We start from the raw sequence: 113525 nt of genomic DNA on the forward strand, positions 1-113525 counted from the left end.
GCCTGATGGAAAACATCGCGACCGCGATCATCGCGATCGGCTTCCTGATGCTGTTCCAGCCCTTCGCGCTGTCGCTCTACACCTATTCATTCATCACCATGCTTGCCGGCACGGTGATGTTCATCATCGTCTCGAAATTCCCGGAATAGAGATGGCCGAGATCCGTGTTCAGAATCTGAGGAAAGCCTTCGGCGCATTCGTCGCCGTGCAGGATTCCAATTTCGTCGTCGAGGACGGCGAATTCTTCGTCATGCTCGGCCCGTCCGGCTGCGGCAAGACGACGACGCTGCGGATGATCGCCGGTCTCGAGCTGCCGACCGGCGGCAAGATCCTGCTCGGCGGCGAGGACGTCACCATGCGCCGGGCGCGCGAGCGCGACATCGCCTTCGTCTTCCAGCTCTTCGCGCTCTACCCGCACATGAATGTGCGCAAAAATATCGGCTTCCCGCTGCTGGCGCAGGGCATGCCCTCGGCCGAAATCCGAAGCCGCGTCGAGGAGACAGCAAAGCTGCTGCGCATCGACCATCTGCTCGACAAGTCCGTTTCCGGCCTTGCTGGCGGCGACCGCCAGCGCGTCGCGCTCGGCCGCGCCATCGTGCGGCGGCCGAAATGTTTTCTCATGGACGAGCCGCTCGGCACCCTCGATACCGAGTTCCGCGACCTGATGGTGCATGAACTGCGCGAGCTGCACAACCGCATCCATGCCACGACGGTCTATGTCACGCACGACCAGATGGAAGCGATGTCGATGGCCGACAAGATAGCGGTGATGAACCATGGCGTCATCGAGCAGTTCGGCACGCCGCGCGAGATTTACGACCGGCCGGCGACCATGTTCGTCGCCGATTTCATCGGCTCGCCGCCGATGAATTTCCTGAAATTCGGCGGCGGGCTTGCCAGGGGCGCGAAGGAGATCGTCGTGCAGGGCGCCAAGGTCGCGGTGCCGGAGGTACGCGAGGATGTGGCACCCGCCGACATGGCGCTCGGCATCCGGCCCGAGCACATCCGCTTCGACGATGGCTCGAAGCTGCGCGGCGCGATCTACGGCACCGAATATCTCGGCACCACGCAGATCGTCGCCGTCGAGACGGCCGACGGCATCATCAAGGCGCGCGTGCCGGCGGGCATCCATCTCAGCCCCGGCGAACAGGTCGGGCTGGCGCTGAACGGTGCGAGGCTGTCGCTATTCGAGAAGGGTTCCGGCCGCGCGGTCAGGACCGCCATGCATGATCAGGCAGCGGAGGCGCGCCATGGCTGACGTTCACATCCAGGGCGTGACCAAGAGCTTTGGCGACACCGTCGCGATCGACGATCTCGACCTCACGATCAAGGACGGCGAATTCGTCGTGCTGCTCGGGCCGACCGGCGCCGGCAAGACGACGACGCTGAGGCTGATCGCCGGACTGGAACGGCCGGACAGCGGCACGATCCACATCGGCGGCCACGACGCGACGGCGCTGTCGCCGGCCGAACGCGACACCGCCTTCGTCTTCCAGCAATATTCGCTTTATCCGCATCTTTCGGTGTTCGACAATCTCGCCTTCCCGCTGCGCTCGCCGGCGCGGCGGTTTCCCGAAGAGGCGGTGCGCCGCCGTGTCGAGGAAGTCGCGCGCATGGTGCGCATCGACCACAAGCTCGAGAACCGCTCGACGAAACTGTCCGGCGGCGAGATGCAGCGAGTCGCCATCGGCCGTGCCCTGGTGCGCAAGCCCGCGATCTACCTGATGGACGAGCCGCTGTCCTCGCTCGACGCCAAGCTGCGCGCCGATCTCAGGCTCGAGCTGAAGCGCATCCAGTCCGAGCTCGGCGCCACCATGCTCTATGTCACGCACGACCAGATCGAGGCGATGACCATGGCCGACCGCATCGGCATTCTCGCCGACGGCATGCTGGTGCAGATCGGCACGCCGCGCGCGATCTATTCTGAGCCGGCAAATCTTCATGTCGCGGCGCGCCTCGGACAGCCGGCTATCAACCTTCTGCCGGCCGGACTGCTGCCTGACGGCGGCGCCCCGACCGGAACGACGACGATCGGCGCGCGCACCGAGCATCTCGCGATCGAGAAGGCGATGAACGGCCATGCCGACGGGGTCGTCGACTGGGTCGAGCATTTGGGCGACCAGAACCACCTGCATGTGACGGTTGGGCCGAAGAAGCTGGTGACGCTCACCGATCCGGACACGCCTTTAGCCAAAGGGGATAAGGTGACGATCCGCTACCTGGCGCCGCTCTATTTCGGCTCGGACGGGCAAAGATTGACTTAGCCGGCTCGCGCATAAATTTGCAAACCGATTGACGACCGCAGATACGGACTGGACGAAATTCATGAAGCACTTTTTCAACCGCAAGGACACGATCGTCACCGAGGCGCTGGACGGCTTCCTCGCCACGGCGGGATCGGGCGCGCTGGCCCGCCTCGACGGCTATCCCGAGATCAAGGTCGTGCTGCGCGCCGACTGGGACAAGTCGAAGGTGGCGATCGTTTCGGGCGGCGGCGCCGGGCATGAACCCTCGCATGCCGGCTTCGTCGGGGCCGGGATGCTGACGGCGGCCGTCTCCGGCGAGATCTTCGCTTCGCCCAGCGTCGAGGCGGTGCTGGCGGCGATCCGCGCGACGACGGGACCGGCCGGCTGCCTGCTGATTGTCAAGAACTACACCGGCGACCGGCTTAATTTCGGACTGGCCGCGGAGAAGGCGCGCGCCGAGGGGCTTGCGGTCGAGATGGTGATCGTCAGTGACGACATCGCCCTGCCCGATATCGCGCAGCCGCGAGGCGTCGCCGGCACGCTGTTCGTGCACAAGATCGCCGGTCACCTGTCGGAAGCCGGCCATGACTTGGCATCGGTTGCCGCAGCGGCGCGCGCGGCGGCCAAGGATATCGTTTCGCTCGGCATCTCGCTTTCCTCCTGCTCGATCCCCGGACAGGCGCACGAGGAGCGCTTCGGCGCCGAAGACGGCGAGCTCGGCCTCGGCATTCATGGCGAGCCGGGCGTCGAGCGCATCGCGCTGCAGAGCGCCAGCTCGCTCGTCGCCATCATGGCCGAGCGCCTCGCCGCGCGGCTCGATGCAGGCAGCCGCTACGCCCTGCTGGTCAACAATCTGGGATCGGTGCCGCCGCTCGAAATGTCACTGATCGCGAATGCCGTGCTGTCTTCGTCGCTGGCAAAGGCGGTGGCGCTGACGATCGGGCCTGGGCACCTGATGACCGCGCTCAACATGAACGGCTTTTCGTTGTCGCTGATCAAGCTGGATGCGGAACGCGAGGCAGCGCTGCTGGCAACCGTCGGGCCGCCTGCCTGGCTGCCGGCAAAGCCGGTTCGTCAGCCGGTCGTTATCGCGATGGCCAAGCCTGCCGCCAGCCCAGCCACAAAGCCCGCCAGCCGCGATGCAGCCGCCGAGCGGCTGATCAAAGCTGCCTGCCAAAAGCTGATCGCGCTCGAAGAGCCGCTCAACGGGCTCGACGCGAAGGCAGGCGACGGCGACACCGGCTCAACCGTGGCGACCGGCGCGCGCAGCATTCTCGAACGCATCGACACGCTGCCGCTCGCCGACAAGGCCGCGACATTTGCCGCAATCGGCGATACGTTGGGCACCTCGATGGGCGGCTCCAGCGGCGTGCTGTTGTCGATCTTCTTCACGGCCGCCGCACAGACTTTGCGTTTCGGCGCAACTTTACCCAAGGCGCTGCTCGCCGGGCTAGACCGCATGACTTTCTACGGCGGCGCCAAGGTCGGCGACCGCACCATGGTCGATGCGCTGGAGCCGGCACTGCGGGCGCTTGATGCAAGCGGGCTGGAAGCGGCGGCAGAAGCGGCGCGGCAAGGCGCCGAGGCAACCGAGGCGATGCAGAAGGCGAAGGCCGGCCGCTCCGCCTATATCGGCAGGCAGCTTGACACAGCGGATCCAGGCGCCTTCGCGGTAGCCGAAGTTTTCGCTGCCGTGGCGGCGCTATTCGCCCCGGCATGAAGGACAGACAATGGCCGCAGCCGATTTCTCCCGACTGATCGCGGCGGCGGCCGATACGATCGCGGCGCATGCCGAGGAGTTGACGGCGCTCGACCAGGCGATCGGCGACGGCGATCACGGGCTGAACATGAAACGCGGCTTCGAGGCGGTGCGCGCCGAGGCAGACGCCTTCGCGGCGAAACCGCTGCCCGAGGCGCTGAAGGCGGTCGGCACCAAGCTGGTGATGACCGTGGGCGGCGCCTCGGGCCCCTTGTTCGGCACGTTGTTCATAGCGCTCGGCAAGGAGCTGCCCGCTGCCCCGGATCGCAACGGGCTGGCGGCGGCATTGGGGAAGGCGATCGAAGCGGTGGCCGCGCGCGGCAAATCGCAGCCGGGACAAAAAACCATGCTCGACGTGCTGCAGCCGGTGTATGAGGCATTGGCGCAAGGCAAGACGGCTGGCGAGATCGCCGACGCAGCCGACAAGGCGGCCGAGGCCACGGTGCCGATGAAGGCCCTGCGCGGGCGCGCTTCCTTCCTGGGAGAGCGCTCGATCGGGCATATGGACGCCGGGGCGCGCTCGACCGCGCTGCTGGTGCGCGCAGTCGCGGAAGCGATAGAGGGCAATTGATGAGCAATGTCGGTATCGTCATCGTGTCGCATTCGCCTTTGGTCGCCGAGGGCACGGCCGATATGGTGCGCCAGATGGTGGGCGACGAAGTGCCGCTTGCCTGGTGCGGCGGAAATGGTCATGGCGGGCTCGGCACCAGCGTCGAGGCGATCATGGGCGCGATCGACAAGGCCTGGTCGGAAGCGGGCGTCGCCATCCTGGTCGATCTCGGCGGCGCCGAGACCAACTCGGAGATGGCGGTCGAGATGATCGGAGAGCCGCGCTCCCACAGAATAGTCGTCTGCAACGCGCCGATCGTCGAGGGCGCGGTGATGGCGGCAACCGAATCCTCCGGCGGCGCCTCGCTCAAGGAAGTGGTGGCGACGGCGCATGAATTGTCGCCGTCGTGAACGAACGGGAACCGACAGAATGTCCGCATCCGCCGAAGCAACGGTCCTGATCACCCACGCGGTGGGACTGCATGCGCGCCCTTCGGTGAAGTTCACCAAGCTTGCCAAGTCGTTCGCGGCCGAGGTGGAAGTGGCGGTCGCGGCAAATGGCCCCTGGTTCGACGCCAAGAGCATCGTCAAGGTGATGGCGGCAAAGGCGCCGAAAGGGACCATGCTGCATATCCGCGCCAAGGGCGACGGCGCGACCCAGGCGGTAAAGGCGCTGGTCGATCTGGTGCAGCGGGACTTCGACGAGGACGCGGATCATGCCCGGTCCGCTTGAGACCGATCTGAATGTCGCCAGGCCCGCAAGGAATGCGAGCCATGCGGGTTGAGGGTATCCCCGCCTCACCCGGCTACGCCGAAGGCCCGCTGTTCGACCTCGACCAGTCTCCGGCCAGCTACAAGGCCAAGGCGAGCGCCGAGGAAGAACAAGCCGCATTGGTGAGCGCAATCGGCAAGGCCGTCGGCCGGCTGGCGGCGCTGGTCGAAACAGCCAATGGCGACGCCGCCGGCATTCTCGAATTCCACATCGCCATGCTGGAGGACGACGCGCTGAGCGGACCGGCCTTGGCGGCGATCGGCTCCGGACAGCCGGCGGACGCCGCCTGGCGCGCGGCGCTGGACAGCGAGATCGCCGGCTATGAAGCGTCGGACCAGGACTATTTCCGTGCCCGCGCCGCGGATTTGCGCGATATCCGCGACCAGGTGCTGCGGGCGTTGAGCGAGGACAGCGAGGCCGCGACACCGCCGGGCGCGATCCTTTATGGCGACGACATCGCGCCGACGCGCTTCCTCGCAACCGATTGGAGCAAGGGCGGCGGCATCGCGCTCAAGCGCGGCAGCACCGCCAGCCATGTCGCCATGCTGGCGCGCTCGCGCGGCGTGCCGATGGTTGTCGGCATCGGCGACGAGGCTGAAACGCGTACCGGTGTCGCGCTGCTCGATGCCGAACGCGGCGGAATCGTCTTTTCGCCCTCACCGGCCGAGATCGAGACCTTCCGGCAGTCCGCCTCCACCTTCGCCGACCGCCAGGGCGCTGCGCGGACGTTCCTGACGGAGCCGGCGGTAACCAAGGCCGGCACCGCCGTGCGCGTCCAGGTCAACATCGCCTACCCTTCCGACGTTGATGGTATCGAAATCGAAAGCTGCGACGGCGTCGGCCTGATGCGCACGGAGTTCCTGTTCGGCAAGACGTTGCCGGACGAGGAGACGCAATACCGTGCGTATCGCAAGGTGCTGGAATGGGCCGGCGACAAGCCGGTGACCATCCGCACCGTCGACGCTGGCGGCGACAAGCCGGTGCCGGGTTTCACCGTCGAGGAGGCCAACCCGTTTCTCGGCCTGCGCGGCATAAGGCTTTCGCTCAAGCGGCGCGACATTTTTCGCGTGCAGATACGGGCATTGCTGCGGGCCGCCATCCACGGCAATCTGAAGGTGATGTTCCCGATGATCGCCACGCCCGAGGAGTACAGCCACGCCGCCGCGCTGTTCGCGGAAGAACAAGCCGCGCTTGCCGCGCAGGGCGTCGCGCACCGGCTTCCGCCACTCGGCATCATGGTCGAGGTGCCGTCCGTCGCGCTTACGCCGGAGGATTTCGCCGATGTCGCCTTCTTCTCGATCGGCTCCAACGACCTGACGCAATATGTGATGGCGGCGGCGCGGGACAATGCGGCGGTCGCGCATCTCAACGCCGTCCGCAACCCGGCGGTGCTGCGGCTGATCGCTGCGATCACGGCCTTCGGACGGGAGAGAGATATTCCGGTCAGCCTATGCGGCGATGCCGGCGGCGATCCGGCAGCCATCCCGGCCCTGCTCGAGGCGGGTTTGCGCGACCTGTCGGTCGCCCCTGCGCAACTCGCCATGGCCAAGGCGGCCATCGCGGATGTTCCAGTGTAGACGCGGCATGGCCAGGACCGAGAAGATATCGGAAACAGGCTCGGAGGAGGCGATCCGCGCCTATAAGACGATCCTGTCGCAGGTGATCGACCAGCGTCCGTCGGGCATGCGCCAGCGTCTTGCCGACGCGCTCGGCAAGCACCGCAGTTTCGTCACCCAGATCTCCAGTCCGGCCTATTCGATCCCGATCCCGTCAAAGCATCTGCCGTCGATCTTTTCGGTCTGCCATTTCAGCCAGGCCGAGCGCGACCAGTTCATGGCCGCTTATCACCAGGCGCATCCCGGAAAGGTTCCGGCGGCCCCCGGTCTGCGCAGGACACGCCATGTCTCGCTCATCGTGCCGGATTTCGGCGACGACAGGCAGAACGCCGCGCTCGACCGGGCGATCAACGAATTCATCCAGAAAATAACCAGCATCGCCGGCAAGGGCAGCGGCTAAAGCATAGCAATTCCCGGAAAGTCTGTAGCGGTTTTCCGTTCGGGATTGCGTAAACTAAAGACAGTCGGGAGGACTGCCATGAAAAAATTTATCAATTCGGTGGACACGGTCCTGGCCGAAAGCCTCGATGGCTTTGCGACGGCTCATGCCGACATCCTCATGCTTGGCGACGACCGCAAATTCATCCGCCGCAGGGCGTTGAAACCCGGCAAGGTCGCGCTGATCTCGGGCGGCGGCTCCGGCCACGAGCCGCTGCATGGCGGCTTCGTCGGCCACGGCATGCTGGACGCCGCCTGCCCCGGCCAGGTCTTCACCTCGCCCACGCCGGACCAGATGCTGGCCGCCGTCGAGGCTGTCGATACCGGCGCCGGCTGCCTGTTCATCGTCAAGAACTACGAAGGCGATGTGATGAATTTCGACATGGCGGCAGAGATGGCGGACGGCGTGCTGCAGGTGGTGACCAATGACGACGTCGCGGTCGAGAACTCGTCCTACACGACCGGACGGCGCGGCGTCGCCGGCACGCTGGTGGTGGAAAAGATCGTCGGCGCCGCCGCCGAGCAAGGCATGCCGCTGCCCGACCTCAAGGCGCTGGGCGACCGCGTCAACGCCGCGACGCGCTCGATGGGCGTGGCGCTGACCAGCGGCACGGTGCCCGCCGCCGGCAAGCCGACCTTCGCGATAGGCGACGGCGAGATGGAATTCGGTGTCGGCATTCATGGCGAGCCCGGCCGGCGGCGCGACACGCTGAAGAGTGCCGACGCCATCGCCGAGGAGGTTTGCGCCGCGATTGCCGGCGACTTCGGCGATCGCGCCAAAGGGCCGGCACTGCTGTTCGTCAACGGCTTCGGCGGCACGCCGTCGATGGAGCTCTATCTGATGTACAACAGCGCCCGCAGGGTGTTCGAGAGGCAGGGCGTGACGGTGGTCCGCTCGCTCGTCGGGTCCTATGTGACGTCGCTCGACATGGCGGGATGCTCGATCACGCTGACCATGTTGGACGACGAAACGTCAGCACTTTGGGACGCGCCGGTACACACGGCGGCGCTGCGCTGGGGCATGTAGCCGGCTTCAGCCAAGACCGAAGCCCGACGCCTCAAAGCGTCTTTGACGCCACGGCCACCACGCTGGAGAGTTTTCCAGCCTTGCGCAGCAAAGGCGCCTCATATTTCTTCTTGGTCATTTCCAACACCCTCCGGATCAATCCACAGAATGGACGATCCGCGCGGAAAGTCAAACTCACAAGCCGGCTTTGCCGCCGCGTACTGGTTTCCGGCGTGCTTTTCTGTAAGCATGGGCTTGTTGCTATCATTCGAACGCCGTCCGGATTGATGCTGCCTTCTCTTGCGCCTGCCGATGAAAAACTGCTGCTGACCTTCGCCGACCCAGAGGCATCGGCCGCCATTGGCGATGGCTTTGCGGCAGCAACCCTGCTGGCGCTGCTCGCCAATGCGGAGTTCCACGGCGTGCTGCCGATCATGCTGCGCAAACTCAGGGAGATCGGTGACGCCCGACTGCCGCAGGACGCAACCCTGCAGCGGAGACTGTCGGAGTTGCGCGACGAGGCGACGATGGCGACCGGCCAATCGATGCTGCTGCAGTACCATGGCGACCGCATCATGAAAGCGCTGGCGGCAAAGGGCGTGCCGGCCCGGATCGTCAAGGGGCCGGTGTTCGCGCGCAAGCTCTATAGTCAGATTGCAGACCGTCCCTTCACCGACATCGACATTCTCGTCGACCCCGTCGGCATCGAGGCGGCCAACAAGACCATCCGCGAATGCGGCTTCGAGCTCGGCAGCGACGAGGCCGCGTCGCATGAACTGCAGGAATTCAAATGGCTGGAGAAAGAGAACTCCAGCCTGCTCATCGAATTGCATGGCAATCTGGTGCACGACACCGGCATGCGCAGACGCCTGTCGCTTGGCTTTCGCGAGTTGCAGGCGATCGACGGCGGCGAAACCGACACGCCGGCCGCGCTGCTCACCATCGCCATCGTGCATGCGGCCGGCGGCCACAAGTTCCACCGCCTGCAGCTCTGCGTCGACGTGCTGCAGGCGGTGCGGGCGCTGAAATCGTCTCAAGAGGAAGCGCGGCTGCTCGATGCCGCCCGCATGACCGGCATCGAGCTCGAGCTGGCCACAGTCCTCAACGTCACCGGACGCCTGTTCGACGCGCCGCGCGCGATCGAGCTTGCCGACCGCATCAAGCCGGACCTCTCGATACGGTTGGCCAAATGGCTGATTACCGGCAACATGCTGCTTCGGGTCAATTCCCGCGAAAAGCTGCGCTCGCGCCTCAGCCGCGATGCCTTCCGCTGGGTGCAGAGGCTGGCGCGGCCGCGACCGTATCCAGTCTGAGCTCGGCATGGAGAACCCGCTCTCGGCCGTATTCATCACCGAGATTTCGTCCGTCACCGCGCCCATGCTTGCGCGCTGGGCAGATAACGGCCATCGCGTTGCTGCCGTGGTCGTGCCGGGCCCACTTGCCGGCAAGCGCTTCAGCTTCAGTGCCCTGCGCCGCCGCCTGCGGCGACGGTTTGCTTTGAGGTCTCATCTCGGCCACGCCATGCCCCCATTGATCGAATTCAGCCCGCCCCATGATTGGGATGCGCTTGGGCCGCGGCTCAGCGCGGCCCGCGCCGATCTTTTGATCTGTTTCGGATACAGCAAACTGATCCCGCAAACCGTGCTGGAGCTGTTTCCGAAGGGCGGCCTCAACCTGCATCCCGCGCTTCTGCCGCACTATCGCGGTCCGCATCCAATGCACCGGCTAATTATCGACCAGATGCATGAAGCCCATGGCGGCGTGACCTTGCACAAGATGACATCCGACTTCGATGCGGGCGATATCCTGGCGCAGGTTAGCTTTGCAGCAGAGGATTGGCGTTCGGCCGCAACGGTGAACCAGGCCCTGGCCAACGCAATGGCTGTGCTCGCGACGGATGTTGCGCCCGAGTTTTGCAGGGGCAGGCTTGCCGGAATGCCCCAGCCGGATGGGGCCTATGTCTGGGCGCGCATCGAGCGCGGCCCGTTTATCGTCGGCAAACAATTTTCAAGCGAGCATGTCGCGCGGCTATGCCGGATCGTCGGGTCGAGTGTTCCGGTCAGTGTCCTGATCAATGGCAGACCGGTCCGGCTCGCTCAGCCGATCCGCCGCCTGGGACCACCCAGCGGCGAAGCCGCGAAATGCCGACGGGGACTTGTGGAATTCGACTGCGCCGACGCGCGCGTCGTGCATCTGGTCTACAACAAACTGTCCCGGCTGTTCTTGCGTTGGCAGTCAAAACCCCGCCACCGCGGTCGAGAGCAGCCATCCTTCGACATCCGGCGTTTCGGCGCGAAGGAATGAGCACGCGTCAACTTGGCAGCGCAGCGCGGATCAGCGCTGCCGCCTCGGCCGGACTTGCCCCGACTTCCAGCGTGAAGGTCGGCACCGCCTTCACCAGCATCGCGATCGTCGCCATGCGCCTTTTCTGCAGCGACAGCAGGCCGGTCATGCCGGTCCTTACATTGTCGGTTGCCAAAGCCACCATGGCGTCTGTCCTGGCCATCGGCAGCAGCCGGGTCTCGGCGTCTGCCGAGCGTGCAAGGTGCAGGAGCGCTGTGACGGGCCTGGCGCGCACATCCTCGACACGGATGATGTCGCCGAGGCGGTCCAGCGAAACGGATTGCTCGCCCTCGGCGTCCCACTTCTCGCCCAGGCAGGGTGCGACGAAGGGCAGCATCGCCGCCGTGTTGCGGTGGACCTTCACCTTGCGCGGCATGCCCCAGGCCGTGATGCCCTGCGGGCTTGCGTTGAGGATCATCACGTCGTCCGAGCAGAGGCCGAAGCCCCGCGAGGCAAGCGCGAGCGATGTGGTGGACTTGCCCGTGCCGCTTGGCGCGTGGATGAGGACCAGGCCGTCCTTTCCAGGCAAGGTGAGACCCGCAGTGTGCAGCATATGCTGGCCGTCCGCATCGAGTGCTGCATCCAGCACCATCATCAGCAAAGTCCACTTGATCTTGCTGTCGGGATGAAGACGGATTTTGGCCCGGCCCTCGCCGTCGTGGATCGATAGCGTCTGCTGGCCCGGAAAGACGAGATGGAAGACGCTTCCGGCGTCGATCATGCGGCAATGGCCGTCCAGCGGCACGTCGCCGTCGAAAGCCAGCTTTCCTTCGGGGTTCTCGTGCAACTCAAGCGTTTCGACGATGTCGACGCGAAAACCGGGCTGGACAGGCTCGTTCATACGCAGGGCGCCGAGCATCAGGTCGAAGCTCGGCCACAGATCGGCACGCGCGGCGGTGATGCCTATGACCTGGCCGTTGAGGTCATAGCGGAAAGTCTGCTCGCTCAAGCGGCTGGCGCCTTAATGCTGGCCGGGTGGCGGTAGATCTCCACCATGCCGGGCTGGCTGTCGCTGACCACCGGCTTGCCGTCGAGGCAGACCCAGCAATGCGCCGACAGGCGAGGCTCGTGCATCGACCTGGCGTCGACGCCGAAACGCAGCTCTGGATTAAGACCGGCCAGGCGCAGAAAGCGGAAGCCGAGCAGACCTTCGCGAAGGCATCTGCGGTCGCGCATCAGCCAGGGGCGTCGCACCGTCCGCTTGACGCGATGGACGATGTAGGTCCAGGGCAAGTCGCGATAGGGTGCGGGCGACTGCAGCGGCGCCAGTTTCAACACGCTTTCGAAATCGCGCCGGCCGACCAGCACCGGCATCAGCCGGGCGCTGAGCCACAAATGGACGCGGAACAAGGCGCGCAGGACCGGTCCGTCGGCCATCACGCGTCCGGGTCAGCGAGGATGCCTTCAGCCACCAGCTCGGCGGCCAGTTCGGCCATATCCTGATCGAGCGTTGCCTTGTCGATCTCGAATTCCTCCGACAGCAGATCGACGATCTGGTCGAGCTTGCGCGCGCCGTTCACCTTGTCGAGAAAAGCCTCGGTCGTGTCGTTGCAGGTGTAAAGCTGGCCGCTGCGCGCCAAAAGCACGACCGCGCCATCGCCGACATGCTGCACGGACGCATCGTCCGCCATGCGCAGCACCGTTTCAGAGCCGATTTCAGCCATGCGCCCTCCAGTCCAGCAAGAATGCCGCAGAGCAAGTAGCGCGACAAGGCAGTGCTGTCCATTGCCGCATGGTGCCGTCAGGAGTTGGCAGCCTGTGCGGATGCATCGGACAGCTTGTGGCAATCCGGCAACAATCCTGACCAAATGGCGACAAAAAGGTGTTCTTTCGATGACCAAAAAGCGATGGCTATGGTATTCGACGTTGGCATTCTTCGGATTTGGGGGCATCTATGAAAAGGCTCATCCTTTCTTCAACTTTCCTGGTGGGGTTTGCTCACACTTCGTTTGCTGCCGACGTCTTCGCGCCGCAAGACACTGCCGTCTATAATTGGTCGGGTATTTATGTCGGCGCTGATGCCGGTTATGGCTGGGGCAATTCCACCCAAGATTTCGACGGCATCGACTACAACGTACCGCTCGATCCGAAGGGCTGGCTCGGCGGCTTATATGCCGGCTACAACTATCAGCTTTCGAACGGCGTCGTTCTGGGCGTCGAAGGCGACTTCAATTTTTCGGATATCGACTCGAAGGGCGTTCGCGGTATCAGTGCTGGTGTGGACGATCCAACCTTCAGTTATGGATCCGACCTCAAGTGCACTGGCTCGCTACGCGGGCGGCTTGGCTATGCAGCAGGCCAATTCCTGCCTTTTGTGACAGGCGGGCTGGCCGTCGGCCGCTACGAGAACTTCCAAACAGCCGCAGGAGTTCCCTACTCTCATACCAATACCTTCACCGGCTGGACCTTAGGCGCCGGTGTGGACTATGCGATGACCGAGCATATAGTGTTGCGGGTCGAGTATCGTTACACAGACTTCGGCGATAAGCACATCGTCGACCCAGTCTGGACGGACTGGAATGTTGATCTATCCACTAACGACGTTCGGATCGGCATCGCCTACAAGTTCTGAGGGTCCACAACATGTGACGCCACTTATTGCTGCGTATTTCGCAATCAAAAAGGGAAGCCTGCTGGGCTCAGCCAAGCTGGCTTTTGTCTTTTGACGGAATCGACGGAGTGCGACTTCAGCGTCTCTATGGCCGCAAAACGACAATCATCGAATGTTGTCTAGCTGACCAAAAGCGGGGATTGCATTTCTTTCCTAAATAAGCTGTGAAGTCGCCGGGGTTTTTTGGGGAGATAGTGCCATGCGTTACAATTGGGATCGGGCTCCGACGGCTTTCGAGCGTCATCGCAAGGCATTGGCGGCCGCCATTCTGATCGCCGGCGGCGTCGGGCTGATGCTGGCGGCACTGCCGCTCTAAGCCGGCTTTCAATCCGCGACCGGCAGAACGGCGCTCCAAGCGAAACGCCGCTGGGGAACTTTGACGAGCAACGTCGATCAAAATGCAGGGAGACATGGCCGCGAGAAGCGGCTTAGGCTATGGCCAGACGACGGAATGTTCCTGGGGAGGAAAGTCGATGGCCTCACGCTACCGCGAAGTCTATGAGAGCTGGAAACGCGACCCCATAGGGTTCTGGGCCGAGGCGGCGAAGGCGATCGACTGGTATAGGCCGGCCGAAAAGGTCTTCGATCCGGAAGCCGGCGTTTATGGACGCTGGTTCACCGGCGCCACCTGCAACACCTGCTTCAACGCCATCGACCGCCATGTCGCCGGTGGCCGCGCCGACCAGTTGGCGCTGATCCATGACAGCGCGATCACCGGCACGGTGCGGAAATTCACCTATGCGGAGCTAAAGCGCGAGGTGGTCGCGTTGGCGTCGGTGCTGAGGCATCGCGGCATCGGCAAGGGCGACCGCGTCATCATCTATATGCCGATGGTGGCGGAAGCCGCTATCGCCATGCTTGCCTGCGCGAGACTCGGCGCCGTGCATTCGGTGGTATTCGGCGGCTTCGCCTCGCATGAGCTCGCCACCCGCATCGACGACGCCAAGCCGAAGCTGATCATCACCGCCTCCTGCGGCCTGGAGCCAGGCCGCGTCGTCGCCTACAAGCCGCTGCTCGACAAGGCCATCGAGATGTCGAAGCACAAGCCGGACGCCTGCCTCATCCTGCAGCGCGAGCAGCTGCGCTGCGAGATGCACGACAATTACGACTTCGACTATGCCGATGCGGTTGCGCGCGAACGCGCCGCCGGCGCCAATGTCGACTGCGTGCCGGTTTTAGCCACCGACCCGCTCTACATCATCTACACCTCCGGGACGACCGGGCAGCCGAAGGGCATCGTGCGCGACAATGGCGGCCACATGGTCGCGCTGAAATGGACCATGGACAACGAGTTCGGCGTCAAGCCGGGCGAGGTGTTCTGGGCGGCGTCCGATGTCGGCTGGGTGGTCGGCCATTCCTATATCGTCTACGGACCGCTTCTGCATGGCTGCACCAGCGTGCTGTTCGAAGGCAAGCCGATCGGCACGCCGGACGCCGGCACCTACTGGCGGGTGATCTCTGCGCATGGCGTGGTGGCGCTGTTCACCGCGCCGACCGCGTTCCGCGCCATCAAGGGGCAGGATCCCAGGGGCGAGTTCGTGCCGAAATACGACCTGTCGAAGTTCCGCACTTTGTTCCTTGCCGGCGAGCGCGCCGATCCCGAAACGATCAAATGGGCGGAGCAGAAGCTCGACCGTCCCGTCATCGACCATTGGTGGCAGACCGAGACCGGCTCGCCGATGACGATCAATCCGGCGGGGCTCGGGCTGTTACCGGTGAAATACGGCTCGCCCGGGGTGCCGATGCCTGGCTACGACATTCGCATCCTCGACGATGCCGGCCACGAGGTGGCGCGCGGCACGCTCGGCAATGTCGTGGTCAAGCTGCCGCTGCCCGCCGGCTGCCTGCCGACGCTGTGGAACGCCGACGCCCGTTTCCGCCAGGCTTACCTCGAGGAGTTCCCCGGCTACTACAAGACGGCTGACGCCGGCATGATGGACGAGGACGGCTACCTCTATGTGATGGCCCGAACCGACGACATCATCAACGTCGCCGGCCACCGGCTCTCGACCGGCGCCATGGAAGAGGTGCTGGCGGCTCATCCCGATGTCGCCGAATGCGCGGTCATCGGCATTGCCGATGCCATGAAGGGCCAGGTGCCGCTCGGCTTCGTCGTGCTCAATGCCGGCGTGTCGCGCGATAGCGGCGCGATCGAAAGTGAGGTTGTCGGGCTGGTGCGCGAGCGGATCGGCCCGGTTGCGGCCTTCAAGACCGTGGTGACGATCAAGCGGCTGCCCAAGACCCGCTCCGGCAAGATCCTGCGCGGCACGATGCAGAAGATCGCCGACAAGGAGGAATGGACCATGCCGGCGACGATCGACGATCCGGCGATCCTGGACGAGATCACGGCGGCGCTGAAGGGACGCGGCATCGGGGTGTAGTCGCCGGCAGACGACCGCGTTAAGGATCAATTTACCAATTTGTACCGCACTGCAATCGCTTATTGTGCAGCGCAGCAATAATCTTTAAAGTTTGCGTGGGGGGCCATACCGGAGGCACGGCATGGCCCAGCACAAGACGACATTCGGCGGTGTCGACATACTGCGATTGCCGGCCGCCGTCATGGTGATGTTCTATCACTATCTGGCGGCTGTCGCGCTGATGGCATTGTCGCTGCGCCTCGACCTTTCCTGGCCCGGCTGGCGGCCGATCGGGCCGATGACCTATCCGCTCTATCTCATCCATGATCTCGTCGGCGCGGCGGTGCTCGGCGCCCTGATGCGCGCCGACGTGCCGTATCTTGCAGCGATCGCCGCCGTCGGCGCGGCCATGATCGCGGTAAGCTGGCTGATCGCGACCGAGGCCGAGCCGCGCATCCGGCTGCTCTTGGACCACACGCTGTTTCGCTATCGGTTGAACCCCGCCTGACGACGCGACTGCCGATCGCGCGCCGGTGTGGAATTGTTTGCATTCGGCATGATATCGAGGCGCAGATCAGTGCAAGTAGCCGAGCCTCAATCCGTGAATCTTTTCCAACGATCGAGACGCCCTCGACCCGCGCCACGCGAGCGCCTCGTCATGGACATGCGCGACATGGTCGTCTACGCAATCGGCGACGTGCATGGCTGCCACGACGAACTGCGCGCGCTGGAGCAAAAGATCCAGATCGATTCGCAGCGCTTCAGCGGTCGCAAGATCATCATCATGCTGGGCGACTATATCGACCGCGGGCCGCATTCGCGGCGCGTGATCGACCATCTGATGGCGCCGCCGCCGAAGGGCTTCCAGCGCATCTGCCTCGCGGGAAATCATGAAGTCGCACTGCTCCTCTATCTGGACGGTCATCTCTCGCGTGAAACCTGGCTCGGCTATGGCGGCCGCGAAACCCTGTTCTCCTACGGCGTTGACCCTGACCGGCTGATGAGCCTCTACGGTTCGAGCGAGCAGGCGGATGCGCGCATACGCGAGGCCATTCCAGCCAGCCATGTCGACTTCCTGCGCACGCTGCCGGCGATGGTCTGCTCCGAGCATTTCGTCTTCGTGCATGCCGGCATCCGTCCCGGCGTGGCGCTCGAGGCGCAGGACGAGGGCGATCTGCTCAACATCCGCGAGGAGTTCTTCCAGGCGGCGCACCGTCTCGACCGCTGGGTGGTGCACGGACACACGATCGTGGATGTTCCGTCACTCGACGGACGCCGGCTCGACATCGACACCGGCGCCTTTCAAACGGGACGACTGACGGCGCTCAGGATCGTCGGCAAATACGGCCGGCTGCTGTCTTCGAGGGATTAGGACGGTTCACGCTCCTAGGCTGAACCGCCCCCGATCTCAGTCTTTTCGAACGGAAACACGCCTCAGGCGGCCTGCTTGGGGCGCTGCTCCGATTTTTCCAGATAGTAGCTCGAATAGCGGTCGAAGAACCTTTCCGAGCCGCCGAGCGAGCCGTATTTCGCCAGCTTCTTCAGATCGACCTTGTTGAGCACTGCGCCGATCACCTTATTGGCGATATAAGGCTCGGATTCCAGCATCGAGCGCACCATGTTGCGGGGCGTGCGGCCCCATTCGGTGACCAGCACAAAGCCGTCAACCAGCGGTGCGAAGGCCTTGGCGTCGACGACGGGTCCGAGCGGCGGCAGATCGACGATGATGTATTCGAACGTCTCCTTGGCGTTTTCGATGAAGCGCCGCATGCCGGCCGAGCCCAGAAGCTCGCTGGTGTGCGAAAACTGGCCGCGCAGCACGGCGGGAATGATCGCCAGCTTGGTCTGGCGATCGACCTTGCCGACGGACTGCCAGCTCTGGCCGTTGACCACCGCTTCCATCAGACCCTGCTCGGCCTCCATGCCGAGGCTGCGGCTCAGGCCCGGATTGCGCAGGTCGCCGTCGATGAGCAAGGTCTTGGCACCGTTGGCCGCGAGCAGGCCGGCGAGGTTCGCGGCCACCGTCGACTTGCCTTCCCCAGGCAGCACCGAAATAACGCCGATGACCCGGCTGCTGCGGTCTTCCATCACCACGTCGAAGGCGATCTTGGCGTTGCGCAGCGTCTCGGCGAACATCGAGGCCGGGGCGTCGATGCTGACGCGCATGCGCGCCCGTCTCTCAGCCGCGGAGAGGCTGGCCACCTTGCCGTCGGCCGGCAGGTCGTCGGCTTTGGTATCCTTGGCTTTGCCGCCGCCGATCGTCGGCAGATAACCGAGGAATTTCAGGCCGACGCGGTCGCGAACGTCCTCGCCCGTCCTGAAGAAACGCTCGTTGAACTCGTTGAGGCCGCCGAAGCCGGCGCCAAGCATCAGGCCGAGCACCAGCGAGAGCGCCAGCACGCGCAAGGTGCGCGGGCTGGAGGCCGCGAGCGGCATCGTCGCGTCGGAAATGATGCGAACCTTGCCGACCGGGAAGGATTGCTGCTGCGAAGCTTCCTCATAGCGGCTGAGGAAGGTCTGATAGAGCGTGGTGAGCGCCTGTGCCTGCTGATCGAGCTCCTTGAGCTTCACCTGTGACTGGTTGTCGATCGAGCTCTTGCCGGCAGCGGTGGAAATCTTGTCGCGCAAAGCAGTTTCGCGCGCCTGCGCCACCTCGAAATCGTTGCGGTAGCTTTCGGTGAGCTGTTTCAACTGGTCGAAGATCTGCGCCGAGACATCGGCCTTTTCCTTGGCCAGCGCGACCGCTTGCGGGTGATCCTTGCCGAAATTAGTCTCGATGTCCTGCAGACGCTTGGCAATGGCCAGATAGCGGGTCTTGAGCGCGATGATGACCGAGCTGCTCGGCTGGTCGGCGCCGATGGCCGAATCGTTGAAGGCGCTTTCGGAACCGCTTTCGACGATCGCCTTGTATTGTTGATAGCGGGCGCTGGCTCTGGCGGTATCGGCCTGGGCGACGATGAGCTGTGCGTTGAGATCGGCGAGTTGCTTGTCGCTCAGGAGCTGGCCGTCACTGTTGGCAGACAATCCATGTTCGGCCCTGAACTTCTCGACGGCCAAGGCTGCCCGCTGAGAGCTCTCACGCAACTCCGTGAGCCGGCCCTGCAGCCACAAGGCCGCGCGCTCGGTGGCGTCGAAGCTGGCGTTGAGCTGGTCGGCCAGATAGGCGTCGGCATAGGCCTTGGTGATGGCCGTGGCGAGTGCCGGATCTGTCGACTGATAACCGATGCTGATGACGTTGGCACGGCCGACGCGATCCGCCATCAACCCGGTCTGCAGCATGAGAATCGCGTAATCGTGGGTCGCGGTCTTGATCATGGCTTCGCGCGTCGCGGCGTCGACATTCTCGATACCGGGAAGCTCGTTTGCCGAGCTGCCGCGGAAATAGCCGACAATACTGCGCAGGAACCCCACACCCTTGGCCAAAGCCGACTGCGGCGGGCTCATGAAGTCCGGGTTTTGATCGAGCTTCAGCTTGTCGACCACCACAGACGCCAGCCGCGCCGAGTTGAGAACCTCTATCTGGCTGAGAATCGTCGCGTCCGTTTGCACCGTGGCGCTCGCAGCCGAGATGTCGTCGACGACCTTGTTCAGCCCTTCATCAATCAAAACGCTGGCGACCGCCGTATACTGCTTGGGCGTAGTCTGCAGATAGATGACGCCCAGGCACAGACCGATAATGGCGCACACCGCCACCACCTTGGCCTGTCGGGCGGCCATGCCAAGCAGACGCTCGATATCGATGAAGTCTTCACCCTTTTCCGGATCGGTGCTGGGCAACGGCATCCTCTTGTCGAGGGGGAAGGTGGCATAGTTCATCTTCGGTCCAATTCCAGGTTGCAGGCGCTATCGGCCTTGGTAGATCGGCGTCGTGACCAGAAAAGACCGCGCAACGTTGCTGCCAGGATGCGCCGGGCCGGAAGGCCCGGGCGCTGGTGTGGCTGTCGCGCCATCGCGAAACCGCATATGCACCCGAAAGATGGGCATTATGCGGCCACTTCTCGGCGCTCATGCGACCGGACAAATTGCTGCAGCATCTCGAAGACAGGGCCCTTCATGTCGTCGCGCGCCAGGGCGAAAGCGATGGTGGCCTCGATAAAGCCCTCCTTGGAGCCGCAGTCGAACATGCGGCCGTCGAAAGGCCGGGCGTAGAAAGACTGGCTTTGGGCCAGCCGCACCATGGCGTCGGTGAGCTGGATTTCATTGCCGGCGCCGCGCTGCTGATTGCCGAGCAGGGCAAAGATCTCCGGCTGCAGAACGTAGCGACCGTTGATGTAGAAATTCGACGGCGCATTGGCCGGCGCGGGTTTTTCGACCATCGCCGTCACTTCGAAGCCGGATGCCACATCGGCGCCGCGGCCGACAATGCCGTATTTGCTGGTTTCGGCCGGGTCGCAGCGCTCGACGGCGATCACATTGCCGCCGGTCCGCTGATAGAGATCGACCGTCTCGGCGAGGCAGCCGCGCGCGCCGAAGGACACCATGTCGGGAAGCAGCAGCGCGAAAGGCTCATTGCCGATCACCTCGCGCGCGCACCATACGGCGTGGCCGAGGCCCTGCGGCGACTGCTGACGGATGAAGGAGGTGGCGCCGGCCTCCGGCAGCAGGCTTTCCAGCGCTTCGAGCTGCGCTTTCTTGCCGGTCTGCTCCAGCGTGCCGATCAGTTCAGGATGCAGGTCGAAATAGTCCTCGATGACCGCCTTGTTGCGGCCGGTGACGAAGACGATGTGCTCGATGCCGGCCTCGAACGCCTCGTCGACGGCATATTGCACGACAGGCTTGTCGACGACGGGCAGCATCTCCTTCGGCATCGACTTGGTCGCCGGCAGGAACCGCGTTCCGAGCCCCGCCACCGGGATGACTGCCTTCCTGACTTTCTGCATCTGCTCTTCCTTCTGAGAGAAAAGATTTCTACCTGTCGCCGGCTATCAAATCGCCCGCATGCTTCATCTCCCCACGCCCACGGCGAATTTGCGCCGCAAGCCTTCTGAGCCGAACCGCGATCGGCATCGACATATGCCCGATGGCGGCCGGATCCCTGAGCGCCGCGCCGATCGCCTTGAGCGGGGCGCGTGCCTTGATGTGCTGAACCAGGGACAGGAACGACGCCGCCTTGCGCAGGCTGCGGCCACGCCTTGCGAAAGCCGCCTTTGCGTCGCTGTCCATGGGATATGCCGCCGCGAACAGGGCATCGGCGCGCGTCATCGCCTCGACGTGATGCAGTTCGAGCACGCGCGAGATCGAGCCGGTGCGGATGTGGTAGGCATAACCGACGGTCGGCTCGACCACGCAACGGCCGCCGCTGGCCAGCGCGCTTGCGAGCAGAATGTAATCCTCGCCGATGCGCAGCCTCTCGTCGTAGCGCAGCTTGTTGTCGTTGAGGAACCGGCGCTGGAAGATCGGCTTGAGATAGCCGAAATTGAAGCGCGATTCGAAGACCAGATTGCCGGCGATGTAGTCGGCCAACGAGATTTCGCGCAAGCCTTCGAGATAGCCGGTCGGGAACATGGTGTCGTCGGGCGTGCCGTCCTCGCGCACGATCTGCACATTGTCGACCGCAATCTGGGCGCCCGCCGCTTCGGCGCGTGAGATCATCATGGCAAGGCGACCGGGAAGGACCGCATCGTCGGAATCGAGCACCGCCACCCAGCGGCCGCGCGCCAGGTCGAGGCCGGCATTGCGGGCGCCGCCCGGACCGCGATTGGCGGGCAGCGCCACCACCTTGACGACATCTTGCGGATAAGCGCGCGCCACATCCAGCGTGCCGTCGCTCGACTGGTCGTCGACGACGATGACCTCGACGGTCACGCCGAGTTGCGCGATCGCGCCGGCGATGGCGCGGTCGAGAGTCGCCTCGGCGTTGTAGGCGGCGATGACGAAGCTGACGTCAGGCTGCACGCTTGTTCCCTTGTTCTGGCGACGTGAGGCCGTATTGGCGGATTTCACGGACGCCGACCAAACCGCTGACGACACCAACGTGCATAATGCCGCGCAGCACGCTGCGGTTCCGCTGCACCGGGCTGATGGCGGTCAAAATAGCCATACCGAAGCAGTAGGCAGCCTTGGCCGAAGCGAGCCCGACCTGACCGGCGCGACGCAACCCGCCGGCGCCGTGTCCTATCAGGTGGCCATGCGTCTGGCCGAAGCGGAAGCGGCGGCGGCGCAGCCAGTCGAACGCGGCCCTGGCACGCGGCACGACCTCGTCGACGAAGGCTTGCGGAGCAAAGGCGATGCGGCCGCCGGCCTTGACCATGGCATCGAAAAACTCGGTGTCCTCACCGCCGGTCTGGCCGCGCGCCAGGCTGAAGCGCCGGCCGCGAAGGCTCGCGTCGGCCATTTTGAGCAACACGTTGCAGGTGTAGCCGGTGCGGATCTCGCCGCGCACCCAGACCGGCAAGGTGGAATGGAAGTCGCCCTTCTGCATCCAGTCCGGCGCGTCGGGGCGGTAATGCGCCCGCACCGGACCGAGCACCGCCGCAGCGCCCGTGGCATCGGCCGCCGCCATCAATTCGACCAGCCAGCGGGGCGACGCCGTCTCGTCGTCATCGATGAAGGCAACGAAGTCCGACACGCTGGCGTCGAGACAGGCGTTGCGGGCAATCGAGATGTTGCGCGCCGGCGCGTGACGATAGCGGACCGGCAGCTTCAATTCCTCGGCCAATGCTTTCACCAGCTTCTGCGCGCCGGGCTCATCGTCATTGTCGGCAACGACGATGCCAATCTCGGCTCCCGGCGGCTTCTCCAGCGCCGCGACGGAGCGCAGCGTGTCGGCCAGTTCCGGCCGGCGGAAGGTGCAGATGCAGATGTCGATCGAGCGGCCGGCCATCACGCCACCTTACGCTGCAATCGAGACGCCAACAGCTGCTGCCAGAAGCCGGCCGACCAGCCGAAATGCATGACCATCGCCGAGACGCCGGCGAGCGCTATGCCTGGGTTGCGCTGGCGTATCGCCGTCACCAGGCCGTAACCGAGGCACACCGCGGCCCATAAGAGGAACGGCAGCGCCGCCAGCCAGTGGACGAAGGAAAACAGGGCGAGCAGCACCACGGGCGCAACCAGCAGCGGAATCATCTGCCGAACCTTCGGCACCATGCGGTGCTTCAGCACGTTCCTGGCGCGACCGCGGCCATAGCCGAGATACTGGAAATAGAGGCTCTTCAGCGTCGAGCGCGGATAGTAGACCATCTGCGTCCTGCCGCTCATCCAGATGCGGTAGCCGGCCTGACGCAGGCGGTAGTCGAGCTCGGCGTCCTCATTGTGACTGAAGCTCTCGTCGTAGCCGCCGACATGCCTGAAGGCGGCGACGCGCATCAGCGCGTGGTGGCCGTGGTCGACCCATTCGCCTTCGGACATGTGCCGGTGCTTCGAGCCGCCGGTGCCGAGCTTGGAATTCTGCGCCGCCGCGACCGCCTTCTGCACGGCCCCGGTGCCGGCGGTCAGCATCGAAACGACGACCGAATCGGCGCCGGTGGCAAGGGTCTCCGCGACCAGCCGGTCGCAGTAGTCGTCCGGATAGCCGCCATGCGCGTCGATGCGGATGAGGTAGTCGACGCCTTCGCCAAGGGCCGCCACCGCGAGATTGATGGCGGCGCTCTGGAGGCGCTTCGGATTGGCGAGCAGGATAACCCGGGGATCCTTCGCCACGATTTTTTCGACGATGGCTTGCGTGCCGTCGGTGCTGCCGCCGTCGGCGACGACGATGCGGCCGCCGAGCCGGGCCGCCGCGGGCCCCAATTGGTCGAGCAGGCCGCCGATATGGGCGGCCTCGTTGAGGCAGGGAATGACGATCAGGATCGATGAGGCGGACTGCGCCATCGGTTTTTGTTCGCCCTGTTGCGCCATCACGCGGCCGCCTGTGTCGCAAAAGCCGAAGGCATGGCGGCGAGGCCGCGCAGCTTGTCGACGAAGGCCGCGCAGTCGCTGCGGTCGTAGCTCCAGGTCTTCGGATTGCGCGCCGACACGCGCGACCTCAGGCCGCGATATTCATCTTGATCCATCCGGCTCAGCATCGCCTCGAGGCTTTCGGGCGTCGCTTCGGGCAGGAGCACGCCGATATCCCGCTGCTTCAGGAACCTGCCGGTTTCGGTGTCCGCCATGGAGATCGGCACGGCGCCGAAGCGGCAGCCCTCGTAGAGGCGGTTGGGAAGCAGCCATTCGGAATTCTGGCCGGCCTCGAAAAAATCGATCGCCCAGGAGAAATGCACCTCACCGTAGATGGCTGCCATGTCCTCCGGATTGCGGTAGGGGCCGCGGAAGGAAAGCCACGGCTCGGCCTCGACGAAACCGTGAAAATCCGGAAATTCGGACAGCGCCGGACGGCCCCTGAGCACGACTTCGAAACGGCCCGCCTGCCGGCGGGTGAAATCGGCCAGCAGCTCCAGCGAGCGGCGGCAGCGCAGCGCGCCGAACCAGCCGATACGCCAGGGCGGCGGCAACGGGCTGTCGTCCTCGACAGAATGCGCGGCGACAACGGATGCTGCCTCGAAATATTTGTTCTCTATCAGCTCGACAGGTGCGACGATCTGCCCGAAAGGCTCGAAGTAATTGGCGATGAAGGCCGGCGAGCTCGTCACCAGAAGCTTCACGTCGCGCGCGAGATGGCGTTCGGCGCCACGCAGCGTCCTGCCGACGAAGTCGTCGCGCAGCACCAGGCGATGGATATCGAGGCATTCATAGACGATCGGCACGCTCGCCCCGAGCGCGCCGTTGGCGCGGCGGGCCAGCGCCAGCATTTCGAGGTTGCGCGCGATGATGAGATCAGGCTTGGGCACGGCGCCCAGCTTCGCGCCGATCGATATGGCTGCCTTGGCGACAGCGCCGATGCGCTGCGCGAATCGGCCGTCGCGCGTCGCGCCAAGGTCGACAGGCTCGATGCCTTCGATCTCGGCGACCGGGCTGGTGGTGCGGCGGAAGCCCGCCAGGGTAACCCTGGCGCCGCCTGCCTTGAGCATCTGTATTCTCCGGCGCACCGCCGGGTCGGATACGTCATGCACAAGGTACAAGACATGCAGCATGTAACTCGACCGCTGTTGGGCCCACCCATCGGGGATGCTAGTACAGCTTTTGCTGCATCGCAACAATTTTGGTGCGGCGTAGCAAGCGCCCGCACATTTTTTGTTGCACTGCAAAAATCATAGGCTACTCTCAGCCTGCTTGGCGTCGATCCGGATTTCGCGTTGGCTATCAGCGCGGAGCAGCACGCCAGATCGCGACGCGGATCGCGTGGCAGCACTCCGGCAAACATGCCGTTTAACCGCTGTGGCCTGGCCACGGACGCGAAACGAGGTTCCCATGAAAGTCGTGATCGAAAACACAGTGTGTCTGAACACTGGCGATGCCGCGATCCTTTTGGCTATCCGCCATATTCTCAGATCGATCGTCGGCGGCGATGTGCAGTTCCTGGTTTTCGACAGTCAGCCCGACGTCGCGGCCAGGCTTTACCCGAAGAAAGATTACCCGGATCTCGAATTCCACAAGCTGCTGTCGGAATCCCTGTTCAGGGATCAGCATGGCGGCGGGATAAAGGGCCGGCTCAAGTCGATCTACAATCGGGGAGTCTTGCGCGCCTTGCGCCGCTTTGCCCAAAACGGCGCTAGCAGCGTGTTCTTCAGCAGTAGCGACCGCCACGGCCTTGAGGCCTATGCGAGCGCCGACCTGGTGGTCACGACAGGCGGAACCTATCTCGTCGAGAACTACGATCTTGAAAAGCGGCTCAATCAATTCCGCATCGATGCGATCTTGGGCAAGGACCCGATCTTCTTCACGCAATCGCTCGGCCCGTTCAAGAAAAGTTACAATCGCCAGGAGCTAGGCCCGATCTTCGATCGGGCTCCGCTCATCCTGCTGCGTGATGAGCGATCCAGAAATCACATACTGGATCTGGTGAAAGACCCCGGCAAATGCCATGTGGTCGCCGATGCCGTCTTTGCCCTGGCTGATACCGACAGGATCAAGAAACATCTCGGCAGCGCACCGGCGCCGACGGGCCGAGTCGCTATTTCCGTCCGCCACTGGAGCTTCGTCAGCGACGGTGAGGATGGCATGCGCCGCTATCTCGATTCGATCCGGGAGATCGCCACAATTCTTGTCAGGGACCACGCCAAGGAGGTGACCTTCATCTCAACCTGCCAGGGTGTTCCGGAATATGCCCATGACGACGCCAGGACTGCGCGGGCGATCGTGGCCGAGCTCGACCCGGAAATCGCCAAACACGTCAATGTCGACGCCGCATTTCATACGCCCGACCAACTGATGGCGCTGGTGAAGGATTGCGACTTCGTTGTCGCCACGCGCATGCATATGATGATCATGTCGCTTTGCGTCGGCGCACCGGTGCTGCCGATCGCCTATGAATTCAAAACCAAGGAAGTCGCCAAGCGCATCGGTGTCGACGACCTTCTGCTCGACATCGATACCGTAACGCCGTCGGAAGCAGCCGAAAAACTCGGCAGATTCATCGCCAGTCTTGACCACTATCGCCGGGCAAGCCTCGAGGCCGTGCTGGAAGAGCATGCGTCGGCAATGTCGGCAACCAGGCCGTTGTCCTCCTTGATAGGCAACCGCTCACCCAATGTTGCTGGCGACGTTGGCAAGAGTGGCGAACAACGCCTTGCGCGACTGCGGAACAGCAAGCATGAGGGCCAAGGCGAACCCGTAGTTTAGGACAACCGCCACAAGGATCGTGAGCAGGTCCGACTGATTGGTCAGCAACGCCGGCAGCGACAGATATGAGAGCCAGGCGAGCAGGGACGAGACGATGAAGAGCCCCTGTATGCCCAGAAAATCGCCGGCGGTCACCGGGCCGACACGATGGATCAGGGCGGCAAGCACCGGGATGCGCAGCACGTAACCGCTGATGGCATAGGCAGCCGCGACGCCGATGGCGCCCCAATGCAGGCCGACGATGAAGGAGGCGACGGTCGTCAAAGACGAATAGATGCCCCAATGAAACATCGTCTTCGTCTTGCCCTGGCAGATGAATATCCACCCCGTGGTGCTCGATACGGATTGCATCAGGCCGGCGATGCCCAGCCAGGCGAAAATCGGCGCCACGGCCATCCAACGCTCGCCGAAGAGAAGCCTGACCACCTGCTCCGAAGTCAGTGTCAAGGTCGCAATGCCGGGCATGGTGATAACGGCCAGCAGCCAGTTTGTCCGGACATAGATGTCTCGAAATCGCTGCTTGTCCTCATGAATGCGGCTGAGCAGCGGCACCATGATACGCGTCAGCGGCTGGTTGATGTTCTGCAGCGGAAAGAGCAGAAGCTTGTAGGCGCGATCATAGTAACCCAGCTCGACCGCGCCGGAATATTTTCCGATGAGGATGTTGTCGAGGTTGCGAGACAGAAAATTGACAAGGTTGAAGCCCGTAAGGTTCGCCCCGAACCTGAATATGTCGGCGTCGACCTTCAGATTCGGCCAAGACGGCGTCCAGCGCGTCACCAACCAGCCGGCAACCAGCGCTACGACAGCTGACACAGCCGGACCCAAAACCAGAGACCAATAGCCAAGCCCTAAATACGCCGCGGTTGCGGTAGCGAGCAGCCCTACGGCCGCGGTGATTGCGTCGTTGAGCGCAAGCTGGCCGAATTGCAGATGGCGGTTCATCAGGGCAAGCGGCACCGCGGCAAGACTGCCAAAAAGCAGCGGCACGGCGGAAGCAAGTGTTATCCCCCACATTCGCTGATCGCCGTAGAAAGCGGCAATGGCGGGGGCCAGGCAAGCCACTACCGCCCCGGCGCACAGGCCGACAACCGCGCTCAGCCAGAAGACCTGGTTGAGTTGCCGTTGATCGATCTCCTTGCGCTGGATGACCGCCTGCTGCAGGCCCAGATCCTGAAGCAGGCCGACGAAGGCCACGATCGGTCCCACGGAAGCCACCAGGCCGAAATCCTCGGGGACGAGCAGCCGGGCAAGGATGACGACCGAAAGGAACTGGATCGCTATCTTGAAGCCTTGCGCGCCGGCCGTGACCAGCCCGCCGCGCAAGGCAACGCGACCAAATTGCGGGGGCGGCGGATTGGCATTCATGTGACGGATCCGGTCTCCCCTAGCCGCGCAACGATCTGCGCAAAGCGTTCATTCAAGGTATCGGCATTGAAATCGGCCTCGACCTTCCTTCGAGCGGCAAGCGCTATCGGCTCGCACAGGCCCGGGTTCTCGGCGATCCAGGTGAGTTTGCCGGCAAGCGCGGCGACGTCCCTTTCGGGCACGAGGAAGCCAGTCTTGCGATCCTCGATCAGCTCCGGAATTCCCGAATGGTAGGTGCTGACAGCGATCAAGCCGCCGGCCATCGCCTCCATGAGCGCAACCGGTATTCCTTCCAGATCGCCGTCTCGCCCGGCGACGCTTGGCAGCAGGAAGACATGGGCGTCGCGCAGGCGCTGCTTCACCTCGCCGTGCGGACGCGGTCCGAGGAAGGTCACCCTGTCGGCAATGCCGAGGTCGACGGCTGTAAGCTTCAATTCCTCCAGCAATTCCCCGCCGCCGATCACCGAATAGGTCCAATCGCGGTGCGGCAGGCTAGCGAGGGCGCGAAGCGCATATTCGGTCCCCTTTTTCTCGGTCAGCCGGCAGACCGAGATGAAAGACAGCGTACGTCCCTGCCAGGAACGCCAGCGATATTCGATCTCGCTTGGGCGAATGCCCATGTGGTGAACCGCGACTTGTGCCGGCGCGGCACCGGCATCGATCAGGGCCTGACGGAAGAATGCGTTCACAGGGAGCTGGAGAGCCCCTTGTTCGAAAACGGGCCTGTACTGGTCCAGGGTGCCGTCATGCAACGGCCTGCCGACATCGGTGCCATGGAATATGGTCACCAAAGGCGCGGAAATCCTGCGCCGCTTCAAGACGCGGGCGACGCGCAGGCCGTTATGGCCAAAATGCGCCACGATCACATCGACGTTTCGCAGCTTTTGTGCGTTGGCCAGGTCGATAAAGGTCGAAAGCTTGTCCCAAAATCTGCCGGACCATTTCCGGAGCAGTGAGCGGTAGCGATTCAGGCCACCCCACCAGGAAACGACAGGGCCGGGCAATGTCTGCCAACGTGCATCGTCCACATTGCTATCCTTGCCAAAAGCCATCTCGTTGCAGACGACGCTGACTTTCATTCCCCTTTCAAGGCATCCGGCAATCTGATCGAGCACGAATGTCTCAGACAAAGTGGGAAATTTATCGACTACGAAGCAAATCCTCATCGGCAGGATGTTCTCGCCCAAATCAGGCTGGAAACGTCGCCGGCAGGGCCTGACGCATGCGGCATGAACTTTGACTCCTGTCGGCGCAACCTATTGCAGGTTCTGCCGCATCGCAACATTTTTGGTGCAGTGCAGCAAACGGTTCCCCCTCCTTGCTTGCAAGCTACGCAGCGTGGCGGACGCCCTGCCGAGCCGCTCTTTCGAGCAGATCGAGAAACACCACCAATTGCCGCGCGGGATCGAGCTCCGGGCGCTTGGAGAAGGCCAGAGCCGAGGCCGAAAGCCGCTCGTATTCCTGGCGATCATTCCACAGGCGCGTCACCGCCGACGCCCAGTCGGTAAGCGGGGCGTCGTAGTCGAGCACCACGCCGCCGGGACCGATGGCTTCGGGCAGGCCGCCGCGCCTCGAGCCCACGACAGGGATGCCGCTGCAATGCGCCTCGGACGCGACGCGGCCCCAGGCTTCCTCCCATTTGCTCGGGGCAAGCAGGATCCTGGTGCGGCCATAGACCGTCTTCATGTCGTCGGTGCGGTTTTCCAGCGTGACGTTCGAGAGCGGCGCGATGGTCTTTTCGATGCGGGCACGATGCTCGTCCTCCAGTTTCCAGCTCTCCACGAACAGGAAGGGAATCTCCGGGCAGGCGGCCGCAATCCTCACCGCCAGATCGAACCCCTTCTCCTCATAGGGATTGATCATGGTGACGAATTCGCCGGTCGTATGCGTGCAGTAGAGCGCGTCGTTGATGGTCGGCGGAAGAACGGTGGACTCGATGCCGAATTTTTCCTTGTAGGTGCGCGCCGTGAATTCCGAATTGGCGATGTACAAAGCCGAATTGAGTTCGCGCGGATCGCCGGCGAGCTCGTGAAATTCGACATTATGCAGATAGACGACCAGCGGCACGCCTTCGGCAAGAAGCGCCTTTCCGAGCAGGACGGATTTGTGGCACTGCACGACCGCGACGTCCGGTGTGGTCTTCTCGACGGCGAAGCCGGCCGCCTCCCAGGGGAACCAGGCGCGCATCACCGGGTAGCCGGGGAAATTGTCGACAACCGCGGGCTGCCGCAGCAGCTTCATCTTGGCACGCGCCTTGAGGCCGAACATGCCGTCGCCGAACAGCGAGGCGAGGACCGACGCCTGATGGCCGTGCTCGATCAGCTGTTCGACCAGGTGATGCGTGTTGGATTGCACGCCGCCGGTGAACTCGGGAATGTACCCGTTGCCGCTTGCAAAAAGCACTTTCATCGTTCTGCTCCTAATTCGGCCCGGGCGAGTATCCGAAAGCCACGGCTCATCAGCTTGCGCCGCGCGCCAAGGAAAGCTTCGACGTCATCGCCCGACACAGCCGGCCGAGCGAAGCGGAAAGCGACAGCGCCGAATACTCCCGCAACAATTTCGAAGCCGGGATCACCTTTCCCGCCTTCAGGTCCCGCGCCAGATAATGCGGGAAGGAATGCATGTATTCCCTGACGATGTCGGCCTTCAGCGGTCCCGACCTCCAGGCCTTCACCGCCGAGACGAATTCGTCGGCCGGGGCGGATGCCAAACCTGTATCGTAGGCTTCGAACGTACGCCGCACGATGGCGCGTTCCTTGTCGCTGAGCGACGTCTTTCCGGCTCGTTCGGCAAGCAGGGCGTAGCGGCGGATGTCCTCGGCCGCGTGATGCCACAGACCCTTCCTGGCCATGATGCTCGACCGCTGCAGCAGCGCCTGCATCTCGAGATCGGCCGTCCTCGGCAGGGCCTGCTCCGAGCGATCCAGATACTCATGCAGATCGACCGACTTGTAGACCTCTTCCATGATCGCCCGGTCGTACGCGCCCCAGGCCTTGATCCGGTCGGTGTAGGAAATGACCACCTTGGTGCTGCCGCGGACCATGTCGTGCTGGCGCTGGAAGAACATCAAGCCATCAACCCTGATGCCCTTGAACCGGCGTGCAAGCCTCAACATCATCTCGTAGTCCTGCGACCGGACCAGGGTCTCGTTGAAGCCACCCACCTCGTCGTAGCATTTGCGGCGCACCAGGAGGCCCGGCTGGTGGACGTGGCAATATTCGAGATGCGACGGGAAGAAATTGTCCTGGCTGACATGTCCGAAGGCGACGATCTCGTAATCCTGCTCCTCGATCTGGGCCGAACGCTGGAAACGCGCATATTCGCCGAATGCGAAATCAGCGGCCGGCTCGCGCTCGAAGGCGGCGAGAAACCGCTCAAGCGCCGTCGGGTGCGCGACGTCGTCGTCATCGAATATCCAGACGAAATCTCCTGTGCAGCGCTTCAGGGCAAAATTCAGCGCCGTCGATTTCCCGCCATTTTCCTTGCGGTAGTATTCCACCGGCGCCGGGAAAGAGGCCGCCACCGCGCCGGTATCGTCCGTCGAGCCGTCGTCCACGATCAGGATCTGATCCGGCATCACGGTCTGCCGCAGCAGGCTGCCGATGGATTCGGGCAGGAATTTTTGCCGGTTGAAGGTGGGGACGATGACGGTGACCGTCGGTTTGCGCTGCGCAGCCATTGATGACCTCATACTGTTGCCGATGCTCCGTTCGCCGGCATGAATCCACAGCCATGGCGACGGCCATTGTCCTTGAGGCAATCAGCCCTCATGCCGCCATCCTGCCGATCGAGAAGTATTCGATGCCGTAGCGCGCGATCACCTTGGGATCGTAGAGATTGCGGCCGTCGAAGATGACCGGCGTGTTCAGCGCATCCTTGAGCGCGTCGAAGGACGGCGCGCGGAAGCTCTTCCATTCGGTGCAGATCAAAAGCGCGTCGGCGCCGCGCAGCGCCGCTTCCTTGGTGCCGCACAAAAGCAGATCCTCGCGCAGGCCGTAGATCGCCTGGCACTCCTGCATCGCCTCGGGATCGTAGGCCTGCACCTTGGCGCCGGCCGCCCACAACGCTTCCATCAGCGTGCGCGCCGGCGCCTCGCGCATGTCGTCGGTGTTGGGCTTGAAGGCGAGCCCCCAGACGGCAAAGGTCTTGCCCCTCAGCGCGCCCTTGAAATAGTGGTTGACCTTGTCGAACAGGACCGACTTCTGCGCATTGTTGCGCTCCTCGACGGCGCGCAGCAGCTTGGCGTCGAACTTCACGCCCTCGGCGGTCTTGATCAGCGCGCGCACATCCTTGGGAAAGCACGAGCCGCCATAGCCGAGGCCGGGATAGATGAAGTGGTAGCCGATGCGCGGATCCGAGCCGATGCCCTTGCGCACCTCCTCGATGTCGGCGCCCAGCTGCTCGGCGAGATTGGCCATCTCGTTCATGAAGCTGATCTTGGTCGCCAGCATGCAGTTGGCGGCGTATTTGGTGAATTCGGCGCTGCGCACGTCCATCACGATCATCTTCTCGTGGTTGCGGTTGAACGGCGCGTAGAGCTCGCGCATCACCATCTCGGTGTCCTCGCTGGAGGTGCCGACGATGATGCGGTCCGGCTTCATGCAATCGGCGACCGCCGAGCCTTCCTTGAGGAATTCGGGGTTCGAGGCGACGTCGAAGGCGAGATCCTCGCGGCCGCGCCTCTTCAGCGTTTCGGCGATCCTGGCCTTCACCTTCTCGCAAGTGCCGACCGGCACGGTCGACTTGCCGACGACGATCTTGGCGCTGTCCATCTCACGGCCGATGGTCTCGGCGACGGCCAGCACATATTTCAGATCGGCCGAGCCATCCTCGCCGGGCGGCGTGCCGACCGCGATCATCTGGATCTGGCCATGCCTGACCGCCGCCGCCGCGTCGGTGGTGAAGCGGATGCGGCCGGCCGCGTGGTTTTCTCTGACGAGAGCCTCGAGGCCCGGTTCGAAAATCGGAACCAAGCCCTGGTTGAGCCGCTCCACCTTCTTCTCGTCAATATCGACGCACACCACCTCATGGCCGACCTCGGCCAGCACAGCGGCCTGCACGAGACCGACATAGCCAATCCCAAATACCGTCAAATTCATTTGGTTCTATTCCTGTCAAAGGCCGGGCCGCAAAAGCGGTCCGGCCGGTTCAGATGTCCCCAGGCCAAACGGCCAAGTTGGTTCGGCATGATCCTATCCCAAAATCAGCTCCACTTTGGGGGATCATGCCTAGTTGGAATTGCTAATGCTGCATGCCAGCGATTCCGGGAATTGGCATGGCTGGCCCAAAGCGGTGAAAGCGACGCGCTTGACCTCCATGGTCACCTTGCTGCCGGGATCGACAAAGGCGCCCATCCAGTTGGCCAGCTTGTCGCTGCCCCAGAGGCTGAAGAAGATTTTCTGCGAATGCTTCGGCAACTCGTCGGGGTTGGTCACCTCATGGACGAGCTTGCCGTTGACGTACCAGCGCAGCCGGTCCTTCTCCCAGACGAAGCCATAATCGTTGAAGCCCTTGTCGGCGCCGCCTTCGACGTCGACAAGTTTGCCGTTCTTCGGCTTGCCCTGAATGTAGCTGTTGACCTGCACCTTGGACGGATCCTTGGTGAGGACCTCGAAGTCGATCTCGTCCCAAGGCTGTTTGTCCTGCGGGCCGATATAGGAGAAGAAGGCGGCGTTGAGGCCGGAGCCGGTGCCGGTCTTCATCCGTGCCTCATAGACGCCGTAGCCGTAGCGCTGCTTGGTCTGGATCTCGGCGCAGGCGAACTCGCGGTCCTTCAGCTTGCGCTTTTCGAAGCCCAGCGAAAGCACGCCGTCGGAAAGCCGCACGAGATCCTTCGACCACGTGCAGTTCTGATGGGCGCCATTGGTCCAGCCGTCCGAGACGAACCAGCGGGACTGGTTGAAATTCGAGAAATTGTCGACGAAGGACGGCGCGCTTTGCAGCTCTTGCTGCGCCGCTTGCGCATGCGCGGGATGCGGGCTCGCCGCAAGGGCCGCAGCGACCGCAAACAGGGCGCCGACCACGCCAAGCCTCAGGCTGGTTAATCCGCTCCCTGGCGCCTGCGATACCTCGCAAGCCGCCTCGGTGGAGGTGTTGTCCGGATCTGCGTTCATAACAAACTCACCTTGTGTTGTCCGCCCAACCCAAAGTCATCCTCGGTTCGCATGAGCGAGCCGCTTCCGATCTTCCGCCCTGTGAACTCCTCTAATGTCCTGTAACGTCTCGTACCGATGACGGCGCCTGACGCGCCGTCAGCCTCTTGCCGTCGCCTGCGCAGCAGACCGCTCGGCACCATCCTCGACGATCGCGTCGAGCGAATGACGCAGTTCCTTCACCAGGCCTTTCTGGCGAACGAGCTCCGCAATGCGCCGCTCGCAGTTCAGGATCGACTTGGTCATCGCGGCGACATCCGATCCCTTGCTGGCCGACGCCGAACCATTCTCCATCGCCTCGACCAGAAAGGCGGCGTTGGCAGCCGTCGACTTATAACGATTCTCCAGTCCGGTTTTCTCCGCCTCAATCTCGGCCGCGATCTGGTCGAACAGCTTCGCCAGCCGGTCGAAACGCTGGAGATCGGTCTGCCGGTCGCGAGCCGGATCCCGGGATCTGAAGCTAAAAATCGAAGCCATCCTATTGGCCTTTCGAAATTGCTGCATTGCAACATAGACTGCCATTCCAGCAGCGACTAGGCAACATCATAGTTTTCGGAATGCGATTTTTTGAGGGACGGCGGTTTCCGGGACAATGCGCGATCACCCGTTTGCGGCGCTGGTTGCCGCCATCAGGAAGCGCGTCGGCGGCATTTGCTGCCGCGCAACAATCCCGGTGCGGCGGAACAGCGCGTCGAGCTTGTCGGTGGCGACGCCGCGCACGATCGGGATCAGATTCGATTGGCTTGCGAAAGCGTAGGCCGCGGCCGATGCCAGCCCACGCTCGGCCTTCACATCAAGGAAGTTGCGCAGCCGGTATTTGTCGCGGACATGGCGCTCATGGCGCCGCAAGGCGGCCTTCGAGCGCTCCAGAAGGCTGTCTATCTGGAGCAGCGCCAGATCGGCATCGGCAAGGCGCTTCAAATCCTGCGTCCTGTGGCGGCCGCTCAGCGAATCGGCGCGCACGATCGCGCCATAACCGCAGGACTTGATGATCTTGAACCGAGCCCCGTAAGCAACAGCGCGCGCGTAGAGTTCGTAGTCCTCGCCAAGCCTGAGGTTCTCGTCGTAGCTCAACCCATGCCGCTCGAGGAAAGCCCGGCTGATCACCGGCTTGAGGAAACCGAGCTCGCCGCGCCGCACACGGCGGCGCGAGATGTTGCCGTCGATGAAGCGCTCGAAATCGAGAAATTCCGGCTCGGCCGCGAAAGGCGGCGCTGCGACCTTGGCGAGGTCGGTCGCGGCATCGTCGCGGATCAGCATGATGTTGTCGGCGGCGAAGTCCCAGTCGGTGCTGGCGAAAAGCCGGCGGAAGCGGCCTTCGAGGAAGAAATCGTCGGCGTCGAGAATGCTGATGAAGGGCGATTTGGAGGCCTGGATGGCGGCGTTGCGCGCGGCGGAAGGACCGCGATTGACGTCGAAACGGATGACCGCAAGCCGGCCGCTGCCATCGTCGGCGGCCAAAGCCACATCCCGGGTGTCGTCGGTGGAGGCGTCGTCGACCACGATGACTTCGGCGACTTCGGCCTCGCGCAGCGCCGAAGCGATGGCGCCGGGAATGGTGCGCGCCGCATTGCGCGCGGCGATGATGACGCAGACCCCCGAGGTCGTTATGGGCGTCGTCACGGGCATGGGCTCACCTTTCGCTTGCATGATTGGCCGCCCCGCCCACGATTCTGATCATTTCGCTCCGCGCCGGCCCGGCCGTGGCCGGGCGCTCGAAGATGCGCCGGCTGAGGTCGGCGGAGGCCGCCCAGCCGGCTTCAGCCAGGTAGCGGACCGGCTCGCGGCCGCAGAGTTCCCACAGCACATGGCGCCGCTGCGGCCAGCGCAGGGACGCGAGCCACGGCGCCATGACCATGTGGAAGAGGTCGGCGTTGTCGATGCGGGCCAGCATGCGGGTGGCGCGATCCGAAAGCAGCGTGCCGTCGCCGCCGAGCAGCACGTCGGCGGCGCGCAACCCCAAGAGCAGCGTATCCGCCAGACCCTGTTCAGCGGCGTGGTCGAGCACCCTCCGCTGCTCGGCTTCGCTCAGGCGGCTGACGCTGGCTCTGACGTCGCAGACATAGCCGGCGCAGGGCTCGCGGTTGAAAAAGGCCTTGGCGACGCTGATCGCGGACAAAAGCAAGGTGTCGGCGGCCGAGATGATCGGCATGGCGGCGCCGGCCAACCCGACTTCGCGCTTGCGGCGCAGGAAGCCGTCGGTGTCGCGCGGGCTGGGCGAACCCGGCTGCTGCAGCCGGTGGTGGAGGTCAACTGTCGAGGCCCTCGCGCCGTCTTCGCGCACCATATGCTGCTCACCGAGGAAGCGCACCCACCAGACCGAACGCGACTTGCCGGCAACCTCATAGCCCATCGTGCGCAACGCATCGCGGGCCTTGGCGAAACCGGTCGGCGAAACCAGTATATCGACGTCGCCGGATGGCTTCATGAAGTGGTCGCCATAAAGCAGATGCTGCTGGAGCGGCCCCTTGAGGAAGACGAAATCGACCTGCCTGTCGCGCAGCACACGAGCGATGGCCACCGAATCGCCAATGCAGGCGACATTCATCGACATGGTACGCCGGCGGTAGCTGTCGAGCCAGCCAGGCAACTCCGCAGGCGCGGTATTCGCGGGCGCCCGCGCGAGCGCCTTGAGCAGGAACACGGCGACCTTGTTCAGCCTGGCGATGTCGGCGACATTGGTTGCCGAAATTGGGGCCGCCGAGATTGTGGTCGCCGTGATCGGGGTGGCCGACACCGTCGGCGCGGGCACATCGACCCGGCCATCCGTGATGTTGGCTCGTGGCGCGAAAAACAGCCTCAGGCAGGCCTGCACATAAGCGACTTCGTCGGCGCAGCCGGCGGCGCGCAGCCTTTCATAGGAGCCATCCTGCACCGCCATGCCCGATGTCGTTCTCCGCAAAATGCCGCCCAAAGGGTTTATACTGCACCTGCGAAGAAAAGCATCGGAAAAATTGACGCGCTCACGCCAAAAGCGGCTGAGGTCGCCTCCTGACCGCAACCCCAGCGTTTAAAATCGCCTCACGTTCAATCACTTTTGAAGACAATTCCGGGGCGTCCCGGCTGGCCGGAAAATGACGATTTTTTGTGACAAATTCTTCGCAATTGCGAGATGTCTTTTTCGCCTGAAAAATTATCGCAGATAAATCAACCGCTTATCTAAAGGGCACGGACCTACGGTTGAATTCCTGGATGGGTGAGGTTTAGGATGACGCTGCCTAGGCCTTGATTAACAACGGATGCGAGCGCAACCAAGAATTGATTAATGCTTGGTAAATCAAGCTTGACTCATGGATGTTGCCATGCAGCAATTGCGCTGCAGCATAGCGATATGTTGGCGGCATTCTGCAGCCGCTTCCAGTCCTTAATTGGAGAGTACAATGGAACAGAATGTTGAAAAGCATGAGTATGAAACCCCCAGCCTGACGGTTCACGGTTCGATTGAAACTATCACGCAGGGCGGTGCAGGCACGACGGCGCTCGACGCGAGCTTTCCCGCGCACACGCCGGTCGGCGAGCTGACTTTCTCTTAAAACTCACATGTATCCGGGTGTCTGAGTTGGGGCTCCGGATGCTCTCCAACAGGTGAGCCGGGGGGCGTTGTCCCCCGGATTCCTGCCGAGGATCGCAGGCAACCGATCCCGGTGGAAGCCATAGGGCGCGACGGGCCAGCAACGAGGTTTTAGGATGCACTGGAACCCTTCGGACCATGACCGCGTCGTCGCGACGAACGAGGCGGTGGCTTGTGAATTCGGCGCCGGACTGGCGCTGCTCCACCTCAAATCCAATGTCTATTACAGCCTGAACGGCGTCGGCGCCTTCATCTGGGAGCAGATCCAGGAGCCGCGGTCCATGCTCGATATCCGCAGCGCCGTGCTTGCGCGCTACAATGTCGATGCCGAACGCTGCAGGGCCGATGTCGAGGGCTTGCTCAAGGGGCTGAGCGAAGCAGGGCTTGCGAGGCTCCACAATGAGGAACTGGTCTAGGCTCCGCTCGCGGAGCGCCCGGGAAATGCTGTTTCTGGCACACTGCCTGATGGTGGTGAGCGTTGTGCGGCTCGCGCTGACGCTGTCCTCCTATAACCGTGTCCGTAGCCTGGTGACGGGAATGCACGCCAGACGCGCCGCCAGCGTCGCCGACCTGCGGCGCGTCGCATGGGGCGTCGCCGCCGCGGCGCGGCTCGTGCCGGGCGCCAGCTGCCTGACCCAAGCGCTGGCAGGACAATATCTGCTCGCCCGCCAGGGCAGCGCATCGAAAATCAGCATCGGCATCGAACGAGGGACCGGCAGCGAGCTCAAGGCGCATGCCTGGTTGATGAGCGGCAACCACATCGTGCTTGGCGGCTCGATCAAAGGATTTGCCCATCTGGTCGACCATAGGTCGTGAGCGATGAGCGGCGTCGCTGGAATCGTGCTCAGCGATAACGGCCGGCCGGCCGCGGCCGGCGATATCCAAGAGATGCTTTCGCGCATGCGCCACCGCGCCCGCGACGGCAGCTCATGGTGGGCGGACGGCAGCGTCGCGCTCGGCCACGCCTGGCTCGACACGACCGGCGAGAAGGGTCCCGGGCCGCTGACGATGGCCGGCGGCAAGCTCGCCGTCACCGCCGACTGCCGGCTGGACAATCGCGACGAGCTTCTGGCGCGGCTCGGCATGCGGGACCGGTCGGTCGCCGACGCGGTGCTCATCATGCGCGCCTACCTTAAATGGGGCGAGGCCTGCCCGACCTATCTGCAGGGCGATTTCGCCTTCGCGATATGGGATGGCGAGCGCCGGGCGCTGTTTTGCGCGCGCGATCATTTCGGCGTCAAACCTTTCTACTATCATTCGACCGGCAGGCGCTTCGCCTTCGCCTCGGAGATCGGGCCGATCCTGGCGCTGGACGGCATCGGCAGACGGCTCAGCGAACACCAGATTTCCGGCTTCCTCGCCGGCTTGACGGACGATCCGCAGGCCACGCTCTACGCCGAAATCTTCCGCCTGCCGGCGCGGCACAGCATGACGGTCGCCGACTGCCGGGTAGTGCTGCAGCGCTACTGGCAGATCGAGCCTTCGCAGCGGCCGCCGCACCCGGACGCGGCCGAGGAATTCCGGCATCTCTTCGCGCAATCGGTGGAGAACCGCATGCGCGGCACGCCGGCCGTCGGCGCGATGCTGAGTGGCGGGCTCGATTCCTCCTCGATCGCTTGCGTTGCCGGTCTTCGCGCGGCGGCTAAGCGAAACCCGAAGCTTAAGACTTTCTCGCTGGTCTTCGACAAGGGATCGTCGATGGACGAGAAGCCGTTCATCGATGCGGTGCTCGACGACAATCCGCTCGATGCCACGCTGATTGCGGTGAGCAATTACGCGCCCTTCGCCGAGTTCGAGCGCATCCTGGAGGAACAGGAAGGCACGTTCCTGGCACCCGGTCTGTCATTGACCCGCGACCTTTACCGCACCGCGGGCGCAAAGGGCGTCAAGGTGCTTCTCGACGGGCATGGCGGCGACGAGGTCGTCTCGCAGGGCCATGGGCACCTTCATGAACTCGCCAATGCGGGCCGTTGGCTCGAGCTGTGGCGCGAATTGCACAGCGCCGCCAACACCTATGGCGAGGGCATGTTCTCCCTCTATTTCAAGTTCCTGACCATCTACGGACCCGCTTGGCGGATCGCCCGGATGAGATCGATGGCCAGACGCCTTGTCGGCAAGGTGCGGCAGAGGCCAGCATCGGCGCCGCGCGCGTGGCGGGGCCTGGTCAATCCGGACCTTGCCAGGCGCACCGATCTTGCCGAGCGCTTCCATCGCAGCGGCTACATGCCCGCCGCCGTGAGCGCAAGCGAAGCGCTGACGCATCGCTGGCTGCTGTCCACCGGGCTGGTGCCGCACGCCTTCGAAGTGCTCGACAAGGCCGCCGCCAATTCCGGCGTCGAGCCCCGCTATCCGTTCTGGGACAAGCCGCTCGTCGAGTTCTGCCTGGCGCTGCCCGGCGAGGAAAAGCTCAGGGACGGCTTTGGCCGCCACGTGCTGCGCCGGGCGATGCAAGGCATTCTGCCGCCGGCCGTGCAATGGCGGCGCGACAAGATCGATTTCACCGCCAACCTGGTCAAGGGCATGCTCGGCAACCACCGCGAGCTTCTGGACAGGCTGCTGATAGCGGACGGCGAGCGGATCGCGCCCTATGTCAATCTGCCTGAAGTGAACGCCGTCTATGAGCGCCTGCTCAGCCAGCCCGAGCAGGCGACGCTGCCCGACATCCAGCATGTCTGGCGTTCGGTTTCGCTGTCGCTGTGGCTGCGGCAAGTCCAAGGAAGCCCAGCATGAATCTTCCGATCGCCTCCCTTGCGCGGCCGGGCCTCGCCACCGGGACAATGGCGCGGGGCGGACGTGTCCGGCATTTCTACAAGGCCTACGGGCTAATCGTCAGCTCGGACGTGGCCTTGCCGGAACTGACGCCGACGGCGCCGGCGACGCCGGACCTGAAGATCGCGGTCGGGCCGATCGACTTTCCCGACGGCGCATCGCATGGCGCCACGGCCTTTCGTTTCGAGGCGACCCGCCAATATCTTTCTTGGCAGGCGGTCGGCACCTTCATGATCAGCGACGGCAGGCGGATCGATGTCGATCCGGCGCCAGGGATCGACGACCCGCTGCTTGCCTTTCCGCTGCTCGGGCCGGTGATGGCTCTTGCCCTGCATCGGCGCGGGCTGCTCGTCCTGCATGCCAGCGCCATTGCCGTCGACGGCAAGAGCGTGATCTTCATGGGCGACAAGGGCGCCGGCAAGTCGACGACGGCGGGCGCGATGATCCGCGCCGGCCATCGGCTGCTCACCGACGACGTCGTCGCTCTGGATTTGTCCGACCCTGGACGACCGATGATCCTGCCCGGATTTCCACAGCTCAAGCTCGCCGCGGACGCGGCCGGCGCCATTCGCCTCGATCAGGCGGAAGTGCGCCCGCAGGTGCATCCGCAAATCGACAAGGCGCAGCACCGGCTGCACGACGGATTTGCCGCCGAGGCGGTGCCGGTATCGCGCATCTATGTGCTCGAGCGCGGCGAACGCGCGGCGATCTCGCAGCTTGCCGGTGTCGCCGCGCTGCCGGCGATCATTAAATTCTCATACATCACGCGCTTCGGCCGGCAGGCGTTGACCGGCGATCTCGCCGCCGCGCATCTCAGCCAATGCGCTAAGATCGCCGGGCTGATCGGCGTCAACCGCCTCGAAGTGCCGGCCGGACTCGCCAGGCTCGATGAAGCGGTCGCCGCGATCGAATCCGACCTGGCGTGCGGAACAAGGTGAGCCAGGGTATGGGCTGGTCCTCGAAGTTTCGCCTGTCGCTTCTGCGCGATGTCGCCGGTTTCGGCGCCATGGTGGCGCATGTCGGCGGACGGCGCACGGCGACGGCGCTTGCCTTCCTGATCCTGGGGAGCCTCACCGAAGGCATGTCGATCCTGCTGCTCGTTCCCCTGCTGCGCCTCATCGGCAAGCCCGACCAGGACTATGCGGTGCGGGTGCCGGAGGCCTTGAATCGGCTGGTGCCCGGCGGAACGCTGTCGCTCGCGAGCGTGCTCTCACTGCTCGTCGCGCTGGTGGCGCTGCAAGCGATGTTCAATCGCTTCAAGTCGGTCTACATGGCGCGGTTGCTCTATGACTTCGTCAACCGCGTGCGCATGAACCTGTTCGAGAGCATCGGCAAGGCGCGCTGGGGCGTTTTCACCCGCATCCGCAGCTCCGATCTGGACCATGCGCTGAACGGCGACGTCGACCGGGTGCAGGTTGCGGCCTTCTCGCTGCTGATGCTGACCCAAGCCACACTGCTCCTGGCCGGCTATCTCATTGTCTCGCTGTTCATCTCGCCGGTGATGACGTGCTTCGCCATCCTTGTCGGTCTGGTGCTGCTGGTTGCGCTGCAGCCGTTCCGGGCGCGCGCCAGCGCCTATGGCCGCACGCTGACCGGCAATCGCCAGGACCAATACCGCACGGTCTCCGAGTTCCTCGGCGGCATCAAGGTCGCCAAGAGCCTGAACGTCGAGGCAAGCTATTTTGCCGAGCTAGGCGCGACGCTGGACAGGATGAAGGCCGACAACATCGCCTTCGTCCGCAACAGCTCGCTCGGCACCGCTCTGTTCCAGGTTACGAGCGTGATCGGGCTGAGCCTCTTCATCTATATCGCACTAGTTCGCTTTCACCTGTCGCTGGCCGAGATCGTCGTGCTGCTGCTGGTCTTCATGCGGGTCGCGCCGCGCTTCATGGACATGCAGCTTCAGACCCAACAGGTGCTGATCAACCTGCCGGCCTATGCTTCGATGCAAAGCCTCCAGGCTCGCTTCGATGCCGAGCGCGAGCCGGAAGAGAACGTGACCGAAGGCGCAAAGCTGTCGCTTGAGACCGGCCTCAACATCCGCGATGTGGCGTTCGCCTATGGCGAGGGCGACGGCAAACCGGTGGTCAGCGACATCACCTTCGGTCTACCGGCCGGCAAGGTGACGGCGCTGATCGGCCCTTCGGGTTCCGGCAAGAGCACGATCGCCGACATGCTGCTTGGGCTGCTTGAACCCACCCGAGGACGTATTCTGGCCGACGGCGTGGAGATCACAGCGCAGAATCGCAGGGCCTGGCGCGATCAGGTCGCCTATGTGCCGCAGGATGTGTTCCTGCTGCACGACACGATCGCCGCCAATCTGCGCCTTGCGGCGCCCGAGGCCAGCGACGAAGAATTGTGGGCGGCCCTGCGAAACGCCCATGCGGCCGATTTCGTGGAGCGGCTGGACTCGCGGCTCGATACGGTGGTGGGCGACCGCGGCGTCCGCCTTTCCGGCGGAGAGCGGCAGCGCATCGCATTGGCGCGTGCGCTGCTGCGCAAACCCTCGCTGCTCATCCTCGACGAGGCGACAAGCGCGCTCGACTGGCAGAATCAGTCGCTGATCGCCCAATCAATCGAGGCGCTGCGCGGCCGGATGACGATTTTGACCATCGCGCACCGGCCGTCGATGATCGCCTTCGCCGACTGGGTCGTGGCCATCGAGAACGGACGCATCGTCGAGGTCGGACAATATCGGCGGTTGAGGGCGAAAGCCGGCAGCCGGCTTGCAAGGATGCTGTCCGGCGAGCAGGCGGAGCGCGAAAGCGCGCCACCGATCGCGGCCGGGCTGACCTCCGCGCCGGTCGAACGTTCAGTGGAGGCTGCGTCTGGCGCTTAGCTTTTCGCCTTCGGCGACCTTGCTCAGGATCGGGCCGCGGTCCGCCTCGCGGATCTTGTCGGCCGATGTCGGCGTGGCTCCCCCGATCATGGCAAAGACCAGAAGGAAATAGCCAGCCTGGATAATGACGGCGCAGACGATGGTGCGAAGCAGGATGGTTCCCGCCGACGCGCCATCGAAATAGGACCAGCCGATGACGATCGCGAGCGCGAAGATCATACCGACGATGAATTTCGGCAAAGACATGACCGCCGCCCTCTCAACCGAGACGAGCATGCAGAAGCTGCGACTTACCCACCCGCGTAACTCCCCGTTGCGCCAAAGAGCTTTTTCTGGCTGCCCAATCCGGCCGGTTGCTTCCGACCTTCCTTACCCGTGCAGACTATGACAGGAACAATTTGCGACTCTATTAAGGCCGGCCTGCCGGAGCAAGGCCGTGCAGGTATGGTTTCCAACGATTTTACGAGATCGACTCTGCCATGCTGCGCCGCACACTCTGGCTCCGATAGCTATTCAATGAGACGTCTGCCGCTTCAGTTAAACTCATGACTTTGATTAGTATTTTATGTGAATAACTTACCATTGCGAGTGCTTCCAGCGGCCTGCAACCGCGTTTCTTCTGCAGCAAAGAATGCACTGTCCAAAAATGGCCCGAAAAGCGGACTACATTTTCCTGGTTTTCTCTCACCTTGTCATAAACGCGCCACAAAGGTGAAAATTTGGGCAAGGCAGGTTTATTATTTAATCAATTCATGACGTGAACATTTCAACGCGATGGGAAATTGTGTGTTGCGCTGCAGCATTTTTTTGGTATCTTGCCGTAAACCATCCGTTCAACGTATGGAGCTTCTGCATGAGGGACGTCGCCAAGTCGGCAAATGCGAGTTTTGCGCAGGCCGGCGTTGATTTTCCACCCCCCATCGGCGGTCTGCTCAAACGCAGTTTCGATGTCGTTGGGTCCCTGGCTGGGCTGATCTTGCTGAGCCCGCTCTTCCTGATGGTCGCGCTGCTGGTCAAGCTTTCGGATAATGGTCCGATCTTCTACGGCCACAAGCGTATCGGCCGCGGCGGCAGGATTTTCTCTTGCCTCAAATTCCGTACCATGGTGCCGGATGGCGAGCGCGTGCTCGCTGCGTATCTGGCGGCCAATCCGGAAGCCAACGCCGAATGGATCGCGACGCGCAAGCTGAAGAACGATCCGCGCGTCACCCGCGTCGGCCAGGTGCTTCGCAAGCTCAGTCTCGATGAGCTGCCGCAGATCCTCAACATCCTGCAGGGCGACATGAGTCTTGTCGGCCCGCGGCCGGTCGTGCGCGACGAATTGGAAATCTACGGCAGCGCGGCGGTCTATTACCTGAAGTCGCGCCCTGGTCTCACCGGTCTGTGGCAGGTGAGCGGCCGCAACGACGTATCCTACGACACGCGCGTCGCCTTCGATCGCCATTATGTCGAGAACTGGTCGTTGTCCGAGGATATTCGCATCATCTTCAAGACTGTTCCTGCCGTGTGGATGTCACGCGGCAGCTATTGACCGACGGGCCCGCTCCGCCAGATTCGGGGCAGGCATCCGGCAGTGATCTCATCGGGCGGATGGGGCCAAAGCGAATCGGAAAACGTATTTGACAAAAGACCTCTTCGGACTGCCCCTCGCATGCAGTCTCATATCCAGGACCACAGCCCGCTTCGGCGGCGTCTTGCTTGCTGCGTTGCTGGTCATGCCGCAGGTCGCTGCCGCCAGCGACTATCGGCTTGGACCGCTGGACAAGCTCAACATCCGGGTCGCCGAATGGCAGACGGTCGACGGCACGTTCCGCGATTGGTCGGCCCTAAATGGCGAGTATTCGGTCGGCCCGGGCGGGATGCTCTCGGTGCCGTTCGTCGGCGACATGCAGGCCGCCGGCAAGACGACGGCCGAGATCGCTTCAGCGATCGGGCTCGCCCTGCAACGAAAGCTGGCGCTGCCCGACAAGCCGGAAGCCTCGGTCGAGATGGCGCAGTTCCGGCCGTTCTACATTTCAGGCGAAGTCCAGAACCCCGGGCAGTTTCCCTTCGTGCCCGATCTGACCGTGCTCAAGGCAATCAGCATTGCTGGCGGTATCCGGCGCAATGCCGACTATGGTCCGCAGCTCGAAAAGGATCTGATTACCGCCAAGGGCAGCTATGAGATCTATGACGACCAGCGCTTGCGGCTGATGGTCAAGCGAGCCCGCATCGACGCCGACCTCGCCGGGAAGACGACTTTCGAGGTGCCTCAGGAAATTCAAGGCGATCCGAGATTGCCGACCATCGTCGCCGACGAAACGGCGATCCTGGTCTCCGACCAGAAATCGCTGAAGCTGAAGCTCGACGCACTCGACGACCTGAAGAGTGTTCTGCAGTCGGAAATCGAATCGCTGCAAAAGAAGATCGCCAACCAGCAGAAGCAGGTCGATCTGGCCTCCAAGCAGGCCGACAGCATCGGTCCGCTGGCGCAGAAGGGCCTGGTCGCCAATGCGCGCCTGCTTTCCTCGCAGCAGTCGGTCACCGACCTGCAGGGCAAGATTCTGGATTATGAGACGGCGATCCTCACCGCCAAGCAATCGATCAGCAAGGCGGAGCAGGACGCTATCGATGCCCGCAACACACTGAGTTCGAGCCTCACCGCCGATCGGCAGCAAACGGAAGCGAACCTTAATGAGGCGGCCTTGAGGGTCGGCATGCAGAAGGGCCTAATCGCACAGGCATCGGATCCGGCAACGGCTGCCGCCTACACCGGCAATGAAGAGCCAGCCCTGCTCTATTCGCTGGTGCGCGTCGTCGACGGCAAGACCAGCGAGGTCGAAGCCAAGGAAGACACGCCTATCCTACCGGGCGACGTGATCAAGGTGAAGCTGGCGCCGACGGCCAGCCAATAACGCCGCCGACCCGGGTTTGTCCGAAGCGAACCAGGAACGGAGGCGGGAGGGACAAGCCAGGCTCGTTCGCGCGCAGCGCGGGCGAGCGATCTGTTTGGACCGCTTGAAGGCATAACATGCAGCCCGCAGCCCAGCGTCACGTCTATCTGAACCTCGACGCTATCCGCGGCGTGGCGGCGATCAGCGTCATGCTCTACCATTTCTCGCCATTCCTCGCCGACGGCAAGGTGCTGCCGTCGAGCTATCTCGCGGTCGATCTGTTCTTCCTGCTCAGCGGCTTCGTCATCGCGCATGCCTATGACCGCAAGATCGAAACCGGCATGGGCTTCGGCACTTTCGTGGCCATCCGCCTGATCCGGCTCTATCCGCTCTATCTAGCCGGCACGCTGCTCGGCTTCTTCTATCTGCTGGTCAAGAACAGACTGATGCCGGCGGAATACATGCCGCTGTCCGAGATCGGCATGCAACTGACAACCGGCATGTTCTTCATCCCGCTGGTCAGCGACGCCTATCATACGATCTTTCCTCTCAACCCGGCATCGTGGTCGTTGTTCTTCGAACTCATCGTCAACATCGCCTATGTCGCTGTCTTCGTGCTCTTGTCGCGACGGGTGCTGACGGGGATCGTCGGCGCCAGCCTTGTGCTGCTCATCGTCGCCTCGGTTTTCGCCGGCACGCTCGATTTCGGCATGACCGGCAAGACCATAGTCAGCGGGCTGCCGCGCGTAACCTTCTCGTTCTTCCTTGGCGTGCTGCTCTGCCGATCGATGGCGCGCTGGCAGGGCAGCTTCGGCTTCCTGCGGCGCGACTTCTGGGTCGAGGGCGCGATCCTGCTCACGCTTGCGGTCTTCGCCATCGCCCCGGCTGCCGGCGGCGCGCGGGTTGCTTACGACCTCTGCGCCATCGTCATCGTCTTCCCGATCATGGTGATGACCGGCGCGGTGGCGCCGACCGCGCCACGACTGTCAGGCTTCTATGGCTGGCTCGGGCGGATTTCCTATCCGATCTACATCATCCACACGCCGCTGCTGATGATCATCGCCGGGGCCGGCAAGGCCTTCTCGATCGATCCGTTCGCATATCATCCCTTATTCGGCATCGTGATGGCGGCGATAGTGGTCGTCATCGCCGACATCGCCACGCGCGTCTATGATGAGCCGGTGCGGCGCTTCCTGCAGCGGCAAATGCAGCGCGCCCGGGCCGTGGCTTAGCGCGGGACAAAAGCCGGTATGAAGATTCCGAAATCCATCCTGATCGATCCCGATCGCAACGAGACCTACGGCATTTTCGCCGTCGCGGTTTCCACGCTCGCCTTCGCCTACTCGCCCAATTTCGGCCAGATCCTGATCCTCGCCTACTACGCCGTCTGGCTGCCGCTGCTGTTCGTCGACTACCGGCGCTTCACCTGGAAACTCTCCAGCGCCTGGCTACCCATTCTGCTTGCGGCCTATGTCTGCCTCTCGGTGTTCTGGTCGCAGGCGGCGGGCATCAGCGCGCGCGCGGGGGTGCAATATTCCTCGCATATCGTCTGCGCCTATGTCGCGGCGCGCACCATCAGCGTGCGCACGCTGGTGGTCGGCTCGCTAATCGGCATCTTCTTCGTGCTGCTCTATTCACTCGGAGTCGGTGGTTACGCGCTAGACACGATCGACGGCACGGTCAATTTCGTCGGCGCCTTCGGTTCCAAGAACCAGGTCGGCTTCTTCTCTTCGCTCGGCATCTTCTTCTGCCTGGCGTTCCTTGTCTTCTACCGGCGCAACTGGCTGGGCTTCGTCTGGACCGCGCCGATCATGCTTTTGTCGGTCTATATGCTGGCAATCGCCCATTCGGCGACGTCGGTGGCCTCGCTGCCGGCGGTGATCGGCATCGTGATGCTGCTCACCATGACCAAGGTGCTGTCGCGACGCTATCGCCGGGTGCTGTTCGTCGTCGGCGCCGGGGCGCTGGTGACGGGCGTGGTGGCAGCGCTCAACCTCGGGCTGCTGGATGTCGTGCTCGGCATCTTCGGCAAGGATTCGACGCTCACCGGCCGCACCTATCTGTGGGAACAGGGCTGGAAAGCAGCGCAGCAGCGTCCGCTGCTCGGCTATGGCTATGCCGCCTATTGGGTGCAGGGTTTTGCCGATCCGGAGCGGCTGTGGGCGGAATTCTATATCTCGACGCGTTCCGGCTTCCACTTCCACAACACCTATGTCGAGACGCTGGTCGAAATCGGCTTCATCGGCGTCACCTTGCTGGCGCTGGTCATCCTGCGCGCCTTCTACGGCCATGTATCGAAGGTGGTGTTCGGCGGGTGGAGTGCCGATTCGGTGGTGCTTGCCGGCGCGACCGGGCTGATGCTGATCCGCTCCTTCTTCGAGGTCGAGATGCTCGGCCCCTATTTCATGGCGTCCTTCATCGTCTATTACGGCCTGTTCAAGCTGAACCCATTGCCGGCTTTCCGGCGCCGCCAGATGGCCGTTGCCGCCGAGGACGAGAGGCCGGCCATCGGCCGCATGCCGGCGCCGACCTGAGGGGCTTTTGGCGTGCTCGCCAGCGATCTGGGGATACGCCCGAGCGGCTTGCCCAAGCCCGAAATCCTGCACGTGCCGTGGTAAACGCCTGTGTTACATCGGCCTGCCGCGCCAAGCAGCTTTCCAACGGCGCAACCTGGTACGCAGAAATGCCTTGGCCCCAAACGGCAGCGAAGGTTTGCCTGGCCGCCGGCCCGTACTCTGCTGCGTCAGGCGCTGAGCGATGAGGCGGGCGAGCCGACAACGCGGATGCATGTCGAGATCAGCCACTTGACCGGCCAGCCTCTCGGGCAGCGGCCTCGATCGCCAGGCAAGATAGGCTGCGTAGGCCTGCGGTGTTTCGATGAGATGGTGAAGATAGGCCGCCAGTTCCGCCGGTGTGCTGAAGGATGCGACGTCGATGTAGGAATTGTCGGGAACGAACGCCGCGGCATTTGGCGCGCCGAGATAGACCGGCACCGTGCCGGCCTCCAGCGGATCGAACATCTTTTCGGTGACGTAGTCGGGCGCGATCGAATTCTCCAGCGCCAGGCAAAAGCGATAGCGGCCAATGGTCTCGATCTTGGTTTGCCGGCCGAGATCGGGGCCAGTGATCTCGCGGTTGGGCCGGTAGCGGCCGTAGCAATCGACCGCGATGTGCCGGGACAGTTCGGCGATGAATGTATCACGACCGCTCTTATTGATGCTCGATGACTGGAAGTGCACCGTCGGTGCGCGCTCGGGCTTGGGCGGTATCGGCGCATGTCGGGCGGCTTCCCACCAGCTTGCGTCAGGCAGATAAGGCGTCCAGACGTCCGCCCCGGTTTCATAGGTCATGACGATGTCGAAGTGCTGCATGACGGCCGCATCGGTCATGACGGGATAGTTGACGACGCTCTCCATCGACCAGGCAACCCAAAGCTGGCCGGGATATTTGCGGGCGTCGCCGGCCTCACGAAAATTCGGCAAATGGAAAACCACCGCATCGGCCTCGGCAAGCCGTCGCCGGTCGTTGGTCCATTCGACGGGCACTGGACATTGCGGCATGGCCGCAATGTCGGTCGGTTTGTTGAAGCAGCGCGTCCAGAACAGGATCAGCGGAGTATCAGACGACATCGGGCCCTTCCGCTCTGGCAAGGCGCCGTCTCACCCTTATCGCGGCAATCGCGAAAGAACCACGCGGTTCCGCACTCACCCATGCAGGTCCCTTGCAATTGCCGGCCCGATCGTGAAGCCGGAGAAGGTCGCCTCAAAGCCTTCGCGCTGCGGCGAGCAGCACATCATGCCGACATCGACCGTTTTCGAGATCGGGAAATAGGCCAGGCGCACCGGTTTCCAGTGGCCGTCCGAGGCGTCCAGATACTGGATGCGGATCGCCTCGGCGTGGCGGGTCAGGCGGATCCTGACGCCGTCCTTGCCGGCGGCAATGGCGACCAGCGACCAGTCGGATGTGTCGTTGGTGACCACGACGGAGAAGTATGCCAGCCCGTCGGTGTATTCGAAGCCGGCCTTGATCCAGTGCGTTTCGCTCAGGCGCAGCATCAGCCCCGCCTGATCATAGAGCACCTTGTAGTCACCCTTGACGGTGACTTCGGCGCTGAAATCACCTTCGACGGAACGGTAGAGGAAATGGCCGTTGTCACGCCAGAAGCCGTAGAAGGTCTCGCGCCAGAAGTCGGTGTCCTTGCTTGTTCGGACGGTGAGCGTGCCGTCGCCGACCGTGTGCTGCGGTGGCGGGTTGAGCCATGTCATGTCGGCCACGCTCATCGATCTGCTCCCGGATTGGACTAGTGCGTTTCACCGTTTCATGGAAACGGCGAAACGCCCTATCTCCTTGTTTTTGCGCAATTCCGGACGGAAAACCGCCAACACTTTTCCTGGAACTGCTCTAGCCGGCGAATGTATAGGCGGTCTTCACCGTGGTGTAGAACTCCATCGCGTAACGGCCTTGTTCGCGCGGGCCGTAGCTCGAGCCCTTGCGACCGCCGAACGGCACGTGGAAATCGACGCCGGCCGTCGGCAGGTTGACCATCACCATGCCGGCCTCGGAATTGCGCTTGAAATGCGTCGCGTGCTTCAGGCTGGTGGTGCAGATGCCGGAGGTGAGGCCGAACGGCGTGTCGTTGGCGACAGCCAGCGCTTCGTCATAGTCCTTGACGCGGATGACATTGGCGACGGGGCCGAAAATCTCCTCGCGCGAGATGCGCATCGCGTTGGTCGAGCCGACAAACAGCGCAGGCTGCAGATAAAAGCCAGGCGCGCCGCGCTCAAGCCGGTCACCGCCGAAGGCGAGCTCGGCGCCTTCCTGGCGGCCGATGGCGATGTAATCCTCGTCCTGCTTGAGCTGGTTCTGGTCGACGACAGGACCGATCTGGGTCTTGGCATCGAGCGCATCGCCGATGACGAGCTTGTCCAGCCGCTCCTTGATCGCGTCGACAAAACGGTCGTGGATGCCGTCGGTGACGATCAGGCGCGAGGACGCCGTGCAGCGCTGTCCGGTCGAGAAATAAGCGCCGTTGACCGCGCAGTCGACGGCCACCGCGAGATCGGCGTCGTCGAGCACGACGAGCGGATTCTTGCCGCCCATTTCGAGCTGGAATTTGCGCATGTGCTCCACACTTGCCGCGGCGACGCGCTTGCCGGTCCCGACCGAGCCTGTGAAGGAGATGGCGTTGACATCGGGATTGTCGAGCATCGCCTGGCCGACCACCGAGCCCTTGCCCATGACGAGGTTGAGTACGCCCTTGGGCAGGCCGGCGCGATGCAGGATATCGACGATGGTCCAGGCGCTTTCGGGAACCAGCTCGGCCGGCTTGAAGACGATCGTGTTGCCGTAGGCCAGCGCCGGGGCGATCTTCCAGGCGGGAATGGCGATCGGGAAATTCCACGGCGTGATGATGCCGACGACGCCGACGCCTTCGCGCGTCATCTCGACGCCGACGCCAGGCCGAACGCTCGGCACCATCTCGCCCGACAGACGCAGCGTCTCACCGGCGAAGAAGTCGAATATCTGCGCGGCGCGGATCGTCTCGCCGACGCCCTCTGCCAGCGTCTTGCCTTCCTCGCGCGCGAGCGACCGGCCGATCTCGTCCTTGCGTGCCATGATCTCGTCGGAGGTTTTCTTCAGCACGGCATGGCGGGCCAGAGGCCCTGAGCGCGACCAGGCGGGGAAGGCCGCCTTGGCGGCGGCGATAGCCTGCTTGGTTTCCTCCGGCCCGGCCGAAGCGTATTCGCCGACGACGTCGTTGGTGTTCGAGGGATTGATGTTGCGCGAGCCGGCCTCGCCAAGCCACTCGCCGTCGATCAGGTTCTTACGCAGCACGGTCATTGTCTTGTTCCTTGAAGCTGGGGTAGCGGCAGTCCGTCGGCCGGTCAATTGTCGGACAAATGATATAATGATTGTCCCGTGGCAGGTCTACCGGCCTTCTGCGACAAACCTAGGGCCTTGCGGCGTCAGGTCGAGAACGACCAGAACAGGCAGGCGAGCGTGACCGCGCCGAAGGCGACGAAGAACAGGCTTCTGAGCAGGATGTTGCGGCGAAGCTCGTTCATGGTGAGATGCGCCGCAACGATCACTGCCACGAACAGGAAACGCCAGTTGAAAAGCGCCCAGAGCACCTCGTGCTGGCCGAAGGCCCATCTGGCGATCAGCGAGCCGACGATGGTCGCGAACAATACGATCGTCGCCCAGAAGATCGCATCGGCCGCATGGGTCAGCACGACGCCGGCGGCGCGGATGGGCAGGATCATCATCAGCATGGCAGCGAAGAAATAGACGGCGGCGATCGCCAGGAATGAGCCGGCGTCGGCGATGCCGTCGAGACGCTTCACGCCGAACGCGCCATAGGGATAGCCGTGCCTCGCCACGGCCAATGACAGCGCCATCAGCAAAGCGCTCAAAACCGTGACCAGTGCGAATGTGCCGAGGGCCTTGCTCATGCCTTTTCCTGTCGAGACGAATCAACAGGAGTCTAGCAGAGCATGGCCCTCGAAAGCCGCAAATTCACTGCTCGACATTCTCGAAGACGTCAGGGCCTTTGCGAAGCCGAGACGAGATCGGCCTTGCGCCGGGCCGTCTCCAGGCCGACCGCGATGAAGCGGCGCGCATGACGAGCAAGCTCCATATTGTCGGTCCACAGATTGCGCCAGATCGCCGTCTTCCGCGACAGATTCTCGTCGACGATCTCGGACGAGAAGGATTCGAAGCTGAGATCGTCGCTGTAGCCGATCGCCGCCAGCGCATCGAAGATCGCCGAGAAATCGATGCTGCCGGTGCCCAGAAAGCCGCGATGGCTCTCGCCGATATGGACATAACCGATCTTCCTCGCGGCATGGCGGATGGCCAGGCCGACATCGGCCTCCTCGATGTTCATGTGGAAGGTGTCGAGGTGCAGGAAGATGTTGTCGGAGCCGGTGTCTTCGATGAAAGCTAGTCCTTGCGCGGCGGTGTTGAGCAGGTTGCTTTCGAAGCGGTTGACGATTTCGAGATTGAGCGTCACGCCGGCGGCCTTGGCCGTTTCCGCAACCCCGGCAAGTGTAGCGGCGCTGCGGTTCCACTGATCGCGCGTCGGCGGTTCGGTTTGCAGGCCGTGGCTTGCCGAGAGAATGCCGCCGATCTTTTGGCCGCCGAGATCGCGCGTGAGGGCGACGGTGCGGTTCAGGATCTCGACGCCGCGCGCGGCGACCGCCTTGTCTGGGCTGGAGATGTCGCCGTCGGCAGGCAGGCCAATGCTGATCGCTACGCCCAGGCCGAGATCGGTGATGCTTTTGGCCAGCCTGCCGATATCGACATCCGCCGGGTCGAGATAGGAGAATTCGATCAGGTCGAAGCCGGCTTCCTTCGTGTTGGCCAGCGTGCGTTCGAGATCCGCCTGCGCCGAACTCGCAGACCAGACGAAAGAATGGATACCAATGCGCGACATGATCGTCTCCGTCCGATGAATGAGGCGCGGCCGGACCGATCCGGCCGCGCCAGCCTTGGGAGCAGGCTTTTTAGCGGGCCGCCGTCCAGCCCTTGTAGTCCTTCAGGTTCTCGGCGGTAATCAGCTTCGGATCGAGCAGCACGGTCGGCTCGGCCGGCTTCTTGCCGGCAAGCACATCTGCCGCCATCGTCAGCGACTGGCCGGCCATGACATAGGGATCCTGCGAGGCCGAGGCCTTGATCAGCGAGGTGCCGGACGCGAACTCCTTCTCAATGTCCGGGGCGCCGTCGACCGCGGTGATGATGAATTCCGAGCGATTGAGCTGCTTGGCGGCGAGCTGCGCGCCGATCGCCGTAGGATCGTTGATGGCGAACACCGCGTCGATCTTGTCGAAGCGGGTGAGCAGCGACTGGAACACTTTCAGGCCGCCGTCGCGCGATCCCTCGGCGTTCTGGTCGTCGGACAGGATTTTGATGTCGGCGTGCTGCGAAAGAACGTTCTTGCAGCCCTTGACGCGCTCCAGGATCGACGACGAGGCCGGGCCGTTGAGGATGACGTAGTTGCCTTTGCCGCCGGTGTGATCGACCAGATACTGGCAGGCCTCCTCTCCGGCCTTGACGTTGTTGGTCATCACGGTGACGTCGGCGCCCGGCGCCGAGACGTCGAAGGCAGCGACGACGATGCCAGCCGCCTGCGCCTTCTTGACCGCGGGCGCGATCGCCTTGGCATCGACGGCATTGAGCATGATGACATCGACGCCGGCGGCGATGAAGGAATCGATCTGCGAGACCTGCTTGTTGAGGTCGTAGTCGGCCGACACCGACGTCACCTCGACCTTCGGATTGATCTTCTTGGCCGCGTCCTCGATGCCCTTGATGGTGGCGACGAAGAACGGGTTGCCGAGCAGGCCGACCGAGATGCCGACCTTGTTGAGGTCTTTGGCCGATGCCGGCGCGATGGCGAGGGCCGCGAGGGCTGCGCCGCAGAGCAGTTTGGCGATGGTCTTCATTTACTTGCTTCCTCCGATTGCCCCGCGCCTCTCACGGTGCGTTACACACAATCCGGCCCGTCTAGGCCGGCGACCGAGGTCAATCACGTTCTTGCTCCGGCCTGCAGCCGGTAACGGTCGAGGGCGACCGCCACGATGATGACCAAACCCTTGATGATGTACTGCCAGATGTCCGAGACACCGGCCAAAATGAGCCCGTTGGAGAGCACGGCGATGATCAGCCCGCCGATCAGCGTGCCCCAAATCGAGCCGACGCCGCCGACGAAGCTGGTGCCGCCGAGAATGACGGCGGCGATGGCATCGAGCTCGTAGGACTGGCCTAGCTGCAGGCCGTTGGCGGCGTAGAGTCTCGCCGCCGACATGACGCCGCCGAGGCCCGCGAGCAGGCCCGACACGCCATAGACGAAGAGCAGCACCAGCGGCACCTTGATGCCGGTGAGGCGCGCCGCCTCGGCATTGCCGCCCACGGCATAGATCCAGGTGCCGAGCACGGTGCGCTTGAGCACCAGCCAGGACAGCACCACCACGGTCAGCGCGATGATGACAAGCCAGGGAATGCCGAACAGTGAGCCATTGCCGATGAAGTCGAAAGGCAGGTCGGAATTGAAGACTGTCGTATCCTCGCCGAGCAGGCGGGCGACGCCGCGCACGGCGGTCAGCGAGCCCAGCGTGACAATGAAGGGCGGCAGCTTGATGTAGGCGACAAGCAGCCCGTTGATGACGCCGAAGCCGAGGCCGAGCAAAATGGCGGCCGGAATGCCGAGCATGCCCCAGTCCGGCACCAGCGACACCAGCACAGCGACCATCGCCGAGGCCGCGAGGATCGAGCCGACGGATAGGTCGATGCCGCCGGTGAGGATGACGAAGGTCATGCCCGCGGCCAGCACGATATTGATCGACGACTGCTGGCTGACGATGAGCAGGTTGGTGCCGGTAAGGAAGCGCGGGTTGATGAACTGGAAGCCGACAGCAAGCAGCACCAGAACCGGCAGCATGCCGAGCGCGGCGAAGGCCGTGCGCAGCCGTCGGCTCCTGACCGCTGCCTGATCCGCCGCTTTCGCCACTGTTGAGCTGTCGGTCATCTTGTCGGTCCTTCCTTGGCCGCCCCCGTCGCAAGTTCCATGATTTCTTCCTGACGCAGCGGCCTGCCCTCCGACGCCGTCACCTCGCCGGCGATGGCGCCGTCGCGCATCACGAGCACGCGGTCGGCCACCCCGATTACTTCGGGCAGTTCGCTGGAGATCATGAGAATGGCGATGCCCCGGCCGGCAAGACTGTCGATCAACCGATAGATCTCCGACTTGGCGCCGACGTCGACGCCGCGCGTCGGCTCGTCGAGGATGACGACCCTGGGCTCGGTCTCAAGCAGGCGGGCAAGCAGCACCTTCTGCTGGTTGCCGCCCGACAGTGAGCCGGCATTGGCCTGCGCCGAGCGCGTGCGGATCGAGAGATCGGCGATGGCCTTGGCGGCACGCCGCTCGGCGGCGGTGAAATCACGAAAACCGCCGGCGCGCGCGTCTTTCGCAAGCACGCCCATATTGATGTTGTCGGCGATCGACATGTCGAGAAACAGCCCGAGCTCCTTGCGGTCCTCGGTGAGGTAAGCAATGCCGGCCTCCAGCGCCTCGCGTGGCGAAGCGATGGCAATCGGCTTGCCGTCGAGCTCCAGCTCGCCCGCGCTGCGGCGGTCGGCCCCGAAGATCAGCCTCGCGAGTTCGGTGCGGCCGGAACCAACCAGCCCCGCCAACGCCAGCACCTCCCCGTGGTAAAGATCGAACGAGCAGTCCTTCAGCAATCCGCCATCCGACATGCCGCGCACCGACAGCGCAACCGGGCGCTGGCTGTCCGGCGGCCGGTGATCCTTCTTGTAGAAGGCCGAGAGATCGCGGCCGACCATCATCGAGACCAGGCGCGATGCATTGAGATCGGCGCGTTCCAGCGTGCCGACATAGCCGCTGTCGCGCAGCACGCTGACGCGGTCGGCGAGCTGGTAGACCTCCTCCATGCGGTGGCTGATGTAGATGATGGCAATGCCTTGCGCCTTCAGCGCCCCGATCACCTCGAACAGCCGGTCGGTTTCGCGCGAGGTCAGCGAGGTGGTCGGCTCGTCCATGACGATGATGCGGGCGCTGGTCGACAGCGCGCGGGCGATCTCGACCAGCTGGCGCTCGCCCAGTGACAGGCTGGAGACCAAGGCGCGCGCCGAAAAGGAGACGCCGAGCCGCTCGATGATTTCTTTGGCGCGACGGTTGCACTGGTCGCGGTCGACGATGCCGAACCTACGCGGCTCGTTGCCGAGGAAGATGTTCTGCGCCACAGTCAGGTTCGGCGCCAGCGACAGCTCCTGGTAGATAACCGCGATGCCCTGGGCGCGAGCCTTGATCGGATCGCCGCTGGCGACCGGCGCACCTTCGATCAGGATCTCGCCGCCGGCATCCGGCCGATAGGCGCCGGACAGCACCTTCATCAGCGTCGACTTGCCGGCGCCGTTCTCGCCCATCAGCGCATGCAGTTCGCCGGCATTGACGGTGAGCGATACGTCGTGCAGGGCCCGGACGGGACCGAAAGTCTTGGAGATGTGGCGCATCTCCAGCACCGGCCTTTGCGACGCCTCGACGCGGGCGGCGGCGCTCATTGCGCACCTCCTGCCGCCGCGCCGGCGATGTGGCGTCCGGCAATAAGGCCGCGCCAGTCGTCGCGGTAGCGATCCAGGCCTTTGAAGTCCGCGGCGCGTACCGGCTCCGGCCTATCGGCGGCGAATTCGCGGCCGATGCTCTCGAAGGCGAGAGCCGCGGCGCCCGTGGCGCTGCCTTCCAGCGTGGCCCCCTGCAGGAAGGATTGGCCGGGCCGCAGCGCCGCCAGGAGGCCGGCCAGCATCCCATCCGCATTCAGTCCGCCATCGACGATGACGGCGTCTGCCGAACGGATCAGGTCGAGCGAGAGATCGATCATCAGAGCCACATAAAGCAGCGCCACGGCGGCGCGCTCCCCCGCACCGGAAACGGGCCCGAGGATCTCGCCCGTCCGGCCCGGCAGCGGTCCGCCCGGGGCAAAGCTCGGCACGGCCATCGTGCCGGCGTCGATCGCCCGCTGTATGCCGGCGGGGGCGATCGCGCCTTGCCAGTTGCCGCTGATCACGGCGAATTCGCGCCCGCCCATGAAGCGGATCGTAGGCACCGGGCCGCCATCGACATCGACATTGGCCAGCATGTCGCGCTCGCGGTCGAGCGCCTCGAACGGACAGTCAGGGTTGAGAACGATCACCCAGGTGCCCGTCGACACCACGGTGAGCGGCCCGAGGTCCTGCCGGCGATAGGCATGGAGCGCGGCATTGCTATCATGAACGCCGTTGTGAATGGCGACCGGTCTGCCCGCCCGGCCAAAGCGCCGCTCGCCAATGACGCCGCCGGCGTGCGCGAAGGCGGGCATGCGGCCCCGCCAGCCCTCGGCATCGACCAGCGAGGAGAAGTCACGCTTGCTCGGTGCCCACAGATGCGAGTGGCAGCCGAGATAGGAGACTTCCGAAACGGCGTGGCCGCCGAAGCGCCAGCTCCAATATTGCGGATAGCCGAGAATCGCCTTCGCCGCCGAGAACGCGCCGGGCTCCACTTCTTTCAGCCACAGCATGTGGCGGCCATAGTTGAAGCCGAGCGGCAGGCGCGGCGAGAAGGTCTCGGCGAAATCGGGAATGCGCCGATCGATCCGCGCGGCGATCTCGGCGGGCGGCTCCTGCTCATAGTCTAGGATCGGATGCGTCAGCGCCGTATCGTCGACCAGCGCGAAGGTGCAGCCGTGGCCCGACACCATCAGACCTTCGATGCCGTGGGCATCCGCGGCCTCGTTGACGGCGTCCAGCGCCCAGTCATGCAGCGCCGTTTCGTCAAGCACGCTGAGCCCGCTTTTGCGTATCCAGTCGGGTTTCGTGCGCCGTTCGTCGAGGATGCGCCCGTCCTGGTCGAAGACGAACAGCTTCGAATTGGTCTTGCCGAAATCGAGCACCGCCACCTTCACTGGACGGCTCCCGAAGGCGAGGCGATACGCACGGTGACACCGGCATCTTCCAGCATCCGCGCATCGGCGTCGGAAAGGCCGTCATCGGTCACCAGCGTGCCGATGCGCGACAGCGGCAGCGCGACGTTGCGGGCGTGGATCGACAGCTTCCGGCTGTCCGCCAGCACCACGATCTGGTCGGCGCAAAGGCTGAGATCGATGATCGAGCGCACCAGCAGCGGATGCGATTCCAGCACGCCCTCATGGCCGAGGCCCTGCGCGCCGAGAAAGAACTTCGAGGCATAAAACGGCACGGCCTGGGTGAGCGAATGGATGATGCCGGGCTCGCGGTGCAGATCGCCGCCGGCGATGGTCAGGCTGCAATGGCCATGGTCGCTGAGATAGGCGGCGAGCGGCATGGAATTGGTGAAGAGGCGAATGTTGCGGTCGGCAAGCTTGACGCCGAGATGGAAGCAGGTCGAGCCGCCATGGACGATGACCGCATCGCCGTCGCGCACCATGGTGGCGGCTACAGCGGCGATTTGCCGTTTGGCATCGACCGCCAGGTCACGGTTCTCGTCATAGGGCCTCGCATAGGCGATGCCGGCATGCGAGGCGCCGTCGAGCGCCGAGATGCCGCCATAGACCTTCCTGGCTTCGCCGGCCTCGTCGATCTTGTCGATGTCGCGCCTGACCGTCGCCGCCGACACGCCAAGCCGCTCCTGCAGTTCACGCACCGAAGCGAACGGCCGGTCCCGCAATAGCTCGACGATCTGACGCTGGCGGCCGGAGTCGCTCAACTCTTCCTCCCGACAATGCCATTTTGCATGACAATTGATGCAACTTACTCAACATCAGTCGGATTGCAAGCCCGTTTTGACGATAATAGATCACTGTTGACGTAGATCGCTCGCATCTGCGATATCAGCACCAATCATTCTCCTGTAATGGGAGATCGTGCGAGACCGACGAGCCGTTGGAGGAAGATCGCAATGGCGACCACAGTTGATGCGCAGGAGCTGGCAGCCTTGCGGACACTTTCGGCAGCCATCGGCGACGATCCGCACCTGACACAGGCAGCCGGCGGCAACACATCGCTGAAGGCAGGGGACACGCTGTGGATCAAGGCCTCCGGCACCTGGTTGAGGGACGCGCTGATTGACGACATCATGGTACCGGTCGCGATGGGTCCGCTCGTCGAGGCCCTCGAACGGCGCGATCCGAGCGCCGACAAGCCGCAGGCCTTTGCCATCGATGCCCTCAATCCGCGCGGCTTGCGCCCTTCGATCGAGACTACCGTACACGCGCTGATGCCGCAGCGAGTGGTGCTGCATGTCCACTGCGTCGAGACAATCTCATTCGCCGTTCAGGCCGATTGCGAGATCGAGGCCGGGCGGCGTCTCCAGGGCATCGCGTGGGCTTATGTCCCCTATCGCCGGCCGGGCCTGCCGCTTGCCCAGGGCATTGTCGAGCGTCTCCGGCAGGGGGTCGACGTGCTGATCCTCGGCAATCACGGACTGGTCGTCGCAGCGGAGACCGTGGCCGAGGCGGAGCGTCTGCTGCACCGGGTGAGATCGCTTTTGGCCCGCCCGGCGCGGCAGACACCGATCCCGGATATAGCGGCGCTGGCGGCACTTGCCGACGGCAGCGGTTACCGATTGCCGGCGGATATCGAGGCGCATGCGGTGGCGCTCGATGCGGACAGCCGCCGCATCGCCGAAGCCGGCAGCCTCTACCCTGACCACGTCATCTTCCTTGGCCGGGGCTCCGTGGTGGCAAGGCCTGGCGAGAAGGTCGCCGACGTCGTCGCGCGGCTGGGCACGAACCCCGTCGCGGTCCTCTTTCCGGGCGCCGGCGTGCTGATGCGCGGCGACGCCAGCTCCGGCGCGGACGCTATGCAGCGCTGCCTCGCCGACGTGACCGCGCGGATCGACACCACGGCGCGATTGAACTATCTCACCGCCGCCGAAAATGACGAGCTGGTCAACTGGGATGCCGAGCAGTATCGCCAGAGACTCAACGCGGCGGGTTAGGCGAATGGCGCCTCTTGCATTAGGCATCGACATCGGCACCTCCGGAGCGCGCGCCGTCGCGATGCGTCCGGACTTCTCCACCGCCGCGAGCGCCGCCGTGCCGCTCGAGCGCTTCGGCGCGAACGGCCGCGATCCGGCCGTTTGGTGGGCCGCCGTCGAAGCGACACTGCACGAGCTTTTTTCGCGCATCGATCGCATGGCTGTGCGCACGATCGCCGTGGACGGTACGTCGGGAACCGTGCTGCCGACCGACGACGCCGGACGGCCGCTGGCCGAGCCGCTGATGTACAACGACAAGGTTCCGGATGCGGCCATCCTCGCCGTGATCGCCGGCACGGCGCCGGAGGCAAGTGCTGCGCATGGGGCGACCTCCGGTCTCGCCAAGGCGCTCTGGTTCCAGCGCCTGCCTGGCATCCACGCCGTGCTGCACCAGGCCGACTGGATTGCCGGGCAATTCTCGGCCCGCTTCGACATCAGCGACGAGAACAACAGCCTGAAGACCGGCTACGATGCCGAGGCGCGCCGCTGGCCGGAATGGATCGCGGCGACCGGCATGCGCGTGGAGCTTCTGCCCACCATTGTCAGGCCGGGTAGCGTGACCGGCAGGCTTACGGCCGCCGCCGCCGACCTGTTCGGGTTGCCGCGCGATGTCGCGGTGGTCGCCGGCACCACGGACGGCTGCGCCTCTTTCTTGGCGACGGGCGCGGCGGCCGCGGGCGACGGTGTCACCGCTCTCGGATCGTCGCTCACCATCAAGATTCTGTCCGACCGGCCGATCTCGGCGCCGCGCTACGGCATATACAGCCACCGGCTCGGCGATGCCTGGCTCGCGGGCGGCGCGTCGAACACCGGCGGCAAGGTGCTCGCCCAGCATTTTTCGCTCGCGCGCATCGTCGAACTCAGCGCCGCAATCGATCCCGCGACGGAGACCGGCCTCGACTATTATCCGCTCGGTTCGGCCGGCGAACGTTTTCCTGTCACCGATCCAATGCTCCAGCCGCGCCTGCTGCCCCGACCGGAATCGGACGCCGACTATCTCAAGGCGATGCTGGAAGGCATCGCGGCCATCGAGGCGCTCGGCTACCAGAGGCTCGCCGAACTCGGCGCGCCGAAGCTCACCTCGGTTCGAAGCGTCGGCGGCGGCGCCGCCAATGCCGCCTGGACCGCGATCCGACGGCGCAAGCTCAGTGTCGATTTTCTGCCGGCGCTCTCCGATGAGGCTGCGGCTGGCACGGCGCGGCTGGCGCTGATGGGCGCAAAGGAGGCGGGGCTGCTGCTATGAGCGCGAAGCACGCCGTGCATCTCGACGGGATCGCAGCGCTCGCCGAACGCTACGAAGTGTTCCTGCTCGACCAGTTCGGCGTGCTGCATGGCGGACAACAGCCTTATCCCGGCGCGGTCGAAGCCCTGTCGGCGCTGAAGCGCGCCGGCAAGACCGTGGTGCTAATCTCGAATTCCGGCAAGCGGGCGGAGCCAAACGAAAGGCGGCTGCTGAAGCTTGGTTTCGAAGCGGGAAGCTGGGATCATTTCGTCTCATCTGGCGAGGTGGCTTGGCGCATCTTCCGAAACAAGGCGGACTCGGGCGCGCTGCGGGCTGGCACGAGATGCCTGCTGATCAGCCGCGACGAGGACCGTTCGGCGATCGAGGGCCTGCCACTCGTTCTGACCGAGCGCGGCGATGACGCCGATCTGGTGCTGATCGCGGCCAGTGAAGGCGACCGGTACGACCTCGACCACTACCGAAGACCTCTCGGCCCGGCGGCGGCGCGGAAGGTGCCGTGCTTCTGCACCAACCCCGATCGGATCATGCTGACCGCGGTTGGACCGCGCTTCGGCGCCGGCGAGATCGCCGATCTTTACGAACAGCTCGGCGGCAGCGTCACTCGTATCGGCAAACCCTATCCGGCGATCTACGAAGCGGCGTTGGCGCTTGCGGGAAATCCGGGTCGTGGCGACGTGATCTGTGTCGGTGACAGTGTCGAGCACGATATAGCCGGCGGCAACGCGGCCGGCGTGTCGACCGCGCTGGTGATGACGGGAATATTGGCCGACAGGAGCGACCTGACGGGGCTGTTCGCAGACCTTGGCGCGTGGCCTGACTACACTCTGGGCGCTTTCCGCTGGCGCTGATCCGCGGACCTATCCAATCCGGTTTCCGCTCACCGGATCAAACAGATGCAGCGCCGCCGGATCGGCGGCGAGGCGGATCGTGTCGCCCGGCCCCACGTCGCTGCGGCCCATGACGAAGACGCAGACCTGCTGGTTGGCCAGCCTGACATAGAACTGGGTCGACAGGCCGAGCGGCTCGACCACCTCGACCTCGGCCTTCAGCGCGCCGTCGTCGACCAGCTTGATGTGTTCCGGCCGCAGTCCGATGGTGAGGTCGTCGCCATCGCTCAGCGGCAGGCCATCCGGCAGCCGCAGCTTCTGGCCATCGGCGAGCACGGCATCCGCCTTGCCGCCCTTGGCGACCTTAGCCGGCAGGAAGTTCATACCCGGCGAGCCGATGAAGCCGGCCACGAAGGTGTTGACCGGACGGTCGTAAAGCTCCAGCGGGCGGCCGACCTGCTGCACATAGCCGTCATGCATGACGACGATGCGGTCGGCCATGGTCATGGCCTCGACCTGGTCGTGGGTGACATAGACCGACGTGGTCTTGAGCTGCTGGTGCAGCGCCTTGATCTCGGCACGCATATGGACGCGCAATTTGGCGTCGAGGTTGGAGAGCGGCTCGTCGAACAGGAACACCTTGGGGTCGCGCACGATGGCGCGGCCCATGGCGACGCGCTGGCGCTGACCGCCGGAAAGCTGGCGCGGCAGTCGGCCGAGATAGGCGTCGAGGCCGAGCCGCTTGGCGGCTGCACCTACCCTGCCGTCGATCGTCGTCTTCTCGGCCTTCTTCAAAAGCAGGCTGAAGCCCATGTTGGAGGAGACATCCATATGCGGGTAAAGCGCATAGGACTGGAACACCATGGCGATGTCCCGGTCCTTCGGCGCGACATCGTTGACCAGCCGCTCGCCGATATGGATCTCGCCGCCGGTAACTTCCTCCAGGCCGGCGATCATGCGCAGCAGCGTGGACTTGCCGCAGCCGGACGGGCCGACCAGCACGACGAACTCGCCATCGGCGATCTCGAGATCGACGCCGTGCAGGATGCGCAGCGCGCCGTAATCCTTCTCGACGTTTTGCAGCGTGACGGAAGCCATCTTTTATCCTTTGACCGCGCCGGCGGTGAGGCCGGTGACGAGATAGCGTTGCAGGAAAGCGAAGAAGACGCAGACCGGGATCAGCGCCAGGATGGAGGCCGCCATCATCTGCCCCCAGTCGACGGCGAACTTGCCGATGAAGGTGAGCAGGCCGACGGCAAAGGTCTTCTGCTCGTCGCTGGAGATCAACATCAGCGCGAACAGCAATTCGCTCCAGGCGGCGGTGAAGACGAAGCCGAGCGTTGCGCCCATGCCGGGCAAGGTCAGCGGCACGATGACCCGGCGCATCGCCTGAGCGCGGGTGCAGCCGTCAATCATCGCCGCTTCCTCCAGGTCTTTCGGGATGCCGTCAAAGAAGGATTGCATCAGGAAGGTTGCGAAGGCGGTGTTGAAGGCGGTGTAGATGATGATCAGGCCGATCAGGCTGTTGGTCAGGCCGAGATCGCCCATGATGCGGTAGATCGGCGGAATGACCATGACCAGCGGGAAGGTCTGGGTGAGCAGCAACAGGATCGCCAAAGTCGCCTTGCCGCGGAAAGTGAAGCGCGACATGGCATAGCCGGCAAGAGTGGCGATGACGGTGACAAAGGCGGCCGTTGACACCGAGACGATGACGCTGTTGAGGAAATAGCGCGGAAAGTCGGAGGCCTCGAGCACGGTGGCGAAGTTCTGAAAAGTCGTCTGCGACGGCCAGAAGGTGATGCCTTCCGAATAGAGCAGACGCTCGGGCGTCACCGAGATCTTGAGCGTCCAGAAGATCGGAAACAGCGCGAAGATCACGTAGGCCGCGATAGCGCCGTAGAGACCGATGCCGCCGAAAATGCGCGAGGAGGTGGAGCGACCGGCGATCATCAGACGTGCCTCACCAGGGTGCGGCGGATGGCGATCAGGCCGATGGCGTAGGCGATCAGCAGCACCAGAAGCAGCACCGCAACCGCCGAAGCGTAGCCTTTGTCCAGCGACTTGAAGGCGCTGACATAGATGTAGACCGGCACCGTGCTGGTCGAGCCGGCCGGCCCGCCCTCTGTCATGACGAAGATCAGGTCGGCGAAGGTGGCGATCCAGATGGTGCGCAGCATGACGGTGATGACGATGGTCGGCGCCAGGAAGGGCAGCGTCACCTTGGTGAAGCGCTGCCAGGGCGAAGCGCCGTCGATGGCCGCCGCTTCATGCAATTCGGACGGGATCGACTTTAGCGCCGCCAGCAGCGTGATGGCGAAAAACGGGATGCCGAACCAGATGTTGGCGACGATCGGCCCCCACATGGCGGTGGCGGGATCGGACAACACGTTGGTCGGCTCGGCCTTCAAGCCAAGCGCGAACAGCCAGTGCGGCAGCGGTCCGATGATAGGGTTGAACAGCCAGGCCCAGGTGAGGCCCGAGAGAAAGGACGGCACCGCCCAGGGCAGGAATACCACCGCCTGGACGACCTTGCGGCCGTAGAAGGGCTTGTCGAGCAGCAGCGCGAGACCCAGGCCAAGGAAGAACTGGAAGAACAGGCTGGCAACCGTCCACCACAACGTGTTGATCAGCGCCTGGCCGAGCACCTGGTCGGAGAGCATCGCCTGGTATTGGGCGAGGCCGACATATTGCGACTTGAAGGCCGAGAATTTGCGGAAGGAATAGCTGATGCCAATGATCAGCGGCACCAGTAGCACCAGGACCAGCAGGACGATGGCCGGCGAAAGATAGAGCCACGGCTCGATCGCGGCCTTGCTCAGCCGTTGCTTTCGCGGCCGGGCGGCGGATCGGATTTCGGAGACGGCGTAGGTCATGCGTTTTGGCTCTACGGTGGTGAGTGGGTGCCGGCGGGCAAAACAGCGTTCTTCTCCCCGTAAAACGGGGAGAAGATGCCGGCAGGCAGATGAGGGGCGGAGCCAGCCTTTCAGAAGTCAGCGCTGCCCCTCATCCGGCCCTATCGGGCCACCTTCTCCCCGTAGAACGGGGAGAAGGAAATGGCCTGCGCTTACTTCTTGTTCTTGGCCAGCCAGTCCTGCTGTTCCTTGGTCAGGAACTTGGCCCATTCGTCGGCCACTTCCTTGGCCGGCTTCTGGCCGAGCAGCACTTCCTGAAAATTCTTGATCGCCACCTGGTCGACGAAGTTGCCGAGGTTTTCCAGATGCGTCGGCGGAGTCACCATTTCATATTTGGAGCTGTCGTTGAGCTCGGTAAACCAGCCCTTGAACTGCTCGGTCTTGAAATGGGCGTCCTGGTCAGCGCCGTTGTGGATCGGCACGACGCCGACTTCCTTGGCCCATTCCAGATTGTCCTTGGGTGACAGAAGTGTGGCCATCAGCTTCCAGGCCTCGTCCTTGTGCTGGGAATTGGCGAACATCGCCCAGCCGGCATAGCCCAGCGTCGGGTAGGACTTACCGCTCGGACCCACGGGAAGCGGCGCCACAGCGAAGTCGTCGGCGCTCATCTTGTCGGCGATGCCGAGCAGCGCGTCCGGATCCTGGTTTAGCATGGCGCAGGTACCGGAATAGAAGCCGGTGACGGTCTCGTTGAAGCCCCAGCTCACGGAATCTTTCGGCGCCAGACCGTTCTTGTACATGTCGGCCAGCATCTGCAGACCCTTGACCGAGCCTTCGTCATTGATGGTCGAGACGCCGTCGTCGGTGAAATAGCCGCCTTTGCCGTCGGCGATGTTCATGAACATGTGCATGCCGTTGAAGGCGCCGGGACCCCCGCGCAGGCAGTAGCCATATTTGCCGGGGATGGCCGAGATCTTCTTGGAGAAGGCGACGAACTCGTCGAGGTTTTCCGGCGGACGATCGAGGCCGGCTTCCTTGAACAGCTTCTTGTTCCAGAACAGCGCGTTCACATAATAACCGTAAGGGATCATGAACTGCGTGTTGTTCACGGTCGAGCCGAACTGCTTGGCACGGTCGCCGAGCGTCTTGGCGTCGGGCCACTTGGCCATGTAGGGGCCGAGATCCTCGAGCTGGCCGTTATTGGCGTAGAGGCCCATCCAGCGCTCCGGCATTTCAACCACGTCGGGCGTGTCGCCGGCCTGCACCATGGTGAGGAATTTTTCGAAGGCCTGCCCCCAAGGCAGCGACACCACCTCCACCTTGATCCCCGGATTGGCGCTCTCGAATTCGGCGATCTGCTTTTTCAGGAATTCGGTGCGCGGCGGGCTGGTGATGACCTCGACCAGCTTGATGGTGGTGTCGGCCAACGCACCGCTGGCGGAGATCGCCAGGCCGGCGACGGCGGCAAGCATGAAGGTCAGTCTTTTCATCTTCAGGACTCCCATTTTCGATCCGTTATTTTTTTGACTTGTCGAAGGCCTGGGCTATGTCGGCCCAGAGGTCCTCGACATTTTCCAATCCGACATTGAAGCGGATGGTTCGGGGGCTGACGCCGAAGCGCGCCATCGAATTGATGCCCGGCGTCTGCTCGAGCGAGGCCTTTGCCGGCACGACCAGGCTTTCATGGCCGCCCCAGCTGACGCCGATGCGGAAATATTTCAGCGCGTCGACAAAAGCCGGGATGTCGACATCCTCGGTGACCTCGAAGGAGAACAGGCCGGCATAGCCGGCCAATGTCTTCTTGCCGGGATGGTTGGAATAGGCGGGGTGGTTGACGCGCTCGACCTTGCCATGCGCCTTCAGCCGCTCGGCAAGGATGAGCCCGCTCTTCATGTGATGCGGCAGGCGCAGCGGCAGCGTCCTCAGGCCACGCAGCAAAAGCCAGCCTTCGAAGGGCGACAGCTTGCCGCCAAGCTGGGAATAGGTCTGCTCGTTGATATGCTTGATGTGGGCGGCCGAGCCTGCCACCACGCCGGCGACGGTGTCGCTATGGCCGCTCAGATACTTCGAAGCCGAATGCAGCACCAGGTCGACGCCATGCGAGATCGGCTTCTGGAAGACGGGCGTCGCCCAGGAATTGTCGATGGTGGTGACAATGCCCTGCTCCTTGGCCAGCCGCGTCAGGTGCTCCAGGTCCTGCAGCTCGAACATCATCGAGGTCGGGCTTTCGAGGTAGAGCAGCTTGGCGCCGGGAAGCGCCGCGGCAACTGCGTCGGGATCGGAGCCGTCGACATAGTCGACCTTGATGTGCAGGCGCGGGAACAGCCGCTCGAACAGGCGGTAGGCGTCGCCATAGCAGTTGCGCACCGCAACCATGCGCTCGCCGGCGCCGACAAAGGCGAGCACCGTGGCGCTGATGGCCGCCATGCCGCTGGAAAAGCCGCGCGCGGCCTCCGCGCCTTCGAGCGCGGCGACACGCGCTTCGAATTCCATCACCGTCGGGTTGTCGCCGCGCGAATAGATCGGCTGCTTTCGCCGCCCGGCGAAGGTGTCGGCCATGTCGGCATAATTGGCGAAGGTGAACAGCGAGGTCTGGTAGATCGGCGGCACCACCGCACCGTCGGGAAACGGATCGTCATGCGCCAGCAGCGTCGCCGCCTCGCCGAGATAGTCGCTGGCCATCGAGGCCGGGTCGAAAGTACTGGGCTGCTCGTTCATCTGCGGTCCGAAAGTTTGAGGTTGGCAGCGCCGCGCTTCAAATCGTCCTCGACGGTGGCGATGAGTTTTAGCGCCTCGGCGCGAGCGCCATCGGGGTCACGCGCGGCGATGCAATTGAAGATGGTCCGGTGATAAGGAAAACTGGCATGGCCGAAGTCGCGCACGCCGAGTGGATGCTCCCAGAAACGGTGGAAGAGCTCATGCATGGCGCTGATGATCTGCTCGAACAGCGGATTGCCGGAGGCGCGGTAGACCGCCTGGTGGAACTCCCAGTCTTCCTCCGAGGACATGCCTGCGCGGGTGCGGAAGGCATCTTCCATGATGTCGAGCTTGCGCTCGATCTCGGCGATCTCGGCCTTGCCGCCGCGGATGGCGCAAAGGGCCGCCGCCTCGGCCTCAAGGGCCCGGCGGATCTCCAGCGTGCGCATCAGGCCGGCAAAATCATTGCCGCCGGACAGCGTCAGCGGCATGTGCAGCATATCAGGGGAGACGGCGGCCTTGAGATAGGTGCCCGAGCCCTGCCGCCGCTCGACAAGGCCGAGGCCTTCCCAGCGCGTCAGCGCCTCACGCACCGTATTGCGGCTGACCTTGAGGCGTTCGGCGAGGATGCGCTCCGTCGGCAGCTTCTCGCCGGGACCCAGAGCCTCCTGCCGCACGAACCCCGCCAAGGCCTTCAGCACCGCGTCGTCGCGCGCCGTGGTCTGGATGGGGGGCAGGAAATCGGTCACGCCGGCTGAGCCTAAAGTGGTTCAATGGTCCAACCAATTTCTGCACAGGCGGAAAGATGAGTCAACAACCGAAACCAAGCCCAACGCCGAATGGCGGGTTTTCCGGTCACAAGGCGGAATGGTAAGTCGGCAAATCGTCCTTACAACGTCGCCGGCAAAGGTCCGATGGCGGCAAGACCGGCTTCTGTCAGTGCATAGACGCCGCGCTCGGCCCTGGCAAACCAGCCATAGTAATTGTGCAAAAGGATGCTGGCGGCGCGCGGCGAAAGGGTTTTGAGGTCGCGCGGCCGTTTCGGGCCGTCGACCATCGCGGCGGCGCAGGCGAGCGCCTCCTGGCGATAAGCAGTCATGATCGGCTTCTTGCGTGTGCTGCCGCCGACGGACGGATCTCCCTTGCGGCGGTGATGCTCTTCGACCAGGCGCGAGCGCCGCCTGGGATCGCGGCGCGGCGGCAAGGCGGCGGGACTGAGCAGCAATTCCACCTCGCCCTTCTTGCCGACGCCCAACAGGCCGAAGCCGAGACGGCGGCAGAGCGCGCGGAAGCGACGGTCGTGCTCACGGCCCTTGCCGCGCGCCGACATATAGGCGGCGAGCCACACTTCGTCACAGGCCGCCGCGCGGTCGACGGCTTGCAGGACGAGCTCGAGGTTGAATTGCAGCTTGAGCTCGCAAATGACGACGACGTCCGGCTCGCCCGCGCGCAGGCCGACCATGTCACAGCCGCCGATCTCGCCCTTGACGGCGAAGTCCATGCTCTCGAGGAACCGCTTCACCGGCTCGTAGAGGGAGGTTTCCTGCATGCGATATGCCATAGCCGATTCGCAGCGGTCCGGTCGCGCGGACGTTAGCACAGTTCGCAGCGCCGGCTTTCAGGGGCGATGCAGGTAATCCTCGATCGACTGGGGTTTCATCTCGATCGAGAAGCCGGGGGCGCCTGGCGGCATATAGGCGGCGTTGCGGATCACGCAGGGTTCCAGGAAGTGCTCGTGCAGATGGTCGACATATTCGATGACCCGGCCATCCTTGCTGCCGGACACGGCGACATAGTCGATCATCGACAGATGCTGGACATATTCGCACAGGCCGACGCCGCCGGCATGCGGCCAGACCGGCAGGCCGAATTTGGCGGCGATCAGCAGCACCGCCAGAACCTCGTTCAACCCGCCCATGCGGCAGGAATCGATCTGCACGACGTCGATCGCGCCGCCGGCGATGAACTGCTTGAACATGATGCGGTTCTGGCACATCTCGCCGGTCGCGACCTTGATCGGCGCCACCGCCTTGCGGATTTTCGCGTGGCCGGCGATGTCGTCCGGACTGGTCGGCTCCTCGATGAAGAAGGGCTTGGCGAAGGCGAGGTCCTTGAGCCAGTCGATCGCCTGGCCGACCTCCCAGACCTGGTTGGCGTCGATCATCAGGTAACGGTCTGGGCCGATCACCTCGCGAGCGATCTTGAGACGGCGGATATCGTCGGTGCGGTCGCGGCCGACCTTCAGCTTGATGTGGTTGAACCCCTCGTCGACCGCTTCCTGGCAGAGGCGCCTGAGCTTGTCGTCGGGATAGCCGAGCCAGCCGGCGGAGGTGGTGTAGCAGGCATAGCCTTCACGCTCGAGCGTGGCGATGCGCTCGGCCTTGCCGGTCTCGGCCTTCTTCAAAATCTCCAGCGCTTCTGCCGGCGTGATGGCGTCGGTGAGATAGCGGAAATCGACGATGCGCACGATCTCTTCCGGGCTCATCTCGGCGACCAGGCGCCAGACCGGCTTGCCGGCTTCCTTGGCCCATAGATCCCAGACCGCGTTGACCACCGCACCAACCGCAAGATGCATGGCGCCCTTGTCCGGGCCGATCCAGCGCAGCTGGCTGTCGCCGGTCACGTGGCGCCAGAAGCGGCCGGGATCCCCTTTCACCCAGTCGAGATCGAGCCCCACGACGAGGTGGCGCAGCGCTTCGATCGCCGCGCAGCAGATCTCGTTGCCACGGCCGATGGTGAAGGTGAGGCCATGGCCTTTCAGCGACGGGACATCGGTGTCGAGGATGACATAGGCAGCCGAGTAATCCGGGTCCGGATTCATCGCGTCCGAGCCGTCGAGGCTTTGCGATGTCGGGAAGCGCAGGTCGAAGGTTCTGAGGTCTGTGATTTTGGTCATTGCTGCCTCGTAACTGGCTTGCCTCACAACTCAACTGGCGGCCGAAACGGCCTCAGATCGACCAGCCGCCGTCGATATTATAGGCCTGTCCTGTCGTGTAGGTGGCGCCGGCCAGGTAGACCGCAAGGTCGGCGATCTCCTCCGGCGTGCCGATCCTGCCCATCGGCTGACGCGCGATGAAGGCGGCGCGCGCGGCCTCATAGTCGCCCTGCGCCTGCATGCGGCCCTGGAGCGAGGGGCTCTCGACGGTGCCCGGGCAGACGGCGTTGCAGCGAATGCCCTTGGCGACATAATCGGCGGCGATCGACTTGGTCAGGCCGATCACGGCCGCCTTGGTCACGCCGTAGGCGAAGCGGTTCGGCACGCCCTTCGGGGCGCCAGCCACCGATGCCATGTTGATGATCGAGCCATCGCCGCGCTCCAGCATGCCGGGCAGCACGGCGCGGATGGTGCGGATCATGGCGCGCACATTAAGATTGAAGGCAAAGTCGAGATCCTCGTCCTTCATCTCCAGGATCGAGCCGGCATGGACGAAGCCGGCGCAGTTGAACAGCACGTCGACTTGGCCGATCTCGGCGAAGGCGGCCTTCACCGCCTCGTCGTTCAGCACGTCGAGTTTTCGCGTCGTGATGCCAGGCGTCTTGCCAAGCTCGGCCAAGGCCGCCTCGTTGATGTCGGTGGCGTGGACGATGGCGCCCGCCTTGGCGAAAGCCGGCGCGCTTGCCCGTCCGATGCCCTGCGCGGCCGCCGTGACGACCACGACCTTGCCAGTGATATCCGCCATGTTCTTTGTCTCCGTCTTTCAGCCGGGCCGTCGCTCGACGATATAGATGTGATCCGCCGCCAGCACGACCTCGTCGCGCTGGTTCAAAACCTCAACGCGTTCGACGACGCGTCCCGCGTTTGGCCGTTTCGGGTCGTCTTCCTTGGCAGCGATGGTGGTGCGCGTGCGGATCGTATCGCCGATGAAGACCGGCTTGATGAAGCGCAGCCGGTCGTAGCCGTAAGAGAAGGCGACCGGGTTGACGACGCTCGCCGTCAGCCCGACACCGACCGAGAAGACCAGCGTGCCATGCGCGATGCGCTGGCCGAAGGGCGTGGTCTTCATGAACTCGGCATCCATGTGATGCGGGAAGAAATCGCCGGTGTGGCCAGCATGGACGACGAAGTCCGTCTCGGTGATGGTGCGGCCGCTGGTGAGGCGCGAGGAGCCGATCTCGTGGTCCTCGAAATAGGTGGTCTGTTCCATGTCCGGCCTTACGGCTTTGCAGCCAGCGGCGTCGCCGGCGCGGCACTCGATTTATAGGCGGCCTCGACCAGCGCCATGGTGTGCCAGGCGTCCTCGACGGAGCTGACCAGCTCCGCGTCTTCGCCGGATGCGAAGCGCTGGACATTGGCCATGCGGCCGACAAAGGCATCGGGGAACCATTCGCCGGCGAGCGGCACGGTGACCCACTCCGACCCGCCTTTCGGATAGATTTCCAGAATGTCCGGCTCGCCGCGCGGATAGTCGAGGTTGAGGCCGAGCTTGACATAGGCTGCGCCCTCGGTGCCGCAGATGCGGAACTCGCAAGCCTGATGGCGGCGCCCGAATTTGTGGTCGTGGTTGATCGAGAGCGCGCAGCGCACCGTATCGCCATAGTCGAGGATGGCGCTGGTGCGGGTCTGCGCGACCTTGTGATTGGGATGGCCGAGCGTCTTGGCATGCACGCCCAAAGGATTGCCGAGAAGCTGGCGGATCAGATCGAGATAATGGATCGAATGCATGGCGATCTCGACGCGCGGCGCCTTGAGCAGGAATTCCCAGAGCTGCCAGGGCGTATCGAGCGCCAGAAGCGCGTCGAAATCGACGACCTCGCCCAGCCATCCACGGGCGATGGCGTCCTTCAGCGCCAGCATCATCGGCGCGAAGCGGAGCTGGAAATTGACCGCCGCCTTGAGCTGCTTGGCGCGGCAGATTTCGAGGATCTCCGTCGCCTCGCCGAGATAATTGCCCATCGGCTTCTGGATCAGCGCCACAGCGCCATCCGGCAAAGCCTTCAGCACCTCGACATGCCGGCCCGGCGGGGTGGCGAGATCGAAGATCGCGTCCTTTACCGCAGCCGCTTCCTCGACCGAACGGAATGCCGTCACGTCCCATGTGTCAGCCAGTTTTTGCGCCTTGGCCTGATCCGGATCGTAGAGGCCGGAAATCGGGAAGCCGGCCTTACGATAGGCGGGAAAATGCGCGTCGCCGACGATCGAGCCGGCGCCGAACGTCACGATCGAGCGCGGTTTTAAAGGCTTCGGCCAGGACTGCGCCAGCGATGCCGGATCGAAGGCATCAGTCATAATGGAAGACCTCGTCCATCGAGGCCCACCACTCGCCTTCTTTCCGCGTCTCAAGCGGCTCCTGACAGGGCATGCAAACGGACCACCATTCCTGCGTCTTCGGGTCGGCGGCCATCTTGGCCATGTCGGCGGCGTAGTCGGTGCCGTGATACTCGAAATAGGAGAAAAGCAGGTTCTCCGGCCGCTTCAGGTAGATCGAATAGTTCTTGATGTTACAGGCCGAGATCATGGTCAGCACGTCCGGCCAGACGGCAGCGTGAAGGCGGACATATTCCTCGACCTTCTCGGGCTTCAAGCCCAGAACCATTCCCATGCGCTGCATATCCGTCTCCCTATTTCGCGATCGCCGTGGTGAACTCGGCGATGCTTCTTGCCTTCACGGCGTCCCAGTCCCAGTCGATGCCGATGCCGGGCTCGCTGGGCGCCAGCGCATGGCCATTCTCGATGCGCATCTTGTCGCCCGTCAACTCGTCGAGCTGCGGAATATATTCGACATATTTGCCGTTCTGGATGGCGCAGACCAGGCTGACATGCAGTTCCATCAGGAAATGCGGGCAGACCGGCATGTCGAAAGCCTCCGCCGCGTGGGCGACTTTCAGCCAAGGGGTGATGCCGCCGATGCGACCGGCATCGACCTGGACGATGTTGCATGCACCCTTCTGCATGTATTCGCGAAAATGCCTTATCGAATAAAGCGACTCGCCGACCGCGATCGGCGTCGCGGTCGAGTTCGACAGCCGCACATGGGCGTCGATGTCGTCTGCCGGCAGCGGCTCCTCGATCCAGGCGAGATCGAGATCGCGCAACCGCTCGGCGCGGCGGATCGCCTCGTCGACGGAAAAGCCCTGATTGCAGTCGGTCATGATCTCGTAGCCGTCGCCGACCGCCTTGCGCACTGCCGACAGCCGCGCGACGTCCTCAGAACCGTGCGGCTTGCCTATCTTCACCTTGGAGCCGGCAAAGCCCTTGGCCTTCGCTTCCAGTGAATCGTCGACCAGTGCCTGTGTCTCGATATGCAGCCAGCCGCCCTCTGTCGTGTAGAGCGGGCAGCGGTCCTTGGCGCCTCCGGCGAGCTTCCAGAGCGGCAGGTTCTGTTTTCTCGCCCGCAGGTCCCACAAGGCGATGTCGATGGCGGCGAGCGCGATCGCCGTGATGGCGCCGATGGTGGTGGCGTGGGTGGCGAATTCGAGGTCGTGCCAGATCGCCTCGATCTTGTCGGCGTCGCGACCGATCAGGCGCGGCGCGAGATGGTCGGCCAGAAGCCGCATCACCGACGAGCCGCCGGTGCCGATTGTGTAGCTGTAGCCGGTGCCCGATGCGCCGTCGGCATCGGTGATGGTGACGATCGGCGTCTCCTGGCTGACGAAGCTCTGGATGGCGTCGGTGCGCTTCACCTTCGGCACGAGATCGACCATGCGCAGCTCGATCTTCTCGATTTTCGCCATGTTAGCTCCTCAGCGACTTGCCGGTTTCGGCGGAGAACAGATGCGCGCGGCTCAGGTCGAAGCTCATGCCGATCCTGTCACCGGCTTTCAGCGGCTTGGGATTGAGCATGCGCGAGACCCAGTCGGTGCCGTTGAACTCGGCGAAGACCAGCGTTTCGTTGCCGAGCGGCTCGGTGATGCTGACCGGCAGCTCGACGCGGTGGACTTCGGTCTCGCCGCCGGAGCTCAAGCCGTGGCCGGTCGGGTAGAAATCATCGGGGCGGATGCCGAATACGACCTTGTCGCCGACAGCCGTCTTCGACTTGAACTGGCCGGGCAGCGGCAGGCTGTCGCCGCCGCTGAACATCAGTCGCCCGTCGCTCACCGTCGCCTGGTGCAGGTTCATCGGCGGCGAGCCGATGAAGCCGGCAACGAAGTGGGTGGCAGGCCGGCTGAACACCTCGTCCGGCGTGCCGACCTGCTCGATATGGCCTGAGCGCATGATGACGATGCGGTCGGCCAGCGTCATCGCCTCGACCTGGTCGTGGGTGACATAGATCACCGTCGACTTGACCTTGGCGTGCAGCTTCTTGATCTCGGTGCGCATCTGCGTGCGCAGCTTGGCGTCGAGGTTGGAGAGCGGCTCGTCGAACAGGAAGACATCCGGATCGCGTACGATGGCGCGGCCCATGGCGACGCGCTGGCGCTGGCCGCCGGAAAGCTGCGAGGGGCGGCGCTCAAGCAGCTCGTCGAGACCGAGGATGGCGGAGGCTTCGGCAACGCGCCGGTCCATGTCGTCCTTGGCCGCACCCGCGATCTTGAGCGAGAAGCCGAGGTTCTCGCGCACCGTCATGTGCGGGTAGAGCGCATAGGACTGGAACACCATCGAGATGTTGCGCGAGCGCGGCGGCAGGTCATTGACCATGCGCCCGCCGATGTCGATCATACCGCCGCTGATGTCCTCCAGCCCGGCAATCATGCGCAACGTCGTCGACTTGCCGCAGCCGGAGGGGCCGACCAGCGCGATGAATTCGCGGTCGGCGATATCGAGATCGATGCCGTGCACAATCTCCATATTGCCGTAGCGCTTGGTGAGCTGTTTCAGCGAAACCGTTGCCATGGAAATCAACCTTTCACCGCGCCGGAGGTCAGGCCGCCGACGAGGTGTTTCTGGACGATATAGGTGAGGGTCAGCGCCGGGATGATCATTACCACGGCCAGCGCGCACATGCCGCGCCAGTCGATGGTGAACTCGGCCGTATAGTCGAGTAGGCCGACCGGCAGCGTCTTGGAATTGACGGAACGAGTGAGTTGCGAGGCCAAAGCGAACTCGTTCCAGCAGGTGAGGAAGGCGAAGATGGCGGCCGAGGCGATGCCCGGACGCGCCAGCGGAAATTCGACCTGCCAGAACGCCTGCCAGCGCGTGCAGCCGTCGATCTGGGCTGCTTCGGCAAGGTCCTTCGGCACTTGGCGGAAGAAGCCGTCGATCAGCCAGATGGTGAACGGCACGTTGAGCGCGACATAGGCCAGGATCATGCCGATATGAGTGTCGATGATGCCCAGCCGCACGTAGAGGAAGAACAAGGGCAGCGAGAGCGCGATGCCGGGCACGGTGCGCGTCAGCATCAGGCCGAGGAACATGCCCGACTTGCCGCGGAAACGGTAGCGCGCGAAGGCGTAGCCGCCGGCCATGCCGATGGCCACCGCGATCACCGTCGAGGTGACCGAGATGATCAGCGAGTTGCGGAAATAGTCAAGCACCGGGATGCCGCCTTTGCCGATGCCGCTGAACATGGCGACATAAGCGTCGACGGATAGCTGCTGCGGAATCCAGACCGGCGGCTTGGCCATGATCTCGACCGTCGGCCTCAGCGACGACAGCACGATCCATATGCCCGGCAGGCAGATCACCAGCATGGCGAGGAATAGGCCGACACGGTGCGCGATAGTCAGCGCGCGGCGCGTGAGGCGGGCGGAGGCGTTCTCGTCCATTCTCACCACTCCGCGCCGATCTGCGCGCGCGCCGCGGCGAGCTTGTTGTAGAAATAGACGGTGAAGGCGATCGACAGCAGGATCGAGAAATAGGCCATCGCATTGGCGAGGCCCATGCGGGCATCGCTGTAGGCGGTGCGCCCGACCAGCGTCCACAACAGCTCGGTGCGGCCGGCCGGGCCGCCATCGGTCATGATCTTGACGATGTCATAGGCGCGCGCGACATCGAGCGAGCGGATCGTCATGGCGATATAGGCGAAGGGCATGACGAAGGGCCAGGTGACATAGCGAAAGGTCTGCCAGGGCGTGCAGCCGTCGACGCGGGCCGCCTCGATCGGCTCCTTGGGCATGGCGAGCAGGCCGGCCAGGATCAGAATCGCGAAGATCGAGGTCGACGACCAGATCTCGGCGATCGAGATGGCGATGAAGGCGAGATGGCCTTCGATCAGCCACGGGATGGCGTCCTCAGTGATGCCCAGCGACTGCAGCGCATTGTTCACCAGGCCGATATTGTCGTTGAACATGAATTTGAACTGGAAGCCGACAAGGATCGGCGAGAACATCATCGGGAACATCATCAGCGTGCGCAGGATGCGCTGGCCGCGCGTTGCCTTCTCGACCAGCATGGCCAGGCCGAGGCCGAGCAGCATCTCGAGGTTCAGCGCGATGGTGAGCAACAGAACGGTGCGGCCGAAGGCCCACCAGAAGTCCGCATTGGTGAGGATCGACAAATAGTTCCTGAAGCCGACGAAGACGAAGAAGGTCTCGGGCCGCGTCAGGCGGAAGGGCGTGAAGCTGGAATAGAGCGACAGGATCAACGGTAGCACCACCACAGTCGCCAGCACGACCATGGCCGGAAGCAGCAGCAGGAACGGCGCGGATGGCTTGAAGCCCTTCATCAGGATCCTGTGGTGTATTGCATTCATTTCGGGCCGCCACGGGCATGGCCCCGGCCGGAGCGGAAGTCAGCGGCGACAAGACGCTGTCGCCTCCCCCATTCACGATGGGGGAGGCAGCCTTGGGAGTGCTGCTTAGAGCTTGCCGGCGTCCTGAAGGATCTGCGTCGCCTTGGCGGCCGCCTCGTCCAGGGCCTGCTTGGACGTCTTGTCGCCAAGGATCGCCGCCTGCAGTTCGGGGTAGACGGCGTTGGAGATCTCGATCCACTCAGGCGTCTGCGGCACGGCGAAGGCGTGCTTGGCTTCCTCCTGGAAGGCGGCGAGGACCTCCTTCTTGTACGGATCGTTCTCAGCCTGCTTCAGGTCCCAGTCCCAAACCGCGGTGCGGGTCGGCAGCGGGCCGGCGGCGGCTTCCAGCTTCTGGCTGTCCTCATTGGTCAGCCACCAGACGAGCGAAGCGGCGGCTTCCTTGTTGGCGCAGTTCTCGGTCACTGAGAAGCCGTGGAAACCCGACCAGCCGGTGCGCTTGCCGGAAGACCCCTTGGGCGCGACCTTCACGCCGACATTGCCGGCGACCTTCGAGGACTTCGGGTCGTTGAAGAAGCCGGCCCAGCCCGGCCAGTCGAGGTTGATCGCCACGGTGCCCGAGGCAAAGCCCTGGCCGAGATCGTCCCAGAGATAGTTGGTGGTGCCGGCCGGCACGGCCTTGGCCTTGTAAAGATTGACGAACCAGTCCAGCGCACGGATACCGGCCTCGGAATTGAAGACGGGCTTGCCATCCTTGTCGAGATATTCGCCGCCCTCGGCGACCACCATCTCGTAGAAGCGGCCGTTGATCGCCTCTTCCTTTCCGGCGAACTGCGTGCCGTAGAAATTCGGCGGGTTGGCGAAGAACTCGGCCTGGTCGGTGACTTCCTTCCAGGTGTCCGGCGGCGCAAGGTCGTAGCCGTATTTGGCCTTGAACTTGGCCTTGTTGTCGGCCTTCTCGTAGAGGCTCTTCTGGTAATAGAGCGCTGAGACATCGAACTGCGCGCGCGGCAGCATTTCCAGCTTGCCGCCGATGGTCGCGGCCTTGATCGTCGAGGGCACGAAAGCGTCGATCTCTTCCTTCGGCAAGAGCTTGCTGAGGTCGGTGTAAAGGCCCGTATATTGCGGCGCGAAGGACGAATGGTTCCAGCCGACGCACCAGTTGGTGCTGCCCGAGGCGATGTCGGACTTCAGCTCCTTGTCGATATCGAAGCCGTTCTTCTTGGTCAGGATGTTGACCTTGGCGCCGGTCGCCTTCTCCCATTCGGGGATGCGCTCGTAGAGCTTTTCATATTGCTGGCCGCCGATCAGCTTCACGTCGATCGTCACGCCCGGAAATTTGCCGGGCAGATCGGCCGAAAACGCAGTGCCGCTCAACAGCAGGCCAGCCAGGCCGGCGGAAATGCCTCGAACCAGTCTCGTCATGTTCTCCTCCCATGGGCTCGTAGCGACGGCCTGCCGAGTGCGCGACCGATCGCTTGAGCTTCATTCATATGCAAATAGCATTTTCATTTCCGGGTCAAGCCGATTGTGCTTCCAGCGGAATGAAGTTCATGCATATATGCAGATCGAAATTCACTGGAGGGACGGGTGGCAGAGGAAGAAGACGGGGACCGCTACCGCGCGCCGGCGCTGGACAAGGGGCTGGATATTCTCGAGTTGTTGTCCAGCGTGGACGGCGGGCTGACGCAGGCGGAGATCGCAAAGCGGCTCGACCGCAGCCCGAACGAGTTCTACCGCATGCTCGACCGCCTGGTGCGGCGCGGCTATGTCACCAAGATCGACGGCGACCGTTACTCGCTGACGCTCAAGCTCTTCGGCCTCGCGCAATTGCACGCACCGGTTCGCCGGCTGGTGTCCTATGCGACGCCGATCATGCGGGAGCTGGCCGAAACCTCATCGCAGGCCAACCAGTTGGTGGTGTTCGACCGGGGCGCCGCCGTGGTCATCGCGCAGCAGGAAGCGCCGCGCTATTGGGGCATCTCAATCCGCGTCGGCTCGCATATCAGCCTGTTCGACACCGGTTCCGGCCATGTGCTGCTTGCCTTCCGCTCGCCCGAAGAGCGCAAGATGATGATCGCCGAGCATCTGCAGAGCACCGAGCATCTCAACCTGACGCCGGAATTCTTCGCCCGCCTCGACCAGGTGCGCGACCGCGGTTACGAGATGATGGCGTCGCTGCAGACCGCCGGCGTCTACAATCTTTCGACGCCAGTGCTGGGGCCGGACGGCAGAGCCATCGCGGCGCTGACCATTCCCTACATCACCTTGGTCAATGCGCCCACGGCGCCGGACATCACACTGACGATCCGGCATCTGCAGGATGCAGCGGCAAGGCTCTCGCAGCTCGCCGGATCGGATGTGCCACAATCGTCGTAATTTCTTATTTGAATAATAGATTTTTCGGCGAGATAGTGTCGGAAGCCCGGGAGGATACGCCGCGATGATCATCGACACGCATCTGCACCTCATCGACCAGGGCGCGCTTCGCTATCCATGGCTTGCCGGTGTGCCGGCGCTGAACCGCGATTTCTCCTATGCCGAATATGCCGCCGATGCGCGGCGCTCAGGCATTGTAGCCGTGTTGCACATGGAGGTCGACGTCGACCCCGCCGACATCGCCGCCGAGACGGCGCATGTCAAGGCGATCGCCGGCCAGGCGGGCAGCCTGCTTCGCGGAGCGATCGCCTCCTGCCGGCCCGAGGAGGCCAGTTTCGAGGCTTATCTGGAAACGGTCAAGGCCGAGCCGTTCGTCAAGGGTTTCCGCCGCGTGCTGCATGTCGTTCCCGACGATCTTTCCGAAGGCGCGCTGTTTCGCCAGAACATCAAGCGGCTGGCCGGCACCGGCCTGACGTTCGATCTTGTGGTGCTGCCGCATCAGATCCCAAAGGCAATGGCGCTTGCCGACCTCGCGCCCGACGTCCATTTCGTTCTTGACCATTGCGGCGTGCCCGACATCAAGGGCAATGCCGAGCATCCGTGGCGAGAGCATATGGAAGCAATTGCCAAGCGGCCCAACGTCGTCGGCAAGATTTCCGGCGTCGTCGCCTATGCCGATCCGGCGACGTGGACGGTCGAGACGCTCCGGCCCTATGTCGAGCACACGATCCGGTGCTTCGGCTGGGACCGAGTGATCTGGGGCAGCGACTGGCCGGTCTGCACGTTGGGCGGCGGGCTGACGACCTGGATCGCCGCCACGCATGCGCTGCTGGCCGGCACAAGCGACTCGGAGCGGACACGGCTGCTCTCGGGAAATGCGCGCCGTCTCTGGCGGATATAGACGTCAAGCTCGCGGAGCGTCGCGGCCACAATCGGCACATCTAGCCAGCGGCTGGCGCGAAACTCTCCCGGAACAGGCGGTTGATATCGGCGACGACGCAGCGGGCGTCCTGCCGGCCGGCAAGGCCTTCATTGATGCGGTCCGAAGCCAGCTGCTGGAAGGCCATGTAGCCGTCATGGCGCGGGCGGACCCAGGCGCCCTCGAGTGTCGCCCGCGTAGCGCGATAGAAGTCGCCGGTCACGGCGTTGACGGCATCGTCCTCCCAGGCCGCGGCGTGGCCGGGCTGGCCGCCTGCGGCAGCATAAGGGCCGCGCTGCACGTCGCCGCTGGCGATCCAGTAGGCGAAGTCGATTGCCGCCTGGCGCTGGGCGGAAAAGGCGGAGACGGCAATGCCGGTGCCGCCAAGCGCCGAGCCGACCGGGCCGTTGCCGCTGGCGACCGGCATGTCGGCGAAGGCGAGGCGGTGCGGGCGGAAACCCGCCACCGCATAGGGAACATAGCCATAGATCAGCGGTGCGCAGGCGATGCGCGAGCCGGGCTTGGCCATCTTCTCGAAGACGGCGATCGGATCCATCGTCAGGCATGCGGGATCGACAAGTGCTGCGATCTCACGCAGCATCTCCAAGACGGTTTCGCCGGTCTCGCCGTCGACAAGGTCGGCCGAACCGTCGACTATGCATGGCCGGCCGAGATCGGCGGCCAAAGTGTAGAAGCACATCAGCGAATGCGGCGGCCGCAGCGGCAAGAGCACGCGGCCCTGCCCGGCAAGCGCCAGCACTTCGGTCCAGATCGCCGGCGCAGCTTCGATCAGATCGGGCCGCCAGGCCTGCACCTGGGTCGCGGCGTCGATCGGGAAAGCCCATTGCCGGCCCTGCCAGGTATAGCTCGGATAGGATTGGCCGACGCTTGCCGCAGCCAGCGCCTTGCGTTCCGCCTCGCGTCCGGGCACATCGAGCGGCGCCAGGCATTTCTCGGCGGTGATCTGGCCGACATGCGGGTGGTCGATGACGATCAAATCATAGGCGCGGGCGAGCTCTTCCACCCGGAAGGATTCGAAATCCTGCAGCGAGCGCTTTTCCCATTCGGTCGAGACGCCGGTCTTTTCCTTCCACAGCGCCGAGCATGCCGCCATCGGGTCGTAGCCGCGCGGATGGTTCCAGGTCATGCCTTTCAACCGGATCACAGGCCGAACTCCGCGCGGATTTTCTCGCTGTGCTCGCCGATCCGAGGGGCGGCCCGATCCACCTTGGCGCGCGCGCCGTCGACGCGCAGCGGCGAACGCGTGGTGAGGATCGACACGTTGTCTTCGCGTGTCACGGTCTGCAGCATGTCGAGCGTCTTGAAGCCATCGCTCTGCATCAGTTCCGACCAGGTCAGCACTTTGGCGCACCAGACATCGGCGGGTTCGAGGACGGCCAGCCATTCGCCGATGGTTTTCTCGGCGATGCGTCTGGCGATGATCGCCTTGATCTCGTCGCGGGCTGTGAACCAGGTCTCCAGCTTGTCGCGGAAAGGGTCTAGCTCAGGCAGTTCGAGCAGGTCGGCTATCTTCGGGATCGGCGTCATGGCAATCGCCAGGTAGCCGTCCTTGGCCGGATAGACGCCGTAAGGCGCCGAGAGATAAGCGTGGGCGCTGCGGAAGGACGAGCGCTTCGGCAGGCGGCGGCCGTCGTTGAGATGCGTGGTCAGCACCTCGAACTGGAAATCGACCAGCGCCTCGAGCAGGCTGGTTTCGACATGGCCGCCCTCGCCCGTGATGCCGCGCCGCACCAGCTTGGCGAGGATGCCTTGGGCGCAGGCGGCGCCCGCCAGCATGTCGGCGATCGCCAGGCCGAACGGCACCGGTCCCTGCTCTTCGTCGCCGTTCAGCCACATCACGCCGGAACGAGCCTGCGCGAGCAGATCCTGCCCAGGGCGCTTGACCCAGGGACCGTCCTCGCCATAGCCGCTGATCGAGGCATAGACGAGCCGGGGGTTGATTGTGCTGACATGCTCATAGTCGAGGCCGAGCCGCTCAATGACGCCCGGCCGGAAATTCTGGATCAGCACGTCGGCCTTGGCGACCAGACCGCGCAGCGCGGCGAGGTCGGCTTCGTTCTTCAAATCGATGGCAAGGCTTTCCTTGCCGCGGTTGATGGCGTGGAAAATGGTGGAATCGCCGCCGATCTCGGTGTCGCTGAGATAGAGCCGGCGCGACAGGTCGCCGCCATCAGGCCGCTCGATCTTGATGACGCGCGCGCCGAGGTCGAGCAGGCGCAGCGAACAGTAGGGACCCGACAGGAACTGGCTCATGTCGATGACGACGAGGCCGGTTAGCGGAAGTTCTTTGTCAGCGGCCACGATTCACTTCTCGGTCTTGCCGACAAAATCGGCCGGGTTCTTGTATTTCACGGTCTGCAGATGCTCGCAGTAGAGCACCAGCTCCCCTTCACCCTTGAAGACTTCATAGCTGGCGCGGATCAGGCCCATATCCCGGTAGCGCGGCTTTTTGTCGAGGTTGGTGCGGATCGAGTAGATGGTGTCGCCGATGAAGACCGGCTTGATGAAGCGCAGTCTGTCGTAGCCATAGGAAAAGGCGTTGATGCAGTTGGTGGCGACCAGGCCGAGCCCGGCCGAAAAGACGAAGGCGCCCGCCACCAGCCGCCTGCCGAAGATATCTTCCTTCTCGGCGAACATCTGGTCCTGCACGTAAGGATGGATGTCCAGCACCAACGCGTTGAACATATGGCTTTCGCCCTCGGCGATGGTGCGGCGAAGCGAGCGGATTTTGTGGCCGACCTGCCAGTCCTCGTAGAACCAGTTTTCCGAATTCCAGACAGGGATTTCGGCATGCGCCTCAGGCATGTCGGCGGGATGCGTCGAGGCGACACCGACGGTCGGCGAGAATGCGCTCATGATCCTCTCCGGCAGCTTCCGAAGCGGCCGGCAAAGCGGTTCCGGGCGCGATGCCGGATGACGAGATGCATGGTCGCTTTCCTCCCACTGTTTTCTTTTGTGAATAATATTTTCACATATGGGATTGCCTTGCAAGCGACGATCGGCGAAATTTTCGCAAGGCCGACACCAACGGAGGAGCCGCCGGCGGCGCCAGGAAGATCGATGCAAAGCGCCTGTCTTGCCTTCGTTGGCAGTCCCAATCGCGGGGCGCCCTACTTCCAGGGCGCGGCGTCTACGCCTTCGACGAGGGGACGCTCGCCGTGCAGAAGCTTGCCGAGACCGACGAGGTCAGAACGCCGATGTGCGTGCGGATCATCGGGGACCGGCTTCAATCCTGATCTTAGCGAGTGGAGTTCTTAGCGACTGACTTTGCTCACTGGCCGATCCGCGCGAACGAGCCGGTATAGGTCTGGCCGGCAAGCGTGTAGGTGACGTTGAGCATTCCCGGCGACGGCATCGTGGCGGTGATGTCGGCGCCGTTCGGCAAGCGTCCGAGCTTCAACGTATTGCCGGAAATCCTGCCGGAGCCGTCGGCGACGCCCGGCTTGTTGTCGGCCAGGTCGCCCCATGCGTAGCTGGCCGTCACCTGCCCGCCTGAAGACACGGTCAGGATCGCCAGCTTGCCGTCATACATGCCGTTGAGCTGCCCCGCCCATATGCCGGAGAATGCGGCGTATCTGGCGGGAACGCCCTTGCCGGGTGGAACGATCGCGGCCGCCTCATCCAGCACCGCCGAATTCGGTGAGGCCGGAGCGGGAGCGGCGGCCGGAGCGGGTTGCGGGTCAGCAACAGGCTGTGTGTCTGGGGTCGATTGACAAGCAGCAAGCGCGACCGCAATGCAAAACATCGGCAAGAGACTGTTTGGCCGCGCAAGCAGTCCAGATTGAACCCGTTCCTCTACCAGTTTCCCACCCAAAACCGGAACTCTCATAAGCATCCCTCCGACAGGAAGCCTTAGCCTAGTTGCGGCCACCGGCATAGGGATTTCCTCGGGCGCTTGTTTCGCCGAATAGGACCTGCGTTCGCTTCCGCTGGAGCAGCTTTCCCGACATCTCGACTTGCAGGCATCCATCGACGCTCCGTCGCGGGCATGATGCCGGAACTCCCGTCAATGCCCAGCGTTCCAAAAGAAACCAGTAGCGAGCGCGCTCCGCCGATCCGAGCAAAGATTGTTCGTGAATTCCTCCGAGAAGAGCGCGATAGGTGCACGGAGGTCCAGCCATGGCTTTCACGCTTGAGAGTCCAGCCTTTGAAAACGGCCATACCATTCCCGAGCCGTATGTCCGCAACGGAGGCAATTTGTCGCCTCCCCTGCGGTGGAAGAACGCACCGGCCGGGACCAAAAGCTTCCTGCTCGTCGTCGAGGATCCCGATGCGCCGCGCGGCATGTTTCGCCATTGGGCTGTCTACGACATTGCCGCCGGGCGAGACCGCTTGCCGGAAGGCACCGCCGGACCGGAAACTTTCCACCAAGCCGTGAACGACTTCGGCAATACCTATTATGACGGTCCCCAGCCGCCAAAAGGGCACGGCGTTCACCATTATCACTTCCGCCTTTCAGCACTCGACGTTGAGGCGCTGGAACCCGGCGGAGAACCGGAAATCGCGAATCTTCTGGCCCAGGCGGAGCCGCATATGATCGCCACTGCCGACCTCGTCGGCACATATGAAAGCCGCTGATGCGCGATCCGACGCATCCTGTCGGCATTCGATCATGCCCCCGTTCGAACGAGGAGAAAGACAATGCCGGACAAGAAAACCATCGAAAAGGCGCGCGAGGACAAGCGCGAAGGCAAGTCGGCTAGCACGCAGGCCGGTGAATTCGTTCACGCGGAAATCGACAAGGTCCGCAAAGGCAAGCACGGCGCCCGCTCCACCAAACAGGCGATCGCCATCGGCCTTTCGGAGGCGCGCCGCGCGGGCGTCGACCTGCCGCCCCCCAAAAAAGGAGATGTGAAGGAGACCACACGCAAGAGCGCCAAATATGCTTACGAGGCAGGCCAGGGCGAACGGAAGCCAAAGCGCCAGCCGAAGGTCTCGAAGGCGGTATCGAAGGTGCTTGAGGGCGAGCCGAAGGGCACCGCCTCCCACAAGGCTCTGTCGAAGCAGGCCAAGAGCGCCGCATCCGGCCGCACGGCCGAAGAGCGGTCGGCGGCGGCAAGGAAAGCCGCTGAGACCAAAGGCGCCGCCGGACGATCGGCGGCAGCGCGAAAAGCAGCCAGAACCCGCGCCCAGCACGGTTAGAGCAATTTCAGGTCGAGCGGTTGCCCGTTCGTGCAGCAGTTCAGGAAGGACTGTTTGGTGGAGCCAATCGGAATCGAACCGACGACCTCTTGAATGCCATTCAAGCGCTCTCCCAACTGAGCTATGGCCCCACTCCCGGCAGTCGGCCGGCGCCGTTTCCGGCGAAGAGATCCGGCGCGATTGGGAACCGCGCCGTCGTTTAGTGCTGGCGGCTTCTAGCGCCGCCTTCGGTCAAGATCAAGCCTTGAAAAGCCGCTTTTTCGTCACAGGCCAAAATGGCCGGCAAACGAACTCAGACTTCGTCATCGTCGTCGCCGACGCCGATCATATCGGCGACGTCATCGTCCTCTTCCTCTTCGTCGGCAAGGAAGGTGTCGTCTTCGTCGTCGCCGAGATCGACATCCTCTTCATCGTCGCCAAGATCTGGAAGGTCGTCGCCGCCGCCCTTCACCTCGTCATCGGCCTCCTCGAGCGAGACGACTTCGGCGCCTTCCTCTTCCTCGGCATCCACTTCCTTCTCGGCGACTTCCTCATCTTCCTCGAGGGCGGAAATCTTGCCTTCCTCGAAATAGGAGCGTGGATAGCTCTTGCCGGTATAGGGCGAGACGATCGGGTCTTTGTTGAGATCGTAGAATTTCCGACCCGTTTCGGGGTCGACACGCTTGGTGCCAAGTTCAGCTTTTGCCACAGCAGGCCTCGTCAATAAAAGAGTGGTCCCCATAACGGCAGTTTTGAGCGCTGTCAAAGCCAAAAGCCGGCATTGTAAAATGCTCGTGTTCGAAGGCCTCGCACAAGGGGATGACCATTGCAACGCACCGTGATACGAGACCGCCGCAGCATGACGAACCGAGCCGGTCAGCCGGCATTTCATTTGGAAGACAAGGATGTCTCACTCCGCCGCCGCTAAGCCGGCCACGGCCCGCAAATCCCCTGCCCTTGCCGGCACCGCGCGCGTGCCGGGCGACAAGTCGATCTCACACCGCTCGTTCATGTTCGGCGGCCTTGCCTCCGGCGAAACCCGCATCACCGGCCTGCTCGAAGGCGAGGACGTGATGCGCACGGGCGCCGCCATGAAGGCGATGGGCGCGCATATCGAAAAGAACGGCGGCGAATGGGTCATCCGCGGCATCGGCAACGGCGCGTTGCTGCAGCCTGAAGGCCCGCTCGACTTCGGCAATGCCGGCACCGGCTCGCGCCTCACCATGGGGCTCGTCGGCACCTATGACATGGAGACGACCTTCATCGGGGACGCCTCGCTTTCGGGCCGGCCGATGGGCCGCGTGCTCGACCCGCTGCGCCAGATGGGCGTGCAGGTGCTGAAGGCCGCTCCCGGCGACCGCATGCCGATCACGCTGCGCGGCCCGAAGCATGCAGCACCCATCACCTATCGCGTACCGATGGCATCCGCCCAGGTGAAGTCGGCGGTGCTGCTTGCCGGCTTGAACACTCCCGGCATCACCACGGTGATCGAACCCGTGATGACGCGCGACCATACCGAAAAGATGCTGAAGGGTTTCGGCGCCAACCTGAGCGTCGAGACGGATGAGCGCGGCGTGCGCCACATCTTTATCGAAGGCCAGGGCAAGCTCACCGGACAGACGATCGCCGTGCCAGGCGACCCCTCCTCTGCCGGCTTCCCACTGGTCGCGGCGCTGGTCGTGCCGGGTTCGGACATCGTCATCGAGAACGTGCTGATGAACCCGACCCGCACCGGGTTGCTGTTGACCTTGCAGGAAATGGGCGGCCGGATCGACATCCTCAATCCGCGCAATGCCGGCGGCGAGGACGTGGCGGACCTGCGCGTGCGCTCCTCGGAGCTGAAAGGCGTGGTGGTGCCGCCCGAGCGCGCGCCCTCGATGATCGACGAGTATCCGGTGCTGGCCGTCGCCGCGAGCTTCGCCGAGGGCGAGACGCTGATGCAGGGGCTGGAGGAACTTCGGGTCAAGGAATCCGACCGTCTGGCGGCGGTGGCTAGAGGCCTGGAGCTCAACGGTGTCGACTGCACAGAGGGCGAAGCCTCGCTCGCCGTGCGCGGCAGACCGGGCGGCAAGGGACTCGGCGCTCATCCGAACGGCCCCGATACGGCGGTGAAGACGCATCTCGACCACCGCATCGCCATGAGCTTCCTCGTCATGGGCCTGGCCACCGAGAAGCCGGTGACGATCGACGACGCCAACATGATCGTGACGAGCTTTCCGGAATTCATGGGACTGATGAAGGGGCTGGGCGCGGAGATTGGGTGAGGGCGATGGACTGGAGCCGAACTGAGACGCTGGCGGGACAGCGCCCCCCTCTGTCCTGCCGGACATCTCCCCCTCAAGGGGGGAGATCAGCTGTCGCGTCGGCTTTCGCCAATCACCAGCGTTTAAAGATCGAGCGGAGCGCCGAAGCTGCCACAAGTGGGGGAGATGTCCGGCAGGACAGAGGGGGGCGCGAAGGATCGCGGCGGTTATTGTATTTGTCGCCCCCTCCAACCGCGACGCTCCATCCATGAGCACTCCCTTCACCATCGCCATCGACGGCCCCGCAGGCGCGGGCAAAGGCACGCTCGCCCGCCGGCTTTCCGACCACTACCGCCTGAACCTGCTAGATACCGGCCTCACCTATCGCGCGGTTGCCCTCAAGCTGCTCGAACTCGGTCTGCCGCTCGACAATGTCTCGGCTGCAGAAACCGCGGCGCGGCAGGTCGACCTGTCGAACCTCGACCGCACCGTGCTCGCCGCGCATGCGGTGGGCGAGGCGGCCTCCAAGGTCGCGGTCATTCCGACCGTGCGGCGCATCCTGGTGGAGAAGCAGCGGGCCTTCGCCAAGGCGCCGCCGGGTGCTGTGCTCGACGGCCGCGACATCGGCACGGTGGTGTGCCCCGATGCCGACATCAAGCTCTATGTCACGGCAAGCGCCGAAGTGCGCGCAAGGCGTCGGCTGGCCGAGATCGAGAGCATGGGCGGCAGCGCCGATTTCGCCACCATCCTTGCCGATATCGAGCGCCGCGACGAGCGCGACATGGGCCGCGCCGACTCGCCGCTGAAGCCGGCGGCAGACGCGCACTTGCTTGATACCAGCGAAATGGCTATAGAAGCCGCGTTTCTGGCGGCGATGGCGATCGTTGACGACGTCCTTGCCAAGAGAAACAAGGCCTGATCAGGTTTTTCGATTGCCGTTGGCGGCGAAAATACCCATATCGGGCACGAACCAGCCTGCCAGCATTCTTCATGCGCCGGACTTGCCGCCTGAACAGCGGCCAAGGGCTTTCAGCCCGGAACGCCGGCAGGCTCACGCAACGCTAACCCACGGCGCCCGCCCCGCTTGAAGACCGGGGTATTCCAGGAGAAACAATGTCAGTAGCTAATCCGTCTCGCGACGATTTCGCGAGCATGCTCGAAGAATCATTCACCGCCGGCCATTCCGGCGAGGGCCAGGTTGTCCGGGGCACGATCACCGCGATCGAAAAGGACATGGCCATCATCGATGTCGGCCTCAAGGTCGAAGGCCGCGTGCCGCTGAAGGAATTCGGCGCCAAGGGCAAGGAATCCTCCCTCAAGGTCGGCGACACCGTCGAGGTCTATGTCGAGCGCATCGAAAACGCGCTTGGCGAAGCCATGCTGTCGCGCGAGAAGGCTCGCCGCGAGGAGAGCTGGGTGCGTCTCGAAGAGAAGTTCACCAAGGGTGAGCGCGTCGAAGGCGTCATCTTCAACCAGGTCAAGGGCGGCTTCACCGTCGACCTCGACGGCGCCGTGGCGTTCCTGCCGCGCAGCCAGGTCGATATCCGGCCGATCCGCGATGTCACCCCGCTGATGCATAACCCGCAGCCCTTCGAGATCCTCAAGATGGATCGCCGCCGCGGCAACATAGTGGTGTCGCGCCGCACCGTGCTCGAAGAGAGCCGCGCCGAACAGCGCTCGGAAATCGTGCAGAACCTCGAGGAAGGCCAGGTGGTCGAAGGCGTGGTCAAGAACATCACCGACTATGGTGCGTTCGTCGACCTCGGCGGCATCGACGGCCTGCTGCATGTCACCGACATGGCCTGGCGCCGCGTCAACCATCCGACCGAGATCCTCAACATCGGCCAGACGGTCAAGGTGCAGATCATCCGCATCAACCAGGAAACCCACCGCATCTCGCTCGGCATGAAGCAGCTCGAGTCGGATCCGTGGTCGGATATCGGCACCAAGTTCCCGATCGGCAAGAAGATCAAGGGCACCGTCACCAACATCACCGACTACGGCGCGTTCGTCGAGCTGGAGCCGGGCATCGAGGGCCTCATCCACGTTTCGGAAATGTCGTGGACGAAGAAGAACGTGCATCCCGGCAAGATCCTGTCGACGACGCAGGAAGTCGACGTGGTGGTGCTCGAGGTCGATCCGGCCAAGCGCCGCATCTCGCTCGGCCTCAAGCAGACGCTGGAAAACCCGTGGCAGGCTTTCGCCTCGAGCCATCCGGTCGGCAGCCAGGTCGAGGGCGAGGTCAAGAACAAGACCGAGTTCGGCCTGTTCATTGGCCTGGAAGGCGACGTGGACGGCATGGTGCATCTCTCCGACCTCGACTGGACCCGTCCGGGCGAGCAGGTCATCGAAGAGTACAATCGCGGCGACATGGTCAAGGCGCAGGTGCTCGACGTCGACATCGAGAAGGAGCGCATCTCGCTCGGCATCAAGCAGCTGGCCCGCGACACGGTCGGCGAAGCGGCCAGCAGCGGCGAGTTGCGCAAGAACGCCGTCGTCACCTGCGAGGTCATCGGCGTGAAGGATGGCGGTCTGGACGTGCGGCTGGTCGACAGCGGCATCGAGACCTTCATCAAGCGTTCGGACCTTTCGCGCGACCGCGACGAGCAGCGGCCCGAGCGCTTCACCGTCGGCCAGAAGGTCGATGCCCGCGTCATCGCCTTCGACAAGAAGACCCGCAAGCTGCAGGTCTCGATCAAGGCGCTGGAAATCGCCGAGGAGAAGGAAGCGGTCGCTCAGTACGGCTCGACCGACTCCGGCGCTTCGCTGGGCGACATTCTGGGCGCCGCGCTGAAGAAGCAGGGCAACTAAAGCCTTCCGGGAAAGCCGTTTGCGGCTTTCCGTCGGAATTGCGTAAGCCCTTTGGCGAACAGCAAAAACCCCGCCGGAGCGATCCGGCGGGGTTTTTCTATTGTCTGGATTTCCGTGCGGTCAGGCGCGTCCGTAAAGCGGAACCAGCGTGCCGCTCATCGCCAGGTTGGCGGGCGAGGCGAGGTAGGCGATCGCTTCCGCCGCGGCCTCCAGGCTGACCCATTTGGCGAAATCGGCATCGGGCATGTCGGCGCGGTTGGCGGGCGTGTCGAGCGTCGAGGGTGCCACGGCATTGACGAGGATGCCCTTGCCCTTCAGCTCCTCGGCCATGGCCACCGTCATCGCCGCGACCGCCGCCTTGCTTGCGGCATAGGCGACCATGCCGGAGCCGCGCCTCGGATCGAGTCCGGCGCGCGCGGTGACGTTGACGATGCGGCCGGCCGTGTTGGAGTCCAGCATCGAGCGCACCGCGGCGCGGCTGCACAGGAAAGCCGTGCGGGCATTGGTGTCCATCATCTCGGCGAAGGAGGCCGACTCGATCTTTTCGACCGGCGCCATGGTGAAGCCGCCGGCAAGGTGGATCGAGGCCCAGAGCTCGGGAACCTGATGGTAGAAGGCCTCGACCTTGGCCGAATCCGACAGGTCGACATTATGCGCCAAATGCACGCTGGCATGGGCTGCGTAAGGAAAATGCGGCGGGGCCGCCGCGTGGGCATTTGGCACGTGGCAGATCGCGCCTTGCTCCAGCAGTCTGCCGACAACCGCGCCGCCGAGCGCCCCAGTGCCGCCCGTCACCACGACATGCCTGCCATTCAGCGTTTCCGTCATACCTAGACCGCTCCTGTCATTTTTTTATGATTATATCTTGGGTTATGCCGCCCCAGGCTCGAACGTCGCGCCTTTCGCGCTGTCACTCAATTGAAATATCGACATGGCTGGCGCAGCGTCTTTGCATGCGTCGGACCTTGGCGGGCGGCATCGATTTGCCGGCGCCGAAAGGGGTCAACCGGCAGATGCACCGATCTTTCAGTCGACGGTGATTTCGATGACGCGCGGCTTGCCGGCCGCCCGCGCGCGCTTCAGCGCCAAGGCAAGGCCGCCGGCCCCGGCCAGCCGCTCGGCCTCGATGCCATAGGCCTCGGCGAGCTTGCAGAAATCGGGCGGTGCCGGCGACACGCCGACCGGCTCGACGCCGACATCGAGCATCGAGGTTTCGATCTCGCGATAGCCGCGATTGTTCCAGACGACGAAGATTACCGGCGCTTCGGCGTCGAGCGCGGCGCCGATCTCCGGCAAGGTGAACTGGAATCCGCCGTCACCGGTGAGGCACACCACCGGCGCCTCGGGCACGGCAAGGGCCGCCCCGATCGCCGCCGGCGGACCGTAGCCCAGCGCGCCGAAGCCGGTCGCGGCGTTGAACCAGCCGCCGGGACGGTCGTGGTCGTAATAGAGGTTGGCGGCATAGATCGGCTGGGTCGAATCGCCGACGATGATGGCGCCCGGCAGCGCGTCGCGGATTGCCTCCACGGCGCGCACCTGCGCCAGATATTCGGGCCTCAGCTCGGCCCGAGCAGCCTCGCGCGCGGCGGCCGAGCGAGCCTCGCCATCGCTTGCCGCGGCATGGCCAGATCCGATCGCTGCAAGCAGCGCCTCGATCGCTTCCGCGCAATCCGCGTGGATGCCAACCGTCACCGGCCGGCGCGCGATCTGGTCGGCGCCGATATCGATGCGGATCAGGTTCGGCGGCAGCACGAAGCCGCCGTCGCCATAACCGTCATAATCGGTCGGGCCGAATTCGGTGCCGGCGGCAATCACCAGATCGGCATCCGCCATCAACGCGCGCACGGCCTTGAGGCTGGGGCTCGCCGGCACGCACAGCGGATGGCCGTGCAGCAGGCCACGCGCATTGGCGGTCTCGACCACGGGGGCGCCGAGCATCTCGGCCAGACGCCGCAGCGCCGCATCGGCTTTCTTGGCGCCGCCGCCTGAAAGGATCAGCGGACGACGTGCGGCCCTGCAAAGCCGTGCCGCCTCGGCGATCGCCGCCAACTCCGGAGCGGGCGGCGCGGCATTGCTAAGGACGGCCGCAACACCATCGGCGGGCTTGACCATGACGTCGGTGGGGATCTCGATATGCACCGGCCCCGGGCGTGAGGAGGAGAAAACGGCGAAGGCGCGGGCGAGCGCGCCGGGCAACTGCCCGGCCTCGGTGATGCGCTCGGAAAACAGCGCCACCTTCTCCATCATGCCGCGCTGGTCGGGCAGCTCGTGCAGGAATCCAAGCCCCTTTCCCAGCGTGTCGGTGGCGTTGACGCCGGAGATGACCAGCATCGGCACCGAATCGGCGCGCGCCTGTCCCATGGCGGTGATGGTGTTGGTGAGGCCCGGCCCGGTGATGACGAAGGCGACGCCGGGACGGCCGCCGGCGCGCGCATAACCGTCGGCCATGAAGCCGGCGCCCTGTTCGTGGCGCGGCGTGACATGGCGGATCTTCGAGCCCGCCAGGCCGCGATAGAGTTCAACCGTATGCACGCCCGGAATGCCGAAGACGGTGTCGACGCCATGCGCCTCGAGCAATTTGATCAGCGCCTCGCCGATGGTGGTCATTGGTTTCCTCCCTTTTCCGGCGCCAAGCCGAGCTCGGCCTCTATGGCTTTGACGCCAATCGCCGCCAATTCGCCAGGCGAGAACATCTCTGCTGCCAGGCAGCCTTCGATCCAAAGCCCGTCGATGATCGCGTTGATCGCGATGGCATGGCGGCGCAGCTCGCCTGCGTCCGGCTTGCGTCGCTCGGCGGCGAGCACCTCAGCAACGACTGCTTCCACCTCGTCGCGAAAGCCGAGATAGCCTTCGCGATGGGCATGGGCGAGCGCCGGATCGGCATTGGCGCGGCCAAGGAAGGTTGCCCAGAGCGAAAACACCCGCCGGTCGACGATCGGCGCGTTGAGGTTGGCGGTGACGAAAGCCGCGAGGCGTTGGCGAGGCGAGGGGTCTTCCATGACCAATGCCGCCTTCGCCTGCTCGGTCATGCGGCCGACCAGCGCCGTATAGGCTTCCTGCAGCAATTCTTCCTTGCCGGGAAAATAGTGCCGGATCAGCCCGGCGGTGACGCCGGCGCGCAAGGCGATGGTGCGCAAGGTGGCGCCCTGAAGGCCATATTCCGCCACGCTGTCCAGCGTCGCATCGATCAGATCCTGCCGCCGCCGCTCCTCGCCCTCGCGGCGGAACTTGCGGCGCGCATTCATTGGCGCAGGATCGGCCGCGTCAGGCATGTCGGCCCGCCTTCGCAGGCGATGCAGAGCGCATCCGCCTCGAACGTCTCGACCGTGCAGCCGGCAGCTTCCATCGCGGCCTTGGTCTTGGGAAAACCCGCAACGGCGATGACCTTGTGCGGGCTGGTTGGCAGCACGTTCAGGCTGAGGCCGTTGGAAGCGGCGAACTCTTCGGCGTCGCCTTCGACCAGCCGGATGCCGCGCGCCTTCAGCATCTGATAGAACGCCGCCGGCAGAAGCGGCGAATGGACCAGGGCCAGGTCGTCGGCCAGCGGGCTGATCACCGACATCAGATGCAGGCACGCCTCTTCGCCCTGCCACAGCGGCAGATCGAAGCCGTAGACGGAAATGCCCAGCGGCGTCAGCAGGTTGGAAACCTGCTGGATCCCTTCCTGGTTGGAGCGCACACCACGCCCGATCGCCAGCGTGCGGGCATCCACCCATACGCAGTCGCCGCCTTCGACCTGACCAGGCGCCTCGACACGACCGAGGACGGGAATGCCCAGTCTCTTATAGGTTTCCTCATGCAGCGAGGGCTCCCGGGCGCGCAGTGGCTTGCCCATGGACAGGATCAGCGCGCCGCGGTCGGTCATCAGCGACGGGTCATGCGTGAACACCGAATCCGAAAGGCCGTCGGCCGTGTCCTCGATCCATTCGATCTCGGCGCCGGAAGCCGCCACCATGTCGGCAAGGGCCGCATGCTGCACGGCTGCTTTCGCCGGGTTGAATCCCGGGCCATAGTGCCAGGCCGCCCTGTCGGCGTCGCGCATGGCGTTGGCCGCCGACCGCATCAGCACGCGCCGCAGCGGCGCCGCCATGGACTGTGACCCGAAAGCGCTCATCGATGCCCTTTTAAGATGAAAAAAATCGTGAAAATTTCATGAAAGGCTATTTATACACTTGCGCAACAAGGCCGCAAGTGCCGTAATGAGCGGGATTGACGGGCTCGCGCTGTCGGGTCCATGCTGAAGTCTGGAGCGGGTCAGTGCAGCGTATGTTGATTAGCCGGATAGACGTTCGACGACCTGCAGTCGGCCAGATAGAGGTCACCCGGTGAGCGCTGCAGCAGCTGCCGCAGTCCAATCCGGTGAGGCGCAGAACGGCGCCGCCGAAGCCATCCATGTCGAAAACCTGCACAAGAAGTTCGGCCAGTTGCACGTGCTGAAGGGGGTTTCGCTGTCGGCGCGCGACGGCGAGGTGGTCGCCATCATCGGCGGCTCCGGTTCCGGCAAGTCGACGCTCTTACGCTGCATCAACTGCCTGGAGAACCCCACAAGCGGCATCATCCGGGTCAATGGCGAGGAGATCAAGCTCAAGGCCGACAGCCACGGACACACCGTTCCGGCCGACCGCAGGCAGATCGAGCGCATTCGCTCGAGGCTCGGCATGGTTTTCCAGAATTTCAACCTGTGGAGCCACATGACGCTGATCGAGAATGTCATCGAGGTCCCGGTGCATGTGCTCGGCGTCAAGCGCGGCGAAGCGATCGCCCAGGCCGAGAAGCTGCTCGCCCGCGTCGGGCTGGCGGAAAAGCGCGACGTCTATCCGGCTTTCCTGTCCGGCGGCCAGCAGCAGCGGGCCGCGATCGCCCGCGCGCTGGCGATCAATCCGCGCGTCATGTTGTTCGACGAACCGACTTCAGCGCTCGATCCCGAGCTGGTCGGCGAGGTGTTGAAGGTCATCGGCGACCTGGCGCGCGAGGGGCGTACCATGGTGCTGGTGACGCACGAAATGAAGTTCGCCCGCGAGGTCTCGACGCATGTCGTCTATCTCTACAACGGGTTGGTCGAGGAAGAAGGTCCGCCGGAACAGCTGTTCGGCGCGCCCAAATCCGAAAGGCTCAAGCAATTCCTTCGCAATGTCGGCTAGGTGCCGGCATCAAGCGGAGCGAAAAACCGGGAACAACAACAAACTGGGAGTCCTGACATGAAGACTGTTCTCAAGACATTTGCCGCCGCGCTGCTTCTCGGCGTCGCGGCGATGGGCGGAGTGGCCAAGGCCGAGCAGGTCAAGATCGGCGTCGCCGCCGAACCCTACCCGCCCTTCACCTCGCCCGACGCCAGCGGCAAATGGGTGGGCTGGGAGATCGACTTCGTCGACGCCGTCTGCGCCGAAGAGAAACTTGACTGCGTGATCACGCCGGTGGCCTGGGACGGCATCATCCCGGCTCTGACGACCAAGAAGATCGACGCCATCGTCTCTTCCATGTCGATCACCGACGAGCGCAAGAAGACGATCGACTTCTCGGACAAGTACTACAACACCCCGACCGCGATCATCGGGCCGAAGGACCAGAAGTTCGGCGCCACGCCGGACGATCTCAAGGGCAAGGTGATCGGCGTCCAGGTCTCGACCGTGCATGCCGTGTACGCGAAGAAGCACTTCACCGGCGCCCAGGAAATCAAGGAATACCAGACCCAAGATGAAGCCAACCAGGATCTGGCCGCTGGCCGCATCGACGCGGTGCAGGCCGACTCGATCGCGCTCGGCGAATTCCTGAAGTCGGACCAGGGCAAGGCCTGCTGCGACCTGAAGGGCATGGTGGCGCCCGACGACGAAGTGCTTGGCCCGGGTGTCGGCGCCGGTATCCGCAAGGAAGACACCGCGCTCAAGGAAAAGTTCAACGCCGGCATCAAGGCGATCCGCGCCAACGGCAAGTACGACGAGATCTCGAAGAAATATTTCGACTTCGACATCTATGGCGGCGCCACGCAGTCGAACTGAGCCCTCTCGAAATGAGTGAGGGCATGGCGTCCGCGCCATGCCCGATCTTGCCACGCGTGCCCGCCGCTTACCTGACCGTCGGCGGCTCGCCAGCAATCCGGGGACGAAGCTGATCGACGCCTTTCTTCCGGCCTCCGCGGCCGGCATCATCGAACTCCTGTCGCCCGTGGCGCCCGGCTGGGGCGGCACGCTGCTGGTCGGCCTGCTGCATTCGATCGAGATCGCTATAGGCGCGACGTGCCTCGGCCTCATGATCGGCACCGCGGGCGCGTTCGGCAAGCTCTATGGCGGCCCGGTGACGCGCGATCTGCTCGCGGTCTACACGACTGTCGTGCGCGCCGTGCCGGAACTGGTGCTGATCCTGCTGCTTTATTACGCCGGCACCGACCTCATCAACCAGGTGCTGACTGCGATCGGCTACAGCCGTGTCGACATCAGCGGGCTCGCGGCCGGCATTTTCGTGCTGGGTTTCGTCCAGGGCGCCTATTCGACCGAAGTCATCCGCGGAGCCATCCTCGCCATCCCGCAAGGCCAGATCGAGGCCGCCCGCGCCTACGGCATGTCGCCGGGCCTGATGCTGCGACGCATCACTGTGCCGGCCATGCTGCCCTTCGCCATCCCCGGCCTGGCGAATCTGTGGCTCATCGCCACCAAGGACACCGCGCTGCTTGCCGTCGTCGGCTTCTTCGAACTGACGCTGGCGACGCGCCAGGCGGCCGGCGTGACCAAGGCCTACCTGCTTTTCTACCTTGCGGCCGGCGCGCTCTATCTCGCGCTCTCGCTGTTCTCCAACCTGATCATCGGCCGCGTCGAGGCCTGGTCGCGGCGCGGCATGCCCTCCGTCAGGGAGGCGCGCTGATGTCCGCCGAAGCCTCCGCGATCCACTTGGCGGCGCGCGCCTCGATCTGGCTCAAGCCGCACCGCATCGTGCTGATCCTGATCGGGCTGGCGCTGGTTCTGTGCGCCGCCGTCTTCATGCGCTGGGACTGGCTGCCGCAATATTGGGAAATGGGCCTGATAGGCATCTGGCGGACGCTTTGGATTCTCGCCGTGACCTGCGCGCTGGGCTTTGCGCTGGCCGTGCCGCTCGGGCTCGCCCAGGCCGGCGGACCGATCTGGTTCTCGGCGCCGGCAAAGGCCTTCTGCACCATCATCCGGGGAACGCCGCTGCTCCTGCAGCTCTGGCTGCTCTATTACGGCCTCGGCTCGATCTTTCCGCAATATCCATGGATCCGCGAATCGTGGCTTTGGCCGTATCTCAGGCAGGCCTGGCCGTATGGCGTGGTGGCGCTGACCTTCTCCTTCGCCGGCTACGAGGGTGAAGTGATGCGCGGCGCATTCGCCGGCGTGCCGCGCGGACAGTTGGAGGCCGCCCGTGCGTTCGGCATGAGCCGCTGGAAAATCTTCCGGCGCATCTGGCTGCCGCAGGCCTTCTACCGTGCGCTGCCGACGCTGACCGGCGAGACCGTGCTGCAGTTGAAATCGACCCCGCTGGTGGCGACGATCAGCGTCATCGATATCTTCGCCGTCTCCTCCAAGGTGCGCCAGGACACCTACCTGACCTACGAGCCTTTGCTGCTGCTGGCGCTGATCTATATGACGATCACCGGTATCCTGGTCTTCGTCTTCAGCCGGATCGAGGCACGGATTCCGGTCAAGATCGGATAGCGAATAGAGAGTAGCGAATAGCGAGTAGTTTCTTTATTTCCCCCTACTCGCTATTCCCTATTCGCTACTCGCTGCAGGGCAACACTGATGCAACTCACCCTCGCCCAGGCAACAGGCCTATGCCGGATGGCGGCGCTTGGCGCCGGCGCCAATGAGGAGGCGGCGCAGTCGCTGACAGCCTCGATCATCGCCGCGGAGGCCGAAGGCCTGTCGACGGTGGGGCTGTCGCATTTCATCGACTATCTGGAAGCGCTCGAAGCCGGCCGCATCGACGGCAACGCCGATCCGGCGATCACGCGGCCGGCGCTCGCCGTCTATCTTTCGGATGCGCGCGGCGGACTTGCCCATATCGGCTTCGACCGCACAATCGACGACCTGGTCAAGGCGGCAAAACTGTTCGGGGTCTCGATCTTCTCGCAGAAGAACGCCTATACATGCGGGGCGCTCGGCTATTTCACTGGGCGGCTGGCCGAACAGGGGCTGGTGTCCTTCGCTGCCACCAACGGGCCGGCGGTGCTTGCCGGCTCGGGCTCGGTCAAGCCGGTCTATTGCACCAATCCGATGTCCTTTGCGTCGCCCGCCGCCGACGGGCCGCCGCTGATCATCGACCAGTCGTCGAGCGCGACCGCCTTCGTCAACATCCGCAAGGCGGCCGAGGACGGCAAGAAGATCCCCGAAGGCTGGGCGCTGGATGCCAGCGGCAACCCGACCACCGATCCGGCGGCGGCGATGAAGGGCGCCATGCTTGCCTTTGGCGGCCAGCGCGGCGCCAACATCGCTTTAATGGTCGAGGTGCTGGCCGCGGGCATTTCCGGCGCCAACTGGTCGCTCGACGCGCCCTGGTTCACCGATGGGGCGGAGAGCCCCGGCACCGGCCTTTTCGTTCTGGCCATCGAGCCAAAGCTGCTCGACCCGAATTTCGAGCGGCGCATGAAGGACCAGCTCGAGCGGTTGCGGCGGCGCTATGGCGTGCATATCCCCGGCCGCTCGCGCGCTGACGCCGCCGAGAAGGCAAAGGCGCGCGGCATCACCACGTCCAGGGCAGTGGTGCAGCGCATTTCGGAATTCGCCGAGCGTTATTCGGCCTGATTTTTCCCTCCGCGATTGAACTTTTTTCGACGTGACACGACCCATATCCGGCACCCCACGCCGCGAGCCGCCCGATTGGCTTCGTCCGGCTCGCGGCTGGCGGCGCCACGCCGGGCGTTCAGGGCGGGGCGGGCGTGCTTGCTTCACGCCACCTTGATGCCGTCTCAGGTCAGGCCGTCTCGTTGGACTCTGCTTCGGTGTGGACACTGCCCGGAAAACCCCGCTTCGGCGGGGTTTTCTGTTCTCCCAAATGCGGCGGGGCAGGCATTCCGGGCAAGTTCAAAAACAAGCCGACGGCGACTTCCGGTCGCTCTTTGCCTTTGGCGAGAAACGGATTAAGAAACGGCTTCAGCCAAGCATTTGCGCGCGGAGCCACTCATGACCGAAATCCTGCAGACCCCCAAGCTCGTCGTCGTCTTCGGCGGCTCGGGCTTCGTCGGTCGCCACGTCGTGCGAGCGCTGGCCAAGCGCGGCTACCGCATCCGGGTCGCCTGCCGGCGGCCCGACCTTGCCGGCCATGTGCAGCCGCTCGGCAATGTCGGCCAGATTCAGCCCGTGCAGGCCAATGTGCGCGTGCGCTGGTCGGTCGACCGCGCCGTGCAAGGCGCGGACCATGTCGTCAACCTGGTCGCCATCCTGCATGAGACCGGCCGCCAGAAATTCGGCGCCGTGCACGATTTCGGCGCGCGCGCCGTCGCCGAGGCCGCACGCTCGGTCGGCGCCGGCCTCACGCAGATCTCGGCGCTCGGCGCCGATCTTAATTCGCCGTCCAACTACGCCCGCACCAAGGCGCTGGGCGAAAAGGCCGTATTCGAGACGATTCAGGATGCCGTCATATTCCGCCCGTCGATCAATTTCGGACCGGAGGACCGCTTCTTCAACCGCTTCGCCGGCATGGCGCGCCTGTCGCCCGTCCTGCCGCTGATCGGCGGCGGGCAGAATAAGCTGCAGCCGGTCTATGTCGGAGACGTCGCAGAAGCGATCGCGCGCTCGGTCGACGGCAAGGTCAAGGGCGGCCAGATCTACGAGCTCGGCGGCCCGCAGGTGCTGACCTTCAAGGAATGCATGGAAGAGCTGCTCGCGGTCATCGACCGCCGGCGGTTGCTGGTGCCGGTACCGTGGTGGGTGGCGAACATCCAGGCGTCGATCCTGCAGCTGTTACCCAATCCGCTCCTGACCAAGGACCAGGTGCTGCAGCTGCGCGAGCACAATGTCGTCTCGGACGAAGCCGCCAAGGCCGCCAGGACGCTTGCCGGCCTCGGCATCCAGCCGCAGGCGATCGCCACCATCCTGCCCAGCTATCTCTGGCGCTTCCGCGCCGCCGGCCAGTTCCAGCAGCGCCGGCCGATCGCCGATCGGTAACCAGCCGCTTCAAGCCCGGCGGGAGACCTGCATCGGCAGGCCGCCCTGCGGCTGCGTGGTGAGTTTCTGCACCGGCCAAGGTCGGGTCTGCGATGTCGCGTCGAAGCGGAAGCGCGACAACAGGATCGCCAGAGCGATGATCGCTTCCTGCATGGCGAAGCTTGCACCGATGCAGACGCGCGGCCCGGCGCCGAAGGGCAGGTACTGGAAGCGGTCGATCCTGTCGCGGTTTTCGGGATGGAAACGCTCCGGCATGAAGGCGTTCGGCCTGTCCCAGAGCTTGCGGTGGCGATGCACCACCCAGGGCATCACCAGCACGGCGGCGTATTTCGGAATGTATAAGCCGTTCCAGGTCTCCGGTTCGATCGGCTCGCGGTTGATCGAGGGCGCAGGCGGATAGAGCCTGAGCGCCTCCTCGAAAGCGGCGCGGGTGAGCGGCATGGCATCCAGCCACCTGGTCGGATCGGGTTCGCGCGCCAGCACGGCGTCGATCTCCTGCTCGATCTTGTCGCGTTCCCAGGGCGCCCCGGCGAGGCAATAGATCGTCCAGCCCAGCGCCCGAGCGGTCGTCTCATGGCCGGCGCCGATGAAGGTGATGATGTTGTCCTCGACTTCGGCGCGGGTCAGCCCGTCCGGCCCCTCGGCGCGCAGCAGAAGCGTGAGAAAATCCTGCGGCACGCCGTCGGGATCGCGCTTCAGCCGCTCCTCGCGCATCTTCACTGTGTTGGCCACGATATTGCGGAAATAGGCCATGGTCTTGCGGCCGCGGATGCGGGTTAGCCGCGGCAGCCATTCCGGCGCGCGCAGAAGGTCAAGCGGGTCGACACGGCCCATGGTCTCGAACAGGCGGTCGATCTCCTTGGCGAAGCTGCCGGGCTCGCCGGCGATCTCGCCGGAAAACAGCGTTTCGGCGAGGATGTCGTAGGTGAGCAGCGTCATGTCATGCGCGACATCGGTCATGCCGCCGGCCTCGTAGCGGGTGACGAAATCCAGCGTGCGCTTCAGCATCGGCCCGGCGAAGCCGAAGATGTGGCGCGGTGTGAACACCGGCGCCATCGCCTTGCGCGAGCGCCTCCACACCTCGCCTTCGGCGGTGAGCAGCCCGTCGCGCAGGATCGGCCGCAGGATCAGCTGGCGCACAGTCGCCATCTTGTAATTCCTGGCGTTATCGATCAGCACATGGCGGATGAGGCCGGGATCGTTGGCGATGACCAGAGGGCCGCCGATGCCGGTGACCGAGATCCAGGGCTCGTTGTAGGTATGCTCGCCCCACAGCTCGAGCGGATTGCGGTAGACGATGCGCATCATCTCCAGCGTCGAAGGCGGCGTTGTGCGCGGCGTCGGCGCCGGCGGCACGAAAGGGGCGGGCTTGGTGTCCATGAAGCATGCTCCGCTGACAGCCGAATGTAGTGTCCGACGAAGCGGGCGTCCATCTGGCCGAGCAGGTCCGCGACCGTCACCAAATGTGGCTCGCGTCCAGCCAGCTTGCCGGTCCGTCGGCTGGGGTGAATGAAAGGCTTCTCGCCAAGCCGGCAAAATGGCCGCAAACCTTGGAAAACCAGCCGTTTGCGCCTATATCTAGGACATCAAAACGGCGCGATTCGGGGTGACTTTCCCGTGCCGGACCATCGACATCAATCAGACAGGTATTCATGAGCGACCAGACCGAAAGCGCCATTGGCGTGGAAGCCGAGTACGGCGCCGATTCCATCAAGGTTTTGAAGGGGTTGGATGCCGTTCGCAAGCGTCCAGGCATGTATATCGGCGATACCGATGACGGCTCGGGCCTGCATCACATGGTCTATGAGGTGGTGGACAACGCCATCGACGAGGCGCTGGCGGGCCACGCCGACCTCGTCTCGGTGACGCTCAACCCCGACGGTTCCGTCACTGTGATCGATAATGGCCGCGGCATTCCGACCGATATCCACTCCTCAGAGGGTGTTTCTGCGGCCGAAGTGATCATGACGCAGCTGCATGCCGGCGGCAAATTCGACCAGAACTCCTACAAGGTTTCCGGCGGCCTGCACGGCGTCGGCGTCTCGGTGGTCAACGCGCTTTCCGCATGGCTCAAGCTCAAGATCCGCCGCAACGGCGAAATCTTCGAGATGAGCTTCACGCATGGCAATGCCGACGCGCCGTTGAAGGTGACGGGCACATATGAGCAGAACAAACAGCCCGGCACCTATGAGGGCCGCAGCGGCAGCGAGATCACCTTCTTCCCGTCGGCCGAGACCTTCACCATGGTCGAATTCGACTATGGCACGCTGGAGCACCGGCTGCGCGAGCTTGCCTTCCTCAATTCCGGCGTGCGCATCGTGCTGACCGACGCGCGTCATGCCGACCTGGTGCGCCACGAGCTGCATTATGACGGCGGCCTGGAAGAGTTCGTCAAATATCTCGACCGGGTGAAGAAGCCGCTGATCGAAACGCCGATCGCCATCCGCGCCGAGCGCGACGGCATCACCGTGGAAGTCGCTATGTGGTGGAACGACAGCTACCACGAGAACGTGCTGGCTTTCACCAACAACATCCCGCAGCGGGACGGCGGCACGCATCTGGCGGGCTTCCGCGCGGCGCTGACCAGGCAGATCACCGGCTATGGCGAATCGTCCGGCCAGACCAAGAAGGAAAAGGTCTCGCTGACCGGCGACGACTGCCGCGAAGGCCTGACCGCCGTTCTATCGGTCAAGGTGCCGGACCCGAAATTCTCCTCACAGACCAAGGACAAGCTGGTTTCGTCCGAGGTCCGCCCGGTGGTGGAAAGCCTGGTCAACGAGGCCCTGGGCACCTGGCTGGAAGAGCATCCGAGCGAGGGCAGGGTGGTGGTCGAGAAGGTGATCCAGGCGGCGGCCGCGCGCGAGGCCGCGCGCAAGGCGCGCGACATCACCCGCAAGAGCTCGCTCGGCGTCACCTCGCTGCCCGGCAAGCTCGCCGACTGCCAGGAGCGCGATCCGGCGAAGTCGGAAATCTTCATCGTCGAGGGCGACTCGGCCGGCGGCTCGGCCAAGGGCGGACGCTCGCGCCAGAACCAGGCGATCCTGCCGCTGCGCGGCAAGATCCTCAATGTCGAACGGGCGCGCTTCGACCGCATGCTCTCTTCGGACATGATCGGCACGCTGATCACCGCGCTCGGCACCTCGATCGGCAAGGACGAGTTCAATGCCGACAAGCTGCGCTACCACAAGATCATTCTGATGACGGACGCCGACGTCGACGGCGCCCACATCCGCACGCTGTTGCTCACCTTCTTCTTCCGGCAGATGCCGGAGCTGATCGAGCGCGGCCATCTCTACATCGCCCAGCCGCCGCTCTACAAAGTGACGCGGGGCAAGAGCTCGCAATATCTCAAGGACGAAAGCGCCTATGAGGAATATCTGATCGGGTCCGGACTGGATGAGGCCTCGCTGGTGCTGGCTTCCGGGGAGGTACGGACAGGACAGGACCTGCGCGCCTCGGTCGACGACGCGCTTTCGGTGCGCCAGCTGATCAACGGGCTGCACACGCGCTATAACCGCAGCGTCGTCGAGCAGGCGGCGATCGCCGGTGCGCTCAATCCCGACGTGCTTGCCGATCTGGGCCGCGCCAATGCCATGGCCGAGCGCGTCGCGAAGCGGCTCGACATGATCGCCGAGGAGACTGAGCGCGGCTGGACCGGCAGGCTGTCGACCTCCAATGACGGTTCGGGCGGCTATGTGTTCGAGCGCACCGTGCGCGGCGTGAAGGATGTGGTCCAGCTCGACGCCGGGCTGATCAATTCGGCCGATGCGCGCCAGCTCGACCGCTACGCGGCGCGCCTGGCAGAAGTCTATGGCGAGCAGCCTGCCTTGCGTCGGAAAGAGACCTCGGAACTCCTCTCGGGGCCGCTGGCGCTGCTCAACGCAGTGTTCGCTTCAGGCCGCAAGGGCCTCACCATGCAGCGCTACAAGGGTCTCGGCGAGATGAATGCCGAGCAGCTCTGGGAAACCACGCTGGACCCGAATGTGCGCTCTCTGCTGCAGGTCAAGGTCAACGACGCGACCGACGCCGACTCGCTGTTCTCGCGGCTGATGGGCGACGAGGTGGAACCACGCCGCGAGTTCATCCAGGACAATGCGCTGTCGGTGGCCAATCTGGATATCTGAGCGCGCCCTTACAGATTCAAAAAGAAAGGCCCGACAGCTGTCGGGCCTTTCTTTTTGATGCCTGCCATGACGCTCAGTGATCCATCGCCTTGACGATTTCCTCGGTCATCTTCTTGGCGTCGCCGAGCAGCATCATGGTGCCGTCCTTGTAGAACAGCGTGTTGTCGATGCCGGCATAGCCGGAACCGAGCGAGCGCTTGACGAAGAGGCAGGTGCGGGCCTTGTCGACGTCGAGGATCGGCATGCCGTAGATCGGCGAGGACTTGTCGTCGCGCGCAGACGGGTTGGTGACGTCATTGGCGCCGATGACATAGGCGACGTCCGCCTGCGCGAATTCCGAGTTGATGTCCTCCAGCTCGAACACCTCGTCATAAGGCACGTTGGCCTCGGCCAGAAGCACGTTCATGTGGCCGGGCATGCGTCCGGCGACCGGGTGGATGGCGTATTTCACCTCGACGCCGTTGGCCTTGAGCTTGTCGGCCATTTCGCGCAGCGCATGCTGCGCCTGGGCGACCGCCATGCCATAGCCGGGCACGATGATGACCTTCTGCGCGTTCATCATCAGATAGGCCGCGTCGTCGGCCGAGCCCTGCTTGACGGTGCGCTCGATGCCGTCGCTGGCCACGGCAGCGGTCTCGCCGCCAAAGCCGCCGAGGATGACCGAGATGAAGCTCCGGTTCATGCCCTTGCACATGATGTAGGACAGGATCGCGCCCGACGAGCCGACCAGCGCGCCGGTGATGATCAGCGCCAGGTTGCCGAGGGTGAACCCGAGTGCCGCCGCCGCCCAGCCGGAATAGGAGTTCAGCATCGACACCACGACCGGCATATCGGCGCCGCCGATCGGGATGATCAAGAGCACGCCGAGCACCAGCGAGGCGGCGACGATCAGCCAGAAGACGAGCTTGGACTCGGTGGTCACGAGCAGCACGATCAGCACCACCAGCGCGATACCGAGCGCGATGTTGATGAGGTGACGGCCGCCGATCATGATCGGCTTGCCGGACATGCGTCCGTCGAGCTTCAGGAAGGCGATGACCGAGCCGGTGAAGGTGATGGCGCCGATGGCGACGCCCAGGCTCATCTCGACGAGAGCCTGGGCATGGATGTCGCCTGCGGTGCCGATACCAAAACTTTCCGGCGCGTAGATGGCGGCAGCCGCCACCATCACGGCGGCGAAGCCGACGAGGCTGTGGAAGGCGGCGACCAGCTGCGGCATCGAGGTCATGGCGATGCGACGCGCGGTGACGGCGCCGATGCCGCCGCCAATGGCGAGACCGAGCACGATCAGGCCGAAGCGGCCGGCCGAAGGCAGCGCCAGCGCCAGCGTTGTGGCGATGGCGATGCCCATGCCGATCATGCCGTAAAGATTGCCCTGGCGGCTGGTGGTCGGGTGCGACAGGCCGCGCAGCGCCAGGATGAACAGGATGCCGGAGACAAGATAGAGGAAGGAAGCGAAGTTGGCGTTCACGTCACTTTTCCTTCTTCTTGTACATGGCGAGCATGCGCTGGGTGACGAGGAAGCCGCCGAAGATGTTGACCGAGACCAGCACCAGCGCGACAAAGCCGAAGCCCGCGGCCAGGCCCGAAGCGGCGATGCCGACGGCGAGCAGCGCGCCGACGACGATGACCGAGGAGATGGCGTTGGTGACGGCCATCAGCGGCGTGTGCAGCGCCGGCGTCACCGACCAGACGACATAATAGCCGACGAAGATCGCCAGCACGAAGATGGCGAAGCGGAAGACGAAGGGATCGATGGCGCCACCCGAAAGCGCGTGCGCGGCATTACCGGCAGCCTCGCCTGCGGGCGCGTTGGCAAGGTCCTGCACCGCAAGGCGGACGGCGGCGGTCGCCTGATCGAGCTGATCGAGAGCTTTCTGCAGCTGTTCCATCACGCGGTCCCTTTCGACTTAGACGAGGGCGACTTGGCTGCGGCGGGTTTCTTCGCCGCGATCTTCTTCGCAGCAGGCTTGTCGAAGGCGTCAGCGACGATGGTCGTCGCGGGAATGGCAGCCGGCTCGGTGCGCGGCTCTTCCGCCGCCTTGGCGAAGGCAGGATGCACGACTTTGCCGCCATCGGTCAGCATCGTGGCCTTGACCAACTCGTCGTCGCGCTTGATCGAAAACTGTTTCGTCACCTTGTCGACCATCGTCTCGAGGAAGGCGTAGAGATTCTTGGCGTAGAGCAGCGAGGCGGATGCAGCAACACGACCGGGCACGTTGAGATGGCCGACGATCTTGACGCCGTTTTCTGTCGTCACGACTTTGCCGGGCACCGCGCCTTCGACATTGCCACCGCGCTCGACCGCCAGGTCGACGATCACCGAGCCCGGCTTCATCGAGGCGACCATGGCAGCCGAGATGAGCTTCGGCGCCGGACGGCCAGGGATCAGCGCGGTGGTGATGACGATGTCCTGCTTGGCGATGTGCTCGGCAGTCAGCGCCGCCTGCTTGGCCTGGTATTCCTTCGACATTTCCTTGGCGTAGCCGCCGGCCGTCTCGGCCGCCTTGAACTCCTCGTCCTCGACCGCCAGGAATTTGGCGCCGAGCGATTGCACCTGCTCCTTCACCGCCGGACGCACGTCTGTAGCGGTGACGATGGCGCCCAGCCGCCGCGCGGTGGCGATGGCCTGTAGCCCGGCGACGCCGACGCCCATGACGAAAGCTTTCGCCGCCGGCACTGTGCCTGCCGCCGTCATCATCATCGGCAGCGCGCGGTCATATTCGGCGGCCGCGTCGATCACCGCCTGGTAGCCGGCGAGATTGGCCTGCGAGGAAAGCACATCCATCGACTGGGCGCGGGTGATGCGCGGCATGAATTCCATCGAAAAGGCGGTGATGCCGGCCTTGGCCATCGCGGCGACAGCGGCATCGTTGCCGTAAGGATCCATGATGGCGATGACGGCGGCGCCCGGCTTGTAGCCCTTGAGCTCGCCATCCGTCGGCCGGCGCACTTTCAGCACCACATCGGCCTTTTTGGCGTCGGCCGCCGTTCCGATCGCGCCGCCGGCAGCAGTGAAATCCTGGTCGGGAATGCGTGAGCCGAGGCCGGCACCCTTCTCGACGATCACGTCGAAGCCGAGACCCGCCAGGCGCTTGACCGTCTCCGGCGAGGCCGCGACGCGCGGCTCGTTCGGGTCAATCTCGCGAGGGATGAATACGATTTGTCCCACCGGATGATCCTTTCGGCTGGAACCTTGACTGCGCAAGGCGTCGGCCGGACGTCCGGCGACGTCGAGGGCAATGGGCTTGGGAAGTCTACCGCAGAATGAGAGTGCCGACGGCCATGATCAGGATAAACAGGATGGTCGCCGAGAAGAAGCCGCCGACGAAGAAACCGAAGGCCATTGCAATAAGGACGGCGGCACAGAACAACGAGCCGTATTTGGCAAGACCGAGGAAGCCTTTGTAGGTACGGTCGTGCTCGGCATAGTCCATCTGCGCGCCCAGCTCGACAGGACCGGTCGGCGTGTGATCAGCCATGGAAGTACCCCTTCGAAAATGCCTTCGAGGCACATAGCGAAAAGCCGAACCAAGAGCAATGGCGCTATTGCCGCACAGTCCGCGACAACAGCCTCAAACGAAAGTTGAAATCGAATGCCGCGCGATGTCGACGCGGCCGGCGCGGGATTTCAGCCCGCGAGGTGCGGGAAAAGGCCGAGCAGGCCGACAACGATCAGGTAAAGCGCGACGATGTAGTTGAGGAGCCGAGGCATCACCAGGATCAGCACGCCGGCGATCAGCGAGATCAGCGGCGTCAGCGCGAGCGAGTGGATGGTCATGCGGGTTCCTTTCTTATGACAGGCGCGACCGCCTGGGCAGACCGGGCTGCGGAGCTTGTATTGACGCAATTCCGGACGGAAAACCGCTCACACTTTTCCTGGAATTGCTCTGACAACGCCGCCGCCGGCGAAAGGTTCATGGCCTGCGTTCAGGCAGCGGCGCGGTAGTATTTCGCCGTCGGCAGAATGGTGAGGGGCGTCAGCCGGTTGATGGCCGGATTGCCGAACATCATCCGCTGCTCCATCGGCGTCGATCTGAAGAACGGCAATCGTTTGAGCGTCAGGCGCATGTTTTCGCCGGCCGGGATTTCGAACAGTGCGAGCGGGGGAAGAACGCCCGGAAATACTTTAGCCTCTGTCCTCTGCACGGCCTGAAAGTAACGAACGTAAAAAGCGGAATGCTCCATCTTGACCGGCGTCAGTACCGAGTCCTGGCCAAAATAACAGGAGGCGACCATGGCAATCCTGAGTGTCAGGAAAGGTATCACTCCGGGCGACGGTGCGCTGGCAGGATCGGCTGCGAACCGGGTTCCATCGATGAAGGTTTCTCCGCGCGCAAGCCGCTCCTTCAATATTTCCGGATAGGCATCGACGGAGGGCGAGAACGGGCACTCGCTGGTAATATAATGGAAACGCAGTGTGCTGACCAATTGGCCATAGCAATAGACACCGAACCGGTAGGCGTTGGGCAGATTATCCCAGCGATCCTCGAACATACCGCTCGCGATCGGGCCACACATACCTGAGCGTCGATAGGAATTGTAGCGGAGCCGGTATATCGCCTCCTGATCTTCACCCCCGGTGATGAGACGATATTCGACATGATCCAGCAGTTGCATCATGGATCGGTTGAGCGCCGAGTCGATTCTAGCGCTGGCGTCGACCGACGCGCTCTTTCTAGCAACAACCATAGTCTGTCCTCGAATTCCGCTTATAAATAAGCTATTCGAGTTGAAATGAGACACAAGCTGAAAATTCGATATCGCTGGTTTACCGGTTGTTAACCTTAACGGCCGTGAATCGTTCGGCGATCTCATGTGAAAAATGCAGGATCGTGCAGTCGGGTTGTCTGATCCGAACTGGCGGCGATCACCGCGGTGATTCTGAAATCAGGTGCTGCGCGCACCAGGACGTGGCGGATTTAGACAGCGCCCGAGCTGTCATCCTTTCATTGGGTGAACATTCGATCTGTTTTTTGAACGCAATTCCAGGTGAGACACACTCCGCACCTTTCCTGGAATAGCGTTCAGCTGGCTGTCCGTTTGCCGGCGATATACAGATCCGCGGCAAACGGCCACGTGACACTCGACATCGTCTCGATGCCCGACGCGCTGAGCGCGGCGCCGAAGAGGAAGCCCTGCACGAAGTCCGGCTTGACCAGATGGACCAGCGTCTTCAGCTGCTCGAAGGTTTCGACCCCTTCGATGGTGACCGAAAGGCCCAGCGTCCGGGACAGGCCGACGATGCCCTTCAGAAGATCGAGCGACTGCCGGTTCTGGTTCAAATCGATCAGGAAGGAGCGATCGATCTTGATCTTGTCTAACGGCAGCTTGTGCAGATAGCTGAGGCTGGAATAGCCGGTGCCGAAATCGTCGAGCGCAATGCGGACGCCAAGCGTCTTCATCTCTTCGATCAGCTCGCGCGTCAGCGATTTGTCGTCGAGCAAGGCGGTCTCGGTGACCTCGATTTCGAGCCTGTGCGGCGCAAGGCCTGACGCCGCCAGCGCGTCACGAACCTTCTGCACCACGTCGCGGTTGCGGAAATCCTTGGCCGAAAGGTTGACCGATACGCTGGTCTGCGTCGGCCATTTGGCGCATTCGGCGCAGGCCGCCTGCAACACGAAAGTACTGATGTCGGCAATGATGCCCATTTCCTCGGCGAGCGGGATGAAGACGCTGGGCGAGATCGGGCCGAGATCGGGATGATCCCAGCGGCAGAGCGCCTCGCAACTGGCGATGCGCATGGTGCTGGTGGCCACGATCGGCTGGTAGACGACGCGCAACTCCCTGGCCTGCACGGCATTGCGCAGGTCGGCCTTCATCAGCTGGCGATTGCGGAACGCGGCATCCATTGATGCCTCGAACAGCCGCCAGCTGTTCTTGCCGAGCTCCTTGGCCTTGTAGAGGGCAAGGTCGGCCTTGACGATCATGGCGTCGACATCGGTGTCTTCGACCCTGGACAACACGGCGCCGCCGCTGGCCTGGATGCGTAGGCTGTGACCGGCGACATCCACCTCCCCCTGCAGGTTGACGAAGATCTCGTCGAGCAAATCGTTGAGATGGCTCTCGTCCTCGATGCGGTCGAAGAAGACCATGAACTCGTCGCCGCCGAAACGGCTGACATTGATGCCTGGCCCAGCGACCGCAGCCAGCCGCTCGGCCAAGGCATAGATCAGCCCATCGCCGACCGGATGGCCGAGTGTGTCGTTGACGCTCTTGAAATCGTCGAGGTCGAGCACGGCGAGGCCGCAGAGCCGGTCGCGGTCGCCGGACGCCATGGCTTCGCCGACCAGTTCGTTGAAATAGGCGCGGTTCGGCAGCCCCGTCAAATTGTCGTAGCGCGCCATGAAGCGGATCTTTTCCTCCGCCTCGACGCGGGCCGTCACGTCCTCGAAGGTGATGACGCCCAATTCCTGACTGCCTTCGCGCGCGGAAAATTCATAGTGCTGGCCATTGGCAAGCGAAACCAGCACCTTGCGGTCGCGGCCTTCGCGCAAGGCGCGCGTCAGCTGCGCCTCGATGTAGCGGCAGTCCTTTGGCGCCAGCATGCCGCCAGCAACGCCGCGCATCAGCAGACTGTGGATCGAGCGCCCGAGCAGCGCCTCGGATGATTTCAGCGACATCAGATGGGCAGCCTCGGCATTGGCGACCGCGACGCGCCCGTCCGGGCCTAGCATGACCAGGCCGTGCGACATGGTGTTGAGCGCGCGGTCGAACCGGCGCGTCAGGTTCCTCGCCTGCTTGTGGCCGATGACCGCGGAGAAGAGCACGTTGCGGACATGGTCAGCGCTGCTGATCGTGACGAACGTCAGCGGGATGATCATCAAGCCGAGGACGACAGAGGCCATATCCATGCGCAGGATGAGCGCAAGAGCCGCCGGCCCGACGAGCGTCAAGGAAAAAATCTGGACCATGCGCATGGACCCGTAACTTCGCCCGACAACCGTTACCAGGGTCGTCAACGACAACGACACCGACGCCAGTTCACCAAACTGGTCAGGACGCAGGTAGATCGACACGAAGCAGAATGACCCCAGTGCGAGGCCCTGCGCGCTGCCTTTGATAATGTAGTTGCGCTCTATCGCTTCTGCCTCTGCGACACTTGCTATGGTGCCGCCCGCTCTATGGAAGCCTTGAATGCTGAAGTACCGCCAGAGGCTGGCCGATAGCAGAACGAAAGCCAAGGCCAGATAAAGCAGATCCTGCGTGCGCAGGTAGACCATGAAACCGACAATCCAGTAGCATACGCCGCCGATCGCCACCATGCCGGCGTTGTCGAACAATGCCCGCACGAACTGGATATAGACGTCCGCCGGGATGCTCTCGGTCTTCGCTCTGCCCATACACTCGGCCCAACACTACGCCTTGTCATGCCACACCCCGCCTTAAGAAAGGCTTAGAACGGCGCGCGGCGACGGTTGCAGAGGGTTGCTGTGAGCAGGACGGATAAGGGATTCGGGATTTTGGCGCGGCGTCAACGCGCCGGCGCGATCATTCCGCCGCCCGAAGCGAAGGCTCCGCGGGGGCTTGCTTCAAACGCTCGATCAAACGCGAGCGCTCGCCCGCCGCCTTGTCGGCGCTGGCCTGCCGGACATGGCCGTAGCCGCGGATAAGCGCCGGCACGGAGGCCAGGGCCGTCGCGGCTTCCACCCTGCCCGGCGCCAGCGCGCTGGCGATCAGGTCGAGATCGGCCTCGTATGCTCTCAGCGACTGCCGCTCGGTGCGCCGCTCGGCCGTGTAGCCGAAAAGGTCGAAGGCGGTTCCACGCAGGCCCTTCATCGCCGCCAGCAGCCGAAAGCCCTTCATCATCCACGGGCCGAAGCTCGATTTGCGGGGCTTGCCGTCATTGCCGCGCCGCCCGAGGATCGGCGGCGCGAGATGGAACTCGAGCTTCTCGAAGCTCTGGAACTGCTTGGCGAGGTCGGCGGCGAAAGTGCCGTCGGTGTAGAGCCGCGCCACCTCATACTCGTCCTTGATCGACATCAGCTTGAAGAGGTTCCTGGCGACGGCCTCGGTCACCGCGGTCGAGCCGGGCACAGCCTTGGCTTCGGCGGCGCGCAACGTCGCCACGCGGTCGGCGTAACGCCTGGCATAGGCTGCGTTCTGATAGGCGGTAAGGAAGGCGACACGGCGGGCGATGACATCGTCCAGCGTCTCCGCCGGTCGGGAA

At 63.9% G+C, this 113525-nt stretch carries 108 protein-coding genes and 1 tRNA gene (2 of these 109 running past the window's edge); 44 read left to right on the forward strand and 65 right to left on the reverse strand.

Annotation, left to right across the window (positions count from 1 at the left end):
- From LB526_RS17880 to LB526_RS17935, 12 genes are all read left to right on the forward strand, one after another.
- Positions 1-149, forward strand: partial view of a hypothetical protein gene (locus LB526_RS17880; RefSeq protein ID WP_095766129.1) — the 3' portion only. It extends 55 nt beyond the left edge of the window; the window shows 149 of its 204 coding nt (coding positions 56-204); its start codon lies beyond the left edge, outside the window; the stop codon is at positions 147-149.
- 2 nt (positions 150-151) lie between these two features.
- A complete protein-coding gene (locus LB526_RS17885) occupies positions 152-1258 on the forward strand; it encodes an ABC transporter ATP-binding protein (protein ID WP_140845640.1) in 1107 nt (368 codons plus the stop codon).
- Positions 1251-2264 carry an ABC transporter ATP-binding protein gene (locus LB526_RS17890; RefSeq protein WP_224628910.1) on the forward strand — a complete coding sequence of 338 codons (1014 nt, stop codon included), beginning with the start codon at positions 1251-1253 and terminating at the stop codon, positions 2262-2264. Before LB526_RS17885 ends, LB526_RS17890 begins: the two co-directional genes overlap by 8 nt.
- 61 nt (positions 2265-2325) lie before the next feature.
- Complete coding sequence (locus tag LB526_RS17895) at positions 2326-3966, forward strand: dihydroxyacetone kinase subunit DhaK (protein ID WP_224527046.1); 1641 nt, start codon at positions 2326-2328, stop codon at positions 3964-3966.
- Positions 3967-3976: 10 nt separating this feature from the next.
- Positions 3977-4576 carry a dihydroxyacetone kinase subunit DhaL gene (gene dhaL, locus LB526_RS17900; RefSeq protein WP_224527049.1) on the forward strand — a complete coding sequence of 200 codons (600 nt, stop codon included), beginning with the start codon at positions 3977-3979 and terminating at the stop codon, positions 4574-4576.
- Entirely contained in the window at positions 4576-4965 is a 390-nt protein-coding gene (gene dhaM, locus LB526_RS17905) for a dihydroxyacetone kinase phosphoryl donor subunit DhaM (protein WP_140544084.1), read from the forward strand. Before dhaL ends, dhaM begins: the two co-directional genes overlap by 1 nt.
- Positions 4966-4984: 19 nt before the next feature.
- Complete coding sequence (locus LB526_RS17910) at positions 4985-5287, forward strand: HPr family phosphocarrier protein (protein WP_095766133.1); 303 nt, start codon at positions 4985-4987, stop codon at positions 5285-5287.
- A gap of 41 nt (positions 5288-5328) precedes the next feature.
- On the forward strand, positions 5329-6903 hold the full coding sequence (gene ptsP, locus LB526_RS17915) for a phosphoenolpyruvate--protein phosphotransferase (RefSeq protein WP_224628911.1): 1575 nt from the start codon (positions 5329-5331) through the stop codon (positions 6901-6903).
- Entirely contained in the window at positions 6890-7342 is a 453-nt protein-coding gene (locus LB526_RS17920; RefSeq protein WP_224603871.1) for a hypothetical protein, read from the forward strand. The genes ptsP and LB526_RS17920 overlap by 14 nt, the downstream gene beginning before the upstream one ends.
- A gap of 78 nt (positions 7343-7420) precedes the next feature.
- On the forward strand, positions 7421-8407 hold the full coding sequence (gene dhaK, locus LB526_RS17925) for a dihydroxyacetone kinase subunit DhaK (RefSeq protein WP_224628912.1): 987 nt from the start codon (positions 7421-7423) through the stop codon (positions 8405-8407).
- 266 nt (positions 8408-8673) lie between these two features.
- Positions 8674-9699, forward strand: coding sequence for a nucleotidyltransferase family protein (locus LB526_RS17930; RefSeq protein WP_224628914.1), 1026 nt, complete (start codon positions 8674-8676; stop codon positions 9697-9699).
- 7 nt (positions 9700-9706) lie between these two features.
- Complete coding sequence (locus tag LB526_RS17935) at positions 9707-10690, forward strand: formyltransferase family protein (RefSeq protein WP_224628916.1); 984 nt, start codon at positions 9707-9709, stop codon at positions 10688-10690.
- Positions 10691-10697: 7 nt separating this feature from the next.
- Here LB526_RS17935 and LB526_RS17940 read toward each other — a convergent pair whose 3' ends face one another.
- From LB526_RS17940 to LB526_RS17950, 3 genes are read right to left on the reverse strand one after another with little or no spacing between them, the layout of a single operon-like run.
- On the reverse strand, positions 10698-11678 hold the full coding sequence (locus LB526_RS17940; protein ID WP_224628917.1) for a serine kinase: 981 nt from the start codon (positions 11676-11678) through the stop codon (positions 10698-10700).
- A complete protein-coding gene (locus LB526_RS17945) occupies positions 11675-12106 on the reverse strand; it encodes a lasso peptide biosynthesis B2 protein (RefSeq protein ID WP_224628920.1) in 432 nt (143 codons plus the stop codon). The genes LB526_RS17940 and LB526_RS17945 overlap by 4 nt, the downstream gene beginning before the upstream one ends.
- Entirely contained in the window at positions 12106-12393 is a 288-nt protein-coding gene (locus LB526_RS17950; protein ID WP_140628930.1) for a PqqD family protein, read from the reverse strand. Before LB526_RS17950 ends, LB526_RS17945 begins: the two co-directional genes overlap by 1 nt.
- Positions 12394-12623: 230 nt before the next feature.
- Here LB526_RS17950 and LB526_RS17955 point away from each other — a divergent pair, with 230 nt between their 5' ends.
- From LB526_RS17955 to LB526_RS17970, 4 genes are all read left to right on the forward strand, one after another.
- Positions 12624-13301 (forward strand): outer membrane protein, encoded by a 678-nt coding sequence (locus tag LB526_RS17955; RefSeq protein ID WP_224628922.1) that lies wholly within the window; start codon positions 12624-12626, stop codon positions 13299-13301.
- Between the two features lie 512 nt (positions 13302-13813).
- Positions 13814-15721, forward strand: coding sequence for a propionyl-CoA synthetase (locus tag LB526_RS17960; protein WP_224628924.1), 1908 nt, complete (start codon positions 13814-13816; stop codon positions 15719-15721).
- A 121-nt stretch (positions 15722-15842) separates the two neighbouring features.
- Complete coding sequence (locus LB526_RS17965) at positions 15843-16208, forward strand: hypothetical protein (protein WP_224628925.1); 366 nt, start codon at positions 15843-15845, stop codon at positions 16206-16208.
- A gap of 150 nt (positions 16209-16358) precedes the next feature.
- Positions 16359-17072, forward strand: coding sequence for a metallophosphoesterase (locus tag LB526_RS17970; RefSeq protein ID WP_224628927.1), 714 nt, complete (start codon positions 16359-16361; stop codon positions 17070-17072).
- 62 nt (positions 17073-17134) lie between these two features.
- Here the strand turns inward: LB526_RS17970 and LB526_RS17975 are convergent, their stop codons facing one another.
- The 6 genes from LB526_RS17975 to LB526_RS18000 form a co-directional block, all read right to left on the reverse strand.
- Positions 17135-19516: a polysaccharide biosynthesis tyrosine autokinase gene (locus LB526_RS17975; protein WP_224628930.1), complete on the reverse strand. Its 2382-nt coding sequence runs from the start codon at positions 19514-19516 to the stop codon at positions 17135-17137.
- 167 nt (positions 19517-19683) lie between these two features.
- Positions 19684-20580, reverse strand: coding sequence for a UTP--glucose-1-phosphate uridylyltransferase GalU (gene galU / locus LB526_RS17980; RefSeq protein WP_095766145.1), 897 nt, complete (start codon positions 20578-20580; stop codon positions 19684-19686).
- A gap of 28 nt (positions 20581-20608) precedes the next feature.
- The gene (locus LB526_RS17985) at positions 20609-21595 is read right to left on the reverse strand and encodes a glycosyltransferase family 2 protein (RefSeq protein WP_224628931.1); all 987 of its coding nucleotides are present in this window, start codon (positions 21593-21595) and stop codon (positions 20609-20611) included.
- Complete coding sequence (locus LB526_RS17990) at positions 21585-22523, reverse strand: glycosyltransferase (protein ID WP_224628933.1); 939 nt, start codon at positions 22521-22523, stop codon at positions 21585-21587. The genes LB526_RS17985 and LB526_RS17990 overlap by 11 nt, the downstream gene beginning before the upstream one ends.
- Entirely contained in the window at positions 22523-23512 is a 990-nt protein-coding gene (locus LB526_RS17995; RefSeq protein ID WP_224629072.1) for a glycosyltransferase family 2 protein, read from the reverse strand. Before LB526_RS17995 ends, LB526_RS17990 begins: the two co-directional genes overlap by 1 nt.
- 26 nt (positions 23513-23538) lie before the next feature.
- The gene (locus LB526_RS18000) at positions 23539-24711 is read right to left on the reverse strand and encodes a glycosyl transferase family 1 (RefSeq protein ID WP_224545090.1); all 1173 of its coding nucleotides are present in this window, start codon (positions 24709-24711) and stop codon (positions 23539-23541) included.
- Between the two features lie 208 nt (positions 24712-24919).
- Between LB526_RS18000 and LB526_RS18005 the strand changes: the two genes are divergently transcribed.
- On the forward strand, positions 24920-26359 hold the full coding sequence (locus LB526_RS18005) for a polysaccharide pyruvyl transferase family protein (RefSeq protein WP_224628935.1): 1440 nt from the start codon (positions 24920-24922) through the stop codon (positions 26357-26359).
- Here LB526_RS18005 and LB526_RS18010 read toward each other — a convergent pair.
- The 9 genes from LB526_RS18010 to LB526_RS18050 form a co-directional block, all read right to left on the reverse strand.
- Positions 26261-27727: a lipopolysaccharide biosynthesis protein gene (locus LB526_RS18010; protein WP_224602441.1), complete on the reverse strand. Its 1467-nt coding sequence runs from the start codon at positions 27725-27727 to the stop codon at positions 26261-26263. The genes LB526_RS18005 and LB526_RS18010 overlap by 99 nt on opposite strands.
- Positions 27724-28914 carry a glycosyltransferase gene (locus LB526_RS18015; RefSeq protein ID WP_224628937.1) on the reverse strand — a complete coding sequence of 397 codons (1191 nt, stop codon included), beginning with the start codon at positions 28912-28914 and terminating at the stop codon, positions 27724-27726. The genes LB526_RS18010 and LB526_RS18015 overlap by 4 nt, the downstream gene beginning before the upstream one ends.
- 142 nt (positions 28915-29056) lie before the next feature.
- Entirely contained in the window at positions 29057-30136 is a 1080-nt protein-coding gene (locus LB526_RS18020; protein WP_140845618.1) for a glycosyltransferase, read from the reverse strand.
- Between the two features lie 49 nt (positions 30137-30185).
- A complete protein-coding gene (locus LB526_RS18025) occupies positions 30186-31406 on the reverse strand; it encodes a glycosyltransferase family 2 protein (RefSeq protein WP_224628939.1) in 1221 nt (406 codons plus the stop codon).
- A gap of 88 nt (positions 31407-31494) precedes the next feature.
- Entirely contained in the window at positions 31495-32826 is a 1332-nt protein-coding gene (locus tag LB526_RS18030; protein WP_224628941.1) for a UDP-glucose dehydrogenase family protein, read from the reverse strand.
- Positions 32827-32955: 129 nt separating this feature from the next.
- Positions 32956-33840 carry a glycoside hydrolase family 16 protein gene (locus LB526_RS18035; protein WP_224628943.1) on the reverse strand — a complete coding sequence of 295 codons (885 nt, stop codon included), beginning with the start codon at positions 33838-33840 and terminating at the stop codon, positions 32956-32958.
- A gap of 138 nt (positions 33841-33978) precedes the next feature.
- Positions 33979-34356 (reverse strand): hypothetical protein, encoded by a 378-nt coding sequence (locus LB526_RS18040; RefSeq protein ID WP_095769312.1) that lies wholly within the window; start codon positions 34354-34356, stop codon positions 33979-33981.
- A 123-nt stretch (positions 34357-34479) separates the two neighbouring features.
- The gene (locus LB526_RS18045) at positions 34480-35508 is read right to left on the reverse strand and encodes a glycosyltransferase family 2 protein (RefSeq protein WP_224628945.1); all 1029 of its coding nucleotides are present in this window, start codon (positions 35506-35508) and stop codon (positions 34480-34482) included.
- Positions 35509-35512: 4 nt separating this feature from the next.
- Entirely contained in the window at positions 35513-36760 is a 1248-nt protein-coding gene (locus LB526_RS18050) for a nucleotidyltransferase family protein (RefSeq protein WP_224628946.1), read from the reverse strand.
- Between the two features lie 499 nt (positions 36761-37259).
- Between LB526_RS18050 and LB526_RS18055 the strand changes: the two genes are divergently transcribed.
- The 6 genes from LB526_RS18055 (at position 37260) to LB526_RS18080 (ending at position 43058) form a co-directional block, all read left to right on the forward strand.
- Positions 37260-37412 carry a lasso RiPP family leader peptide-containing protein gene (locus tag LB526_RS18055; RefSeq protein WP_095769314.1) on the forward strand — a complete coding sequence of 51 codons (153 nt, stop codon included), beginning with the start codon at positions 37260-37262 and terminating at the stop codon, positions 37410-37412.
- A 154-nt stretch (positions 37413-37566) separates the two neighbouring features.
- A complete protein-coding gene (locus LB526_RS18060) occupies positions 37567-37866 on the forward strand; it encodes a PqqD family protein (protein ID WP_095769315.1) in 300 nt (99 codons plus the stop codon).
- Between the two features lie 25 nt (positions 37867-37891).
- Positions 37892-38266, forward strand: a complete 375-nt coding sequence (locus LB526_RS18065) for a lasso peptide biosynthesis B2 protein (protein ID WP_224628947.1) — start codon at positions 37892-37894, stop codon at positions 38264-38266.
- Positions 38267-38269: 3 nt separating this feature from the next.
- Positions 38270-40180 (forward strand): lasso peptide isopeptide bond-forming cyclase, encoded by a 1911-nt coding sequence (locus LB526_RS18070; protein WP_224628948.1) that lies wholly within the window; start codon positions 38270-38272, stop codon positions 40178-40180.
- Complete coding sequence (locus LB526_RS18075; RefSeq protein ID WP_318013276.1) at positions 40177-41157, forward strand: serine kinase; 981 nt, start codon at positions 40177-40179, stop codon at positions 41155-41157. Before LB526_RS18070 ends, LB526_RS18075 begins: the two co-directional genes overlap by 4 nt.
- A gap of 8 nt (positions 41158-41165) precedes the next feature.
- On the forward strand, positions 41166-43058 hold the full coding sequence (locus LB526_RS18080) for an ABC transporter ATP-binding protein (RefSeq protein WP_224628950.1): 1893 nt from the start codon (positions 41166-41168) through the stop codon (positions 43056-43058).
- On the opposite strand, the gene LB526_RS18085 is transcribed toward LB526_RS18080, so the two are convergent.
- A complete protein-coding gene (locus LB526_RS18085) occupies positions 43032-43304 on the reverse strand; it encodes an exopolysaccharide production repressor exox (RefSeq protein WP_095769419.1) in 273 nt (90 codons plus the stop codon). The genes LB526_RS18080 and LB526_RS18085 overlap by 27 nt on opposite strands.
- A 607-nt stretch (positions 43305-43911) precedes the next feature.
- On the opposite strand from LB526_RS18085, the gene LB526_RS18090 reads away from it, so the two are divergent.
- From LB526_RS18090 to LB526_RS18105, 4 genes are all read left to right on the forward strand, one after another.
- Entirely contained in the window at positions 43912-44589 is a 678-nt protein-coding gene (locus tag LB526_RS18090) for a sugar transferase (RefSeq protein WP_095769319.1), read from the forward strand.
- 184 nt (positions 44590-44773) lie between these two features.
- Complete coding sequence (locus LB526_RS18095; protein WP_224629076.1) at positions 44774-45952, forward strand: polysaccharide biosynthesis/export family protein; 1179 nt, start codon at positions 44774-44776, stop codon at positions 45950-45952.
- A 116-nt stretch (positions 45953-46068) separates the two neighbouring features.
- Positions 46069-47163, forward strand: a complete 1095-nt coding sequence (locus LB526_RS18100; protein WP_224628952.1) for an acyltransferase family protein — start codon at positions 46069-46071, stop codon at positions 47161-47163.
- Positions 47164-47181: 18 nt separating this feature from the next.
- Positions 47182-48465 (forward strand): O-antigen ligase family protein, encoded by a 1284-nt coding sequence (locus LB526_RS18105; RefSeq protein WP_095769322.1) that lies wholly within the window; start codon positions 47182-47184, stop codon positions 48463-48465.
- 93 nt (positions 48466-48558) lie between these two features.
- Here the strand turns inward: LB526_RS18105 and LB526_RS18110 are convergent, their stop codons facing one another.
- From LB526_RS18110 to LB526_RS18155, 10 genes are all read right to left on the reverse strand, one after another.
- Entirely contained in the window at positions 48559-49560 is a 1002-nt protein-coding gene (locus LB526_RS18110) for a glycosyltransferase family 10 domain-containing protein (protein WP_224628954.1), read from the reverse strand.
- Positions 49561-49635: 75 nt separating this feature from the next.
- On the reverse strand, positions 49636-50211 hold the full coding sequence (locus LB526_RS18115; protein ID WP_224628956.1) for a DUF1349 domain-containing protein: 576 nt from the start codon (positions 50209-50211) through the stop codon (positions 49636-49638).
- Positions 50212-50332: 121 nt separating this feature from the next.
- Complete coding sequence (locus LB526_RS18120; RefSeq protein ID WP_224628958.1) at positions 50333-51772, reverse strand: aldehyde dehydrogenase family protein; 1440 nt, start codon at positions 51770-51772, stop codon at positions 50333-50335.
- Positions 51773-51897: 125 nt separating this feature from the next.
- Positions 51898-52383 carry a hypothetical protein gene (locus LB526_RS18125; protein WP_224602405.1) on the reverse strand — a complete coding sequence of 162 codons (486 nt, stop codon included), beginning with the start codon at positions 52381-52383 and terminating at the stop codon, positions 51898-51900.
- 89 nt (positions 52384-52472) lie between these two features.
- A complete protein-coding gene (locus LB526_RS18130; RefSeq protein ID WP_095769326.1) occupies positions 52473-53366 on the reverse strand; it encodes a sugar phosphate isomerase/epimerase family protein in 894 nt (297 codons plus the stop codon).
- 70 nt (positions 53367-53436) lie between these two features.
- Complete coding sequence (locus LB526_RS18135) at positions 53437-54375, reverse strand: ABC transporter substrate-binding protein (protein ID WP_095769327.1); 939 nt, start codon at positions 54373-54375, stop codon at positions 53437-53439.
- An 83-nt stretch (positions 54376-54458) separates the two neighbouring features.
- Positions 54459-55457, reverse strand: a complete 999-nt coding sequence (locus LB526_RS18140; RefSeq protein ID WP_140845601.1) for an ABC transporter permease subunit — start codon at positions 55455-55457, stop codon at positions 54459-54461.
- The gene (locus tag LB526_RS18145; RefSeq protein ID WP_224602403.1) at positions 55454-57010 is read right to left on the reverse strand and encodes a sugar ABC transporter ATP-binding protein; all 1557 of its coding nucleotides are present in this window, start codon (positions 57008-57010) and stop codon (positions 55454-55456) included. The genes LB526_RS18140 and LB526_RS18145 overlap by 4 nt, the downstream gene beginning before the upstream one ends.
- The gene (locus tag LB526_RS18150) at positions 57007-58386 is read right to left on the reverse strand and encodes an FGGY-family carbohydrate kinase (protein WP_224628959.1); all 1380 of its coding nucleotides are present in this window, start codon (positions 58384-58386) and stop codon (positions 57007-57009) included. Before LB526_RS18150 ends, LB526_RS18145 begins: the two co-directional genes overlap by 4 nt.
- Positions 58383-59165: a DeoR/GlpR family DNA-binding transcription regulator gene (locus LB526_RS18155; RefSeq protein WP_095769331.1), complete on the reverse strand. Its 783-nt coding sequence runs from the start codon at positions 59163-59165 to the stop codon at positions 58383-58385. The genes LB526_RS18150 and LB526_RS18155 overlap by 4 nt, the downstream gene beginning before the upstream one ends.
- A gap of 192 nt (positions 59166-59357) precedes the next feature.
- On the opposite strand from LB526_RS18155, the gene LB526_RS18160 reads away from it, so the two are divergent.
- Genes LB526_RS18160 through LB526_RS18170 form a run of 3 tightly spaced genes read left to right on the forward strand, consistent with a single transcriptional unit; the run spans position 59358 to position 62528 of the window.
- Positions 59358-60398 carry a class II aldolase/adducin family protein gene (locus tag LB526_RS18160; protein WP_224628962.1) on the forward strand — a complete coding sequence of 347 codons (1041 nt, stop codon included), beginning with the start codon at positions 59358-59360 and terminating at the stop codon, positions 60396-60398.
- A gap of 4 nt (positions 60399-60402) precedes the next feature.
- The gene (locus LB526_RS18165; RefSeq protein WP_224628964.1) at positions 60403-61680 is read left to right on the forward strand and encodes an FGGY-family carbohydrate kinase; all 1278 of its coding nucleotides are present in this window, start codon (positions 60403-60405) and stop codon (positions 61678-61680) included.
- Positions 61677-62528, forward strand: coding sequence for a TIGR01459 family HAD-type hydrolase (locus LB526_RS18170; RefSeq protein ID WP_224628966.1), 852 nt, complete (start codon positions 61677-61679; stop codon positions 62526-62528). Before LB526_RS18165 ends, LB526_RS18170 begins: the two co-directional genes overlap by 4 nt.
- Before the next feature lie 9 nt (positions 62529-62537).
- Here LB526_RS18170 and LB526_RS18175 read toward each other — a convergent pair whose 3' ends face one another.
- The 17 genes from LB526_RS18175 to LB526_RS18255 all read right to left on the reverse strand — a co-directional run bounded on the left by LB526_RS18175 (position 62538) and on the right by LB526_RS18255 (position 79047).
- A complete protein-coding gene (locus LB526_RS18175) occupies positions 62538-63605 on the reverse strand; it encodes an ABC transporter ATP-binding protein (protein ID WP_224628968.1) in 1068 nt (355 codons plus the stop codon).
- A gap of 3 nt (positions 63606-63608) precedes the next feature.
- A complete protein-coding gene (locus LB526_RS18180) occupies positions 63609-64457 on the reverse strand; it encodes a carbohydrate ABC transporter permease (protein WP_095769336.1) in 849 nt (282 codons plus the stop codon).
- A complete protein-coding gene (locus LB526_RS18185) occupies positions 64457-65380 on the reverse strand; it encodes a carbohydrate ABC transporter permease (RefSeq protein ID WP_224531429.1) in 924 nt (307 codons plus the stop codon). The genes LB526_RS18180 and LB526_RS18185 overlap by 1 nt, the downstream gene beginning before the upstream one ends.
- A gap of 191 nt (positions 65381-65571) precedes the next feature.
- A complete protein-coding gene (locus LB526_RS18190) occupies positions 65572-66849 on the reverse strand; it encodes an ABC transporter substrate-binding protein (RefSeq protein WP_224628970.1) in 1278 nt (425 codons plus the stop codon).
- A gap of 25 nt (positions 66850-66874) precedes the next feature.
- Positions 66875-68077, reverse strand: coding sequence for a PLP-dependent transferase (locus tag LB526_RS18195; RefSeq protein ID WP_224628972.1), 1203 nt, complete (start codon positions 68075-68077; stop codon positions 66875-66877).
- On the reverse strand, positions 68074-68805 hold the full coding sequence (locus LB526_RS18200) for a FadR/GntR family transcriptional regulator (RefSeq protein ID WP_224602386.1): 732 nt from the start codon (positions 68803-68805) through the stop codon (positions 68074-68076). Before LB526_RS18200 ends, LB526_RS18195 begins: the two co-directional genes overlap by 4 nt.
- Before the next feature lie 140 nt (positions 68806-68945).
- Complete coding sequence (locus LB526_RS18205; protein ID WP_224628973.1) at positions 68946-69605, reverse strand: DUF2161 domain-containing phosphodiesterase; 660 nt, start codon at positions 69603-69605, stop codon at positions 68946-68948.
- Positions 69606-69674: 69 nt separating this feature from the next.
- On the reverse strand, positions 69675-70952 hold the full coding sequence (locus LB526_RS18210) for an L-fuconate dehydratase (RefSeq protein ID WP_224628974.1): 1278 nt from the start codon (positions 70950-70952) through the stop codon (positions 69675-69677).
- Between the two features lie 52 nt (positions 70953-71004).
- Positions 71005-71736 (reverse strand): SDR family oxidoreductase, encoded by a 732-nt coding sequence (locus LB526_RS18215; RefSeq protein WP_224628975.1) that lies wholly within the window; start codon positions 71734-71736, stop codon positions 71005-71007.
- An 18-nt stretch (positions 71737-71754) separates the two neighbouring features.
- On the reverse strand, positions 71755-72201 hold the full coding sequence (locus LB526_RS18220) for a MaoC/PaaZ C-terminal domain-containing protein (protein ID WP_224628976.1): 447 nt from the start codon (positions 72199-72201) through the stop codon (positions 71755-71757).
- 8 nt (positions 72202-72209) lie between these two features.
- Positions 72210-73283: a Gfo/Idh/MocA family protein gene (locus LB526_RS18225; protein WP_224628977.1), complete on the reverse strand. Its 1074-nt coding sequence runs from the start codon at positions 73281-73283 to the stop codon at positions 72210-72212.
- Positions 73276-73605 carry an L-rhamnose mutarotase gene (locus LB526_RS18230; RefSeq protein ID WP_135886830.1) on the reverse strand — a complete coding sequence of 110 codons (330 nt, stop codon included), beginning with the start codon at positions 73603-73605 and terminating at the stop codon, positions 73276-73278. Before LB526_RS18230 ends, LB526_RS18225 begins: the two co-directional genes overlap by 8 nt.
- A gap of 10 nt (positions 73606-73615) precedes the next feature.
- Entirely contained in the window at positions 73616-74728 is a 1113-nt protein-coding gene (locus tag LB526_RS18235) for a mandelate racemase/muconate lactonizing enzyme family protein (RefSeq protein ID WP_224628978.1), read from the reverse strand.
- 1 nt (position 74729) lies between these two features.
- Positions 74730-75827, reverse strand: a complete 1098-nt coding sequence (locus LB526_RS18240) for an ABC transporter ATP-binding protein (protein ID WP_224628979.1) — start codon at positions 75825-75827, stop codon at positions 74730-74732.
- 5 nt (positions 75828-75832) lie between these two features.
- Complete coding sequence (locus LB526_RS18245) at positions 75833-76699, reverse strand: carbohydrate ABC transporter permease (RefSeq protein ID WP_224531480.1); 867 nt, start codon at positions 76697-76699, stop codon at positions 75833-75835.
- Between the two features lie 2 nt (positions 76700-76701).
- Entirely contained in the window at positions 76702-77598 is an 897-nt protein-coding gene (locus LB526_RS18250) for a carbohydrate ABC transporter permease (protein WP_224604582.1), read from the reverse strand.
- Positions 77599-77730: 132 nt separating this feature from the next.
- Entirely contained in the window at positions 77731-79047 is a 1317-nt protein-coding gene (locus LB526_RS18255; protein WP_224628980.1) for an ABC transporter substrate-binding protein, read from the reverse strand.
- 165 nt (positions 79048-79212) lie between these two features.
- Here LB526_RS18255 and LB526_RS18260 point away from each other — a divergent pair, with 165 nt between their 5' ends.
- Positions 79213-80001 (forward strand): IclR family transcriptional regulator, encoded by a 789-nt coding sequence (locus LB526_RS18260; protein WP_095769349.1) that lies wholly within the window; start codon positions 79213-79215, stop codon positions 79999-80001.
- 64 nt (positions 80002-80065) lie between these two features.
- The gene (locus LB526_RS18265) at positions 80066-80902 is read left to right on the forward strand and encodes an amidohydrolase family protein (RefSeq protein WP_224628981.1); all 837 of its coding nucleotides are present in this window, start codon (positions 80066-80068) and stop codon (positions 80900-80902) included.
- A gap of 40 nt (positions 80903-80942) precedes the next feature.
- Here LB526_RS18265 and LB526_RS18270 read toward each other — a convergent pair whose 3' ends face one another.
- From LB526_RS18270 to LB526_RS18285, 4 genes are all read right to left on the reverse strand, one after another.
- Positions 80943-82067 (reverse strand): extracellular solute-binding protein, encoded by a 1125-nt coding sequence (locus LB526_RS18270; protein ID WP_224629077.1) that lies wholly within the window; start codon positions 82065-82067, stop codon positions 80943-80945.
- A gap of 14 nt (positions 82068-82081) precedes the next feature.
- On the reverse strand, positions 82082-83242 hold the full coding sequence (locus tag LB526_RS18275; RefSeq protein ID WP_224628983.1) for a CaiB/BaiF CoA transferase family protein: 1161 nt from the start codon (positions 83240-83242) through the stop codon (positions 82082-82084).
- 3 nt (positions 83243-83245) lie between these two features.
- Positions 83246-83797, reverse strand: coding sequence for a MaoC family dehydratase (locus tag LB526_RS18280; RefSeq protein WP_224628985.1), 552 nt, complete (start codon positions 83795-83797; stop codon positions 83246-83248).
- A 415-nt stretch (positions 83798-84212) separates the two neighbouring features.
- A complete protein-coding gene (locus tag LB526_RS18285; protein ID WP_224628987.1) occupies positions 84213-84569 on the reverse strand; it encodes a hypothetical protein in 357 nt (118 codons plus the stop codon).
- A gap of 491 nt (positions 84570-85060) precedes the next feature.
- On the opposite strand from LB526_RS18285, the gene LB526_RS18290 reads away from it, so the two are divergent.
- Positions 85061-85519, forward strand: a complete 459-nt coding sequence (locus LB526_RS18290) for a YbhB/YbcL family Raf kinase inhibitor-like protein (protein WP_224628988.1) — start codon at positions 85061-85063, stop codon at positions 85517-85519.
- Between the two features lie 63 nt (positions 85520-85582).
- A complete protein-coding gene (locus LB526_RS18295; RefSeq protein ID WP_224545358.1) occupies positions 85583-86083 on the forward strand; it encodes a DUF6496 domain-containing protein in 501 nt (166 codons plus the stop codon).
- Between the two features lie 55 nt (positions 86084-86138).
- Here LB526_RS18295 and LB526_RS18300 read toward each other — a convergent pair.
- Both LB526_RS18300 and LB526_RS18305 read right to left on the reverse strand, forming a co-directional pair.
- Positions 86139-86214, reverse strand: a tRNA-Ala gene (locus LB526_RS18300).
- Between the two features lie 161 nt (positions 86215-86375).
- On the reverse strand, positions 86376-86771 hold the full coding sequence (locus LB526_RS18305; RefSeq protein WP_224545357.1) for a TIGR02300 family protein: 396 nt from the start codon (positions 86769-86771) through the stop codon (positions 86376-86378).
- 196 nt (positions 86772-86967) lie between these two features.
- Here LB526_RS18305 and aroA point away from each other — a divergent pair, with 196 nt between their 5' ends.
- The 3 genes from aroA to rpsA all read left to right on the forward strand — a co-directional run bounded on the left by aroA (position 86968) and on the right by rpsA (position 91116).
- Positions 86968-88326, forward strand: a complete 1359-nt coding sequence (aroA, locus tag LB526_RS18310; RefSeq protein ID WP_224545356.1) for a 3-phosphoshikimate 1-carboxyvinyltransferase — start codon at positions 86968-86970, stop codon at positions 88324-88326.
- Positions 88327-88573: 247 nt separating this feature from the next.
- Positions 88574-89224, forward strand: a complete 651-nt coding sequence (cmk, locus tag LB526_RS18315; RefSeq protein WP_224628989.1) for a (d)CMP kinase — start codon at positions 88574-88576, stop codon at positions 89222-89224.
- A 194-nt stretch (positions 89225-89418) separates the two neighbouring features.
- Entirely contained in the window at positions 89419-91116 is a 1698-nt protein-coding gene (gene rpsA / locus LB526_RS18320; protein ID WP_095769359.1) for a 30S ribosomal protein S1, read from the forward strand.
- 120 nt (positions 91117-91236) lie between these two features.
- Here the strand turns inward: rpsA and LB526_RS18325 are convergent, their stop codons facing one another.
- From LB526_RS18325 to LB526_RS18340, 4 genes are all read right to left on the reverse strand, one after another.
- A complete protein-coding gene (locus tag LB526_RS18325; RefSeq protein ID WP_095769360.1) occupies positions 91237-91944 on the reverse strand; it encodes an SDR family NAD(P)-dependent oxidoreductase in 708 nt (235 codons plus the stop codon).
- Between the two features lie 198 nt (positions 91945-92142).
- A complete protein-coding gene (locus LB526_RS18330; protein ID WP_224628990.1) occupies positions 92143-93723 on the reverse strand; it encodes a 5-guanidino-2-oxopentanoate decarboxylase in 1581 nt (526 codons plus the stop codon).
- Positions 93720-94388: a TetR family transcriptional regulator C-terminal domain-containing protein gene (locus LB526_RS18335; protein WP_224628991.1), complete on the reverse strand. Its 669-nt coding sequence runs from the start codon at positions 94386-94388 to the stop codon at positions 93720-93722. Before LB526_RS18335 ends, LB526_RS18330 begins: the two co-directional genes overlap by 4 nt.
- Entirely contained in the window at positions 94358-95230 is an 873-nt protein-coding gene (locus LB526_RS18340) for a dimethylarginine dimethylaminohydrolase family protein (protein ID WP_224628997.1), read from the reverse strand. Before LB526_RS18340 ends, LB526_RS18335 begins: the two co-directional genes overlap by 31 nt.
- 211 nt (positions 95231-95441) lie before the next feature.
- Between LB526_RS18340 and LB526_RS18345 the strand changes: the two genes are divergently transcribed.
- The 6 genes from LB526_RS18345 (at position 95442) to LB526_RS18370 (ending at position 101231) form a co-directional block, all read left to right on the forward strand.
- On the forward strand, positions 95442-96257 hold the full coding sequence (locus tag LB526_RS18345; RefSeq protein ID WP_318013277.1) for an ABC transporter ATP-binding protein: 816 nt from the start codon (positions 95442-95444) through the stop codon (positions 96255-96257).
- A 57-nt stretch (positions 96258-96314) separates the two neighbouring features.
- The gene (locus LB526_RS18350; protein WP_140546720.1) at positions 96315-97112 is read left to right on the forward strand and encodes a transporter substrate-binding domain-containing protein; all 798 of its coding nucleotides are present in this window, start codon (positions 96315-96317) and stop codon (positions 97110-97112) included.
- Between the two features lie 193 nt (positions 97113-97305).
- On the forward strand, positions 97306-97971 hold the full coding sequence (locus LB526_RS18355) for an ABC transporter permease (protein ID WP_224545402.1): 666 nt from the start codon (positions 97306-97308) through the stop codon (positions 97969-97971).
- A complete protein-coding gene (locus LB526_RS18360; protein ID WP_224628999.1) occupies positions 97971-98780 on the forward strand; it encodes an ABC transporter permease in 810 nt (269 codons plus the stop codon). The genes LB526_RS18355 and LB526_RS18360 overlap by 1 nt, the downstream gene beginning before the upstream one ends.
- Positions 98781-98867: 87 nt before the next feature.
- A complete protein-coding gene (locus tag LB526_RS18365; protein WP_224629001.1) occupies positions 98868-99869 on the forward strand; it encodes an Ldh family oxidoreductase in 1002 nt (333 codons plus the stop codon).
- A gap of 378 nt (positions 99870-100247) precedes the next feature.
- Positions 100248-101231 (forward strand): complex I NDUFA9 subunit family protein, encoded by a 984-nt coding sequence (locus LB526_RS18370; RefSeq protein WP_224629002.1) that lies wholly within the window; start codon positions 100248-100250, stop codon positions 101229-101231.
- 9 nt (positions 101232-101240) lie between these two features.
- On the opposite strand, the gene LB526_RS18375 is transcribed toward LB526_RS18370, so the two are convergent.
- Positions 101241-102611 (reverse strand): cytochrome P450, encoded by a 1371-nt coding sequence (locus tag LB526_RS18375; protein WP_224629004.1) that lies wholly within the window; start codon positions 102609-102611, stop codon positions 101241-101243.
- Between the two features lie 272 nt (positions 102612-102883).
- Here LB526_RS18375 and gyrB point away from each other — a divergent pair, with 272 nt between their 5' ends.
- A complete protein-coding gene (gene gyrB / locus LB526_RS18380) occupies positions 102884-105355 on the forward strand; it encodes a DNA topoisomerase (ATP-hydrolyzing) subunit B (protein ID WP_224629013.1) in 2472 nt (823 codons plus the stop codon).
- A gap of 73 nt (positions 105356-105428) precedes the next feature.
- Here the strand turns inward: gyrB and LB526_RS18385 are convergent, their stop codons facing one another.
- The 8 genes from LB526_RS18385 to LB526_RS18420 all read right to left on the reverse strand — a co-directional run.
- Positions 105429-106826 carry an NAD(P)(+) transhydrogenase (Re/Si-specific) subunit beta gene (locus tag LB526_RS18385; RefSeq protein WP_095769372.1) on the reverse strand — a complete coding sequence of 466 codons (1398 nt, stop codon included), beginning with the start codon at positions 106824-106826 and terminating at the stop codon, positions 105429-105431.
- Between the two features lies 1 nt (position 106827).
- The gene (locus LB526_RS18390) at positions 106828-107247 is read right to left on the reverse strand and encodes an NAD(P) transhydrogenase subunit alpha (protein ID WP_140545871.1); all 420 of its coding nucleotides are present in this window, start codon (positions 107245-107247) and stop codon (positions 106828-106830) included.
- Positions 107247-108527 (reverse strand): Re/Si-specific NAD(P)(+) transhydrogenase subunit alpha, encoded by a 1281-nt coding sequence (locus LB526_RS18395; protein ID WP_224629015.1) that lies wholly within the window; start codon positions 108525-108527, stop codon positions 107247-107249. Before LB526_RS18395 ends, LB526_RS18390 begins: the two co-directional genes overlap by 1 nt.
- An 85-nt stretch (positions 108528-108612) precedes the next feature.
- Positions 108613-108837 carry an aa3-type cytochrome c oxidase subunit IV gene (locus tag LB526_RS18400; RefSeq protein WP_095769375.1) on the reverse strand — a complete coding sequence of 75 codons (225 nt, stop codon included), beginning with the start codon at positions 108835-108837 and terminating at the stop codon, positions 108613-108615.
- A 149-nt stretch (positions 108838-108986) separates the two neighbouring features.
- A complete protein-coding gene (locus LB526_RS18405; RefSeq protein WP_023729728.1) occupies positions 108987-109136 on the reverse strand; it encodes a DUF3096 domain-containing protein in 150 nt (49 codons plus the stop codon).
- 149 nt (positions 109137-109285) lie between these two features.
- Positions 109286-109978, reverse strand: a complete 693-nt coding sequence (locus tag LB526_RS18410) for an N-acyl amino acid synthase FeeM domain-containing protein (protein ID WP_224629017.1) — start codon at positions 109976-109978, stop codon at positions 109286-109288.
- Between the two features lie 404 nt (positions 109979-110382).
- Positions 110383-112698, reverse strand: coding sequence for a putative bifunctional diguanylate cyclase/phosphodiesterase (locus LB526_RS18415; RefSeq protein ID WP_224629019.1), 2316 nt, complete (start codon positions 112696-112698; stop codon positions 110383-110385).
- 148 nt (positions 112699-112846) lie between these two features.
- A protein-coding gene (locus LB526_RS18420; RefSeq protein ID WP_224629021.1) for an indolepyruvate ferredoxin oxidoreductase family protein crosses the window boundary here: on the reverse strand, positions 112847-113525 show its end. 2795 nt of this gene lie beyond the right edge of the window; 679 of the gene's 3474 nt are visible here — the last part of the coding sequence; its start codon lies beyond the right edge, outside the window — the gene reads right to left on this strand; the stop codon is at positions 112847-112849.

This window comes from Mesorhizobium sp. CA6 (assembly GCF_020165035.1).
Classification (GTDB): domain Bacteria; phylum Pseudomonadota; class Alphaproteobacteria; order Rhizobiales; family Rhizobiaceae; genus Mesorhizobium.

Excerpts from the sequence above, each read along its gene's own strand:
- LB526_RS18235 (WP_224628978.1), bottom strand. The coding sequence starts at position 74,728 with ATGGCGAAAATCGAGAAGATCGAGCTGCGCATGGTCGATCTCGTGCCG.
- LB526_RS18110 (WP_224628954.1), bottom strand. The coding sequence starts at position 49,560 with ATGTCGTCTGATACTCCGCTGATCCTGTTCTGGACGCGCTGCTTCAAC.
- LB526_RS17960 (WP_224628924.1), top strand. The coding sequence starts at position 13,814 with ATGGCCTCACGCTACCGCGAAGTCTATGAGAGCTGGAAACGCGACCCC.
- LB526_RS18375 (WP_224629004.1), bottom strand. The coding sequence starts at position 102,611 with ATGGACACCAAGCCCGCCCCTTTCGTGCCGCCGGCGCCGACGCCGCGC.
- LB526_RS17945 (WP_224628920.1), bottom strand. The coding sequence starts at position 12,106 with ATGGCCGACGGACCGGTCCTGCGCGCCTTGTTCCGCGTCCATTTGTGG.
- LB526_RS18370 (WP_224629002.1), top strand. The coding sequence starts at position 100,248 with ATGACCGAAATCCTGCAGACCCCCAAGCTCGTCGTCGTCTTCGGCGGC.
- LB526_RS18280 (WP_224628985.1), bottom strand. The coding sequence starts at position 83,797 with ATGAGCGCATTCTCGCCGACCGTCGGTGTCGCCTCGACGCATCCCGCC.
- cmk (WP_224628989.1), top strand. The coding sequence starts at position 88,574 with ATGAGCACTCCCTTCACCATCGCCATCGACGGCCCCGCAGGCGCGGGC.
- LB526_RS18335 (WP_224628991.1), bottom strand. The coding sequence starts at position 94,388 with ATGCCTGACGCGGCCGATCCTGCGCCAATGAATGCGCGCCGCAAGTTC.
- LB526_RS18060 (WP_095769315.1), top strand. The coding sequence starts at position 37,567 with ATGCACTGGAACCCTTCGGACCATGACCGCGTCGTCGCGACGAACGAG.
- LB526_RS18100 (WP_224628952.1), top strand. The coding sequence starts at position 46,069 with ATGCAGCCCGCAGCCCAGCGTCACGTCTATCTGAACCTCGACGCTATC.
- LB526_RS18000 (WP_224545090.1), bottom strand. The coding sequence starts at position 24,711 with ATGCTGCATGTCTTGTACCTTGTGCATGACGTATCCGACCCGGCGGTG.
- LB526_RS18145 (WP_224602403.1), bottom strand. The coding sequence starts at position 57,010 with ATGAGCGCCGCCGCCCGCGTCGAGGCGTCGCAAAGGCCGGTGCTGGAG.
- LB526_RS18020 (WP_140845618.1), bottom strand. The coding sequence starts at position 30,136 with ATGAAAGTGCTTTTTGCAAGCGGCAACGGGTACATTCCCGAGTTCACC.
- LB526_RS17955 (WP_224628922.1), top strand. The coding sequence starts at position 12,624 with ATGAAAAGGCTCATCCTTTCTTCAACTTTCCTGGTGGGGTTTGCTCAC.
- dhaM (WP_140544084.1), top strand. The coding sequence starts at position 4,576 with ATGAGCAATGTCGGTATCGTCATCGTGTCGCATTCGCCTTTGGTCGCC.
- LB526_RS18330 (WP_224628990.1), bottom strand. The coding sequence starts at position 93,723 with ATGACCACCATCGGCGAGGCGCTGATCAAATTGCTCGAGGCGCATGGC.
- LB526_RS17890 (WP_224628910.1), top strand. The coding sequence starts at position 1,251 with ATGGCTGACGTTCACATCCAGGGCGTGACCAAGAGCTTTGGCGACACC.
- LB526_RS18185 (WP_224531429.1), bottom strand. The coding sequence starts at position 65,380 with ATGACCTACGCCGTCTCCGAAATCCGATCCGCCGCCCGGCCGCGAAAG.
- LB526_RS18160 (WP_224628962.1), top strand. The coding sequence starts at position 59,358 with ATGGCGACCACAGTTGATGCGCAGGAGCTGGCAGCCTTGCGGACACTT.
- LB526_RS17920 (WP_224603871.1), top strand. The coding sequence starts at position 6,890 with ATGTTCCAGTGTAGACGCGGCATGGCCAGGACCGAGAAGATATCGGAA.
- LB526_RS18010 (WP_224602441.1), bottom strand. The coding sequence starts at position 27,727 with ATGAATGCCAATCCGCCGCCCCCGCAATTTGGTCGCGTTGCCTTGCGC.
- LB526_RS18190 (WP_224628970.1), bottom strand. The coding sequence starts at position 66,849 with ATGAAAAGACTGACCTTCATGCTTGCCGCCGTCGCCGGCCTGGCGATC.
- aroA (WP_224545356.1), top strand. The coding sequence starts at position 86,968 with ATGTCTCACTCCGCCGCCGCTAAGCCGGCCACGGCCCGCAAATCCCCT.
- LB526_RS18340 (WP_224628997.1), bottom strand. The coding sequence starts at position 95,230 with ATGAGCGCTTTCGGGTCACAGTCCATGGCGGCGCCGCTGCGGCGCGTG.
- ptsP (WP_224628911.1), top strand. The coding sequence starts at position 5,329 with ATGCGGGTTGAGGGTATCCCCGCCTCACCCGGCTACGCCGAAGGCCCG.
- LB526_RS18040 (WP_095769312.1), bottom strand. The coding sequence starts at position 34,356 with ATGGCTTCGATTTTTAGCTTCAGATCCCGGGATCCGGCTCGCGACCGG.
- LB526_RS18225 (WP_224628977.1), bottom strand. The coding sequence starts at position 73,283 with ATGACTGATGCCTTCGATCCGGCATCGCTGGCGCAGTCCTGGCCGAAG.
- LB526_RS18290 (WP_224628988.1), top strand. The coding sequence starts at position 85,061 with ATGGCTTTCACGCTTGAGAGTCCAGCCTTTGAAAACGGCCATACCATT.
- LB526_RS17970 (WP_224628927.1), top strand. The coding sequence starts at position 16,359 with ATGGACATGCGCGACATGGTCGTCTACGCAATCGGCGACGTGCATGGC.
- LB526_RS18025 (WP_224628939.1), bottom strand. The coding sequence starts at position 31,406 with ATGGCTGCGCAGCGCAAACCGACGGTCACCGTCATCGTCCCCACCTTC.
- LB526_RS18360 (WP_224628999.1), top strand. The coding sequence starts at position 97,971 with ATGTCCGCCGAAGCCTCCGCGATCCACTTGGCGGCGCGCGCCTCGATC.
- LB526_RS18045 (WP_224628945.1), bottom strand. The coding sequence starts at position 35,508 with ATGCCCGTGACGACGCCCATAACGACCTCGGGGGTCTGCGTCATCATC.
- LB526_RS18350 (WP_140546720.1), top strand. The coding sequence starts at position 96,315 with ATGAAGACTGTTCTCAAGACATTTGCCGCCGCGCTGCTTCTCGGCGTC.
- LB526_RS18035 (WP_224628943.1), bottom strand. The coding sequence starts at position 33,840 with ATGAACGCAGATCCGGACAACACCTCCACCGAGGCGGCTTGCGAGGTA.
- gyrB (WP_224629013.1), top strand. The coding sequence starts at position 102,884 with ATGAGCGACCAGACCGAAAGCGCCATTGGCGTGGAAGCCGAGTACGGC.
- LB526_RS18295 (WP_224545358.1), top strand. The coding sequence starts at position 85,583 with ATGCCGGACAAGAAAACCATCGAAAAGGCGCGCGAGGACAAGCGCGAA.
- LB526_RS17930 (WP_224628914.1), top strand. The coding sequence starts at position 8,674 with ATGCTGCCTTCTCTTGCGCCTGCCGATGAAAAACTGCTGCTGACCTTC.
- LB526_RS18410 (WP_224629017.1), bottom strand. The coding sequence starts at position 109,978 with ATGATGCAACTGCTGGATCATGTCGAATATCGTCTCATCACCGGGGGT.
- LB526_RS18125 (WP_224602405.1), bottom strand. The coding sequence starts at position 52,383 with ATGAGCAAGGCCCTCGGCACATTCGCACTGGTCACGGTTTTGAGCGCT.
- LB526_RS18075 (WP_318013276.1), top strand. The coding sequence starts at position 40,177 with ATGAATCTTCCGATCGCCTCCCTTGCGCGGCCGGGCCTCGCCACCGGG.
- LB526_RS18215 (WP_224628975.1), bottom strand. The coding sequence starts at position 71,736 with ATGGCGGATATCACTGGCAAGGTCGTGGTCGTCACGGCGGCCGCGCAG.
- LB526_RS17895 (WP_224527046.1), top strand. The coding sequence starts at position 2,326 with ATGAAGCACTTTTTCAACCGCAAGGACACGATCGTCACCGAGGCGCTG.
- LB526_RS17990 (WP_224628933.1), bottom strand. The coding sequence starts at position 22,523 with ATGGCCGGCCGCTCGATCGACATCTGCATCTGCACCTTCCGCCGGCCG.
- LB526_RS18230 (WP_135886830.1), bottom strand. The coding sequence starts at position 73,605 with ATGCAGCGCATGGGAATGGTTCTGGGCTTGAAGCCCGAGAAGGTCGAG.
- galU (WP_095766145.1), bottom strand. The coding sequence starts at position 20,580 with ATGCAGAAAGTCAGGAAGGCAGTCATCCCGGTGGCGGGGCTCGGAACG.
- LB526_RS18070 (WP_224628948.1), top strand. The coding sequence starts at position 38,270 with ATGAGCGGCGTCGCTGGAATCGTGCTCAGCGATAACGGCCGGCCGGCC.
- LB526_RS18095 (WP_224629076.1), top strand. The coding sequence starts at position 44,774 with ATGCCGCAGGTCGCTGCCGCCAGCGACTATCGGCTTGGACCGCTGGAC.
- rpsA (WP_095769359.1), top strand. The coding sequence starts at position 89,419 with ATGTCAGTAGCTAATCCGTCTCGCGACGATTTCGCGAGCATGCTCGAA.
- LB526_RS17965 (WP_224628925.1), top strand. The coding sequence starts at position 15,843 with ATGGCCCAGCACAAGACGACATTCGGCGGTGTCGACATACTGCGATTG.
- LB526_RS18170 (WP_224628966.1), top strand. The coding sequence starts at position 61,677 with ATGAGCGCGAAGCACGCCGTGCATCTCGACGGGATCGCAGCGCTCGCC.
- LB526_RS18365 (WP_224629001.1), top strand. The coding sequence starts at position 98,868 with ATGCAACTCACCCTCGCCCAGGCAACAGGCCTATGCCGGATGGCGGCG.
- LB526_RS18030 (WP_224628941.1), bottom strand. The coding sequence starts at position 32,826 with ATGAATTTGACGGTATTTGGGATTGGCTATGTCGGTCTCGTGCAGGCC.
- LB526_RS18105 (WP_095769322.1), top strand. The coding sequence starts at position 47,182 with ATGAAGATTCCGAAATCCATCCTGATCGATCCCGATCGCAACGAGACC.
- LB526_RS18255 (WP_224628980.1), bottom strand. The coding sequence starts at position 79,047 with ATGACGAGACTGGTTCGAGGCATTTCCGCCGGCCTGGCTGGCCTGCTG.
- LB526_RS18400 (WP_095769375.1), bottom strand. The coding sequence starts at position 108,837 with ATGGCTGATCACACGCCGACCGGTCCTGTCGAGCTGGGCGCGCAGATG.
- LB526_RS18140 (WP_140845601.1), bottom strand. The coding sequence starts at position 55,457 with ATGACCGACAGCTCAACAGTGGCGAAAGCGGCGGATCAGGCAGCGGTC.
- LB526_RS18195 (WP_224628972.1), bottom strand. The coding sequence starts at position 68,077 with ATGAACGAGCAGCCCAGTACTTTCGACCCGGCCTCGATGGCCAGCGAC.
- LB526_RS18220 (WP_224628976.1), bottom strand. The coding sequence starts at position 72,201 with ATGGAACAGACCACCTATTTCGAGGACCACGAGATCGGCTCCTCGCGC.
- dhaL (WP_224527049.1), top strand. The coding sequence starts at position 3,977 with ATGGCCGCAGCCGATTTCTCCCGACTGATCGCGGCGGCGGCCGATACG.
- LB526_RS18415 (WP_224629019.1), bottom strand. The coding sequence starts at position 112,698 with ATGGGCAGAGCGAAGACCGAGAGCATCCCGGCGGACGTCTATATCCAG.
- LB526_RS18130 (WP_095769326.1), bottom strand. The coding sequence starts at position 53,366 with ATGTCGCGCATTGGTATCCATTCTTTCGTCTGGTCTGCGAGTTCGGCG.
- LB526_RS18265 (WP_224628981.1), top strand. The coding sequence starts at position 80,066 with ATGATCATCGACACGCATCTGCACCTCATCGACCAGGGCGCGCTTCGC.
- LB526_RS18055 (WP_095769314.1), top strand. The coding sequence starts at position 37,260 with ATGGAACAGAATGTTGAAAAGCATGAGTATGAAACCCCCAGCCTGACG.
- LB526_RS18050 (WP_224628946.1), bottom strand. The coding sequence starts at position 36,760 with ATGGCGGTGCAGGATGGCTCCTATGAAAGGCTGCGCGCCGCCGGCTGC.
- LB526_RS18165 (WP_224628964.1), top strand. The coding sequence starts at position 60,403 with ATGGCGCCTCTTGCATTAGGCATCGACATCGGCACCTCCGGAGCGCGC.
- LB526_RS18080 (WP_224628950.1), top strand. The coding sequence starts at position 41,166 with ATGGGCTGGTCCTCGAAGTTTCGCCTGTCGCTTCTGCGCGATGTCGCC.
- LB526_RS18180 (WP_095769336.1), bottom strand. The coding sequence starts at position 64,457 with ATGATCGCCGGTCGCTCCACCTCCTCGCGCATTTTCGGCGGCATCGGT.
- LB526_RS18240 (WP_224628979.1), bottom strand. The coding sequence starts at position 75,827 with ATGGCAACGGTTTCGCTGAAACAGCTCACCAAGCGCTACGGCAATATG.
- LB526_RS18120 (WP_224628958.1), bottom strand. The coding sequence starts at position 51,772 with ATGACCGTGCTGCGTAAGAACCTGATCGACGGCGAGTGGCTTGGCGAG.
- LB526_RS18175 (WP_224628968.1), bottom strand. The coding sequence starts at position 63,605 with ATGGCTTCCGTCACGCTGCAAAACGTCGAGAAGGATTACGGCGCGCTG.
- LB526_RS18085 (WP_095769419.1), bottom strand. The coding sequence starts at position 43,304 with ATGTCTTTGCCGAAATTCATCGTCGGTATGATCTTCGCGCTCGCGATC.
- dhaK (WP_224628912.1), top strand. The coding sequence starts at position 7,421 with ATGAAAAAATTTATCAATTCGGTGGACACGGTCCTGGCCGAAAGCCTC.
- LB526_RS18115 (WP_224628956.1), bottom strand. The coding sequence starts at position 50,211 with ATGAGCGTGGCCGACATGACATGGCTCAACCCGCCACCGCAGCACACG.
- LB526_RS18135 (WP_095769327.1), bottom strand. The coding sequence starts at position 54,375 with ATGAAGACCATCGCCAAACTGCTCTGCGGCGCAGCCCTCGCGGCCCTC.
- LB526_RS17885 (WP_140845640.1), top strand. The coding sequence starts at position 152 with ATGGCCGAGATCCGTGTTCAGAATCTGAGGAAAGCCTTCGGCGCATTC.
- LB526_RS18270 (WP_224629077.1), bottom strand. The coding sequence starts at position 82,067 with ATGACCTGGAACCATCCGCGCGGCTACGACCCGATGGCGGCATGCTCG.
- LB526_RS17995 (WP_224629072.1), bottom strand. The coding sequence starts at position 23,512 with ATGGCGCAGTCCGCCTCATCGATCCTGATCGTCATTCCCTGCCTCAAC.
- LB526_RS18325 (WP_095769360.1), bottom strand. The coding sequence starts at position 91,944 with ATGACGGAAACGCTGAATGGCAGGCATGTCGTGGTGACGGGCGGCACT.
- LB526_RS18245 (WP_224531480.1), bottom strand. The coding sequence starts at position 76,699 with ATGGACGAGAACGCCTCCGCCCGCCTCACGCGCCGCGCGCTGACTATC.
- LB526_RS18405 (WP_023729728.1), bottom strand. The coding sequence starts at position 109,136 with ATGACCATCCACTCGCTCGCGCTGACGCCGCTGATCTCGCTGATCGCC.
- LB526_RS18210 (WP_224628974.1), bottom strand. The coding sequence starts at position 70,952 with ATGACCAAAATCACAGACCTCAGAACCTTCGACCTGCGCTTCCCGACA.
- LB526_RS17975 (WP_224628930.1), bottom strand. The coding sequence starts at position 19,516 with ATGAACTATGCCACCTTCCCCCTCGACAAGAGGATGCCGTTGCCCAGC.
- LB526_RS18390 (WP_140545871.1), bottom strand. The coding sequence starts at position 107,247 with ATGGAACAGCTGCAGAAAGCTCTCGATCAGCTCGATCAGGCGACCGCC.
- LB526_RS18205 (WP_224628973.1), bottom strand. The coding sequence starts at position 69,605 with ATGCAGGAAACCTCCCTCTACGAGCCGGTGAAGCGGTTCCTCGAGAGC.
- LB526_RS18090 (WP_095769319.1), top strand. The coding sequence starts at position 43,912 with ATGAGGGACGTCGCCAAGTCGGCAAATGCGAGTTTTGCGCAGGCCGGC.
- LB526_RS17935 (WP_224628916.1), top strand. The coding sequence starts at position 9,707 with ATGGAGAACCCGCTCTCGGCCGTATTCATCACCGAGATTTCGTCCGTC.
- LB526_RS17950 (WP_140628930.1), bottom strand. The coding sequence starts at position 12,393 with ATGGCTGAAATCGGCTCTGAAACGGTGCTGCGCATGGCGGACGATGCG.
- LB526_RS17910 (WP_095766133.1), top strand. The coding sequence starts at position 4,985 with ATGTCCGCATCCGCCGAAGCAACGGTCCTGATCACCCACGCGGTGGGA.
- LB526_RS18250 (WP_224604582.1), bottom strand. The coding sequence starts at position 77,598 with ATGAAGGGCTTCAAGCCATCCGCGCCGTTCCTGCTGCTGCTTCCGGCC.
- LB526_RS18065 (WP_224628947.1), top strand. The coding sequence starts at position 37,892 with ATGCTGTTTCTGGCACACTGCCTGATGGTGGTGAGCGTTGTGCGGCTC.